Source organism: Streptosporangium sp. NPDC050855, assembly GCF_044456585.1.
GTDB classification, from domain to species: Bacteria; Actinomycetota; Actinomycetes; order Streptosporangiales; family Streptosporangiaceae; genus Streptosporangium; species Streptosporangium longisporum.
On sequence record NZ_JBITFY010000016.1, the window covers coordinates 1 to 114,868 of the forward strand.

At 69.4% G+C, this 114,868-nt stretch carries 99 protein-coding genes, 2 tRNA genes and 6 pseudogenes (1 of these 107 cut by a window edge); 47 read left to right on the forward strand and 60 right to left on the reverse strand.

The features are described 5' to 3' along the window. Nucleotides 1-129: 129 nt before the first annotated feature. The 5 genes from ACIBCT_RS28395 to ACIBCT_RS28415 all read right to left on the reverse strand — a co-directional run bounded on the left by ACIBCT_RS28395 (nt 130) and on the right by ACIBCT_RS28415 (nt 8,027). Nucleotides 130-3,948 (reverse strand): type I polyketide synthase, encoded by a 3,819-nt coding sequence (locus tag ACIBCT_RS28395; RefSeq protein WP_399193651.1) that lies wholly within the window; start codon nt 3,946-3,948, stop codon nt 130-132. A gap of 20 nt (nt 3,949-3,968) precedes the next feature. Further along, nucleotides 3,969-5,012: a ketoacyl-ACP synthase III family protein gene (locus ACIBCT_RS28400; RefSeq protein ID WP_399193653.1), complete on the reverse strand. Its 1,044-nt coding sequence runs from the start codon at nt 5,010-5,012 to the stop codon at nt 3,969-3,971. Between the two features lie 18 nt (nt 5,013-5,030). Then, nucleotides 5,031-5,300, reverse strand: a complete 270-nt coding sequence (locus tag ACIBCT_RS28405; RefSeq protein WP_399193655.1) for a hypothetical protein — start codon at nt 5,298-5,300, stop codon at nt 5,031-5,033. After that, a complete protein-coding gene (locus tag ACIBCT_RS28410; protein WP_399193657.1) occupies nt 5,297-6,307 on the reverse strand; it encodes a ketoacyl-ACP synthase III family protein in 1,011 nt (336 codons plus the stop codon). Before ACIBCT_RS28410 ends, ACIBCT_RS28405 begins: the two co-directional genes overlap by 4 nt. Before the next feature lie 403 nt (nt 6,308-6,710). After that, nucleotides 6,711-8,027 (reverse strand): cellulose binding domain-containing protein, encoded by a 1,317-nt coding sequence (locus ACIBCT_RS28415; protein WP_399193659.1) that lies wholly within the window; start codon nt 8,025-8,027, stop codon nt 6,711-6,713. Nucleotides 8,028-8,196: 169 nt separating this feature from the next. Between ACIBCT_RS28415 and ACIBCT_RS28420 the strand changes: the two genes are divergently transcribed. Further along, nucleotides 8,197-8,496 (forward strand): hypothetical protein, encoded by a 300-nt coding sequence (locus ACIBCT_RS28420; protein WP_399193661.1) that lies wholly within the window; start codon nt 8,197-8,199, stop codon nt 8,494-8,496. Between the two features lie 67 nt (nt 8,497-8,563). Beyond that, nucleotides 8,564-8,782 carry a hypothetical protein gene (locus tag ACIBCT_RS28425; RefSeq protein WP_399193663.1) on the forward strand — a complete coding sequence of 73 codons (219 nt, stop codon included), beginning with the start codon at nt 8,564-8,566 and terminating at the stop codon, nt 8,780-8,782. A gap of 155 nt (nt 8,783-8,937) precedes the next feature. Here the strand turns inward: ACIBCT_RS28425 and ACIBCT_RS28430 are convergent, their stop codons facing one another. The 3 genes from ACIBCT_RS28430 to ACIBCT_RS28440 form a co-directional block, all read right to left on the reverse strand. After that, nucleotides 8,938-11,157: a cellulose binding domain-containing protein gene (locus tag ACIBCT_RS28430; protein ID WP_399193665.1), complete on the reverse strand. Its 2,220-nt coding sequence runs from the start codon at nt 11,155-11,157 to the stop codon at nt 8,938-8,940. Between the two features lie 240 nt (nt 11,158-11,397). Further along, nucleotides 11,398-12,834 (reverse strand): family 43 glycosylhydrolase, encoded by a 1,437-nt coding sequence (locus ACIBCT_RS28435; RefSeq protein ID WP_399193667.1) that lies wholly within the window; start codon nt 12,832-12,834, stop codon nt 11,398-11,400. Between the two features lie 25 nt (nt 12,835-12,859). Then, entirely contained in the window at nt 12,860-14,206 is a 1,347-nt protein-coding gene (locus ACIBCT_RS28440) for a family 43 glycosylhydrolase (RefSeq protein ID WP_399193669.1), read from the reverse strand. 364 nt (nt 14,207-14,570) lie between these two features. Here ACIBCT_RS28440 and ACIBCT_RS28445 point away from each other — a divergent pair, with 364 nt between their 5' ends. Continuing rightward, the gene (locus tag ACIBCT_RS28445) at nt 14,571-15,587 is read left to right on the forward strand and encodes a PaaX family transcriptional regulator C-terminal domain-containing protein (protein WP_399193671.1); all 1,017 of its coding nucleotides are present in this window, start codon (nt 14,571-14,573) and stop codon (nt 15,585-15,587) included. A 413-nt stretch (nt 15,588-16,000) separates the two neighbouring features. Here ACIBCT_RS28445 and ACIBCT_RS28450 read toward each other — a convergent pair whose 3' ends face one another. From ACIBCT_RS28450 to ACIBCT_RS28465, 4 genes are all read right to left on the reverse strand, one after another. Further along, complete coding sequence (locus ACIBCT_RS28450; protein WP_399193673.1) at nt 16,001-16,597, reverse strand: maleylpyruvate isomerase family mycothiol-dependent enzyme; 597 nt, start codon at nt 16,595-16,597, stop codon at nt 16,001-16,003. Then, a complete protein-coding gene (locus ACIBCT_RS28455; protein WP_399193675.1) occupies nt 16,594-17,034 on the reverse strand; it encodes an SRPBCC domain-containing protein in 441 nt (146 codons plus the stop codon). The genes ACIBCT_RS28450 and ACIBCT_RS28455 overlap by 4 nt, the downstream gene beginning before the upstream one ends. Then, nucleotides 17,031-17,378: an ArsR/SmtB family transcription factor gene (locus ACIBCT_RS28460; RefSeq protein ID WP_399193678.1), complete on the reverse strand. Its 348-nt coding sequence runs from the start codon at nt 17,376-17,378 to the stop codon at nt 17,031-17,033. Before ACIBCT_RS28460 ends, ACIBCT_RS28455 begins: the two co-directional genes overlap by 4 nt. Nucleotides 17,379-17,478: 100 nt before the next feature. Continuing rightward, a complete protein-coding gene (locus ACIBCT_RS28465; protein WP_399193680.1) occupies nt 17,479-18,429 on the reverse strand; it encodes a helix-turn-helix domain-containing protein in 951 nt (316 codons plus the stop codon). Between the two features lie 221 nt (nt 18,430-18,650). Here ACIBCT_RS28465 and ACIBCT_RS28470 point away from each other — a divergent pair, with 221 nt between their 5' ends. Continuing rightward, complete coding sequence (locus ACIBCT_RS28470; protein ID WP_399193682.1) at nt 18,651-20,306, forward strand: serine hydrolase domain-containing protein; 1,656 nt, start codon at nt 18,651-18,653, stop codon at nt 20,304-20,306. A gap of 136 nt (nt 20,307-20,442) precedes the next feature. After that, nucleotides 20,443-21,276, forward strand: coding sequence for an MBL fold metallo-hydrolase (locus ACIBCT_RS28475; protein WP_399193684.1), 834 nt, complete (start codon nt 20,443-20,445; stop codon nt 21,274-21,276). Nucleotides 21,277-21,451: 175 nt separating this feature from the next. Here the strand turns inward: ACIBCT_RS28475 and ACIBCT_RS28480 are convergent, their stop codons facing one another. After that, nucleotides 21,452-22,423, reverse strand: coding sequence for a hypothetical protein (locus ACIBCT_RS28480; RefSeq protein ID WP_399193686.1), 972 nt, complete (start codon nt 22,421-22,423; stop codon nt 21,452-21,454). Further along, entirely contained in the window at nt 22,420-22,980 is a 561-nt protein-coding gene (locus ACIBCT_RS28485) for an RNA polymerase sigma factor (RefSeq protein WP_399193688.1), read from the reverse strand. The genes ACIBCT_RS28480 and ACIBCT_RS28485 overlap by 4 nt, the downstream gene beginning before the upstream one ends. A gap of 503 nt (nt 22,981-23,483) precedes the next feature. Between ACIBCT_RS28485 and ACIBCT_RS28490 the strand changes: the two genes are divergently transcribed. Next, the gene (locus ACIBCT_RS28490) at nt 23,484-23,843 is read left to right on the forward strand and encodes a helix-turn-helix domain-containing protein (protein ID WP_399193690.1); all 360 of its coding nucleotides are present in this window, start codon (nt 23,484-23,486) and stop codon (nt 23,841-23,843) included. A gap of 15 nt (nt 23,844-23,858) precedes the next feature. Here the strand turns inward: ACIBCT_RS28490 and ACIBCT_RS28495 are convergent, their stop codons facing one another. Continuing rightward, nucleotides 23,859-24,461: a ClpP family protease gene (locus tag ACIBCT_RS28495; RefSeq protein ID WP_399193692.1), complete on the reverse strand. Its 603-nt coding sequence runs from the start codon at nt 24,459-24,461 to the stop codon at nt 23,859-23,861. Next, nucleotides 24,458-25,084 carry a ClpP family protease gene (locus ACIBCT_RS28500; protein ID WP_399193694.1) on the reverse strand — a complete coding sequence of 209 codons (627 nt, stop codon included), beginning with the start codon at nt 25,082-25,084 and terminating at the stop codon, nt 24,458-24,460. Before ACIBCT_RS28500 ends, ACIBCT_RS28495 begins: the two co-directional genes overlap by 4 nt. Before the next feature lie 279 nt (nt 25,085-25,363). Here ACIBCT_RS28500 and ACIBCT_RS28505 point away from each other — a divergent pair, with 279 nt between their 5' ends. Continuing rightward, nucleotides 25,364-25,840: a DUF1772 domain-containing protein gene (locus ACIBCT_RS28505; RefSeq protein ID WP_399193696.1), complete on the forward strand. Its 477-nt coding sequence runs from the start codon at nt 25,364-25,366 to the stop codon at nt 25,838-25,840. Nucleotides 25,841-25,990: 150 nt separating this feature from the next. Then, entirely contained in the window at nt 25,991-27,064 is a 1,074-nt protein-coding gene (locus ACIBCT_RS28510) for an alpha/beta fold hydrolase (RefSeq protein ID WP_399193698.1), read from the forward strand. A 245-nt stretch (nt 27,065-27,309) separates the two neighbouring features. Here ACIBCT_RS28510 and ACIBCT_RS28515 read toward each other — a convergent pair whose 3' ends face one another. Together ACIBCT_RS28515 and ACIBCT_RS28520 are read right to left on the reverse strand one after the other, a co-directional pair. After that, on the reverse strand, nt 27,310-28,473 hold the full coding sequence (locus ACIBCT_RS28515; RefSeq protein ID WP_399193700.1) for an MFS transporter: 1,164 nt from the start codon (nt 28,471-28,473) through the stop codon (nt 27,310-27,312). After that, entirely contained in the window at nt 28,470-28,949 is a 480-nt protein-coding gene (locus tag ACIBCT_RS28520; protein ID WP_399193702.1) for a GNAT family N-acetyltransferase, read from the reverse strand. The genes ACIBCT_RS28515 and ACIBCT_RS28520 overlap by 4 nt, the downstream gene beginning before the upstream one ends. Nucleotides 28,950-29,858: 909 nt before the next feature. Between ACIBCT_RS28520 and ACIBCT_RS28525 the strand changes: the two genes are divergently transcribed. The 4 genes from ACIBCT_RS28525 to ACIBCT_RS28540 all read left to right on the forward strand — a co-directional run bounded on the left by ACIBCT_RS28525 (nt 29,859) and on the right by ACIBCT_RS28540 (nt 33,608). After that, on the forward strand, nt 29,859-30,527 hold the full coding sequence (locus tag ACIBCT_RS28525; RefSeq protein ID WP_399193704.1) for a Type 1 glutamine amidotransferase-like domain-containing protein: 669 nt from the start codon (nt 29,859-29,861) through the stop codon (nt 30,525-30,527). Nucleotides 30,528-30,846: 319 nt separating this feature from the next. Beyond that, on the forward strand, nt 30,847-31,809 hold the full coding sequence (locus tag ACIBCT_RS28530; RefSeq protein ID WP_399193706.1) for an ankyrin repeat domain-containing protein: 963 nt from the start codon (nt 30,847-30,849) through the stop codon (nt 31,807-31,809). Nucleotides 31,810-31,898: 89 nt separating this feature from the next. Further along, nucleotides 31,899-32,492, forward strand: coding sequence for a hypothetical protein (locus tag ACIBCT_RS28535; RefSeq protein ID WP_399193709.1), 594 nt, complete (start codon nt 31,899-31,901; stop codon nt 32,490-32,492). A 513-nt stretch (nt 32,493-33,005) separates the two neighbouring features. Continuing rightward, a complete protein-coding gene (locus ACIBCT_RS28540; RefSeq protein WP_399193711.1) occupies nt 33,006-33,608 on the forward strand; it encodes a DUF4352 domain-containing protein in 603 nt (200 codons plus the stop codon). A gap of 344 nt (nt 33,609-33,952) precedes the next feature. On the opposite strand, the gene ACIBCT_RS28545 is transcribed toward ACIBCT_RS28540, so the two are convergent. From ACIBCT_RS28545 to galU, 9 genes are all read right to left on the reverse strand, one after another. Then, entirely contained in the window at nt 33,953-34,363 is a 411-nt protein-coding gene (locus ACIBCT_RS28545; protein ID WP_399193713.1) for a VOC family protein, read from the reverse strand. A 37-nt stretch (nt 34,364-34,400) separates the two neighbouring features. Beyond that, entirely contained in the window at nt 34,401-34,685 is a 285-nt protein-coding gene (locus tag ACIBCT_RS28550; protein ID WP_399193715.1) for a hypothetical protein, read from the reverse strand. A 136-nt stretch (nt 34,686-34,821) separates the two neighbouring features. After that, a tRNA-Ala gene (locus tag ACIBCT_RS28555) sits at nt 34,822-34,895 on the reverse strand. Nucleotides 34,896-34,951: 56 nt separating this feature from the next. Then, nucleotides 34,952-35,722 carry a hypothetical protein gene (locus tag ACIBCT_RS28560; RefSeq protein ID WP_399193717.1) on the reverse strand — a complete coding sequence of 257 codons (771 nt, stop codon included), beginning with the start codon at nt 35,720-35,722 and terminating at the stop codon, nt 34,952-34,954. A 124-nt stretch (nt 35,723-35,846) separates the two neighbouring features. Further along, nucleotides 35,847-36,500, reverse strand: a complete 654-nt coding sequence (locus tag ACIBCT_RS28565; protein WP_399194032.1) for a GNAT family N-acetyltransferase — start codon at nt 36,498-36,500, stop codon at nt 35,847-35,849. Nucleotides 36,501-36,547: 47 nt separating this feature from the next. Further along, the gene (locus ACIBCT_RS28570; protein WP_344899325.1) at nt 36,548-37,021 is read right to left on the reverse strand and encodes a MogA/MoaB family molybdenum cofactor biosynthesis protein; all 474 of its coding nucleotides are present in this window, start codon (nt 37,019-37,021) and stop codon (nt 36,548-36,550) included. A 277-nt stretch (nt 37,022-37,298) separates the two neighbouring features. Continuing rightward, nucleotides 37,299-37,769 (reverse strand): cyclic pyranopterin monophosphate synthase MoaC, encoded by a 471-nt coding sequence (gene moaC, locus ACIBCT_RS28575; protein WP_344900065.1) that lies wholly within the window; start codon nt 37,767-37,769, stop codon nt 37,299-37,301. A 118-nt stretch (nt 37,770-37,887) separates the two neighbouring features. Continuing rightward, complete coding sequence (gene glp, locus ACIBCT_RS28580; RefSeq protein ID WP_399194034.1) at nt 37,888-39,075, reverse strand: gephyrin-like molybdotransferase Glp; 1,188 nt, start codon at nt 39,073-39,075, stop codon at nt 37,888-37,890. 5 nt (nt 39,076-39,080) lie between these two features. After that, the gene (galU, locus tag ACIBCT_RS28585; protein ID WP_344899327.1) at nt 39,081-39,980 is read right to left on the reverse strand and encodes a UTP--glucose-1-phosphate uridylyltransferase GalU; all 900 of its coding nucleotides are present in this window, start codon (nt 39,978-39,980) and stop codon (nt 39,081-39,083) included. A gap of 24 nt (nt 39,981-40,004) precedes the next feature. Here galU and ACIBCT_RS28590 point away from each other — a divergent pair, with 24 nt between their 5' ends. From ACIBCT_RS28590 to ACIBCT_RS28600, 3 genes are all read left to right on the forward strand, one after another. Further along, on the forward strand, nt 40,005-40,583 hold the full coding sequence (locus tag ACIBCT_RS28590) for a 5-formyltetrahydrofolate cyclo-ligase (protein WP_399193719.1): 579 nt from the start codon (nt 40,005-40,007) through the stop codon (nt 40,581-40,583). 210 nt (nt 40,584-40,793) lie between these two features. Continuing rightward, entirely contained in the window at nt 40,794-42,299 is a 1,506-nt protein-coding gene (locus ACIBCT_RS28595) for a potassium/proton antiporter (protein WP_399193721.1), read from the forward strand. A gap of 190 nt (nt 42,300-42,489) precedes the next feature. Beyond that, a complete protein-coding gene (locus tag ACIBCT_RS28600; RefSeq protein ID WP_399194036.1) occupies nt 42,490-42,846 on the forward strand; it encodes an FmdB family zinc ribbon protein in 357 nt (118 codons plus the stop codon). Nucleotides 42,847-42,961: 115 nt separating this feature from the next. Here the strand turns inward: ACIBCT_RS28600 and ACIBCT_RS28605 are convergent, their stop codons facing one another. After that, entirely contained in the window at nt 42,962-44,920 is a 1,959-nt protein-coding gene (locus tag ACIBCT_RS28605; protein ID WP_399193723.1) for an MFS transporter, read from the reverse strand. 253 nt (nt 44,921-45,173) lie between these two features. On the opposite strand from ACIBCT_RS28605, the gene ACIBCT_RS28610 reads away from it, so the two are divergent. Further along, nucleotides 45,174-45,983, forward strand: a complete 810-nt coding sequence (locus tag ACIBCT_RS28610) for an S-methyl-5'-thioadenosine phosphorylase (protein ID WP_399193725.1) — start codon at nt 45,174-45,176, stop codon at nt 45,981-45,983. 370 nt (nt 45,984-46,353) lie between these two features. After that, a complete protein-coding gene (locus tag ACIBCT_RS28615) occupies nt 46,354-46,959 on the forward strand; it encodes a flagellar biosynthesis protein FlgA (protein WP_399193727.1) in 606 nt (201 codons plus the stop codon). A gap of 122 nt (nt 46,960-47,081) precedes the next feature. On the opposite strand, the gene ACIBCT_RS28620 is transcribed toward ACIBCT_RS28615, so the two are convergent. Further along, a complete protein-coding gene (locus ACIBCT_RS28620; RefSeq protein WP_399193729.1) occupies nt 47,082-48,119 on the reverse strand; it encodes a D-alanyl-D-alanine carboxypeptidase family protein in 1,038 nt (345 codons plus the stop codon). A gap of 1,550 nt (nt 48,120-49,669) precedes the next feature. On the opposite strand from ACIBCT_RS28620, the gene ACIBCT_RS28625 reads away from it, so the two are divergent. From ACIBCT_RS28625 to ACIBCT_RS28650, 6 genes and pseudogenes are all read left to right on the forward strand, one after another. Next, nucleotides 49,670-49,742: transfer RNA gene (locus ACIBCT_RS28625), tRNA-Arg, on the forward strand. A gap of 238 nt (nt 49,743-49,980) precedes the next feature. Beyond that, nucleotides 49,981-50,634, forward strand: coding sequence for an HAD family hydrolase (locus ACIBCT_RS28630; protein WP_399193731.1), 654 nt, complete (start codon nt 49,981-49,983; stop codon nt 50,632-50,634). 50 nt (nt 50,635-50,684) lie between these two features. Continuing rightward, nucleotides 50,685-51,158, forward strand: a pseudogene (locus tag ACIBCT_RS28635) (NUDIX hydrolase); the annotation flags it as partial. Between the two features lie 67 nt (nt 51,159-51,225). Next, a pseudogene (locus tag ACIBCT_RS28640) lies at nt 51,226-52,271 on the forward strand (IS3 family transposase); the annotation flags it as partial. Beyond that, on the forward strand, nt 52,225-53,598 hold the full coding sequence (locus ACIBCT_RS28645) for an IS30 family transposase (protein ID WP_399193733.1): 1,374 nt from the start codon (nt 52,225-52,227) through the stop codon (nt 53,596-53,598). The pseudogene ACIBCT_RS28640 and the gene ACIBCT_RS28645, both read left to right, overlap by 47 nt. A 7-nt stretch (nt 53,599-53,605) precedes the next feature. Then, nucleotides 53,606-53,893, forward strand: a pseudogene (locus tag ACIBCT_RS28650) (transposase); the annotation flags it as partial. Here the strand turns inward: ACIBCT_RS28650 and ACIBCT_RS28655 are convergent. The 9 genes from ACIBCT_RS28655 to ACIBCT_RS28695 form a co-directional block, all read right to left on the reverse strand. Next, a complete protein-coding gene (locus ACIBCT_RS28655) occupies nt 53,854-55,548 on the reverse strand; it encodes a hypothetical protein (RefSeq protein WP_399193735.1) in 1,695 nt (564 codons plus the stop codon). The pseudogene ACIBCT_RS28650 and the gene ACIBCT_RS28655 overlap by 40 nt on opposite strands. A gap of 193 nt (nt 55,549-55,741) precedes the next feature. Beyond that, nucleotides 55,742-57,340 (reverse strand): restriction endonuclease, encoded by a 1,599-nt coding sequence (locus ACIBCT_RS28660; RefSeq protein WP_399193737.1) that lies wholly within the window; start codon nt 57,338-57,340, stop codon nt 55,742-55,744. Between the two features lie 505 nt (nt 57,341-57,845). Then, nucleotides 57,846-58,682, reverse strand: coding sequence for a phosphoadenosine phosphosulfate reductase family protein (locus ACIBCT_RS28665; protein ID WP_399193739.1), 837 nt, complete (start codon nt 58,680-58,682; stop codon nt 57,846-57,848). Further along, nucleotides 58,679-62,296 carry an ATP-binding protein gene (locus ACIBCT_RS28670; RefSeq protein ID WP_399193741.1) on the reverse strand — a complete coding sequence of 1,206 codons (3,618 nt, stop codon included), beginning with the start codon at nt 62,294-62,296 and terminating at the stop codon, nt 58,679-58,681. The genes ACIBCT_RS28665 and ACIBCT_RS28670 overlap by 4 nt, the downstream gene beginning before the upstream one ends. Then, nucleotides 62,293-63,417 carry a DUF4007 family protein gene (locus ACIBCT_RS28675; RefSeq protein WP_399193742.1) on the reverse strand — a complete coding sequence of 375 codons (1,125 nt, stop codon included), beginning with the start codon at nt 63,415-63,417 and terminating at the stop codon, nt 62,293-62,295. Before ACIBCT_RS28675 ends, ACIBCT_RS28670 begins: the two co-directional genes overlap by 4 nt. A 57-nt stretch (nt 63,418-63,474) precedes the next feature. Next, on the reverse strand, nt 63,475-64,650 hold the full coding sequence (locus tag ACIBCT_RS28680) for a cysteine desulfurase family protein (RefSeq protein WP_399193744.1): 1,176 nt from the start codon (nt 64,648-64,650) through the stop codon (nt 63,475-63,477). A gap of 563 nt (nt 64,651-65,213) precedes the next feature. Further along, on the reverse strand, nt 65,214-66,107 hold the full coding sequence (locus ACIBCT_RS28685; protein ID WP_399193746.1) for a phospholipase D family protein: 894 nt from the start codon (nt 66,105-66,107) through the stop codon (nt 65,214-65,216). After that, complete coding sequence (locus ACIBCT_RS28690; protein WP_399193748.1) at nt 66,104-67,993, reverse strand: ATP-binding protein; 1,890 nt, start codon at nt 67,991-67,993, stop codon at nt 66,104-66,106. The genes ACIBCT_RS28685 and ACIBCT_RS28690 overlap by 4 nt, the downstream gene beginning before the upstream one ends. Before the next feature lie 95 nt (nt 67,994-68,088). Then, nucleotides 68,089-69,543 carry a DEAD/DEAH box helicase gene (locus ACIBCT_RS28695; protein ID WP_399194038.1) on the reverse strand — a complete coding sequence of 485 codons (1,455 nt, stop codon included), beginning with the start codon at nt 69,541-69,543 and terminating at the stop codon, nt 68,089-68,091. A 1,001-nt stretch (nt 69,544-70,544) separates the two neighbouring features. Here ACIBCT_RS28695 and ACIBCT_RS28700 point away from each other — a divergent pair. From ACIBCT_RS28700 to ACIBCT_RS28725, 6 genes and pseudogenes are all read left to right on the forward strand, one after another. Then, nucleotides 70,545-70,700: pseudogene (locus ACIBCT_RS28700) on the forward strand (IS630 family transposase); the annotation flags it as partial. A 98-nt stretch (nt 70,701-70,798) separates the two neighbouring features. Continuing rightward, a complete protein-coding gene (locus ACIBCT_RS28705) occupies nt 70,799-71,101 on the forward strand; it encodes a transposase (protein ID WP_399193750.1) in 303 nt (100 codons plus the stop codon). Then, complete coding sequence (locus ACIBCT_RS28710) at nt 71,101-71,841, forward strand: IS3 family transposase (RefSeq protein WP_399193752.1); 741 nt, start codon at nt 71,101-71,103, stop codon at nt 71,839-71,841. The genes ACIBCT_RS28705 and ACIBCT_RS28710 overlap by 1 nt, the downstream gene beginning before the upstream one ends. Then, nucleotides 71,732-73,105, forward strand: coding sequence for an IS30 family transposase (locus ACIBCT_RS28715; protein WP_399193733.1), 1,374 nt, complete (start codon nt 71,732-71,734; stop codon nt 73,103-73,105). Before ACIBCT_RS28710 ends, ACIBCT_RS28715 begins: the two co-directional genes overlap by 110 nt. A 12-nt stretch (nt 73,106-73,117) precedes the next feature. Then, nucleotides 73,118-73,396, forward strand: a pseudogene (locus ACIBCT_RS28720) (transposase); the annotation flags it as partial. A gap of 42 nt (nt 73,397-73,438) precedes the next feature. Next, nucleotides 73,439-73,903: pseudogene (locus ACIBCT_RS28725) on the forward strand (transposase); the annotation flags it as partial. Between the two features lie 468 nt (nt 73,904-74,371). On the opposite strand, the gene ACIBCT_RS28730 reads toward ACIBCT_RS28725, so the two are convergent. Both ACIBCT_RS28730 and ACIBCT_RS28735 read right to left on the reverse strand, forming a co-directional pair. Continuing rightward, the gene (locus tag ACIBCT_RS28730) at nt 74,372-76,675 is read right to left on the reverse strand and encodes a polysaccharide lyase 8 family protein (RefSeq protein WP_399193754.1); all 2,304 of its coding nucleotides are present in this window, start codon (nt 76,673-76,675) and stop codon (nt 74,372-74,374) included. A 591-nt stretch (nt 76,676-77,266) separates the two neighbouring features. Next, entirely contained in the window at nt 77,267-78,106 is an 840-nt protein-coding gene (locus ACIBCT_RS28735) for a class I SAM-dependent methyltransferase (RefSeq protein WP_399193756.1), read from the reverse strand. A gap of 146 nt (nt 78,107-78,252) precedes the next feature. On the opposite strand from ACIBCT_RS28735, the gene ACIBCT_RS28740 reads away from it, so the two are divergent. After that, entirely contained in the window at nt 78,253-78,930 is a 678-nt protein-coding gene (locus ACIBCT_RS28740; protein ID WP_399193758.1) for a winged helix-turn-helix transcriptional regulator, read from the forward strand. 116 nt (nt 78,931-79,046) lie between these two features. Here the strand turns inward: ACIBCT_RS28740 and ACIBCT_RS28745 are convergent, their stop codons facing one another. The 3 genes from ACIBCT_RS28745 to ACIBCT_RS28755 are packed head-to-tail and all read right to left on the reverse strand — an operon-like array spanning nt 79,047 to nt 82,497. Further along, entirely contained in the window at nt 79,047-79,799 is a 753-nt protein-coding gene (locus ACIBCT_RS28745) for a hypothetical protein (RefSeq protein ID WP_399193760.1), read from the reverse strand. Nucleotides 79,800-79,813: 14 nt separating this feature from the next. Then, nucleotides 79,814-81,385, reverse strand: a complete 1,572-nt coding sequence (locus tag ACIBCT_RS28750) for a substrate-binding domain-containing protein (RefSeq protein ID WP_399193762.1) — start codon at nt 81,383-81,385, stop codon at nt 79,814-79,816. Next, nucleotides 81,382-82,497 carry a hypothetical protein gene (locus ACIBCT_RS28755; protein ID WP_399193764.1) on the reverse strand — a complete coding sequence of 372 codons (1,116 nt, stop codon included), beginning with the start codon at nt 82,495-82,497 and terminating at the stop codon, nt 81,382-81,384. The genes ACIBCT_RS28750 and ACIBCT_RS28755 overlap by 4 nt, the downstream gene beginning before the upstream one ends. A 597-nt stretch (nt 82,498-83,094) precedes the next feature. Here ACIBCT_RS28755 and ACIBCT_RS28760 point away from each other — a divergent pair. Next, the gene (locus tag ACIBCT_RS28760) at nt 83,095-84,177 is read left to right on the forward strand and encodes a hypothetical protein (protein ID WP_399193766.1); all 1,083 of its coding nucleotides are present in this window, start codon (nt 83,095-83,097) and stop codon (nt 84,175-84,177) included. A 472-nt stretch (nt 84,178-84,649) separates the two neighbouring features. On the opposite strand, the gene ACIBCT_RS28765 is transcribed toward ACIBCT_RS28760, so the two are convergent. Continuing rightward, complete coding sequence (locus ACIBCT_RS28765) at nt 84,650-85,192, reverse strand: hypothetical protein (RefSeq protein WP_399193768.1); 543 nt, start codon at nt 85,190-85,192, stop codon at nt 84,650-84,652. Nucleotides 85,193-85,221: 29 nt separating this feature from the next. After that, complete coding sequence (locus ACIBCT_RS28770) at nt 85,222-86,019, reverse strand: MBL fold metallo-hydrolase (protein ID WP_399193770.1); 798 nt, start codon at nt 86,017-86,019, stop codon at nt 85,222-85,224. Nucleotides 86,020-86,066: 47 nt separating this feature from the next. On the opposite strand from ACIBCT_RS28770, the gene ACIBCT_RS28775 reads away from it, so the two are divergent. The 3 genes from ACIBCT_RS28775 to ACIBCT_RS28785 all read left to right on the forward strand — a co-directional run bounded on the left by ACIBCT_RS28775 (nt 86,067) and on the right by ACIBCT_RS28785 (nt 88,246). Next, nucleotides 86,067-86,552, forward strand: a complete 486-nt coding sequence (locus ACIBCT_RS28775; protein ID WP_399193772.1) for a MerR family transcriptional regulator — start codon at nt 86,067-86,069, stop codon at nt 86,550-86,552. Between the two features lie 172 nt (nt 86,553-86,724). Continuing rightward, nucleotides 86,725-87,153, forward strand: a complete 429-nt coding sequence (locus tag ACIBCT_RS28780; protein WP_399193774.1) for a nitroreductase family deazaflavin-dependent oxidoreductase — start codon at nt 86,725-86,727, stop codon at nt 87,151-87,153. Next, on the forward strand, nt 87,146-88,246 hold the full coding sequence (locus tag ACIBCT_RS28785) for a winged helix DNA-binding domain-containing protein (protein WP_399193776.1): 1,101 nt from the start codon (nt 87,146-87,148) through the stop codon (nt 88,244-88,246). The genes ACIBCT_RS28780 and ACIBCT_RS28785 overlap by 8 nt, the downstream gene beginning before the upstream one ends. 232 nt (nt 88,247-88,478) lie before the next feature. On the opposite strand, the gene ACIBCT_RS28790 is transcribed toward ACIBCT_RS28785, so the two are convergent. Both ACIBCT_RS28790 and ACIBCT_RS28795 read right to left on the reverse strand, forming a co-directional pair. Then, complete coding sequence (locus ACIBCT_RS28790; protein ID WP_399193778.1) at nt 88,479-89,225, reverse strand: DUF429 domain-containing protein; 747 nt, start codon at nt 89,223-89,225, stop codon at nt 88,479-88,481. Between the two features lie 153 nt (nt 89,226-89,378). Further along, nucleotides 89,379-90,617, reverse strand: a complete 1,239-nt coding sequence (locus ACIBCT_RS28795; protein WP_399193781.1) for a hypothetical protein — start codon at nt 90,615-90,617, stop codon at nt 89,379-89,381. Between the two features lie 337 nt (nt 90,618-90,954). Here ACIBCT_RS28795 and ACIBCT_RS28800 point away from each other — a divergent pair, with 337 nt between their 5' ends. After that, a complete protein-coding gene (locus ACIBCT_RS28800; protein ID WP_399193783.1) occupies nt 90,955-92,205 on the forward strand; it encodes a sensor histidine kinase in 1,251 nt (416 codons plus the stop codon). Next, nucleotides 92,202-92,849, forward strand: coding sequence for a response regulator transcription factor (locus ACIBCT_RS28805; RefSeq protein ID WP_399193785.1), 648 nt, complete (start codon nt 92,202-92,204; stop codon nt 92,847-92,849). Before ACIBCT_RS28800 ends, ACIBCT_RS28805 begins: the two co-directional genes overlap by 4 nt. 99 nt (nt 92,850-92,948) lie before the next feature. Here ACIBCT_RS28805 and ACIBCT_RS28810 read toward each other — a convergent pair whose 3' ends face one another. After that, nucleotides 92,949-93,296, reverse strand: coding sequence for a VOC family protein (locus ACIBCT_RS28810; RefSeq protein WP_399193787.1), 348 nt, complete (start codon nt 93,294-93,296; stop codon nt 92,949-92,951). A 145-nt stretch (nt 93,297-93,441) separates the two neighbouring features. Here ACIBCT_RS28810 and ACIBCT_RS28815 point away from each other — a divergent pair, with 145 nt between their 5' ends. Both ACIBCT_RS28815 and ACIBCT_RS28820 read left to right on the forward strand, forming a co-directional pair. Continuing rightward, on the forward strand, nt 93,442-94,626 hold the full coding sequence (locus tag ACIBCT_RS28815) for a transglycosylase SLT domain-containing protein (RefSeq protein ID WP_399193789.1): 1,185 nt from the start codon (nt 93,442-93,444) through the stop codon (nt 94,624-94,626). Between the two features lie 26 nt (nt 94,627-94,652). Beyond that, a complete protein-coding gene (locus tag ACIBCT_RS28820) occupies nt 94,653-95,270 on the forward strand; it encodes a hypothetical protein (RefSeq protein WP_399193791.1) in 618 nt (205 codons plus the stop codon). 136 nt (nt 95,271-95,406) lie between these two features. On the opposite strand, the gene ACIBCT_RS28825 is transcribed toward ACIBCT_RS28820, so the two are convergent. The 4 genes from ACIBCT_RS28825 to ACIBCT_RS28840 form a co-directional block, all read right to left on the reverse strand. Further along, nucleotides 95,407-96,369, reverse strand: coding sequence for a tetratricopeptide repeat protein (locus ACIBCT_RS28825; RefSeq protein ID WP_399193793.1), 963 nt, complete (start codon nt 96,367-96,369; stop codon nt 95,407-95,409). Continuing rightward, on the reverse strand, nt 96,356-96,493 hold the full coding sequence (locus ACIBCT_RS28830) for a hypothetical protein (RefSeq protein WP_399193795.1): 138 nt from the start codon (nt 96,491-96,493) through the stop codon (nt 96,356-96,358). The genes ACIBCT_RS28825 and ACIBCT_RS28830 overlap by 14 nt, the downstream gene beginning before the upstream one ends. A 94-nt stretch (nt 96,494-96,587) precedes the next feature. Continuing rightward, the gene (locus ACIBCT_RS28835) at nt 96,588-97,361 is read right to left on the reverse strand and encodes a MerR family transcriptional regulator (RefSeq protein WP_399193796.1); all 774 of its coding nucleotides are present in this window, start codon (nt 97,359-97,361) and stop codon (nt 96,588-96,590) included. A gap of 571 nt (nt 97,362-97,932) precedes the next feature. Next, nucleotides 97,933-99,120, reverse strand: a complete 1,188-nt coding sequence (locus tag ACIBCT_RS28840) for an esterase-like activity of phytase family protein (RefSeq protein ID WP_399193798.1) — start codon at nt 99,118-99,120, stop codon at nt 97,933-97,935. Between the two features lie 380 nt (nt 99,121-99,500). Between ACIBCT_RS28840 and ACIBCT_RS28845 the strand changes: the two genes are divergently transcribed. The 5 genes from ACIBCT_RS28845 to ACIBCT_RS28865 all read left to right on the forward strand — a co-directional run bounded on the left by ACIBCT_RS28845 (nt 99,501) and on the right by ACIBCT_RS28865 (nt 104,986). Next, nucleotides 99,501-99,743, forward strand: coding sequence for a hypothetical protein (locus ACIBCT_RS28845; protein WP_399193801.1), 243 nt, complete (start codon nt 99,501-99,503; stop codon nt 99,741-99,743). Between the two features lie 204 nt (nt 99,744-99,947). Further along, entirely contained in the window at nt 99,948-100,955 is a 1,008-nt protein-coding gene (locus ACIBCT_RS28850) for a glycosyltransferase family 4 protein (RefSeq protein ID WP_399193803.1), read from the forward strand. Nucleotides 100,956-101,142: 187 nt separating this feature from the next. After that, nucleotides 101,143-102,282 carry a glycosyltransferase gene (locus ACIBCT_RS28855; protein WP_399193805.1) on the forward strand — a complete coding sequence of 380 codons (1,140 nt, stop codon included), beginning with the start codon at nt 101,143-101,145 and terminating at the stop codon, nt 102,280-102,282. Continuing rightward, nucleotides 102,279-103,505, forward strand: coding sequence for a glycosyltransferase (locus ACIBCT_RS28860; protein ID WP_399193807.1), 1,227 nt, complete (start codon nt 102,279-102,281; stop codon nt 103,503-103,505). The genes ACIBCT_RS28855 and ACIBCT_RS28860 overlap by 4 nt, the downstream gene beginning before the upstream one ends. Nucleotides 103,506-104,329: 824 nt before the next feature. After that, on the forward strand, nt 104,330-104,986 hold the full coding sequence (locus ACIBCT_RS28865) for a hypothetical protein (RefSeq protein ID WP_399194040.1): 657 nt from the start codon (nt 104,330-104,332) through the stop codon (nt 104,984-104,986). 83 nt (nt 104,987-105,069) lie between these two features. Here the strand turns inward: ACIBCT_RS28865 and ACIBCT_RS28870 are convergent, their stop codons facing one another. From ACIBCT_RS28870 to ACIBCT_RS28885, 4 genes are all read right to left on the reverse strand, one after another. Beyond that, the gene (locus ACIBCT_RS28870; RefSeq protein ID WP_399193809.1) at nt 105,070-106,089 is read right to left on the reverse strand and encodes a YihY/virulence factor BrkB family protein; all 1,020 of its coding nucleotides are present in this window, start codon (nt 106,087-106,089) and stop codon (nt 105,070-105,072) included. Nucleotides 106,090-106,207: 118 nt separating this feature from the next. Beyond that, nucleotides 106,208-106,918 (reverse strand): DUF3618 domain-containing protein, encoded by a 711-nt coding sequence (locus ACIBCT_RS28875; RefSeq protein ID WP_399193811.1) that lies wholly within the window; start codon nt 106,916-106,918, stop codon nt 106,208-106,210. Beyond that, nucleotides 106,894-107,295: a phage holin family protein gene (locus ACIBCT_RS28880; protein WP_344899474.1), complete on the reverse strand. Its 402-nt coding sequence runs from the start codon at nt 107,293-107,295 to the stop codon at nt 106,894-106,896. Before ACIBCT_RS28880 ends, ACIBCT_RS28875 begins: the two co-directional genes overlap by 25 nt. Then, nucleotides 107,292-108,014 carry a hypothetical protein gene (locus ACIBCT_RS28885; RefSeq protein ID WP_399193813.1) on the reverse strand — a complete coding sequence of 241 codons (723 nt, stop codon included), beginning with the start codon at nt 108,012-108,014 and terminating at the stop codon, nt 107,292-107,294. Before ACIBCT_RS28885 ends, ACIBCT_RS28880 begins: the two co-directional genes overlap by 4 nt. A 392-nt stretch (nt 108,015-108,406) precedes the next feature. On the opposite strand from ACIBCT_RS28885, the gene ACIBCT_RS28890 reads away from it, so the two are divergent. Both ACIBCT_RS28890 and ACIBCT_RS28895 read left to right on the forward strand, forming a co-directional pair. Further along, nucleotides 108,407-108,988, forward strand: coding sequence for a hemerythrin domain-containing protein (locus ACIBCT_RS28890; RefSeq protein ID WP_399193815.1), 582 nt, complete (start codon nt 108,407-108,409; stop codon nt 108,986-108,988). Between the two features lie 91 nt (nt 108,989-109,079). Beyond that, nucleotides 109,080-109,322, forward strand: a complete 243-nt coding sequence (locus ACIBCT_RS28895; RefSeq protein ID WP_399193817.1) for a CDGSH iron-sulfur domain-containing protein — start codon at nt 109,080-109,082, stop codon at nt 109,320-109,322. Between the two features lie 156 nt (nt 109,323-109,478). Here ACIBCT_RS28895 and ACIBCT_RS28900 read toward each other — a convergent pair whose 3' ends face one another. Next, on the reverse strand, nt 109,479-110,750 hold the full coding sequence (locus ACIBCT_RS28900; protein WP_399193819.1) for an iron-containing redox enzyme family protein: 1,272 nt from the start codon (nt 110,748-110,750) through the stop codon (nt 109,479-109,481). A 442-nt stretch (nt 110,751-111,192) separates the two neighbouring features. Between ACIBCT_RS28900 and ACIBCT_RS28905 the strand changes: the two genes are divergently transcribed. Both ACIBCT_RS28905 and ACIBCT_RS28910 read left to right on the forward strand, forming a co-directional pair. Further along, on the forward strand, nt 111,193-111,648 hold the full coding sequence (locus ACIBCT_RS28905) for a hypothetical protein (RefSeq protein WP_399193821.1): 456 nt from the start codon (nt 111,193-111,195) through the stop codon (nt 111,646-111,648). A 153-nt stretch (nt 111,649-111,801) separates the two neighbouring features. Beyond that, nucleotides 111,802-112,353 carry a MarR family winged helix-turn-helix transcriptional regulator gene (locus ACIBCT_RS28910; RefSeq protein WP_399193823.1) on the forward strand — a complete coding sequence of 184 codons (552 nt, stop codon included), beginning with the start codon at nt 111,802-111,804 and terminating at the stop codon, nt 112,351-112,353. A gap of 167 nt (nt 112,354-112,520) precedes the next feature. Here ACIBCT_RS28910 and ACIBCT_RS28915 read toward each other — a convergent pair whose 3' ends face one another. From ACIBCT_RS28915 to ACIBCT_RS28925, 3 genes are all read right to left on the reverse strand, one after another. Next, entirely contained in the window at nt 112,521-112,922 is a 402-nt protein-coding gene (locus ACIBCT_RS28915) for an STAS domain-containing protein (protein ID WP_344899488.1), read from the reverse strand. Next, nucleotides 112,922-114,568, reverse strand: coding sequence for a PP2C family protein-serine/threonine phosphatase (locus ACIBCT_RS28920; RefSeq protein ID WP_399193825.1), 1,647 nt, complete (start codon nt 114,566-114,568; stop codon nt 112,922-112,924). Before ACIBCT_RS28920 ends, ACIBCT_RS28915 begins: the two co-directional genes overlap by 1 nt. Before the next feature lie 198 nt (nt 114,569-114,766). Then, a protein-coding gene (locus ACIBCT_RS28925; RefSeq protein WP_399193827.1) for an anti-sigma factor RsbA family regulatory protein crosses the window boundary here: on the reverse strand, nt 114,767-114,868 show its 3' portion. The gene runs 843 nt beyond the window's last position; 102 of the gene's 945 nt are visible here — the last part of the coding sequence; its start codon lies beyond the right edge, outside the window; the stop codon is at nt 114,767-114,769.

Below are 114,868 nucleotides of genomic sequence, written 5' to 3' on the forward strand. Positions count from 1 at the left end.
TGTCCACGCTACCGGCCGATCACCTCTCCCCCGCCCCCCCCCCGGGGGGGGGGGCACCGGGGGACCCGGCCGGGTAAAGCCCGGGGGGGGGCCGGGGGGGGGCCCCCCCCGGGCCCGCCCGGCGCGGTCTCAGCCCCCGATCGCGGGCATGCCCTCGGGAACGGTCTTCGCCACCGCGTCCGGCCTCGGAGCCGCGAGCAGCCCGGCCAGGTGGTCCGCGATCGCGGAGATGGTGGGCTGCTGCCACAGCAGGGTCGCGGGGAGGCGGCGGCCGAAGCGCTTCTCCAGGCGCCGCCGGACCATGACGGTCATCACCGAGTCCAGCCCCTGCTCGACCAGGGGACGCCGGACCGCCAGGTCCTCGGGCGCCAGCCTCATCACGGCCGCGATCTCCGCGCGGATCTCGGGCAGGACGCGCTCGCGCAGGTCCTCGGGCGCCACCCCGGCGAACGACTCCGCGGGCCCCCGGAGATCCTCCTCGGCCGGGGCGGGCGCGTCGATCACCGGATAGCGCAGTCCCGCCAGGTGTCCCACCACCCGGCCGTCCACGTCGGCCAGGAGCGCCCGGACGGTGTCGTCGGCGGCCGGGTCCACGGCCGCGTCGATGATCAGCGTCGAGGGCGGGGTGCCGGTCAGCACCACCTCGTCGATGTGCACGACCATGCGCAGCACCGGATCGCCGGGGAACACGCAGGGCGCCACGGACATCGCCGCGTCCAGCGCCGGTGCCCAGCTGTCGGGGTCCCCGGTGCGTACCGTGGCCCGCAGCGCGCCGTCCGCGCCGAGCAGCGTCTCGATCGTCCAGTCGAAGCCCGTCGAGGGCACGCCGACGGCGGCCAGCCGCCCGTGCACGAACCCGGGGTCGACCGGGACGAGGGAGCCGTCGTCCGGCAGCACGTCGGGCTTCGCCTGGCCCGGAGCGGCCACGTCCGCGGTGACGTGCACCAGCCAGGCGGGTTCGGGCTCGTCGGGGCCGGCCGGGGTGCGGGCCGCGAGCCGCAGTGCCGGGGGCTCGTGCACGACCTGGACCTGCCTGCGTTCCGCGGTCATCAGCGGATGCATCATCTCCACGTCGGTGAGCGTGACGTCCTCGTCCTCGGCCGCGTGCAGGAACGTGTTGACCAGCACGGCGGCGGGCACGATCTCGACCCCGTTGAGGGTGTGGCTGCCCGGGTAGGGCCGGTCGGCGTCCTCCACGCTGGTCCGCCACACCCGGGTCCGGCTCCCGGCCAGCGCGGTCCCGGCCCCGAGCAGGGTGTGGGAGCTCACGTCGTGCCCGCGGTTGTCGTCCCCGGCGTAGGACTCGCGCCAGTGGCGACGGTGCTGCCAGGCGTACGGCGGCAGGTCGGCCAGGGTGCCGGACGGCTGCAGCCGGCTCCAGTCCACGTCGACGCCGTGGCAGTGCGCCGTGCCCAGCGCGACGAGGAGGGCTTGGCGCTCCGGCTGGTTGCGGCGCAGCGACGTGCCGACGAACACGTCCTCGTACCCGTTCTCCGAGAGCGTCTCGGTCACCGAGTGCGCCACCACGGGGTGGGGGGAGATCTCCAGGAACACGCGGTGGCCGTCCTGCGCCGCGGCCGTCGTCGCCGCGACCAGCCGTACGGGGTCGCGGAGGTTGGCCGCCCAGTACGCGCCGTCCAGGACGGGCGCCGACCGGGGGTCGGCCAGCGCGGTCGTGTACATGGGGATGCGGGGCGCCCCAAACTCCAGGTCGGCGACGGCGGCGGCCAGTTCGACGGCCAGGGGGTCCATGTGCGGGCTGTGGAAGGCGACGTCGGAGGCCACCCGCCGCACCACGATGCCCTCGACCGGCCACTCGTCCAGCACCTGCTCGACGGCGGCGACGTCGCCGGACAGCACGGTGGAGCCGGGGGCCGACGCGATCGCGGCCACCAGGTCGTCGCGGCCGGCCAGCCGGTGCGCCGCCTCCTCGAAGGACAGGTCGACCATCACCATGGCGCCCTTGCCCTCGGCCCGGCGCAGCAGCCGGGAGCGGCGGCAGATCAGGCGGGCGCCGTCGGCGACGGTCATCGCGCCGGCCGTCACGGCCGCCGCGATCTCGCCGACGGAGTGGCCGATGACGGCCTTGGGAGCGACCCCGTACGCGTTCCAGAGCCTGGCGAGGCCCAGCTGCATCACGAAGATCATGGTCTGCACGCGGTCGATGGTGTCGAGGTCGCCGTCGGCGAGGACCTGCCGGGGAGAGAAACCGATCTCCTCGGCGAAGATCGGCTCCACCTCGTCGACCAGGGACGCGAACTCCGGCACGGCGAGCAGGTCCCGGCCCATCCCGCGCCACTGGCAGCCCTGCCCGGAGAAGACCCAGACCGGCCCGGGACCGGGCTCGGGCAGCACGTCGCCGAGCAGGACGTTCTCGGCCGGCGCGTCGTCGGCGAGCCTGCGCAGACCGGCCGCGAGCTCGCCCGCGTCCGCCGCGACCACGACGGCGCGACGGGTCAGGTGGGTGCGCCGCAGTGCCAGCGTGTGCCCGGCCGACGCCGGGTCGAGCCCGTCGCCGAGACGGTCGGCGAGCGTGCCCGCGTACCGCCGCAGCGCCTGCTCGGAGGCGGCCGACAGCGGGAACAGCCGCTCCCCCGTCACCTCGTCGCGGGGCGTCCTCCGGGCCGCCTCCGGGACCGGGGGCGCCTGTTCGAGCACGATGTGCGCGACCGTGCCGCCGTAGCCGAAGCTGGAGACGCCCGCCCGGCGGGGGTGGTCGCGCTCCGGCCAGTCCGACCGCTCGGTCACCACGCGCAGGCCCGAGGTCTCCCAGTCCACGGCCGGGTTCAGGGCGTTCAGCACGCTCGGGGGGATCTCCCCGCGGTGGAGGGCGAGGACCGCCTTGATGACGCCGGCGATGCCGGCGGCGCCTTCGAGGTGGCCGATGTTGGACTTGACCGAGCCGATGAGGCACGGGTCGTCCGCGGGCCGCCCCGCGCCGTACACCGAGGACAGCGCGCCCGCCTCCAGCGGGTCGCCGAGCCGGGTCCCGGTGCCGTGCGCCTCGATGTAGTCGACGGTGGACGGCGCGACGCCCGCCTGCCGGCAGGCCCGGATCATCACGTGTTCCTGGGCCTTCCCGCACGGCGCCATGATGCCGTTGGTGTGCCCGTCCTGGTTGACGGCGCTGCCGACGACGAGCGCGAGGATCCGGTCGCCGTCGCGTTCCGCGTCGGACAGCCGCTTGAGCACGATCACGCCGCAGCCCTCGCCGCGTCCGTAGCCGTCGGCCGACGCGTCGAACGACTTGGACCGCCCGTCGGGGGCCAGGGCTCCGGCCGTGCCGAGCGTGAGGGTCTGGCCCGGGGTGAGGAGCAGGTTGACGCCGCCGGCGAGGGCGACGTCGCTCTCGCCGAGCCGCAGGCTCTGCGCGGCCAGGTGCAGCGCGACCAGCGACGCCGAGCAGGCGGTGTCGACCGCCATGCTGGGGCCGCGCAGGTCCAGGGAGTAGGAGATGCGGTTGGCGACCGCGCAGGTCGCGGCGCCGATCCCGGTCCACGCCTCGATCTGGGGAAGGTCCTCCAGGAGGCGGCCACCGTAGTCGGCGGTGCAGACCCCCATGAACACCCCGGCGTCGGTGCCGGCCAGCTCGTGCGGCGGCAGGCCGGCGTTCTCCAGGGCCTCCCACGCGGTCTCCATCAGGATCCGCTGCTGCGGGTCCATCAGCTCGGCCTCGCGGGGCGACAGGCCGAAGAACTCCGCGTCGAAGCCCTCGACGTCGCTCAGGAAGCTGCCGTGGCGCACGGCGTCGCGCAGCGCGGCGGCGTGTTCGGGACCGCGGTTCTCGTACCGGCGCCAGCGTTCGGCGGGCAGCGGCCCGGTCGTGTTCCGGCCGGCGCGCAGCAGGTCCCAGAACTCGTCCGGTGAGCCGGCGTCACCGGGAAGGCGGAGCCCGATCCCGATCACCGCCACCGGCTCCACCCGGACTCCGCGCGGAGTGTCGGCCATCTGCGTTCGTTCCCTTCGGTTCAGGCCCACTGAGGCCTGTCGATGATCTTGATGACGGCACCGGAGACGGTCACTCCCGGCCCGGTGCCGAGCATCAGCATGTGGTCGCCGGGACCCAGCTGCCCGGTCGTGAGCAGGTGGTCGAGGGAGAGGACCTGGTCGCTGGCCCCGCAGTGGCCGATGGTGCGGCCGTAGTCCCAGGTGGAGCGGGACATGGGCAGGTCGAGCATGGCCATGCACCGCTGTTCGACGATCTCCTCGGAGTAGTTCATGAACGCCACCCGGGTGAGGTCGCCGGCCTTGATCCCGCTCTCGTCCAGCACGCGCTCGACGACCTCCATCAGCGCCCGCTGGATGGTGAACAGCGCCGCGGTGGCCTCGCCCCTGGGCATGACCTGCTGCCGGAACTGCTCGTTCCTGGCCGCGAAGCTCATCTTCCGCCCGACCGTGACGCCCGGGGGGAACAGGGGTTCGCTGCCCCGGTGCAGTTCCTCGGCCTCGGCCACCGTCGTCGTGCAGACCGACATCAGGCGCGCGAACCCCGGCCGCCTGGTGAGCACGAGCGCGCCGGCGGCGTCCCCGCCGATGTAGCCGGGGCCCATCCGCCACCGGTCCATCAGCGGGGTGCCGTAGTTGTCGGAGGAGACCAGCAGGGCGGCCTGCCGCCCGGGGACGGCGCTCAGGTGACCGGCCGCGAGTTCCAGGGCGAGGAACATCCCGTTGCAGCCCTGGCGGATCTCGGTGGCCAGGACGTTCCCGCCGACGAGCCGGCGCTGCAGGTAGGAGTGCGGGGGCCAGCCGTCCGGTCCCTGGTGCCACGTCGAGGCGTACAGGAGCAGGTCCAGGTCGGCGGGCGCCCGCCCGCTGCGCTTGAGCGCGATCCGCGCCGCGTGCAGGGCCATCTCCGGAGCCGGTACGTCACCGGCCACGACCGCCCCGCCCAGGTTGTGCAGCTCGGCCTCCTCGGCCGGGTACCAGCCCTTGGCGACGGCCTTCTCGACGCTGACGACGGTCCGGGGGACGAAGGCCCCCACCCCGTCGATGTACGTGTCCGCGTACCGCATGCTTCGTCCTCGCCCCGGCTAGACGGATTCGAGTTCTTCGACCATCGCCACGATGGTCACGACGTCCCGGAAGTTGTCGGGGTCGAGCTTCGCGGCGGGGATCGGGACGCCGACGTCCCTGCGGAGGAAGTTCAGCAGCCGTGCCGTCCTCAGGGAGTCCAGCAGGCCCGACACCAGGAGCGGGGTCGTCTCGTCGACCGTGATGTCGTCGCCGTCCTGGACGAGGTTGTCCTGGATGAAGCCGACCAGCCGCCGAGAGAGCCCGGTCGTGCGGGTGAGACCGGTCATGCGCGTGCCCCCGCCGTGACGGGCGAGGTGGCCAGGATCCTGAACGCCGCCGCGGCGACGGACGTGCCGGAGCCGAACCCGACCATGAGCAGGTGGTCGCCGGCCACGAGCCCGCCGGTCGCGATCAGGTGCTCGAAGGCGATGAACTGGTCCACCGCGCCGCAGTGGCCCACGCGCCTGCCGTAGTCCCAGGTCGTCTGGTCCTCGTCGATGCCCAGCCAGGACATCTGCCCGTCCAGGTCCTCGCGGCGGCCGTGCGGCAGGGCCACCTTCGTGATGTCGGAGAGCTCGATCCCGGCCTCGTCCAGGGTCCGTTCGACCTGCTGCATCATCGTCTTCTGGATCGTCAGGTGGATCCCGGTCCCCTGGGCCTTGAGCAGCCGCTGGCGGAACTCCTCGTGCCGGTCCGAGAAGCTCAGCCCCCTGCCGACGGTGGCGTCCGGGGGGAACAGCGGGTAGGCGCCGTCGTTGACCGCGTCGGCCTCCGGGATCACCGTCGCGTTCACCGACAGCAGCTCGGCCATGCCGTACCCCTTGCCGAGGAGGAGCGCGGCCGCGGCGTCGCCGATCAGCGCCCCGGGGGTCATCCGCCAGCGGTCCACCAGCGGGGTGCCGTGGTTGTCCGAGGAGACGACCATGGCCGTCTCCCGGCCGGCGTCGGCCTGGAGGTAGCTCGCCGCAAGCTCCAGCGAGCTGATCATCCCCACGCAGCCGCTCCGGATCTCGAACGCCGGAACGTTCCCGCCGAGCAGGTGCATCTGCAGGTAGTGCTGGGGCTGCCAGCCGTTCGGGCCCTGGTGCCAGACCGACGGGTAGAGCAGGAGGTCGAGCTCCTTCGGGGAGGACTCCCCCCAGCGGTCGTACGCGTCCAGGACGGCGAGCCGCGCCATCTCGGGCGCGGGCATGTCGCCGGCCACCGCCGCGCCGATCTGCCGGTACCTCTCGACCTCCTCGGCCGGGTACCAGCCCTCGCGAACCGCCTGTTCGACGCTCACACTGTCAGGCACATATACGCCGAGACTCCTGACGAACATGTTGGATGTACGCACGCGTCCCCTCACTCATCGACGATCCCGGACAACGCCCCTCGGGCAGCGGAAGGCGGCTCATCCGATTCATTTCGGGCGCCGGGATATCAGGCGACCCCCGGCCGGGCATGAAAGCAACGGGAAATAGTCCGGCGAGCCGCCACGGGCAAGAATAGAGGCGGCCCGTCGGGGAAAGCAATATAAACACGGGTAATCCGGTAGGTGACATTCCGTGGCCGGAATTCAACGGAACGTGTCGGCCCCGGAAATGCGTCTTTCCGCTCCACGCCGCGGTTTCCGGGAATGTAATGGCGAGGAGTCAGGACGATGTGAGAACGGCGCCGAGCCGTCGCCATTCCGGCGACGGCCCGGCGCACCGGCGTCAGGGCACTCTCGTGCAGACGATGTTGTTGAGTTTGAACTGGGCCGGAATACCGTTCGTCCCGGTGGCGGTCGCCGAGAAGCCGAAGCTCTGGCTGGAGCCGGAGCCGATGTAGGAGTTGTGGCCGGCGTCGCGGGCGGTCACCTGGGTGCCGGTCTGGGTCACCGTGGCGTTCCAGCCGCCGGTGATCTGCTGGTTGCCCGGCCAGGTCCAGGTCAGGACCCAGCGGTCGACGGGGGTCGTGCCGGTGTTCTTGATCGTCACGCTGCCGTTGAAGGCGCCGGTCCAGACGCCGGTGGTGTAGGTGACCTCGCAGGCGTTGCCCATCTTGAGCCCGCCGCGCAGGAAGGTCGTGAAGTTGGCCCAGGTGGGGTTCAGCGTTCCGGTGGAGACGGTCTCGCCGCAGTCGGTGGTGGTGCGGACGGTCTGCAGGCCGTACTGGGCGGGGTCCATGATCTGGGGCATCATGTGGTCCGCGCCGGGCACCGAGACGAACGTGGCGTCGCCGCACTGGGCCTTGATCCTGTTGTAGAGCAGGACGCTCTGCCCGTGCGGCACCAGGAAGTCGGCCTGGCCGTGCAGGAACATCAGCGGCGGGTCGTTCGCGTCGGCGTAGGTCATCGGGTTGGCCTGGGCCACCGTGGCCGGGCAGGTCTGGATCGGGCAGCCGACCAGGAGGGACTCCGGGGAGGCGGGAGAGTTGTGGTCGAGCCCGCCGGTCGGCAGGTTCTGCGCGTTCATCTGCAGGAAGTCGGTGGGACTGAAGAAGGCGATCCCCACCTGCACGGCGCTGGAGACGCCGGTCGTGCCGACGGTGCCCTCCATCGCCGCCACGCCGCCGGACAGGGTGGCCATCTCCGTGAGCCAGCCTCCCGAGGAGTCGCCCATGATCGCGAACCGGTTGGGGTCGAGCTGGTAGGTGGCGGCGTTCGCGCGCAGCCAGCGGATGGCCGCCTTGATGTCGTGCACCTGGGCCGGGAAGATCGCCTGGGCGCTGGACCGGACGCTGACGCCGGCCACGGCGAAGCCCAGGGGGTTGAAGATCGCCGCGATGGCGTCCGCCCCGGCCTTGCCGTCGTCGCTCGTCCACGCCGAGCCGGTGTGCCAGATGATCAGCGGCCGGGGCGTGATGCCGGTGGACGGCAGGTGGAGGTCCAGCAGGTGTCCCCTGCTCCCGGCCGGTTGCGCGGGTGCGTAGGCGATGTCGGTTATCACCTGGGCGTGGGCCGGCGGCGCCAGGGCCGTCGACACGGCGGTGGCTGCCAGCATGGTCACCGCCATGACGGCGGTCATGGCCATACGGATTCGAGCTTGCATGAGGCGACTCCGGTCGGATGATCGCCGCTTCCCCGGTGACCGTCCGTGTCTTCTCCTGTGCCGGGACAGCCGTGATCGGTACCGCCGACCGTAGCGCCTGCGAGAACAACGTCCTGCTCGAGTGTCGCGACTTACATCGATATGGGCGGGGCGACGATATGACACCCGGGTGATGGCGGTCAAAGGTTTCTTCATATCGTTTCGACCGACCAGAAACACCGGCACGAACCGTACTTTACCCGTCATACAGCGTGAAGAAGCACAGATCATCCATGGCATGCACAGGCAGCCGGATACGCACCTGCGAGGCATTTCAAGAACGCCGCGTATGGAATTGGACAGCGACCGGAACATCACTCCGGAAGGCCGCACACCGTCTTTACCACCGGTGAATGTCCGTGAAACACACGCCGCCCTCGACGACACCGATGAAAGTTTCATCCCCGCACCGCGGCCGATTGGGACCTGACAATCTTTCTGGCTCGCAGTGAGTGATAATGTCCACTTTCATGATCTCCCCACTCACAGGAGGACGAATGCGAAAGACCCGCGCTGTTCTCGTCTCGGCCGCCGTGGTCCTCGGAGCGACACTGACGATCGGCGCCACCCCGGCGCACGCCGAGACGCTGGCCGGCGTCTTCAGGGAGCACTCGGAGTGCGAGCGGGTCGGGACCCGCGGCACCGACCAGGGCTGGTGGGACGACTATTCCTGCGAGTGGGAGAGCCGTTACCGCTACTACTTCCTGTACGCGTGACCCCGTGACGCTTCCTGTACGCGCGACCCCGTGAGACGCGCGCCCGGCTCCGGGAGGCCGGACCGGGCGCGCGCTTCGGGCGCCCCCTCCCACCAGGAGGGGACGCCCGCCGGAAGGCACCGGGGGATCAGGCCCGGATCCCCCGGTGCCGGGTCCTACCGGAGGTAGACCTTGGGCTGGGCCGGGGTGGCCATGCCGTTCCCGATGAAGAAGCTCGGGTGCGGCGGCTGGTTGTAGGCGGTGTTCTGCCAGGCCAGCGCCACCCGGTACTGCGGGTCGTGCAGCAGGGTGTGGATCTTCGTGGTGGTCACGTGCGGCGTGGCGTAGATCCGCAGGGCCCGGTTGTCGGTGGTGGGCCAGATGACCTCCTCACGCCAGTCGCCGAGGATGTCACCCGACAGGGACGGGGTGGCCTTGGTGCCGTTGTTGGAGTGCACCCCCGAGGCGCTCAGCAGCCGGGTCTCGCCGCCGGTGCCGTACTTGTCGATCCGGGTCTGGTCCAGCAGCTCGCGCAACGGGTCGCCGTCCCACCAGGCCAGGAAGTTGGCCGAGGAGGGCTGGCGGCCGACGACCGTGCCCGCGGTGTTGCGCAGGCCGTTCTGGCCGGCGCCCGCCGCCCAGGACTCGGCGCCGGGGCTGCCCGCGTAGATGTCGGCGGCCACCCCGCGCCCGGGGCCCTCCTCCGAGCTGGCGGCGGTCTGCCACAGCCTCGACCCGGTACGGGCGTCGACCATGTACAGGCCGGGGCTGGCGGCCCACTCGGAGATCTTCACGTACTCCAGGCCCGGACGGGAGGGGTTGAGGTCGCCCAGGTGACCGGCGTCCCCGTGGCCCAGGCCGGTGTTCCACAGGCCGCGGCCGTTGTCGTCGATGGCGGCGGCGCCGTACAGGATCTCGTCCCTGCCGTCGGCGTCGACGTCGCCCACGCTCAGGGAGTGGTTGCCCTGGCCCGCGTAGCCGCCGTTGCCGGAGGCGTTGGAGTCGAAGGTCCAGCGCTTGACGAGGGAGCCGTTGCGGAAGTCCCAGGCCGCGATCACGGCGCGGGTGTAGTAGCCGCGGGCCATGATCAGGCTGGGGCGCCGGCCGTCGAGGTAGGCGGTGCCGGCCAGGAACCGGTCGACCCGGTTGCCGTAGGTGTCTCCCCAGGAGCCGACGTTGCCGCGCGGCGGGTCGTAGTTCACCGTGGACATCGCGGCGCCGGTCTGGCCGTTGAACATGGTCAGGTACTCGGGCCCGGTGAGGATGTAACCGTCGGAGTTGCGGTGGTCGGCGCTCGCGTTGCCGATCACGGTGCCGCGGCCGTCGACGGTGCCGTCGGCGGTCTTCATCGCGACCTCGGCCCTGCCGTCGCCGTCGTAGTCGTAGGCCTGGAACTGGGTATAGTGCGCCCCGGCCCGGATGTTGCGGCCCAGGTTGATCCGCCACAGCCGGGTGCCGTCCAGCCTGACGCCGTCGACGTAGACCGGGTCGGTGACGCCGGCCTGGGAGTTGTCCTTGGAGTTGTTGGCCTCCCACTTCAGCACGATGTCCAGGCGTCCGTCGCCGTCCAGGTCGGCGGGGGCGGCGTCGCTGGCGTGGTGTCCGGAGGACGGCGGGGTGATCGGCACGTCCAGGTAGCCGTTGCCGAACCGCAGCGAGGTCTCCGACGCCGGGCCCTCGCTGCCGCCGCTGACCGCCCGCACCGTGTAGGAGGCGTCGGCGGCGGCGCCGGAGTCCAGGTGGTTGGTGGAGTTGGTCACGCTCGCGATGCGGGTGCCGCCCCGGTACACGTTGAACGACGTGTCGCGGGTCTCGGTGCCCAGCAGCCGCCAGGACACCAGGTTGCCGGACCCGGAGCGCACGCTGATCAGGCCACGGTCCAGGTCCTCGGCCTGCTTGGCGTCGGCCGGGGGCGTCGGGGTCGGTGTGGGGGTGGGGGTGGGCGTCGGGGTCGGGGTCGGGGTCGGGGACACGGTGGGCGTCGGTGTGGGCGTCGGGGTCGGCGAGGCGGTGCCGCCGTCGCAGACCGTGCCGTTGAGGGAGAAGGAGGCCGGGGCGGGGTTGGACCCGTTCCAGGAGGCGTTGAACCCGAAGGAGGCGCTGCCGCCGGAGGGGATGGCGGCGTTGTAGCCGGCGTCGACGGCCGTCACCGCCGTCCCGCTCTGCGTGGCGGTGGCGTTCCACGCCTGGGAGATCTGCTGGCCTGCGGTGAAGTTCCAGGTCAGCCGCCAGCCGTTGACCGGGTCACCGAGATTGTCGATCGTCACGTTGGCGCCGAAGCCGCCGCCCCACTGGCTGGCGATCTCGTAGGTGACGCGGCAGGACACCGCCGCGGAGGCGGGCGCCTGGACGACGGCCCCTCCCAGCAGCACCGCGCACACGGCGCCGCCGATCACGGCGCGGCTCCGTGTCAGATGGATGAAACGTTTCATGTCTGGCCCAATCAGATGGTGGTTCCGTTGGTTCGTCGGGGATCGTCGTTTCTGGCCCCGCTCCCGGATGACGGCGTTCCGCGAGCGGGGCGGCGTCCGGCGCCGGTCGGGCACCGGACGCGCCGCGCCCTCGCCCCGCCATCGGGTCCGGAGCGGTGCCGGGGACGTCCGCGCCGGCACGGGGCCCGCGCGGACGTCGTCCGATCAGCTCGCCGGCTCCCCGGAGGGGGAGTTCAGCGTGGTGCCGAGCCGGACGGGTGTGCCGAAGTTCGGCGTGCCGTCGGCGTTCCAGGTGAACTTCTGGGCCCGGGTGCTGCGGTTCATGTCGCAACCGCCGCTCGCCGAGCTGTTGGCGTGGTAGACGATCCAGTCCTCGGTGCCGTCGGGGGACGTGAAGAACCCGTTGTGGCCGGGCGCGTAGACGCCGTTGGCGTCGCTGCGCTGGAAGACCGGGGTGGGGTGCTTGGTCCAGTGGGCGGGGTTGAGGGGGTCGGCGCCGGTGAGGGTGAGCATGCCCAGCTTGTAGTCCGGGCCCCAGCAGGCGCTGGCGGAGTAGATCACGAAGGTCTTGCCGTTGTGGTACAGCGGTTCGGGCCCCTCGGCCACCGCGGCGGTCTGCCGCTCCCAGGCGTAGGTGGGCGAGGAGAGCCTGACCCGGGAACCGCCGATCGTCCAGGGGTTGCTCAGCGGGGTGATGAACAGGCTCTGGGTGCCGGGGTTGTAGGTGCCCATCAGGTACAGCCGGCCACCGTGCCGCAGGACGCTGGCGTCGAGCTGCCAGTCGCCGCCCAGGTCGGCCTTGAAGGTGTACGGACCCATGGGATCGGTGCCCGCGCTCTCCAGGACGTGCAGCCGCTGGGTGGGGTTGAAGTCGGCGACGTTCTGGCCGGCCACGTAGTACATGTACCAGCGCTTGCCGTTGGGCCCGTCCAGCAGGTGGAACTCCGGGGCCCACATGTTGCAGCAGCCGTTCGCCCTGCCCGCCAGGTCGAACACGACGGTGTCGGGAGCGGTCGCCAGCCCGCCCAGCGTGCGGGAGCGGCGCATGGTGATGGTGGAGTTCCAGGTGGTCGTGGCCAGGTAGTAGTAGCCCCCGTGGTGGGTCAGCCACGGGTCCGGGCCTCGTGTCTTGATCGGGTTGGTGAAGGTGTTGCGCGGGCCGGTGGTCGGGGTCGGTGACGGGCTGGGGCTGGCCGTCGGGCTCACGGTGGGGGTCGGGGTGGGCGTGGGGGTGGGGGTGGCGCCGGTGCAGGCGACGCCGTTGAGCGCGAAGTCGCCGGGGGCGGGGTTGGTCGTGCCCGAGGAGGCGTTGAAGCCGAACGTGGTGCTGCCGCCGGAGGGGATCGCGGCGTTGTAGCCGGCGTCGACGGCCGTCACTACCGTCCCGCTCTGCGTGGCGGTGGCGTTCCACGCCTGTGAGATCCGCTGGCCTGCGGTGAAGTTCCAGGTCAGCCGCCAGCCGTCGACCGGGTCACCCAGATTGCGCACGGTGACGTTACCGGTGAACCCGCCCGACCACTGCGAGGCCACCGCGTAGTCCACCCGGCAGGCCACCGCCGCCTGGGCCGTGGCGGCCGGTACGACGACGGCGGCGCCGAGAAGCAGGGCCGCCGCCATGGCGCGTGTTCGGAGAAGACGCATGGTGATCACTCCTGACGGGCCGGGGTCAGTAGACGAACGGCCAGCCGGCCGAGTCGTAGCCGATCCGGTTGATACCGAGAAGGGAGGCGCCGTTGTCGGCGTAGTAGTGGTAGACCAGCAGCTCACCGTCGGTGTCGGCGAGGACGGCCTGGTGGCCCGGGCCGTGGATCGAGCCGTGCCCGGCCAGCACCTGGGTGCCGCCGCCGGAGGTCATCGCGACGCCGTTGCGGTCGACGTAGGGGCCGGTGACGCTGGTGGAGCGGCCGACCATGACCCGGTAGGTGCTGGCGGCGCCGTTGCAGCACCGGTCGAAGGACACCCACTGGTAGTAGTAACCGCCGCGCTTGACGATGAACGGCGCCTCGATCGCGGTGCTGCCGGGACGGGCGGCGATGCTGCGGACCGTGGTGTTCAGGCGCTTGCCGGTGGCCGGGTCCAGCTCGATCAGCTTGATGCCGGACCAGAAGGAGCCGAAGGACATCCACCAGCGGCCCTGGTCGTCGACGATCAGGTTGGGGTCGATAGCGTTGTAGTTGCTGGAGGCGGTGGTGGAGATGACCAGTCCACGGTCGGTCCAGGACCCGGAGGCCCCGGTGGGGCTGGTGGCCAGGAAGATCGCCGAGTTGGTGGAACCGAAGCTGGAGGCGGAGTAGTACAGGTAGTACTGGCCGTTGTGGTAGGAGATGTCCGGTGCCCACAGGTTGCGGGCACCCCCGGTGTAGGGGGTGGTCCAGGGGGCGCCGCCGGGGAAGACACTTCCGGCGTTGCGCCAGTTGACGCGGTCGGTGGACGTCTTCAGGGCGACGTTGTCGCCGGTGTGGGCCATGAGATAGCCGCCGCCGGGCCGCCTGACCACCGTGGGGTCGTGCACGCCGATGTCGCCCGTGACGCGGCCGGGAGCGGGGTAGGACGCCGGCGGAGTCGTCGGCCCCGTCGGGGTCGGGGTCGGGGTCGGGGTCGGGCTGACCGTCGGGCTCACGGTGGGGCTGGCCGTCGGGCTCGCGGTGGGGGTGGGAGTCGCCGGAGCGCCGGTGCAGGCGACGCCGTTGAGCGCGAAGTCGCCGGGGGCGGGGTTGACCGTGCCCGAGGAGGCGTTGAAGCCGAACGTGGTGCTGCCGCCGGAGGGGATCGCGGCGTTGTAGCCGGCGTCGACGGCCGTCACTACCGTCCCGCTCTGCGTGGCGGTGGCGTTCCACGCCTGTGAGATCCGCTGGCCTGCGGTGAAGTTCCAGGTCAGCCGCCAGCCGTCGACCGGGTCACCCAGATTGCGCACGGTGACGTTACCGGTGAACCCGCCCGACCACTGCGAGGCCACCGCGTAGTCCACCCGGCAGGCCACCGCCGCCTGGGCCGGCAACTGCGCGACGACCACCGCGGGGATCGTCAGTCCGAGCGTTGATGTTAACGCTAACACGGCTCGCTGGAGTGCTCTTGATCTCTTCATGTCATGCCCATCACTGTGGTGGAGGTGGGTGGTGGCCAGACCATAGGAGCCTTGACTGGAGGAAGTCAACGAGGCGTTTTCGACTTTCGGACGGTCGCGGTCGCCGTGCCGTCGCCGCCGCCGAGGTCACCCCACCTGTCGTCCCGGTGGACATGAAATTAAAACGTGAAAATTTCATACCCTTCCGGCGGACGCGATCCGGAGCCCGCCGGGAAGCGCCGACCGGGGTCCGGTGACTCCCCGGCCGGTACAGTCGGTACGGTCGTGGACCGTCCGTGCCGGGGAGCGCACCGTGGTACGCCCGTTCGATATCGAGGAGATCTTCCCCGAGGCCGCAGCCGGGCCGCCACCAGGGCGGAGACGGCCGGGCAGCTCGGCCCAGGGCCTGGCGGTGACCCTGATCGCCGACTACACCGTGCGTACCCGGGCCTGGTTGCCCTCGGGGGCGATCGTGGCCCTGCTGGGCGAGTTCGGCGTGACCGCCGGCGCCGCGCGCACGTCCATCAGCAGGCTGGTCCGCCAGGGGGTCCTGGAGGGCAGCCGGCAGGGGCGGTACAGCTCGTACCGCCTGACCGAGGGCGCCGCGGCCGATCTGTCCAACGGCGGCACCGCGATCGCCGCCATCGGCGTGGACCCCGGCCCCTGGGACGGTTCGTGGACGGTCGTCGTCTTCTCCATGCCCGAGCAGGAGAGCACGCGGCGGCGAGCGCTGCGGGAGCACCTGCGCTGGAACGGCTACGCCCCGCTGTACGACGGTGTGTGGATCTCCCCCGATCCCCCCTCGCCGGACGGGCGTGCGGAGCTGGCGGCCGTGGCGCTCGGCTCGGTGACGATGTTCCGCGCACGGCACCTGGAACTGGAGGCGGAGGTCGACCGCGATCCGGTGCAGGCCTGGGACCTGGCGGCCATCGCGAAGGAGTATGAAACTTTCATCGACCGGTGGGGCCCGCTGGCGCCCCGGGTGGCCGCCGGCGCGGTGACCGGCGCCGCGGCGGTACGGGCCCGCACGGAGGTGATGGACGTCTACCGGCGTTTCCCGGTGCTCGACCCGATGCTCCCCGACGTCCTCATGCCGCCCGGCTGGCCGCGAGGTCGTGCCCGCGACCTGTTCGCGCAGGTCTACGACGGACTGCTCCGGCCCGCGCAGGATCACGTCCGCGCCGTGTCGGCACGCGTCGCGAACGGGCCCTGCCCCGGGATCCGGGCGCACACGGTCGCGGACATGGCCGCGGGCGTTCGCCGCGACGCGGATCGGCCTCGCCCTGCCGCGTCGTCCGCGCCGGCCGTCGCCGCCGGCATCGACGATTGACACTTGAACGTCCCGCAGTAACACTCCTTGATACACGTCGTCGTGATCCCGCACCGGTCCCCGACGCCGACACGCCCCCACCGGCGGCGGGACGGGCTCGTCCGAGCCCACCGGCGCCCGGGGGCATGGGTCACCACGACCGTGACGGTCCCGCCGGACACCGGCGGCGGCACCGTCCGCCCCTGCCGGCACGGCACCACGAGGGAGGCCGCCACCGTGACAGACCACCCCCGTTCCCTTTCGTCCGGTACTTCCGCGCCGTCACCGACTCCATGCGGGAGCTCCGCATGGGCTCGGTCCACCGGCCCGCGCTCGGAGGAGAGATCAGCGAGTACGGCTACGACCGCTGCCCCATGTCCGTCCTCCAGGGGAATTGATCCGAGCTCCCGGCGTCGCCGGATCGGCCGGGAGCCTCAGGCGCGGGGCAGCGCCCGGCCGTCGGGCAGCGTCCGGCCGGACAGGAGCGCGACCAGGGAGCCGCTGTCGGCGCGCACGAGCCGGCCGGTTCCCCGGCTCCAGCCGGTGTCGGTGGCCTCGAGCCGTACCCCGGTCAGGTCGGTCCCGAACCAGGTGCCGTCGGCGGCGGCGAGCCGGTCGAGGACGGCGGTCACGGCCTCGGCCGGTGCGACCGCGGGCCGGTCGAGCGCGATCGTCACGTCCAGGGAGTGGATGACGGCGTGGCTCAGCGCACCGGCCGCGCCGCCGCCCGGGGGCTGCCACGCGTGCAGCCCCGGCGACCGGAGCCGGCCGAGCAGGTCGGCGGCGGGCAGCGAGGCGTCCCGTGCGGCCACGGTGTCGGAGAGCACGGTGAAGTCGCCACCGGCCGCCGCCATCTCGGCCCCGAACCGCTCGGGGGTGAGCCGCACCGGCATCGTCACGTGCGCGACCACGTGACGGACGAGCCACTTCTCGCACAGCGTCGGGGCGTCCCAGGTGCCGGCGTCCGCGACGGCGAGGAGGTCGGCGAGCCCCGTACAGGTCGGCGCCACCCAGGACTGCGGGTCGGTCATGACCGATCTCCCTGTACGAGGTGGGCGAGGTGGTCCCCGAGCTTGTCGAGGGAGGTGAGGAAGCCGTCACGGGCCCGGGGCGTGCGCATCGCCTCGGGCACGTGCCGCTGATGGATGACGACCGCGGTCCTGCCGTCGCCGAGGTCGTCGAGCGTGCCGGTGGTGTGCATCCCGGTCGCAGGCTCGACCCAGGCGAGCCGTCCGGGCGGGACGACCTCGGTGAAGGTGGCGACCATCCGGTGGTCGCCGTGCTCGCCGACCATCAGGGTCTCGAACCGGCCACCGGGACGGAGTTCGACCACGATGCCGTCGATCGGCGTGCTCATGCCGGCCGGCCCCCAGAACCGCGCGAGCTCGGCGGGCTCGGTGAGGCACCGCCACACCAGCTCGCGCGGCGCGTCGAAGACCCGCCGGTGGACGAGTTCGTCGTCGCTCACCGGTCGTCACGTTCCTGCAGGCGGGCGAGGTGCGCCTCCAGCCGGTCCATCCGGTCCGACCACACGCGCCGGCTCTCCTCGATCCAGGAGAGCGCGGCCTCGAGCGCCCCGGGTTCGAGGCGGCACGGCCGGGTCTGGCGGTGCCGTCCCTGACTGATCAGGCCGGACCGCTCCAGCACCCGGATGTGCTGGGAGACGGCCTGCATGCTCATGGCGTACGGCTCGGCCAGCTCCTTGACCGTCGCCTCGCCCGCGCTCAGCCGGAGCACGATGTCCCGCCTGGTGCGGTCGCTGAGCGCCGTGAACAGGGCATCGAGCCGTTCGTCCTCGACAGTGGTTCCCATGCAGGTACTTAAGCATTCGCTTTATAAAGTGTCAACTTGAAGATGCTGGTCACCCGTGCGCGGCCGGAGGGATCGCGGTCGCGACGTCCGTCCGGCTTCGTCATTTCCGGGCCCCTCGGGCCGAGCCCGGAGCGGCGCTCAGGGCGTCGCGTTGCGCGGGGCTCAGGCGGTCGGGTCTCGGGATGACGGCGTACGCGCCGCGCCCGGTCCGCTCCACGGTGAGCGGGTCGGCGAGGATCGGACGACGGCCGATCGCGTCCAGGGCTTCGGCCGTCCGCGGGACGGGCCAGTCCAGTGCCGCGGCGAGGTCGTCCACGGTGAGCGGCCGGGCGGCGTGGACCAGCGCGGCCAGCACGGTCAGCGCGTCGCGCACGACGGCGTCGGTGAGGCCGCTGTCGTTCATCTGCTCGCTGATCCAGGCGAAGAACCGGGCCATCCGGTCCAGCCGGGTGCCGATGGACGTGCCGGAGCCGAAGAGCTCGCTCCCGTGCCGCGCGGCGGCCGCGATCTCGGTGTGCGCCCCGGTGTCGGCCTCGAACGCCCGGAGCCAGACGTCGTCGTCGACGACGTACCGCTCGCGGCGGCCGGAATCCCGTGTGCGCCTGACCAGCTCGATCGCCTCGAGGTGGCCGACGGCCTTGGACACCGACGCCGGGCTGACCCGTAACCGGCGTACGAGCTCGGCGGACGTCAGACTCCCGGAGTCGGAGGTGAGCAGGCAGACGAACACGCGGGCGGGCATCCGGGGGAGGCCGGTCCCGGCCAGCAGCGTCGCGAACTGCTCCATGAAACCGCGCACGGACTCGGCCGGTCGCCCGTCGGCCGGTGGCTCCGTGGCCTGAACCGGTCTGCGGCGGCGGGCGCGCAGCCCGGTGGACCGCTGCGCGTGGTCGGCCAGGTACCCGCCGGGCGCGCTGTTGCGCGCCACCTCGCGGCTGATCGTGGACGTGGGCCTGCCCAGCCGCCTGGCGATCTCCGCGTACCCCAGCCCTTCGGCCAGCCAGATCGCGATCTGCCGGCGATCGTCGTGGGTCAGCCTGCCTCCGGGCATCGGCCCACCCTCCTGTCGGCTCGGGTCCACGGGTGCGTTCACCAACAGTACATTGCAACGGAGGATCGACGTGAATTGCATTCATCGACAATATCATCGCAACGATTAACACGAATAACCAGCATTAAGGCGCATGAATGGATGTTCTACGTTGACCAAGGTTGAAATGCAACGTAGCCTTTTATCGTCCAGAAAGATTCGCTCAAGACGAGGACCCCTTTATGGCACAAGCGTTGGACGTGGCCCGGATACGCGCCCGCGTCTCCGAACTGCTCGCGGAGTACCGGATCCCGAGTGCCGCGATCGGTGTCCTCGTCGACGGGGAGATCACCGACTTCGCGGTCGGCGTCGGGAACGTCTCCACACGGGAGCCCGCCACGACCCGCACGATCTACCAGTGCGGCTCCGTGTCCAAGACATGGACCGCCCTGGCCTTCATGCGGCTCGTCGACGAGGGGAAGGTCGCCCTGGACGAGCCGGTGCGGACCTACCTCCCCGGTTTCCGGGTCGCCGACCCCGACGTCGGCGCCAGGGTCACCCCCCGCCACCTCCTCGACCACACCGGCGGCATCGAGGAGAGCTACGGGGACCCGGGCGAGGGTGACGACGTGTACGAGCGCATGGTGGAGAACATCGCCGGCGCGAGCCAGGTCCACCCCCTGGGCCGCACTCACGGCTACAGCCCGGCCCTGGGATACGCGATCCTCGCCCGCATCATGGAGGTGATCGACGGCGGGCGGTGGGACGACATCATGAAAAATCGCCTGTTCGACCCCCTGGGGCTGACCTCGACGAACACCCGGCACGAGCACGTCGACCGGAACCGGGCCGCGACCGGACACCTGGTCCGATCCCTCGAAGAAGGCCCCGTCCGCTCACCGCTGGACCACCTGCCGCGCTCCTTCGGTCCCGGAGGGAACGTCACCACGACGGCCAGGGAACTGCTCACGATGGCGCACGTGTTCCTCGACGAGGGAAAGGCGCCGAACGGGACGGAGATCGTCTCGCCCGGCATCATCCGCGAGATGACGGAGTCGCGGGTCCCCGTACCCGACCCGTACACGTTCGGGCCGGAGTGGGCACTCGGCCTCATCGTGTGCGACTGGCACGGCCGGACCGTCTACGCCCACGACGGCAGCACGATCGGCCAGAGCGCCCGCCTGCGGATCCTGCCGGAATCGAACATCGCCGTCTCGATGCTGGTGAACGCCGGACCGCGGGACGGCTTCTACCGGAAGGTGTTCAACGAGATCCTGGCCGACCTCGGCGCGGTCACCATCCCCGGCCTGCCGGAGCCCGACCCGGCCCTGGTCCTCGATCCGTCCAGGTACGAAGGCTGCTACGAGCGCCCCGGCACCCGTTACGACGTGGTGGCCGAGCACGGAGCACTCCGCCTCAAGTTCACCCTGGACCCCATGGAGGCGGAACTCCTCGGCAAGCTGCAGCAGCTCGACCACGAGCTGCTCCCGATCAGCGAGACCCACTTCCTGATGCCTTCGGACGATCCGCTCGAGGACCCCCGGACGGTCGCGATCTACGACTTCGAGAACGGTGCCGCACAGTACCTGCACGTCAACTGCCGAGTGAACCCGAGAGCCGACGAGGAGAGTGCCAGAGTGCACGTCATGGCCGTTTCCACGATCTCCGACGACGACGGTTTCTGGGATTCCCTGAAGAAGGCGTACGGCCGGCTTCCCGCGGGGGCCAGGTGGACGGTGGGGGTGGCGAGCACCGACGGGACCAAGGCGGTGAACGTCATCGTCCACGACTCGATCGACGGCGTCAGGAGCTTCTTCGAGGATCACGCCGGTGCCTTCGCCACGACGGAGTACTTCGAGGTCGACGCGGCCAACGCCCTCGGCCTCCCCGCGACGTGACCGCTCCGTGCGTGGCGTCGGCCGGGCACCCCGGTCCCGGCTCGTACGCCTCACCCCCATAGTGCTTGCAAAATGCCACCACTAAGCACTACGGTCTCGGCAGGCGGTTGCACATCACGAGCGGAGGGAGCCACCCGTGCTGAAGCAGGTCGCGGAGGGTGTGCTGGTCCACGAGAGCGAGTTCTGCCAGAGCAATGCCGTCGTCGTGCACGGCCGGGCAGGCTCGTTGCTCATCGACGCGGGGGTGCAGGACCACGAGATGGCCTGCCTCGCCGACGACCTGTCCGATTCGGGCCGGACCGTCGTGGCGGGCTTCTCGACGCATCCGGACTGGGATCACCTCCTCTGGCACGCCCGGCTCGGCACGGCCCCCCGATACGGCACGGCCCGCTGCGCGGCCGCCGTCCGGGACCAGCTGTCCGACCCGAACATCAAGGCCGACATCACCGAGCACCTGCTCGAGACGGGCATCGCCGAGAAGGTCCCGCTCGACCTGTACGGCCTGATCACCGCCCTGCCGGGCGAGACGGCGCGGATCCCATGGGACGGCCCCGAGGCCCGGATCATCGAGCATCAGGCGCACGCACCGGGCCACGCGGCGCTGTTCATCGAAGAACGCGGGGTTCTCGTCGCCGGCGACATGCTCTCCGACGTCCTGGTCCCGATGCTCGACCTGGACGGCACCGCCGACCCGATCGAGGACTACCTCGCCGCGCTGCGGCTGCTGGAGGGCGTGGCGGACCGCGTCGACGCCGTCGTCCCCGGTCACGGGTCGGTCGGCGGAGCCGATCAGGTACGCGCACGGATCGAGCAGGACCGGGCGTACGTGCTCGCCCTGCGTGAGGGCCGTGCTCCCGACGACCCGCGGATCGGCCCGTCGGCCAGGCCCGGCTGGGAGTGGGTGAGCGACGTGCACGACGGCCAGACCCGGCGCCTCGCGGAGAGGGACGACCGCGGCGGCACCCGCTGACGACCGGTACGCGGCACGTTGCCGGGACGGAGGATCCGACGCGGTGGTCGCGGTGAGATCACCGGAATGCCACTCGCCGCGGGAACCGGCGCTGATCGCCCATCGACGTACCGACACCCCCGGCGGCCCGGCCCCGGCCCGCTCGTGCGGGAGCAGGAGCCGGGCCGCCTGACGGTCAGGAGGCCGGCGGCGGTGCGCTTCCGTTGTAGAACGGGTTCTCGGCCGATCGCCCGGGCGTGACCAGGAAGCGGATCACGCCGGCCTGTACCTGCCAGGCGTGCCATACGACCCAGTCGCCTTCGACACGGCCGGCGGGAACCGGATCGAAGGACGACATACCGCCGGTCCGCGCGTCGACACGGATACGGCTGAACATCACACGCAGGTCCCGCCGGCGAGCCTCGGCCACCATGTCCCGCACGGACCGGCCGTGCCGCAGGGAGACCCCGGCGAACATCTCACCGGGGGCCATGGCCTGGTCGATGTTGGCGTACCGTTCGCCGGGCCGGGCCTGGCGGCCGAGCCGAACGTTCACGCGGCCGGCGAAACCGGCGGGAATGCGCATCACCATGACGCAGCCGCTGTCGCGGCCCGGCCGGCACCCCTTCGGAGCGGTCTCCGCCGACATGGCGACGCCGCCGAACCGAAGGCCGGAGGGATCCGACTCGGTCTGCGGATCGGGAATCCGATCGGGAGCCTGGTCGCCGCCGACAATCATGCCCAGGATCTGTCCCACGGCTCCTGGGGAGACCGGCACCGGACGCAGGTCGATGTCCAGGCCGACCGCGCGGAACGCCTCGGTGTACCTGGCGTGATCGGCGAAGGGGTCGATGATCCGTGCGACGTACTGCGGGCCGTCGCGCACGATCGCGACGGCGGAGTTGGCATAGCTGACGGCGCTCCGGTCGCGCAGCAGGCTGGGGCCGACGACGACGCCGGCGACGAGCATGCCGACGACGACCGCCGCGATCGTCAACCGCGTTCTCCGGGGTCGCCCGCCGGCCGGTGAGGGCGGCACCGCGGTGTGCGGCCGTGAGGCGGTGATGGCGGCGAGCAGCGTTCGCGCCCCCGCGGCGGACGCCTGCCCGGTCAGTTCGTCGTCGCGGACCCGGGCCAGACGGCTGATCGCTTCATCGGTGACGTTCATAGCGGCCTTCCTGCCGGGATCTGCGCGGTTCTGGTCATCGGCGTGAACGTGAGGTCCGCCGCGGCCAGCCGGTGTGCGAAGCGCTTGCGGGCGCGGTGGAGCCGGATGCGTACGGCGTTGCGGGAGCAGCCCAGGACACGGGCGATCTCGGCGGCGTCCAGGCCTTCCCAGGCGACCAGCGACAACAGCTCGCGATCGTCGTCGGACAGCCCGCGGAACACGTCGGCCACCTGGGTGAACTCCAGGCGCTCATCGGACGGGGCGGTACGGGCGTAGAAGGCGACGACATCCTCGTCCAGTGTCGTGTGGCGGCTGCGGTGCCGCAGGCGTCCCCTGCGGTGGCCGGCCAGGACGTTGCGCGCCACGCCGTACAGCCACAGCCGCGCCTCGCCACCGGCGGGCAGGTCCTCTATGCGGCGCCACGCGATCTCGAACGTCTCGGCCACCACGTCGGCCGCGTCCTGAGCGCAGTCGCAGCGGCGGATCGCATAGCCCAAGATCTGTTCGTAGGTGTCGAGGTAGACCTTCTCGAACCGGATGTGATGGTTGTCATCCACTGATAGTCCTCATGACCGGCCTTCCGCGTGATGGGGGTTCGCGTATGCCCCTTCATGTCGCAGATGCCGCGATCATTTCTCTGCCCCCTGGGCATCCCTTCCTTCTACCGTGACGGGCGGGTCCGCGTGCCGGAGGGCTTCACGCCGTGCGCTACCGGTGAGCGGCCGTCGTTCCCGTTCGATCGTCTTGGCGGGGAGGGCACGGCGCGTCCGGGCGGTGCTGCCGGTTCTCGTCGACGTTCACAGATCCCGTGATCGGCGAGTGCTGTCCTGACTCGTCGAAGGCGATGCCCGTTCCCGGCTACGGAGTCATACGCATGGACCGTGGTCACCCGGTCGGTCGCCCGGCGATACGGAAGGCCGCTCCCGATCTCTCGGGAACGGCCTCTGATCCCAGGTCACGATCTTCCGCGGTCCCGGGGGCGGGACAGAGGAGAGGGGACGGTTCCGCTCTGCGTGAAGTCGGCGGGACTCGAACGCGTCGTCTCTCTATGGTGAGAGGTATGGCGTCCTCTGTCCCGCCGCTACGTCCGGCGATCGATCGGCCCGATCCCACGTCGTCCCCGGCTCGCGAGCCGCTGTGGCGGCACGTGCTCGGCGAGCGTCTGCGGGGTCTTCGTCACGAGCGGGGCGAGAAGCTGAGCGAGACGGCGCGTCGCGCCGGTGTCTCGCCGCAGTATCTCTCCGAGATCGAACGAGGCGTCAAGGAGCCGTCGAGCGAAATGATCGCCGCGGTCGCCGGCGCGCTGGACGTCACCCTGGTCGACCTCACCCTTGCCGTCGCCGAGAGCCTGCGGTCCGCTCAGGGCAGCGGCACGTCGACAGGTGCCACCTGCTCGATGGCGTACGCCCTGGCCGCGTAGCGCGGCCCGCCGGGATCACCCGCGCGTCTGCGAACGCTCCTCGATGATCTCGTCGATGAGCCCGTACTGCAGGGCCGCGGTCGCGGTGAACACGCGATCGTGATCGGTGTCGGCGCGCAGGGTCTCCACACTCTGGCCCGTGTGCCGTGACAGGATGCGCTCGATGTCCGCCCGGACACGGACGACCTCGTCGGCCTGCAGGATGAGGTCGGGGATCGTTCCGCGCCCCTGGGCGGCCGGTTGGTGCAGGATCACCCGTGCGTGCGGGAGGGCGGCCCGTCTTCCCTCGGCCCCCGCGGCGAGGAGGACGGCGCCCACCGCGACGGCCTGCCCGACGCAGGTCGTCTCGACCCGCGGGCGGATGTAGCGCATGGTGTCGTATATCGCGAGCATCGCACTCGGGTCCCCGCCCTCACAGTTGATGTAGAACTGTATGGCGCCGTCGGGGTTCTCCGACTCCAGAAAGATGAACTGCGCGACGAGCGCGTTCGCGACACCCGCGTCGATCGCGGTCCCCAGATAGACGATTCGCTCGGTGAGAAGCTGCGAATAGACGTCCATGATCCGCTCGCCACGGGGATTCTGGGCGATGACGTTGGGGATCGTGTACGTGCTCACTGGTCGGCTCCTTCGGTGATGGTGAATCCGAGCCGCGGGCGATCCTGTGGCGCTATCTCGTCGAAGCTCTGGACGATCGCGTCGATGAAGCCGTAGTCCAGCGCCTCCTGCGCCGTGTACCAGCGATCGTGCAGGGAATCCTCGAATATGCGCTCGAAGGGCTGACCCGTGTCCTCGGAGATGAGGCCGAGCACCGTGTCACGGGTGTGCCGCAGGTCGTCGGCCTGCAGTTCGATGTCGACCGCGGTGCCACCGATCCCGGCCGAGCCCTGGTGCATCAGGACACGTGCGTGCGGCAGGGCACGGCGTTTTCCCCGGGTGCCCGACGACAGCAGGAACTGCCCGGCGCTGTAGGCGATACCCAGCGCGAGGGTCGACACGTCACAGGGAATGAGCCGCATGACGTCACGGATCGCGAGCATCGACGGAACCGAGCCGCCCGGGGAATGGATCCACAGTGCGATGTCGGCCGACGCGTCCTGCGCGGCGAGTGCCATCAACTGCGTGGCGAGCAACGTCCCGTTGTCGTCATTGAGAGGACCGTCGAGAACGAGAACACGCCCGTCGTAGAGCTGACGTCTCACCCGCGCGTCGAACAGTGGAGGTTTCGATTCTTCGCCCATGCGTCCATCCTGCGGGGCGGTCCGGACCGGCGTCGACACGATCTGCCTGCGGCAGATCTGCTCTGAGCAGCGTGAATCCGGCCTCCGGCCCGGTGCCGTGACACCGCGGCCGGAAATGGCCGGTGCCCTGGCATGTGAACCTTCCTCGTCCGCGTGGTGCCATGCTGCGCTCCTACTCCCGGTGCCGTAGAGGGGACGGCTCCTCCTCCCGGTGCCGTACGGGTGGAAGCCACCCGCGGTACGACGACCGGCGTCGGCGGGCGGGCGACGATTACGGCCATGAGAACCTCAGCCAGGTACGTCCACGGGGCCGCGTTGTCGGCCACCGGGCTGCTCGCCGGAGCCTTCGGGTACGGCGCGGCCAACGTGGTCCCCACCTTCGGGGCCGTCCCGCTGGACGTGCGCCTGACCTTCCACACCGCGATGATGGAGGTCAACGAGCCGGTCATGCAGAGTGCGATGGCGCTGGCGATCCTCACCTCGTTCGGACTGGCCGTCGTCCGTCGCGGCCTGCCACGGCGCCTGGCGCTCGGGGCCGGCGTCCTGACGGTGGCCTCGCTGCTGGTGACGGTCTTCGGCAACATCCCGCTGCACTCCCACATCAGGCGATGGGCCGCCGCCGGCTCCGCCCCGGCCGGTCACTCCGAGATCCTGCAGACGTGGGAGCTCTTCCACACGATACGTACCCTGACCGCTCTGTCGGCCTTCGCGGTGATGATCGGCATCGCCGTCCTCGTCCGGCCCGAGACCCGTTGAACGAGCTCGGCGGCTCACCTGGTCCGGAGATCCGGCGCGCAGCTCCGTCCCGGGCCGCCACCACACCCCGGCATCGGACACCGCGACACCGCCACCCCCACCCGGGCACCCGGACACCCGGACACCCGGACACCCGAAGGACGTGAAGCCATGGGGAAACGAAGAATCGTCAGGATCGTCAGGGTGATGCTCACCGTCCTGATCGGGGTGCCGGCACTGGGAGTCGCCGGGCTCACCCTCTGGGACGGCGGCATCGACACCGATCCACGCCGGGCGATCCTCCCTGACATCCGGATCGACCTCCGGACCGCCACGACACGGCTCGGCCCGATCGAGTACGACCTGTACGGCACCGAAGGCCCTGTGCTGCTGTCCGTTCACGCCGGGCTCGGTGGAGCCGACCAGGGACGGCTGTTCGCCGGTTGGCTGCAGAAGGACGGGTTCCGCGTTCTCAGCCCCTCACGGCCCGGTTACCTCGGAACGCCGCTGGAGAGCGGCCGGACCGACGAGGAGCAGGCGGACCTGCTCGCGGCGCTGCTGGACGAGCTGGGCATCGACCGGGTCGGAGTCCTCGCGGTCTCCGCGGGAAGCCCGGTGGGCTACACCTTCGCCGCGCGCCATCCGGACCGGGTCTGGGCACTGGTCTCCATCGGCGGAGTGAGCAGGCCGCGGCCTGCCGGGACGGGCTCACCGCTGCGAAGGGCGTTCATGGACACGGTGGGCCAGAAGCTGGCCCGGCTGACGGCGGAGGTCTCGCTCGAGACCGTCGTCGCGGGGACGTTGAGCGAGACCGGCACCTTCACCGACGGGCAACGGGCCGAGCGCGTCTCGTACATCATGAACACGCCGCACGTGCGGGAGCTCTTCACGGCGATGTTCGACACGACGTTCCCCTACCGGAAGCGCTGGGCGGGCACGGACAACGACGCGGTGCAGGCCCGGCGTGGAGAACTTCCCCTGGAGCGGATCTCGGCTCCGACACTGGTGGTCCACGGCACACAGGACGGTGATGTGCCGTTCGACCACGGGAGGTTCGCGGCCGAGCGGATACCCCGCGCGGAACGGCACTGGATGGAATACGACGATCACCTGGGCTTCTGGCTCGGCCCGAAAGCCGGTCGGGCACAGGCCGCGGCGCGAGACTTCCTCCGGCGACACGTGCCGGGCGGATCCGCCGGCTTTCCGCGGCCTCGCCCAGCCGTGCACGGGCCGGTCCGACCATGATCGGCGAAGGACTCCCCCGCACACCGACCGCGGCACCGGTCCGAGTCCGTCGGCCTCGTACGCCATGATCGGCGCTCATACATCCCGTACGTCCCCAAGGAGCGTCGTGGTCGACGACGAAACCGGACGGGCCGATGTCGGCTGGGACGGCTGGGACGGCTGAACGAACCTCGGTCTGATTCAGACCCGGCTCGACGCGGGGGCCGAGCCGAATTCAGAGGTGCAGCGGCTGCCGTCCGAACGGGTCACAGCCGGGCTGTCACCGTCAGGGTGACAGCGGTCAGTGCGGCGAGCAGCGCCCAGGCGGGCGCGAAGCCGCCGGTCAGGTCCGTGAGCAGGCCGAGCACGGGTGGTGCCAGGATGACCGCCACCTGGTTGACCGCCATGGCCAGGCCGAGGGCGAACCCGGTCCGGCCCGGCGGCGCCGATTCGGCGGCGTAGGCGACCCAGGGGCCGTACCAGCCGATCCCGAAGAAGCCGAGCCAGACGAAGAGCAGGCAGGCCGCGACGGGGGATCGGCCGACGGGGGTCGTCAACAGCGTCATCCCGATGATCACGGCGGCCAGGCATGTCAGGACGCAGGCGTAGCGGCCGGATGCGTGGCGGTCGCTCCAGGCCGCAAGGCAGACACGGCCCAGCGCGCCCGCGCACTGGACCGCGACGTAGACCAAGGCCGCCGAGGCGGGGGTCATGGACGTCACCTCGTGCAGGTACAGCACGGTGAGGACGCCCACACCGCTGTGCACCGAAACCATGCTCGTACCGGACAAGATGATCTTCTTCATGTACGGCTCGCGGAGCAGTTCCAGCCGCACGAGGGACGTGGCCGGCGTCGGGTGCCGGTCCGGCGGGCGGCGGTAGAAGACCATGAAGGCGACGGCGCCCGACAGGGCGACGAGCGCGCCGGCCACGAGCGTCGACCGCCAACCGAAGGCCGTCGCCAGCGAGGGAAGCGCGAGGGCGGCGAGGACGCCCCCGAGCGGAAGCCCCGCCTGGCGGACGCCCATGGCCATGCCACGCTGCCGGGCGTCGAACCAGGACGCCACCGATTTACTGCCGCCCGGCTGAATGGTGCTGTATCCCGCACCGACGATCAGCAGGGCGACGAGCAAGGAGACATACCCCGGGGCCGCACTTCCGGCGGCCAGCGCGACGGCGACCACCAGAGCACCGATCCCGACGATCCAGCGTTCGTCGTGGCGGTCCAGCAGGCGTCCCGCCACGAGCAGCCCGGCCAGGGGAAGCAGCTGAGCCGCCGACAGCAGCAGGCCCAGCTGGGTCGTGTTCAGTCCCAGGTCTCGTTGCAGGTGGACACTCATCGCGCCGATGCCCTGCACGAAGAACGCGGCCGCGGCCTGGGTGAAGGTCGCGACACCCAGAACGACCCAGCGGTATCGCGACGTCTTCACGGCTTCCGGCACAGCAGGGGATCAGGGTGATCGCAGAAGCCGAGCTGCCGGTAGAGCGGTTCCGCCTGACGGGAGGCGGTGAGGTCGACCCGTACGGCGTCGCGGTCGCGGAACCAGTCGAGCAGACCGAGCATGATCGTCCGGCCGTGCCCGCGCCGCCGGTACGACGGGTCGGTGACCATGCCGATGACGTGGCCGATCCTCCCGTTGCGGGAGTGGGGACCGGGGAACCACTGTTCGATGGTGCCGATGCCGCAGGCGGCCAGGCCGGTGTCGCCGTCCACGACCAGGATCCGGCAGTCGGGTTCGGTCAGCTTCTGCTCGAAGACCCGTGCGAGCGCGTCGCGCCAGTCGTCACCGGCGTTCGCGGGGTTGAAGAAGTCACCGCCGAGGTCGTCGAAGAGCAGTGCCCGGAGACGGACGAGTTCTGAAATATCGTGCTCTGTTGCTGTTCGCATCATGACGTACAGGCTCATGTAATGAGCTTGTACGTCTCAACCCTTACGGCGCGGACGCGGTGAGCTTCCCCGCGGAACCGGCGAACCGCCCGTCGGCGAGCGCCGGTGAACCCGACGGCCGCTGCCGCACGGCAGCGCCACACGGGGCACTCCACACCGACCATGACCATGCGCTACGCCGCCACGCCCGACGAGCACGCCGAGCGGGCACTCCTCGCAATCAGGAAGTCCGAGGCCAACGGCACCCGGGTGAACTTCCCCCACGAAACTCCGCCGGGATGCACCCGTTCGAGCGAGCCGACCGCTTCCCTCTCAACGGCCGTCGCCCACTGCCGCCCCTGCAGAGCTGCGACAAGGACAACGTCCGCCCGACCTGCGGCGTCTTCGTCACCGACGCCCGCTACCTGACCACAACTCCGCCCAGCCACCTGCCCCGGGATGACCATGGTTACGAGAAGCCGCGTTTCCCGCACCCGGCCCGAATTTGTCGGCCTTGTACGCCATGATCAGCACTCGTATCAGCACATCCCCCCAAGGAGTGCCATGGCCGTCACCGGCAGAGCCGGATGGTCCGGCATGGGCTGGAACGGCTGGACGCACCTCGCTCTCCTCCATGCCCAGCTCGACGCGGGCGCCGACCCGAATGCGGGAAAAGACTTCCATGGACGGCCCCTCCACCGAGCAGCCGAGCGCGGCCCGCCTGAAGCGGCTCTCGCGGTGGCCACCCGGTCAGCCATGATCCAGAGCTCTGTGAACGGCTCAACACGAGTGAACACCGCATCAACCTTCCTACTCACCGACCCTCGACCCTCGACCCTCGACCCTCGACCCTCGACCCTCGACCCTCGACCCTCGACCCTCGACCCTCGACCCTCGACCCTCGACCCTCGACGAGAGCGTCATGACCGCCACGTACAGGAGGCAAGCGTGAAGCTTCTTCTCACTTCCGCCGGCGTCAAGAACCCGAGCATCCACAGCGCGCTGGTCGACCTACTGGGCAAACCGATCGCCGACTCCAACGCCCTCTGTATCCCCACCGCTAGCTACGGGCACCCCCAGGGCAGCCCCGGTGGGGCATGGCGTTTCATCAGCGGTCGGTCCTCCACCCCCATGTGCGAGCTGGGTTGGAAGTCCTTGGGAGTGCTGGAACTCACCGCGCTGCCCAGCATCGACGAGGAACGCTGGGTCTCCTGGGTCCGGGAGACGGACGTCCTGCTGGTGAACGGCGGCGACGCCCTGTACCTGTGCCATTGGATGCGGCAGTCGGGGCTGGCCGATCTCCTGCCGTCGCTGCGCGAGACGGTCTGGGTGGGACTGAGCGCCGGAAGCATGGTGATGACCCCCCGTATCGGAGAGGACTTCGTCGGCTGGGAACCGCCTTCCGGGAGCGACGGCACACTGGGCATCGTCGACTTCTCGATCTTCCCGCACCTGGATCACGAGCTCCTGCCGGAGAACACCATGGCCCACGCGGAAAGATGGGCGGCCGGAATCCCAGGCCCGGCGTATGCGATCGACGACGAGACCGCCATCAGAGTGACCGAGGGCACCGTCGACGTCGTGTCCGAGGGGCACTGGAGGCTGTTCTCGCCCTGACACCGAAAGGGCTCGTACGGTGGCCGCCGACTTTTCGCTGATCCCGGGCCCTCTTCGATGCGGACCCCGTTAGGACGTGTCGCCTCCCATCAACGAATGCCGTTCGGTGCCGTCAGGTGCCGCGACGGTGACGTCCATCGTTCTCGGCTGCGCTCCGGTGTCAGCGGGTCCGCTGACTTTTCGCCGACTCCACCCAGCCGCCCGACCTGAGGCGACCATGGCTACGGGAAGTCGCGTTTCCCGCGGCCGGCGCGAATTTGTCGGCCTCGTACGTCATGATCGGCGCTCGTCTTCAGTACGTCTCTCTCAAAGGAGTGCCATGGCCGTCACCGAAGGAGCCGGATGGTCCGGCCTGGGCTGGAACGCCTGGACGGATCTCGCCGCGATCCGTGCTCGGCTCGACGCAGGTGCCGACCCGAATTCGGTACTGGACTTTCGTGGACGGCCCCTTCATCACGCGGCCGAGGAAGGCTCACCGGAAGTGGTCGCGGAACTGGCCCGGCGCGTCGACGACGTCGACGCCGAGCACGACGGCCGCACCGCGCTGTGGCTCGCCGTCTTCAACGACCGCCCCGACAACGCCCGTGTCATGGTCGCCGCCGGAGCGGACCCGTGGCGGCCGATGATGAACGGCTGGTCCCCCGGACGGCTCAGCCTGGCCGGTCCCACCCCCGATCTGTTCACTCTTCCCGATGGGGAGGCCAGCCTGTCGGCCGCCGAGGCCGCCGCCGTGGCGGAGGCCGGACGTCTGACCGCCGCGTTGGGGCGCTTCGACGGCGACGGCCACAGCCTCGCCTGTGTCGCCGACATCACCGCTGCCGAGGCGGTACGGCGTCTGGAGGCCGTACCAGTCGATGACGCCGACGTTGAAGAGATCATGGGGGATCCCTGGGGGGATTTAGACGCCACTTTGTCCGTCATCGGTGTCACCGACGTGCCCGGCGGATGCATCGTCTTTCAGCCGTGTGGGCACGCCGCGTCCAACCCCGGCGTCATAGAACGCCTGTCGGTGGGCACCGTCTGCTACGGGCTGTTCGCCAACCCCAAGAGCGGCAACCAGGGGGCCATCGCCCGTGACGGCGCCATCGAGGAATGGGACACCCACCCCGGCGGCGGCAGCGTCTGCTCCGAAGAACCCGCAGAGGAGATCCTCGCCACCTATCTCTACCACCACCAAGCAGAGGCCTACTGCTTCGCCGGAGCGGGCCTCCGGCCGGCTGACGCCCGATCGATCAACGGCCGGGCCGACATGTGGCTCAAGCTGCCCGGACAAGACTGGTGACGTTAACCGGAGATACGACAAGAAAGTTCGTTCCCGCCATCTGAAGTCGGGCCTTCATCCTGCGGCTCGACCTCCGCCACAATGATCATGTGATCGACTACTACCGCGATTTCTTCGAGCGGCATCAGTGGCTGGAGAACGCCCTCTCCTGGACCGTCGTGCAACCCCTCGACGAAGAGATCACTGCGGACGACCTCCTGCGACGAGTGAACGGAGGCCGCGCCCCCGAGCAGCGCGTCATGGAGTGTCCCCGGGAAGAGTCCGGAGAAGAAGGTTGCCCCGTCCTCCTCGTCTCCGAGGGCGAAGGAACCTGGGGTTTTCTCGACCTCGCCGGAGGTTTCGGTCTGTCCGACCGCGTCCTCACCGCCCTCAGTGCGGAGTCACGCGTGTGGATGGTGACCTGGCACTTCAACGGGGGATACACGATCCTCTATGCGGCCGGCGGCGAGATCAGGGCGCGGACGCGCGACTTCCTCTTCACCGAGCACGTCGTCGAGGAAGGCGACCCGAGCATCCTGGCCGACTTCCGCGCCATGCTCGACGGTCTCGACCCGGAGGACTACCGCGGCAAACGCGGTGCGCCGTTCGCCTTCATCAAGGCGGCCACCGGCATGGCCCTGGACAGCGAGTTGCCGGAGGTGGAGAACGCCCCCGTGGTCATCCTCGACCACCCTGCCGCCTGACCGGTTGTCGGCCGGCCTCCCCGCCACGGCGGCAGCTCATCCTCCGAAGACGTCCACTGACTTTTCGCTGGCTCCGCCCCCGGAACTTCAACGGACGTCCTCACCGATCTTGCTGCCACGATCGCGGGTGAGGATGCCGTCAGCGAGCAGCGAGGTGCCCGCCAGGACCTGTAAAGCACATTGGCCCGAACCGATTGTGGCGCAGGTACTCACGTCGATCGCCTTTCATACTCCACCTCACGTCTTCAGGTGGCCGGAAGCGGCCAGGTGAGCCCGTCAACTAAACGGGTGTCATATGCGTCTGACACGCATCCCCTTGAGTCTGGAGATGTCGTGACCTATCCCCCGCAGGGCCCACAACCTCGGCCGGGTTACCAGCACCCGCAGCAGCAGCCCTACGGGCATGTGCAGGGCCCGCCACACGGGTATCCGCCCCCGTACGGCCACCCCGGTCACAGCCACCAGCCGCCGCCGAAGACCAGCCGCGGGGCCGTCGTCGGGATCGTGGCCGCCGTGTCTTTGACGGTCGTGGCGGGCGTCATCGGCACCCTCGTGCTGCTGGGCAGCGGGACCACCGGGAGCGAGCTCCGTTCGGCCCCGGACGGCGGGCAGCTTTTCAGCGCCCCGCCGCCCACCGAGGCCGGGCAGCCTGCGGACACCGGGCAGACCATCGCGGACCCTCCCGCCGAACAGCAGGGTCAGGTCGCGAAGGTTGGGGAGACCATCACCGTCAAGGGGCGTCAGCCCGGCGTCGAAGTGGCCGTCACCCTCAACCGCGTCATCGACAACGCCACGTCGTCGAACCAGTTCCTGCAGCCCGACCCCGGCACCCGCTACGTCGCCGTCGAGCTGACCCTGAAGAACGTGGGCCGGCAGGTCTACACCGACTCGCCGATCATGGGCGCCGACCTGATCGACACCGAAGGCCAGCAGCACCGCACCACGCTGATGAGCGACGTGAAGGAAGGGGTGCCCTTCGGCGGCTCGATCACCGTGGCCGTCGGCGACACCCGGAAGGGCCTCATCGTGTTCAAGGTTCCCGCCAACGCGAAGCCCGCGAAGCTGCAGTTCGGCGTCATGCTGAGCAGCGAGAAAGGCGAATGGGCGCTGTTGTGAGCAGGTGCCGGAAATCGTCGGTTCCGGCCCCCGTCACCCCCGGCCCCGGCATCCCGCTGGAGAACATCTCCCGCCTGGTCGGTCACCGCAACACCTCAGTGACGGAGACGGTCTACCGCAAGCAACTCCGCCCGATGCTCCTGGAAGGGGCTGAAGCGATGGACAAACTCTTTCCCGATCTCTAGCTCAGCACCCCGACGTAGACCCATGCCCGGCGAGAGCGTCCGCCTCGCCGGGTCGTCGCTTTCTGATGCCGCATCAGGCAACCTTCGTCTTGTTGCGAGATCCCATCCGGCCGCGTGAGGGCAACGTCGTGGCGGATCGGCGGTCGACGAGCAAGCTTTCTAGCCGCGCTTGGGCCAGACCGGGCCCTGGTCGGTCCAGACGACCCCCTTGTTGCGGCACAGACAGAAGGGGTGGCCGATCGGGTCAGTGTAGATCCGCCAGCCGTAGCCGTCGGAGCCGATGAAGTCCTGTCGCAGCATCGCGCCAAGGTCGAGGACGCGGCGCTGCTCGGACTCGATCTCGTCCACTTCGAAGTCGAGGTGGAACTGCTTGGGGTGCTCGCTGTCGGGCCACTGCGGAGCGCGATAGTCGTCCACCCGGATGAAGGCCAGCTCGAGCTCACCGAACTTGATGCCGGCCCAGTTCTCGTGGCTGCCTTCTTTGATCGGTCGGCCCGTCACCTCGGCGTAAAAGGCCGCCAGTTTCATCGTGTCCGGGCAGTCGATGATGAAATCGGTGAGTCGCAGCATTCCGCGATCTTGTCACAAGATCTTTGATACAGCCGCCTTAGTCCGCGTCCCCATCGGTGTAGTGGAAATGCTCCTGGTGGGCGGTCGTGAAGCGCCCGACGAACGAGGGGGTCCGCTGATGGGCGGCGCGAGGCTGGAAGTGGCCGTGCTCGATCGCCCAGTCGTGGACACCCGTGTCGAGGGGGTACTCCGTGAGCATTCCCGTCAGCTCGCCGGTCTTGATCCACGACTCTGCGCGCTCTCGCGTACGGAACACGCCGGACGGCCACTGAGCGCCCTCGCCCAGGAAGACCCAGACGGTCAGGGGACTGGAATCGCTCACCGCTGAGACACCTCGCCACTGGACTTTGCGAAACCCGGAAGGGCACGGACCTGCTGGGGGACCGTAGTCACTCAGTTGGTCACCCGGCAACGCAGAAGGCCACTCCCGATCTCTCGGAAGCGGCCTCTGACCTGGGTGGAGATGAGGGGATTCGAACCCCTGACCCCTTCGATGCGAACGAAGTGCGCTACCGGACTGCGCTACATCCCCAAGACGTGGACTAGGTTAGCAAACTTCCGGGGGCGCTCGCGCCATCCGGGCGCCGGTCAGTCTCCGACCGCGCGCCGTCCCGACTCGGCGTACTGGTCGAAGATCTCGTCGCGGTGCGCGTCCAGGTCGATGATCTCGGCCACCGGCCGCTGGGTCTCCAGCAGGGCGGCGCGGCGACGGGCGCGTCTGGCACGTTCCGCGCGGGCCTGGGCGGCGGCTCTGCGCCGCTCGGCGTCGATCTGGACCGTGGCTCGCAGGACACCGAGATAGGCGCCCAGCAGCACCACCGAGGGCGCCACGCCCCACCAGGGGATGACCTTGAGGGCGGCCGTCACCACGGAGGCGATCAGGAGCAGCACGCACCAGAGCGTCAGGCGCCTGCGCTTGGCCACGTGCTTGGCCCGGCGGCGGCCCTCGGCGCGGCGGCGCTCGGCCTCCGCCCTGGTCATGGACGGCCGGACAGGCCCTGGACCGGCGGGCGCGCCCCCGGACACGGTTCCGGACGTCCCGGACGGCACCTCGGAGCCGACGACCCCGTCGACCCCGGTGTCCGGGGAGGTCTCCCCGGCGCCGTGCTCGGAGACCTCGCCACCGGGCGCCTCGTCACCGGACGGCTCGGACGAGGACGAGGACGAGGACGACGAGGACACGGGCAGCGGCTCGGCCAGCGTGTCGGCGGAGTCCTCCTCGGCCCCCTGCTCCTCGTACGCGTACGGGCTGGCGTCCTTGTCCTGGTCGACGTAGGTGTTACGGTCGCGGCGCAGCCACATGGGCACGAGGACGCACAACCACATGACGACGATGGCCAGGTACAGGAAGACGCTCATGGCCGCCTCCGAGCAGCGTGAAGACGCGCGTGCTCCGACGGCGTCCTCGATCTGCTCATGTCACGCACCGTAAGACCGCGTGTCACTATTTGACGAGCATTCGATGCGGTGTGTCGCGAGTTCTTCAAACCTCTTCATGTGGGCCGCCCCCGTGCGCGGCCGCCTCCCGGGCCCTTCGCCAGCGCGCCAGCAGCCCTCTGGGCGCGTCCTCGACGGTGAGCGCGTAGCAGATGTGGTCGCGCCAGGCGCCGTCGATGTGCAGGTGCCTGCGCCTGACGCCCTCCTCCCGGAAGCCCAGTTTCTCGACCACCCTGCGGCTGGCCTGGTTCTCCGGCCGGATGTTGGCCTCGACGCGGTGCAGGCCGGTGGTGAAGAAGCAGTGGTCGACCGCCAGGGCGACGGCGGTGGGGGTGATGCCGCGCCCGGCCAGCGCGCCGTCGATCCAGTAGCCGATCTGCGCGGACCTGGCCGACCCCCAGACGATGGCGCCCACGGTGAGCTGCCCGGCGAAGGCTCCCTCGTAGGTGACGACCCAGGGCAGGGCGAGCCCCTGCCTGGCCTCCCTGCGGAGCGTTCCGGCCATCGAGACGTACGGGCCCAGGCCGGTCTTGAACAGGGGCGTCTCGGGATTGGTCGGCTCCCAGGGGCGCAGCCAGTCCGCGTTGCGAAGCCGCGACTCCCGCCAGACGCGTACGTCCCGCAGCCGCAGCGGCCGAAGTGCCACCGGACCCTCGGTCAGGGTCACCGGCCAGCCACGAAGTCGATCCACGCCCTCCATCATCCCCCCAAGATGACCCGCCGTGCCATGGAAGCGGGGCGCCCGGATCAGCGGGAATGGTCTCCCCCGCGGATCTGGTCCACGGCGTGCTCCAGGACGGGCCCGAGCACGGCCATGCCGTCGCGTACGCCCCCGGAGGATCCCGGCAGATTGACGATCAGCGTGTTCCCGGCCTGACCGGCGAGCCCGCGGGACAGGATCGAGGTCGGCACCCTGTCCCGGTTGACCTGCCGGACGGCCTCGGCGATGCCCGGGATCTCCTTGTCGATCACCCGCCGGGTCATCTCGGGGGTGAGGTCGGCCGGGGTCAGCCCGGTACCGCCGGTGGTGACGATCACGTCGTACTCCTCGGCCACCCCGGTCCGCAGCGCCGCCTCGACCGGCTCGCCGTCGGGGACGACGCGGGGTCCGTCCACGTCGCATCCGGCCGCGGTGAGCAGCTCGGCCAGCAGCCTGCCCGAGGTGTCCTCGTACGTCCCGGCTGCGGCCCGGTTGGACGCGGTGATCACCAGAGCTCTCATCGAACACCTCCGTGCTGGAGATCCCCGGCTCCCGGGTCCCGGGCGGGGAGCGGTCGGACGGCCATCATCCCAGCCCCTCCGGCCCCGGTACGCGCGGGCCCGCCGGTCGTCGTGGGTCGTCGGGGTCCGCCGGGGGCGTCGTCCCGTGCCCGCGCGCCACGAAGGGCTCGGGGACCGGTCCGCGTCCCGGCCCGCGCTTCACGAAGGGCCAGGGAGCGGGTCCGGGTCCGCGCGAAGACCTCGGGGGCAGGATCCCGGCCCGCGCGGCACGAAGCCCTCAGGGGCGGGTCCAGGTCCCGGTCTTGCCACCGGTCTTCTCCTCGACGCGGACGTCGGTGATCACGGCCGCCGGGTCCACCGCCTTGACCATATCGATGAGCGCCAGAGCCGCGACCGAGACCGCGGTGAGCGCCTCCATCTCGACCCCGGTGCGGTCGGCCGTCCTGACCCGGGCGGTGATCTCCACGCCCTCGTCGGCCACGGCCAGTTCGACCTCGACCCCGTGCAGCGCGATGGGGTGGCAGAGCGGGATCAGGTCGGGGGTGCGTTTGGCGCCCATGATGCCGGCGATCCGCGCGGTCCCGATCGCGTCCCCCTTGGGGACCTCCCCGGACCGCAGCAGAGCCACGGCCCTGGCGTCGAGCAGCACCCTGCCGGTGGCGGTCGCCGTGCGGACGGAGACGTCCTTGGCGGAGACGTCCACCATCCGGGCGGCGCCGGTCTCGTCGAGGTGGGTGAATCCGGCCATGTCGGCGTCCTCTCCGGTTCCGTTCACAGGGAAATGATCTTCACGTCGTCGTCTCCGTCCCCACTCGCACGAGGACGCCTCACAGGGTCGTCCCCGTTCCCGTCGGCGCGAGGAGACCTCACAGGGGGATGACCTCCACGTCCGCGCCCTCGCCGAGCTCGGTGACGGACTCGGGGACCACGATCAGCGCGTTGGCCGAGGCCAGGGCGGCGAGCTGGTGGGAGCCCTGCCTGAGCACCGGCGCGACCGTGCCGTCCGGGCCGAGCACGCCCCGCAGGTAGGAGCGCTTGCCGTCGGGCGAGCGCAGCGCGGCCGTGGTGACCATCCGCACGGTCGGCGTGGGCTCGGCGGGCAGGCCGCGCATCTTCCGCAGCGCGGGCCGGACGAACAGCATGAACGACACGAACGACGACACCGGGTTGCCGGGCAGCGCGAAGATCGGGACGTCGTCCTCGCCGACCACGCCGAACCCCTGGGGCATGCCCGGCTGCATGGCCACCCGGTCGAAGCGGACCGTGCCGAGCGGGCCCAGCGCCTCCTTGACGGGCTCGTACGCGCCCATCGAGACACCGCCGCTGGTGATCACGAGGTCGGCGCGCAGCAGCTGGGCGTCGAGCTGGTCGAGGAAACGGGAGGCGTCGTCGGTGACGATCCCGGCCCGGTACCCGTCCCCGCCCGCCTCGCGGACGGCGGCGATCAGGGTGTAGCTGTTGGACTCCCAGATCTGGCCGAATCCCAGGGGCAGCCCCGGCTCGACCAGCTCGGCCCCGGTGGAGATCACGACGACCCTCGGCCGGGGCCGTACCAGCACCCGGCGGCGGCCGACCCCGGCCAGCACGCCGAGCTGGGCCGGCCCGATCGAGGTGCCCGCGGGCAGCACGACGTCACCGGCGCGCACGTCCTCCCCGGACCGGCGGACGGCGTTCCCCGGCCGCGCCGGGCGGTCGATCGCCACCCGGACCGTGCCGCCGTCGGTCCACTCGACCGGGACCACCGCGTCGGCCCCTGCGGGCATCGGGGCACCCGTCATGATCCGCGTCACCATGCCGGGGCCGATGGCCTGCAGGCGGCCGTCGCCGGCGGCGATGTCGTCGATCACCGGGAGCGTCACCGGGGCGTCCGCGACGTCCTCGGCCCGTACGGCGTAGCCGTCCATGGCGGAGTTGTCGAAGGGCGGCAGCGGGACCGGGGAGGTGACCTCCTCGGCCAGCGTGGTGCCCAGCGCCCGCTCCAGCTCCACCTCCAGCGGGGCGAGCACCCGCACGGTGTTCAGGATGTCGGAAAGATGGTCGTCGACCGATCTCATGGGGCTCATCGCGAGGCCAGGAACTCCTTGAGCCAGGGCAGGAACTCCGGTGCCAGGTCGGGCCGGTCGGCGGCGAACTGCACCACCGTGCGCAGGTAGTCGATCTTGTTGCCGGTGTCGTAGCGGCGGCCGCGGAACAGCACACCGTGCACCGGCCCGCCCTGGTCGCTGCCGCGCGAGGCCAGGGTGCGCAGGGCGTCGGTGAGCTGGATCTCGTCGCCGCGTCCCGGCGGGGTGTTCTCCAGCACCTCGAACACGGCCGGGTCGATCACGTACCGGCCGATGATCGCCCAGTTGGACGGGGCCTCGTCGGCGGGCGGCTTCTCCACCAGGTCGGTCACCCTGACCACGTCGTCCTCGCCGGTGGGCTCGATGGCGGCGCACCCGTACAGGGAGACCTGCTCGGCGGGGACCTCCATCAGCGCGATCACGCTGCCGCCGTGCGTGCCGCGTACCTCGATCATGCGCTTGAGGAGCTCGTCGCGGTGGTCGATGAGGTCGTCGCCGAGCAGGCAGGCGAAGGGGTGGTTGCCCACGTGCTGCTTGGCGCACAGGACCGCGTGTCCCAGGCCGCGTGGCTGGCCCTGCCTGACGTAGTGCAGGGTGGCCAGGTCGGCGGGCTCGCGGACCTGGGAGAGGCGCTCGTCGTCGCCCTTGGCCTCCAGGGCCTCCTCCAGCTCGATCGCCCGGTCGAAGTGGTCCTCGATGGAGCGCTTGGTCTTGCCCGTGACCATGAGGAGGTCGAGCAGACCGGCGGAGACCGCCTCCTCGACGACATACTGGATCGCGGGCTTGTCGACGATGGGCAGCATCTCCTTGGGCGTCGCCTTGGTCGCCGGGAGAAAACGGGTGCCCAGGCCCGCAGCGGGAACTACGGCTTTCGTCACAGCTTCGAAGTCGGCCATACCGAAACCTTAGTGGAGGGATCCGTGGACAAGCGGAAGCTGCGTTCCACGATCGAGGCGGCGCGGGCCTCGATCCCCGGCGAGCGGCGGCACGCGGCTTCCGTCCAGATCAGGGAATCCCTGCTGGACCGGCCCTGGGTGCAGATGGCCGGGCTGGTCGCGTGCTACTGGTCGATCGGCACCGAGCCGGCCACCCACGGGCTGGTCTTCGCCCTGTGGAAGCACGGCGCGACCGTGATCCTGCCCGTGCTGCGCGAGGACGACGATCTCGACTGGGCCGTGTACGACGGCCCGGACACCCTCGCCCCCGGGCGGTTCGGGCTCATGGAACCGGTCGACACCCGGCGCGGCGTCGACGCGATCAGGACGGCGGCGCTGGTGATCGTGCCCGCGCTGGCGGTGGACGCCTCCACCGGGGTGCGGCTCGGCCGGGGCGGCGGCTCCTACGACCGGGCGCTGGCCAGGGTCGGCCCGAACGTGCCGACGGTGGCGCTGCTGCACGAGGGCGAGCTGCTCGACGGCGTGCCCGCCGAGCCGCACGACCGGGCGGTCCGCTACGCCGCGACACCGGACGGGATCGTCAGGATCGCCGCGGACGGGTGAGATCCGTCCCGGCACCGACGGACCGGCGGAGCGACCGGGGCGACCGGAGCGACCGGAGCGATCGGGAGAGAACGCGCAGGTGAGACACCGTCGTGGCCGTACGGGACGGGGCGCGGGGCGTCCGGATCGCGACGGGAAGGGCGTGTCCACGGTGCATGACGGCACCTCGGAATGCGACACAATGGTCCCCGGAGTCGGAGAGGGGGCCAGATGGGACTGGACGTCTGGCTGCTTCTCAGTGCCGGGATCGTCATCGCGGCCATCGTCGCCGTGCGCGTCGCCCACCGCAGCGGACTGCCCAGCCTCCTGATCTTCCTCGGCTTCGGCCTGCTCATCGGCGAGTCCGGGTTCGGGCTGCAGTTCGACGATCCGCAGCTCGCCCAGCAGATAGGCCTGATCGCGCTGGCGATCATCCTGGCCGAGGGTGGCCTGACCACGAGCTGGAACCACGTCAGGAGCGCCATCCCCACCGCGCTGGTGCTCGCCACCGTGGGCGTGGGGGTGAGCATCGTGGCCGTCGCGGCCCCGGTGCACCTGATCCTCGGCATGGACTGGCGGACCGCGCTGCTGCTGGGCGCGATCCTCGCCTCCACCGACGCCGCCGCGGTGTTCTCGGTCCTGCGGCGCCTGCCGCTGCCCTCGCGCCTGGCGGGCATCCTGGAGGCCGAGTCCGGGTTCAACGACGCCCCCGCGGTCATCGCGGTGATGCTGCTGAGCGCCGCCACCTCGCCCAGCCTCGGGGTCGCCCTGTTCGAGGTGGTCTTCGAGCTGGTGGTGGGCGCGGCCGTCGGCCTGGCGGTCGCCCCGCTCGGCACGTACGCGCTGCGCCGCATCGCGCTGCCGGTCTCGGGCCTGTACCCGATCGCGGTGCTCGCGCTCGCGTTCGTCGCCTACGCCGGGGCGATGCTGCTGCACGGCAGCGGTTTCCTCGCGGTGTACCTCGCCGCGCTGGTCATGGGCAACTCCCGGATGCCGCACCGCGCCGCCTCGCGGGGGTTCGCCGAGGGCGTGGCCTGGCTGGCCCAGATCGGCCTGTTCGTGATGCTGGGGATGCTCGCCAGCCCGTCGGAGATGCCGTCCGCGATCGTGCCCGGCCTGGTGGCCGGGTTCATCCTGGTCGCGGTGGCCCGGCCGGCGTCGATCATCGTCTCGGCGCTGCTGGTCCGGCTGCTGCGCGTGGACCGGCTGAACTGGCGCGAGCAGGCGTTCCTGTCCTGGGCCGGGCTGCGCGGCGCGGTCCCCATCGTGCTCGCGACCATCCCGTGGGCGGCCACCTCGATGGACGACGGCACGGCCAGGTTCGTGTTCAACGAGGTCTTCGTGATCGTCGTCGTGTACACCCTGCTGCAGGGGCCGACGCTGCCGTTCGTGGCGAAGCTGCTGGGCCTGACCACCCCGTCCGAGGCCCGCGACCTGGAGGTCGAGTCGGCCCCGCTGGAGGAGCTCAACGCCGACCTGCTCCAGGTACGGGTGCCTCCGACGTCCAAGCTGCACGGGGTGGAGATCTTCGAGCTGCGGCTGCCCTCGGACGCGCAGGTCACCCTGATCGTCAGGGACGGCCGGACGTTCGTCCCGGCCGACTCCACCAGGATCCGGGTGGACGACCAGCTCCTGGTGGTGACCACGGCCGCCTGCCGCACCACGGTCGAGCGCCGGATGCGGGCGATCAGCCGCAAGGGCAAGCTCGCGGGCTGGTACGGCGAGCAGGGCACCTGACCGAAACCCCGCCGTACGGGCGGATGCGGGACATGCCGGAGATCTTCCCCCGCGGCCGCCGGGGCACCTGACGGGAATCTCCCCATGGAATGCGAGAACTCCGACTCGCGTTTATGCTTGTCGGCTGCGTACCATTAGCAGTCGCGCCACCAGAGTGCCAATCGGCGCGGACCACTACGAGGAGGAGCGCGTGCCCACCTACCAGTACGCTTGCAACGCCTGTGACCACCAGTTCGAGATCGTCCAGAAGTTCTCCGACGACGCGCTCACCGAGTGCCCGAGCTGCGCGGGCAACCTGCGCAAGGTGTTCTCCGCGGTCGGCATCGTCTTCAAGGGCTCGGGCTTCTACCGGACCGACAGCAGGTCGTCCTCGTCCAGCACGGTGACCTCCGCGAACGGCTCGTCCGGCTCCTCGGACTCCTCCAAGTCGTCGGACTCGTCGGGTTCCTCGAGCTCCACCGACTCCAAGGGCTCCTCGGGTTCCTCGGGTTCCTCGGACGCCAAGCCGTCGAAGGTCACGAGCACCCCGGCCGCCGCCGCCTCCTGAGCCCCGCGCGTCCCGCCCGACCGGCCGTCACCGGATCCGGTAGGTACGTTCCGGCGGCCTGCCGTACGGCACGACGGCCTCACGGCACGGTGGACACGGTGACCGGTCTCTCGGTTCAACGGCCCGGCGGCCGGTCCGCGACCGAGCCGAGCAGCTCGCGGGGAAGCCTGTCCAGCAGTTCGCGCAGCCGCGGATGCTCGGCGGGGTTCCAGTCGTCGACCAGCCGGGCGAGCCCGTCGCGGGCCTCCTGCACCAGGCGGCCCGCCGTCCGCTCGCCCTCGTCGGTGAGCTCCAGGACCTTTCCGTCGCCGGACCTGCGGACCAGGCCGCGCTCGACGAGCGCGTCCGCGTACGGCCGGCCCTCCTCGACCGTCACCCCCGCCCGCGTGGCCAGGTCCGTCCCGGCCTGGGGTCCGCACGAGGCCAGCCGGGTGACCAGCCAGACCGACCCCGGCGGCAGGTCCATCCCGGCCGCCTCGCCCAGGCGGCGGTAGTAGTCGGCGCGCATGTCCGCGTCCGCCAGCCGCCACAGCCCCCGCTCGACCTCGCCCAGCGAGGACCGCTCGACCGGTACCGCCCCGTAGCAGTCGCCGGGATCGGTCACCTTCGTCGTCTCCCGCAGCGGCGTCTCGGGCAGCAGCCAGGCCACCGCGAACGCCACCAGCGCCGTGGGCACGCTGTACAGGAAGACCTGAGCGATCGCGCCGGAGTAGGCGTCCAGGAACGCCGCGGCGGTCTCGGGAGGCAGCCGCCGTACGGCCGTCGGATCGGCCTGGACGGTCCGCTCCAGGCCGGGTGGCAGGCCGGCCGTCCGTGAGAGGCGTTCCAGCGAGTTCCCGAGACCGGAGCTGAAGATCGCACCGGCCACCGCGACGCCGAACGAGCCGCCGATCGTCCGGAAGAAGGTCGCCCCCGAGGTGGCCACCCCCAGGTCCTCGAAGCCGACCGCGTTCTGCACGACGAGGACCAGCACCTGCATCACCAGCCCGAGGCCGACCCCCAGCACGAGCAGCGAAAGGCTCAGCTGCAGGGCGGAGATGTCCGGGTTCACGTACGAGAGCAGGTAGAGCCCGACGGCGGTGATCGCGCCCCCGGCGATCGGGAAGGCCCGGTACCGCCCGGTACGGCTGATGACCATCCCGCCGGTGATCGAGGTGATCAGCAGCCCGGCCATCATCGGCAGCAGGTGCAGGCCCGAGGTGGTGGCCGACACCCCCTGCACGACCTGCAGGAAGAGCGGCATGTAGGTGAGCGGGCCGAACATCGCGAACCCCACCAGGAAACCGATCAGCGACGCCACGTTGAAGGTCCGGATCCGGAACAGCCTCGGCGGCATCACCGGCTCCGGAGCCCGGTGCTCGGCCCGCCACCAGAGCGTCAGCAGCACCACGGCGGCCACGGCCGGGCCGAGGATCGCGGGATGGTTCCAGGGATAGGTGGTGCCGCCCCAGGTGGTCACCAGGATCAGGCAGGCCGCCGCACCGCCCAGCAGGACGATCCCCAGGTAGTCGATGGTGTGCCGGGTCCGCTCCCCGCTCGGCGGCAGCGCCCTGGCCACGACCGCCAGGGCCACGGCGCCCAGGGGGAGGTTGACGTAGAACACCCACCGCCAGGACAGGTGGTCGACGAACAGGCCGCCGAGCAGCGGGCCGGCCACGCTGGAGACGGCGAAGACCGCCCCGAAGAACCCCTGGTACCTCCCGCGCTCCCGGGCCGGGACGACGTCGGCGACGATCGCCTGGGAGAGCACGATGAGCCCGCCGCCGCCCAGCCCCTGCAGGCCGCGGAACGCGATCAGCTCGCCCATGCCCCGCGCCTGGCCGCACAGCACCGAGCCGATCAGGAAGAGGACGATCGACGCCTGGAAGAGCCCCTTGCGGCCGTACTGGTCGCCGAGCTTGCCCCACAGCGGCGTCGAGACCGTCGAGGCCAGGATGTAGGCGGTCACCACCCAGGACAGCTCCGCCAGCCCGCCCAGGTCGCCGACGATCGTGGGCAGCGCGGTGGAGACGATCGTCTGGTCCAGGGACGCGAGCAGCATGCCGAGCATGAGCGCGCCGATGACGAACGCCACGCTCCCCGTCCGCTCCGGGGTTCGCTCTCGGGCGCCCTTCCTGGCCTGTTTCCCGGCTCGCTCCCGGTCCTGTTTCCCGGCTCGCTTCCGGGACCACCGTCGGAACCGCTGGACAGCCATGGCGCGCCTCCGCCTCCGATCGGTTCCACCGATCCTACTCAGGGTGAGCAAGCGATCACTCGGTGGGTACGGTCGTCCACAGGTGCGATCCGGGGCTCCTCGCGGGCCGTCCGGCCGCGCTAATCTCAGCGCCATGGTCACTCGCGCGGACATCGGGGTCATCGGCGGCTCGGGCTTCTACTCGTTGCTCGACGACGCCACCGAGATCGAGATCAGCACACCGTACGGCCCTCCGAGCGACGTGGTCACCGTCGGCCGCATCGGGTCGCGTTCGGTCGCCTTCGTCCCCCGGCACGGCCGCGACCACCGCTTCCCGCCGCATCGCATCCCCTACCGGGCGAACCTGTGGGCCCTGCGCTCCCTGGGGGTCCGCCAGGTGCTCGCGCCCAGCGCGGTCGGCTCCCTGCGGGCCGAGATCGGCCCCGGTGCGCTGGTCGTGCCCGACCAGCTCGTCGACCGCACCTCAGGGCGCGTGCAGACCTACTACGACGAGGGCGGCGTCGTGCACGTGGCCTTCGCCGACCCGTACTGCCCCGTCGGCCGCGCGGCGGCCGTCACCGTGGCCGGCGCCTCGGGGTGGGAGGTGTCCGACGGCGGCACCCTCGTGGTCATCGAGGGCCCGCGCTTCTCCACCCGCGCCGAGTCACGCTGGTTCGGCGCCAACGGCTGGTCGATCGTCGGCATGACCGCCTTCCCCGAGGCCGTCCTCGCCCGCGAGCTGGCCCTGTGCTACACCTCCGTCTCCCTGGTCACCGACCACGACGCCGGGGTCGAGGCGGGCGAGGGCGTCACCCACGAGGAGGTCCTGGCCTTCTTCGGGACCAACGTCGCCCGCATGCGCTCCCTGATCGTCGACGTCGTCGCCGCCCTGCCCGACGAGCGCTCCTGCCCCTGCGGGAGCGCCCTGGACGGGTTGAAGCTCCCGTTCGAGCTTCCGGGCTGAGCCCGGGAGGCTCCCGGGCTGGACGGGTCGTCGCCGTTCGGAGGGACGGCCTGTCCCCATTCCCACCGAAGGCGGTTCCCGGCCCTGGCGGGGTCGTCCCGCTCCCGCGTCCGCTGCGAGCACCGTCCCCGAAGCCGTCACGGCTCCCGTGGGCTTTCGGTGAAGGTGGTCCCGCTCCTGTGGTGAGGTCGCCACCATCTGACGTTGATCATTTCCACCCTCCGCCCGGAGTGGTGGCCCGTTCCCAGTGGAGGTCGCCCCGCTCGCAGCGGGGCCGTCCCCTTCGAAAGTCGGTCATCCCCGTCCCCTCGCCCGAGGGGACGGCTCGTCACGGGCACCGCGCCGCCCGGCTCTTCCCATGGAGTCCGCCATGCGCGTCCTGCGCCGTCTGCTCGACCGCCGTCATCGCCTCGTCGCCACCGCCGTCGCCGCCCTGGCGATGGGCTGCGCCCTGCTGGCCCTGAGCCCCGACACGGCGTCGACGACCGTCCTCGTCGCCGCCAGGGACCTCCCCGGCGGCGCGCTGAAGGCGTCCGACCTGACACCGGCGGCCCTGCGGCCCGACACCGTCCCCGACGGCGCCCTGAGACCGGGAATGCCGTTCGCCGGAAGAGTCCTGGCCGGTCCCGCCAGACGCGGGGAGCCGCTGACCGACGTCCGCCTCCTCGGTCCCGGCCTGCTGGCCGCCCACGGCCCGGGAACGGTCGCCACCCCGGTACGCGTCGCCGACCCCGAGACCGCACGCCTGCTCTCCCCCGGCGACGTGGTCGACGTGCTCGCCGCCGCCTCGACCTGGGACGGCGCCGTCCCCGCGACGACCGTGGCCGAGGACGTCACGGTCCTGGCCATCCCGGCCGGCGACTCGAACGGGGGTGCGCTCGTCGTGCTCGCGACCACGTCGGACCAGGCGACCGGGCTGGCCTCTGCACAGGCGGGCGGGCGGCTGTCGGTGACCATCGGTCCTCGCACCGGGTGATCCTCACAGGCATCCTCGCGGGCGTCCTGAAGCCGGCCCCGTTTCTCAGGCGGATCGCGCGGTGGTGGCGCCCGCTCGACCGCGATGGAGACGGCGCGCCCGCGAGGACCGCGCCCAGGCCCTTACAACAGGGAACCGATCTTGGGGTCGTACTCCCAGTGCCAGGGCTCGAACGGGCTGACATAGGCCCACTTGGGGTGGATCCAGCCGAACTTCTTGCCGTTCGCCTCCAGCCAGTTGAACTGGGGCGAACGGAACCGCTCCACGCCGCCGCACAGGTCGACGGCCAGCCCCAGCCCGTGGTTACTGCGCCCCGGAACCGCCGCCAGGCCGGGCCGGGTGTAGTAGACCGACTGCTGCTCGGCCAGGCTCCGGTAGCTGTCGGTCACGCACATCGGCCTGCCGAACTGCCGCTTGTAGGACTCGTTGAGGCTGATGAACGCCAGCGCGGCGTCACCGCGCAGCTGGTTGCCCCGCTGCTGGAGGGGGCAGAGGTACGCCTGCGGGATGAGCCCGTTGGGGAAGTCGCTCATCGAGGCGGCCCGGGTCGGATCGCACCCCGCGGCGGGCCGTCCCTGCTTGTTGATCTTGACGCCCAACTTCACCAGCGCCTTGGTCAGGGATTGCACGATTTTCTGTGAGCGGGCTCTGAGCGTCTCGATCTCGGCGCCCATCTGCGCCTCCGCGAGCAGGTTGCTGGCCCGGAGCTCCTGAGCCTCGCCCGCCAGCCGCTCGCGCTCCTTCTGCAGGCGACCGCTGTCCCGCAGGATCAGGTCCCGCTCGGCGACGAGCTGGGTGACGGTCGCCATGTTGCGCAGGGTGTCGCCGTTGGACTGCCCGGACAGGAACCCGGCCACCTCCCCGCCCGCGGGCTGCTGGTAGAGCAGCCCGACCAGGTTCGACAGCGGCTGCCGGATCTGGGCGAAGGCCCTCTCGGCCGTCTGCAGCTCCCGCAGCGTGGCGGAGAGCTTCCGCTCGGACTCCCGGATCTGGGCGCGGCGCTGCTCCAGCGCCTTGGTCGCGGCCTCAAGGTCCTTGGCCGCCTTCTCCGCCTCGCGACGCAGCTCGGTGAGGTTCACCGGATCAGCGGGGGCGACGGCCTGATCCTCCGCCGGTGCCCGCTGCGCGGCGGCGACTCCCGGCAGGAGGGAAGTCATCATCGCGACGACGGCGATCAGGCTCGCTGATCGACGAGGTGGCACGTTCGACCCCTCCGTTTGCGAATTCGTGACCTGGGCCAGGCACGCACGCTACTACAGCCGACCAACCGTACGGGCCAGCTCTCCACAGCCGTTATGCGCCGAACACCCCTTTTTGTGACCGGACAAGTCAGGCTTTTCCCCGGTCGGGCCGCCGACGGGCGCCCCCGAGTCGGGCCTTCCGCCACCCTGTCGAGCCCTCTTGCCGACCTCCCGCCGAGCCCTCTTGCCGGCCCGCCGCCGAGCTCTCTTGCCGGCCCGCCGCCCGGGTCACCGGCGTCTGCTTCCGCGGCCCCCTCCCGGCCGTCTATGACGCCCTGCCCACTGCCTCCGGCGCCCTTCTGGCCGCCTTCAGCGTCCCCTCCGAAGGCGACCTTCCTGCCGTCCTCGATGACGACCGCTCCCTCCAGGGCGGCACCGGCACCGTACGCATCACCCGAGGCTCCGCCACCGGCACCACGCGCTCCATCCAGGGCCTGACCGGCATCGCGGAAGGGCCCCTGCTCTCTTCCCGCGCCCTCCGGTGAGCTCCGGTCGAGCCGGGGTGGATCCGTACGGGGAGAAAGGCGTCCGGGTGGGCCATCCCCGCCGTTCCGCCAACCGTGGGGCCTCTCCCCGCCGTTCCGCCGGCCGGCTCACCTGCGCCCCCCGTGTCACCGGCACCGTCCGCACCGACCGGACCTCCGCTGCCGGACCCACCTCCGCTGCCAGGCGCGTCGCCCACGTCGCCCGTCGGGGCCGTAGTACCGATCTCGTGGGGCACGTCGATCACGTCCGCCCCTGCCGCGGCGAGCACCCAGCCGCCGTACACCTGATCCGGCCGCAGGGGCGGAGGCACCAGCCTCGCCCTGAACAACCCGTCCGGTACCGGACCGACCACGACCGGCACCACCGCCACCGCACCTGGTATCGGGGCGGCCATGTCCAGTTGCGGCTCCCCGGCCAGTGCCGCCACGCCGTCGTCCGACCCGGACGGCGCCCCCTCCTCGTCTCCGGCTGCAAGGGCGCCGCCACTTCCCGCATCGGCATGAGGTGTCATGCCGCTCGGCCTCTCTCCGTCATATACGGGCCCCGGGAGTCCTTCGGCTTCCTCGCTCAGCCTGTCGCTCACCCAGGCCTCCTCTCGGCCTTTCCCTGCGCTCTCCTGCCCACCGTGCCCGCCCTGAGGGGTGCCCGTTCGGCCGGATATGCCAGGGTCCGGATCGGCGGTGGCCGACCGCAGGATCGCCTCATAGCCCGTCAGCTCGACCGCCAGTAACCCTCCGGCCAGAAGCGCGGGCGCCAGCATCGCGCCACAGAGCACCACCGGCTGAAGCGTCCGGCGCCCACGGTCACGCTTCCGTCGCCCATTGATCACAGAGAGTGACAGTAAGCCTGCCCATCGTCACCCTCGCTCCCACTTGCCGCCCTTTTACTCCACGTCAGCGAACCGATAACCCGGCGTCCACCCCCAACTCCCCCTCCGAGCGCGCAAGCACTCCGTACTTTCGCTACTCTTACAAGGAGCCCCTGCCTCCGTAGCTCAGGGGATAGAGCACCGCTCTCCTAAAGCGGGTGTCGCATGTTCGAATCATGCCGGGGGCACTCTTCCGACCAGCGATCACGCCTTTGACCTGGGCATGTTCTTCTCCTTGTTCCCCGGCTCCATGCAGCCGTGTGCCACCGTGGGCAGCCGTATGTCAGCGGCCGTGGGATATGCGTGGGATGAATCTCGAAGCGTTTCCGCAGGTCGCACCTCGTCGTGGTGGATCAGAGCCGGGCGATCCCACAGGACCGGACAGTAGCCCGGAGGCAGAGCCGACACCACCTAGGATCGGACATCGTGCAGCGATTGGCGCTCTTCGATCTGGACAACACACTCATCGACCTGGACGCCGCCTTCCAGGTGTGGGCGGAGGAGTTCACCGAGGAGCATCGTCTCGGTCGGAAAGCCGTCGACTATATGATCAAGCTGGACCGTAACGGCCTGCCTCATCGTGAGCTGTTCTTCGCCAAGGTGCGCGAGCGGTTCAAGCTCTCCACTTCGGCAGCAAATCTGTGGGCCGCGTACCGCCGCCGTATGCCCCATCTTGTCGAGTGTCGTCCCGAGGTCATGGCCGCGCTGGCAGAGCTACGCGCGCTCGGATGGCGGGTGGGGATCGTCACCAACGGCACGGCGGACAACCAACTCGGCAAGATTCAGCAAACGGGCTTGGGCGATGCCGTCGACGGCTACGCACTCTCGGGCATCGAGGGCATCCGCAAACCCGACAAGGGCCTGTTCGAGATCGCTGCCAAGCGGTGCGGCACAGACCTCACCGAGGGAGGGTGGATGGTCGGAGACCACCCCGTCGCAGATGTCGGCGGGGGGCACTCGGCCGGCCTGTGTACGGTCTGGATCGGTCGCGGAGCCTGGACCGGTGATGAGCGCCCGCCAGACCATGTAGTCACCGATGTGATGCACGCGATGGACATCTTGCGCACCGTCGGCGAGTGACTTTCCGGAGAGGCTGAGGGACCGCAGGAACGCCAGTAGAGTCCTGGCCCATGGCCCGCCGGATCGACTTCCACGACGACCCCGCCGCCCCCACGCCCAACAGCCTGGTTCCGTCAGTGAACGTCGTAGTCACCAACGAGGCGGGTGAGATCCTGATGATCCTTCGTAGCGACAACGGCAACTGGGCCCTGCCCGGCGGCGCGATCGATCTTGGCGAGTCCCTGCCCGAGGCCGCAATCCGCGAGACGTTGGAGGAGACGGGGATCGGGTGCGAGATCACCGGCCTTGTCGGAACGTACACCGACCCCAAACACGTGATTCTCTACACCAGCAACGGCGAGGCCCGACAGGAGTTCTCCATCGTGCTCACCGGCCGAGTCGTCGACGGGGAGCCGACGCCAAGCGACGAATCCCGGGAAGTGCGTTGGGTGCCGCGGGACGCGGTTTGCTCACTGTCGATGGATCGCTCAATGCGGCTGCGGATCCGCCACTTCCTCGAAGGATCGGACAAGCCGCACATAGGGGCGTTCCCCCTTGTATGTGGACACCTTGGAGACTGGATCTTGAGGTCCAGGGGAAGAGATGTCACTGATGGTGATGAAGAACTACCCGCCCGAGTTCAAGGCCGACGCGGTGGCTCTGGTGTTGTCGAGGCCGGATCGGACGATCACGTCGATCGCACAGGATCTGGGGGTCAGCCGCGAGACGCTGCGGCTGTGGGTGCGGGCCGCGCAGGTTCGGGGTGAGGGCGGGCAAGGCGCAGCCGGCGGGGCGAGGGCCGGTCAGGGTGGGCGCGTACCCTCGGACGACGTGCTGGAGAAGGAGAACAGGCAGCTCAAGGCTCGGATTCGGGAGCTGGAGCAAGAGCGGGACATTCTGCGTAAGGCGGCCAAGCTTTTCGCGGGCGAGACGAACTGGTGAGCCGCTTTCAGTTCGTTGACGATCACAAGGCGCTCTACGGGGTGAAGCGGTTGTGCCGGGTGCTGCAGGTGTCACGCTCGGGCTTTTACCGGTGGCTGAAGGGTTCGGGGGCGCGGCTGGCTCGCCGCCGGGCTGATGAGCAGCTGGCCGAGCGGATGCGACGGATCCACGGCGAGCATGAGGGCACCTACGGCTCGCCCCGGATGACGGCCGAGTTGCGCGCGGCCGGGATGAGGGTCAACCACAAGCGGGTGGAGCGGGTGATGCGTGAGCACGGCATCGTCGGGCTGCGGTTGCGCAAAAAGGTTCGCACCACGGTCGGTGAGTCGGACGCGGCGCCGGTGGCGGATCTGATCCAGCGTGACTTTACCGCCGAGCGGCCCAACAGCCGCTACGTGGGTGACATCACCTATCTGCCCGCCGGCGAGGGCCGGTTCCTCTACCTGGCCACGGTGCTGGATCTGTGCTCGCGTCGCCTGGTGGGCTGGTCGATCGCCGATCACATGCGCGCCGAGCTCGTCGTCGACGCGCTCCAGGCCGCCGCGCACACCAGGGGCGGCCGCCTGGAGGGCGCGGTTTTTCACAGCGACAACGGCGGGCAGGGCGGATTCAACCGGTCGTCGCAACACCTCGATTTGGTAGGTGTTGATGGGTCGGCCATCTGGATGGATGCAGGCGTTGACGGGGCGGTCACCGATGAAGTCGCCGGGCGCTCCAGCGCATCGGCGGGAGATCGAGCGGGCGTTCTGGCGAAAGATCGCGAAGGGGCTTCTTGCTGAGGAGGCGGCTGCTGCGGTCGGGGTGTCGCAGGCTGTGGGTGGTCGGTGGTTCCGGCATGGTGGCGGCATGCCACCGATGGATCTTGCGCCGCTCTTCGGCCGCTACCTGTGTTTCCAGGAGCGCGAGGAGATCGCGATTTGGAAGGCGCAGGATGTCGGGGTTCGGGAGATAGCCCGGCGGCTCGGCCGCCAGCCGTCGACGATCTCCCGGGAGCTACGGCGTAACGCCGCGACCCGTGGCGGCCGGCTGGACTACCGCGCGTCTGTCGCGCAGTGGAAGGCCGATCTGGTGGCTCAGCGTCCAAAGGCGGCGAAGCTGGCCACCAATGATCGGCTGCGCCACTACGTGCAGGAACGGCTGTCCGGTCAGATCCACGGGCCGGACGGGACGGTACTCGGGCCAGAGGCCGGGCCGTGGAAAGGGCGAAACAAGCCGCACCGAGGAGACCGCCGATGGGTGACAGCCTGGAGCCCGGAGCAGATAGCCAACCGGTTGAAGGCCGACTTCCCTGATGATGAGTCCATGAGGATCAGCCACGAGGCGATCTACCAGGCCCTCTACGTCGAGTCCCGGGGCGCGCTCAAGCGCGAGCTGGTCGCCTGCCTGCGCACCGGTCGTGCGCTGCGGGCTCCCCGAGCCCGCTCCAAGCGCAAGGCGTGGGCACATGTCACACCCGAGGTGATGATCAGCAAGCGGCCGGCCGAGGTTGATGACCGCGCTGTGCCAGGACACTGGGAGGGTGACCTGGTCATCGGGTTGGAGCGGTCGGCGATCGGCACGTTGGTTGAGCGCACGACCCGCTTCACGATGCTGGTCCACCTACCTCGCCAAGAAGGATACGGCATCATCCCGCGGACCAAGAACGGGCCGCCGCTGGCCGGGTATGGCGCCGAGACGATGAAGACCGCCCTCGCCGCCGCCATCGGCGCCCTGCCCGAGCAATTGCGGCGGTCACTGACCTGGGACCGAGGCAAGGAGTTGTCAGCACATGCTCAGTTCACGATCGAGACGGGCGTCCCGGTCTTCTTCGCCGACCCTCACAGCCCTTGGCAGCGCGCTACGAACGAGAACACGAACGGCCTACTGCGCCAGTACTTCCCGAAGGGTACCGACTTGTCCCGCTGGAGCGCCGACGACATCGCTGCTGTCGCAGCGGCGCTCAACGCCCGCCCCCGCAAGAGCCTCGGCTGGAGAACCCCTGCCGAGGCCTTCAACAATCATCTAAACTCGCTGCTGAGCAGCAGTGTTGCGACGACCCCTTGAACCTAAGCAGTACTGCTCAGGGGAGTTCGCGCGAGCGTGTCACAGGCTCAACGTCACCCGCTCCCGCGGAGCGGTCGGCACCAGCGCCGACAACGCGGCTGCCGAGTCCTTCAATGCCACCCTCAAACGCGAAACGCTTCAGGGCGCGCACCGCTGGCCCGACCCTCAGACCGCCCGTCTGGCGGTGTTCGGCTGGATCACCCGGTACAACACGGTCAGGCGGCACTCCCGCCTCGGCCAGCTGAGCCCGATCGACTACGAGAAGACGGCAGATAGCCTGAAGGCTGCCGCCTGAAATCGGTGTCCACACTCAAGGGGAAAGGCCCGCTGACGCCCGCCGAGCATGCCAGCTAGTAGGGAGGTGCGCCGTCCGGCGTCGCTGGGCAAGGTGGAGAGATTGTGCTCGGCCGCTTTTGCTCGGACCCAGGCGGCGAGGCTGAGGTGTTGGAGTGCCACCCGTGCGAGGGTGTTCTCCGAGCGAGTCCCTGCCAGGACGAGATCATACCGTCGTGACCCATATGTCACGCCATGGCGACTGCTGCGTGCCCATGTCAGCATGAACGGCAGTTGCCCTGCGAAGAGCTCCCGGCTGTCCAGCCCGCGTCGGCGCACGGCGTGGTTTGGCTGCCAATGAACGTCGACCTGCCATTCCAAATCCGCGTGCGCGGCTAGCTCGCTGTTGATGAGCACCGGTGCCGGCAATGGAGCGGCCATGCGGCTCGTGCCGTCCTCCGCTACGGATATCGGCACGGTGATCTGGCTGTCCCACTGATCCTGCACGGCTAAGCCCACTGTCGCCCCCTGACGCCACGGCAACTCCGGGCCCAGGATGACCGGGATGGCGGCATCTTCGTTCCCTGGAATTCTTGTCGGATAAGCCGCCAGAAGGCGTTCACGCCATAGCTCAAGATCATTCTTTGATCGCGACATCGACGTGATCACGAGGCGATTGGCGCGCTGGGCGAGGTTCTGCGCGATCCTGGTCACGCCATACCCGATGGGCCACGGCATGGAGTCCTCGTTCATGCCTAGCACGGACGGCAGCCAGTAAGCGTTACCATAGGTCAGTTGCCAAAGGCGTGACAGCGCGAAATCCTCCGCGCTGTCGCCCACCACCAAGAGCCCTGTGCGCTGGAAATCGAGGCCGGCGACGATCTCGACCAGATGTGCCTTGGTGCGCTCATGCGCGGTCGGCGTTGTCCGTCTGTCCACTCCGAAAGCCGGGCCCGGATGCCACACCAGCTCGTTGGGTACTAAGCCGTCCGGCTGGCCCAAAAGCCAGGATGTCACCTTTTTCCGGACATCGTCATCAAGCTCAGGCTCCTCCGCGTCGCGCGATGGCGGAGCGGCAACCCCAGCATAGGAGGCCACTGCGGCACCGAGTACGCCACCCCAGTCTGTCGGGCAGGCGAGGACAGATGCCTGCCATGTACTCGGCATGTCGAGGACGCTTGCGAAATGACCATTTGACTCCTCGTGCAGTGACATGACGTGCTCATGCCACTCATCACCTGAAAACCGGGATCGGTAGGATGAACACGCAGCAACGACCTGCTTCCGGGCCACCTCGTCCTCCGCGCTCGGCACATCGTCGGCACGCACCATGGCAAGCAATTGCTCACGGCCGGTTTCTTCGAGAGGCTGGCCACCCTCTTCACTGAAAGTGATAAAACCGGGATAGAAGTGCTCGATATCCGCGACCGTTGGGCTGTACGTCACGACGAAGTCGGGGTCGTATGCCTCGCACGCCCGTAGAAGCAGCGGGTCTACCCGCCCGCCCTGGTGTGGGACAAGCGCGAAGCCAGCACCGCCCCAGACCTTGTCCGCACGGTAGAGCGCACGGCGCACCCAGTAGCTCCAATGCTTACCACCGTCGACCACGATGATGACTCGCGACGGACGCGGGGTGATGCTAACCGAGGCGTACGACAAGGTCTCGTTTGAAGTCACTTCCAAACTAAACCACGACCTACCGACAGTCACTCCATCAATACAATGCATACCTAGTTAGATAGCTGGCTAACCTATTTCCCACCCTTGCAATCGGGTAATTAGGAGCTGACCTGCGTGAATGCCTTGCTCGAAGACGCGGAATATCCACAACCGCTCCTGAGGCGAGCCTCGTGCAGCCAGGTTCAGCAGGCTAAGCAGCTGGGCCAGACCGGCCAGTTTGCCGGTTGTCGGATGCCCTAGCGTTGCGCGGCGGTGTGGTACCCGGGATGACATCGATGTTCAGATACTTCTTGATGAGGTGTTTAAGCTCGGCGCCGTTGATCAACGTGATCCTGTTGCGCTGGGCGAACTGTTCGCTGGCTCGTCCGAACCACGACGTGGTGACTAATACGCCCGTGGTCGCGTTGTGGTCGGCCATCACGCCCGTGAGCGCGTGGACCGCTTCCAGGCCGACGAGCCCCGCCCATCGTTTCGCCTGGATGAGGCAGACGCCGCCGAAGAACAGATTGTCGCTCGTCGCTACGGCATCCACGCCGCCGTCCTTCGATGGAATAGTGGTCCAGGCTTCGGCTCCCATCGCCACGAACAACTCCCGTACCAAGTGCTCAAACTCGGTGGGTGAGAGCTTGAGCAGGTTACGGCGTGAGTCCAGCCCAGACACGACGTCCATGTCTTCGGAGAACCGGAACCGTTTGAGATCGAAGGTGATGAACGGTTCGACGGCTTCAAGATCGTACGGATTCGGCGAGACGAGGGCGTTGAGTCGCTTCAGGCATGCCGCCGGGTTCACCTCGGCCAGCACGAGATCCTCGAACTCGCTCCGTTCGGCCTCTACACTCAGCAGATGTGGGCGTACCTTTTTGCCGGTCGCCTGGTCGACGGTGTTGACGCGGCCGTTGAACACCACCGCTTCGACGAGATCGCCCGGTGTGGATGCGAAGAGTTCGTGGAGCGTGCGGAGTGCCACGCAGGCCAGAAGCTTGGCGTACCGCTGCCTGATCTCTATCTGTGCTCGCGGCACCGGGTCGATGGCGTCCCTGGTCTTTACGTACTTGTACGCGCGGACGTCCGGGATCACGCTTTGCGGTGGAAGCTCGAACTCGACGACGAGGTCACGATTCTCCGGGCGGTATGCAACCTGGAAGAGCTTGGGGAAGCCCTTGGGATACGCCGATCGTTCCAAGACTCTCGTGGTGAACCACTCCACAGCTTCTGGCCGGCCTACCTCGAAGTCAGCACGCATCCGGTTCAGGTGGGCGTTGGCTTCTGCGACTCTCTTCGAGTCGGCGACGGCCTGGCGATCATGAGCCGTACGTGCCGCATCGAGATCGCGTAGCCGCTGCTCTTCGTGCTTCTGGTAGGCGGCCATGGCGCTGTCGAAGCGTCCGCGGGCATCGGCCAGTTCTCGCTGATAGCGGGCATTACCGCCGAAAAACTTCTCGAAGCTGGATGGTGGAGCCGGTTCGTAAGCAGCCCAGTCGGGAGCCGGCTCGGCGGCGGTTAGGTGGCCCGGAGGCTCGAAGAGGCGCACTGAGCTGCTGACCTGCAGTTGATCGAAGGACAAGGGGCGTATCGGAAGTGCCACGAGCAGAACCCGGTCGAGTTCTTCGATGCGTTGAGCCATCTCGGCGCTTTTCCGATCTGCCTTGGCCTGCTGTTGCTCCAGGCGTCTGCGATGGCGTTCGCGCTCCTGCTCCTTGGCGATCCTCGCCGCCTCGCGCGCCCGCCGTTCGGCTTCACGGCGATGAGCTGCCTGCTGCCGCTCCCACTCGCTACGACCACCCGCCACCTGATCAAGCCTCCGTCCGTGTCGAGGACTGGCAGTCGCAGGCCGTGCCGTCGGAGAAGGCCTGCCGCCTACTGTGACGTCTAGTTCAGAGTAGATCGACAGTTTGTGTTCGTCATGGGGTGCGCTCACGTTGATATCCGGGTGGTCCTCGGCGATTGCCTGTCGGTCGCTGCCACTCCTGGCCTTATGGAGCATTTTTGGTGCCTAGAGTTGCGCCGGTGACGGGCCCTGACTGTCACCGGACCGTGCCGACTCATCGCTCGACGAGGTAGTGCAATCTGGCGGCACTCTTCATCACGCTACGTAATCATCCGATGTCCATAACTGGAGCGTCGAGAGCGACTTCCGTTCCGTCGCCATTCCGGGTGAGGGGCACAAAGGTGCTGTAGAGCAATGCAGGGCACGGGCGGGCCGAATTAGAAGCCAGCCTATAGGCTGATGTGGTACTTCCATCCCTTCCCAGCCACCTTTGCCGTTTAGGGAGGGGATCAAAGCTCACAGCGCATCAAAGATGGCAAACGGCGCATCCAACCTGATCGTCGTCCTCGTCGTGCGCATCAGACAGTATCTCGAGAAGGGGACGGTTCGGCTTGACGCGTCGGGCAGCGCGTTCCATCGCGTCGTGGTGCTTCGCCTCTATCTCTTGTCGTCGAGCAAGCAGTTCATCGAGCGACTCGCCCTGAGACCAGGTGTATTTGCGTCCCTTCATCGCCGTTTGCTGATAATTAACCTTCTCTTCATAGGCGACGGCCTTATCGAAAAGCTCAGGGTGGCGATCCTTGAGCCCCACCCATTCGTGCTTTCGCTGGAAGAAGCAGAAGTAGCAGCCCGAGCGGGTGCGCCATTCGTAGTAGGCCGGCAGGCCAATGCCTGCTTCGTCGAGGATGCGGTCAACACCGGCCCGGTCGATCCCATCTTCTCGGAAGGGGAAGACTGCGGTGATGTTGGGCTTGGTGCTGACGTAGCCGAGGCGGTTCTCATCGGCTCGGATAGCCACATAGGAGATGACATTGTCATCGCCAACCCAAGCCTCCAGCGGCTTGATCTTGAGGTTCTTGGTACACCAGCGCATCTGAGGGCTCGGCAGGGTTCCCTGGTAGACCTCGAGCCAGTGATCGAAGTCGCGAGTGGAGTTGAGCCGTTCGATCGGCTTGCCGAGCGCAGCTTCGAGGCGATTTAAATACTCGTAAGTCTCAGGCAGCTCCGCACCGGTATCACAGAAGAAATACTCCATCTGCGGGACCTTGTCGCGCATGTGGATGGCCAGAGCCGAGGAGTCCTTCCCTCCGGAAATGCCCAGGACATGGCGAGTCTCTCCGCCAGAGCCGTTGGTCTTGGTCACAACTTCTCCTCCCCTTGGAGGTTTTGATCAGAGTCCGTCGCGGTGAGACGCTCGGCTAGGGCGGCGAGCAAGATGCGCGCACCGCCGGGTCCTAGCTGTTGCTCAGCCTGCCTTATGACACCGACAACGAGGGTCTCGGCGGTATTCCTGACTTGCTTTGGCACATGGATGAGCGTGCGTACTTCTGTCCCTTGGGGTGTGGTGAGCGTCAGTAGGTGGGTGTCGATCTGCTTGGGTTCGGGCGCCTGTGTCTGAAGTACAGGTGTCTCCTGCACCTGGTAGAGGTGACCGACGCGGTCGAGTCGGCGACCCATCTCCTTCACAAGCGGGGGGAAGTTGTCGATATCCTGATCTGTCCAGTCACCGAGCGCCTTATTGGTGAGGCGAATGATGATCGGGTCAAGCCAGTCCTCGTCTGGCAGGCTGGTGTTAAGGACGCGGGAGACAAATCCCTGCAGATCAACTTCGAGTGAGGCGTTGGCGAAGCCGCTAAGCGCCTCTGCTAGGCCTGTGCGTACTTGCTTGAGGTCACCGGCGATACCGAAGGCCTCGCCTATCGCGACCACTACGTCTTGCCGCAGTGCTGTGCTTGCCCCTGAGATAGCGCCTAGGGCACTAGCTAGACGAGAGACATACGACTCGGCGGCCTGCTCGTCTTTCGTGGCGTTGGCCGGGATGGCATTGAGCCCAAGTGCTTGTGGCAGGCCAGTGAAGATCAGTTCGTCCGGATCGGTTGCCGCGGAGAGGACTTGTCGAACCTTGAGCGCTTCCGGGCTGAGACGCTTGGTGTGGAGCGCGTAGGGGGTAAGCACCATGACCTGCTCAAGCATCGCCCGAGTCACTGCCAACAGTTTGGGGTTGCGGGCCGTTCGGGAACGTGGAACGTCCACGCTGAGGGCTGCGGCAAGGCGGTCAACAACCAAGCTGCGCTGCCCTTCCCCGATGGGCACAGCTTTGACAGTGAAGCGGTCAGGCCCCGTGTCGGCAAGCAGGCGCTCGATAATCTCTGGGGTGAGCCGCGGACAATAGTTCCCCTCCTCGAAGAGCGCCACGTCCGTGCTCCGAAGGATCAGTGCGGCGACCATCAGAATCGGCACGACGCCGGCCTTAACGCCGAAGGGGGGTGCCATGAGTTGTTGGTAGATCTCGACGATCGCGGTGGGCTGAGCGGCATTGGTCAGTCCCCGCTCAAGCACCTCCCAGGAAGGAATGACCTCTGGATGCTTCTTCTGGTCCGGTCGGGAGACACCGTGTGTGGCAATGGTTTGAGCCTGAATGGCCTGGTCAACTTCTTTGGCAGCACGGTGAAGGCCGAGGTATTCCACGACGCCGTGGTACATCGCCCGTTCCTGCGAATACTTGGTGGTGTCATATCCCAGCACCGGCAGACCTGTGTTAGTCACCAGGTCAGATAGGAGAACACGTCGTGCGCGGGCACCGTTGCTGGTCAGTTCGTGGCGGCCTGCCATCTCATTGCGGATGTGCGGTGTCTGCGGATACACACGATCACAGGCGGCCGACACCAATGCACCGTAGCTGCGGGCCTCGATGGTCTCGCGCTGCTCAGTGCGGGTCTCTTGTCCACTCCTCCACAGGTACCAGGTGGACTCGTCTCGCTGCGGGTTGAATGCCTCGTCCAGTCTGGCACCGAGCTCTTGAGAAATCTCGGCTATGCGTTCTTCGATCTCGCGTCCAGCCACGAGGTCAATGTCGTCCTGATGCCGGAGATCTTCGAGGGCTCTGAGGGTAATTCCTGCCTCAAGAATGGCCGCAGGGTCTCTAGTAGTCCCAATAATTACGGGTAGTGGGGAGTTGACCAGCGGGCGCGTGCCTGGCTCCCCGAGATGGAAGATGATCATGCCATCGGCGGCGTCGCTCACGACATCGGGACCGTCGAGTTTGTCGGCCTGGAGGCTGATGGCGGTGCGGAAGTATCTCAGCATGCCGGTGCGCTGCATGTGCGCTCCGGCGACCACCTCCCTGGGTAAAACCGTTCCTAGGTGCTCACCGAGGTGATCGACTACGTGACTAGGTGCGACGTGGACAGCTATTTCCTTGACGCGAGCGTCGATGTCAATGTTGGTGCCCTGCCAGACCCGGTACTCATTGCTGTAGGTCCGGTGGGTGAGAAACCCTGTTTCGACGAGATGCTGCAGCCGCCCTTGCAGCATGTTGAATCGCTCTGGATCTGCGGCGGTTGTCGGATCATGCATGGCGAACTGGATCATCGCTGGGGTAGCGCGCAGAACGCCGTCGACATCGATGAGATTTAAGATGCCGATCGTCTTAAGGATATCCCGGTCTTTGGAGGGAAGTCCGTGCGCCTCGTTGAGACGGTTGTCGACCTCCAACCAGCGGCTGGCATTGGCCGAGGCCAGAATGGTGGTGCGGCCGGAGGCGAAGAAATAATCGTACAGCTGGGGCAGCCGTATGGTCGAGGCTCGCTCGGGTTCGTCGGTCGATGCCTCATCGATGGTACGACGGACCGTATTCGGCTCGTCGTTGGTGAGGAACCCGACCAGGCTGCGGTCATGCTGACCAATCTGGAAGGCAAGAAGCGGTGCTGCTACAGCCGTAAGGGGGTGCAAGGGGTAGAGATCGGTGAGCATCTCCGGGGAGATATGCACTACGGAATCCAGCCCGTGTTCAAGCCAGGCTTGTGCAGCAGCTTGCGCCTGGCTACGAATTAGCTGCTGGCCGACTTCAGTGACGGCGGACTGGTCAAGGCGTCTTTGAAGAAGATGGACAGAATCACCCAAATTTGGCGTGAAGGTGATGTCCCCGAAGCGGCCTTGGACCTTGGCCCACTCCTTGGTTTGAATCAGGCTGGATCGTGCTGCGTAGTCACTGAACGCCAGGTGCTGCAGGGTGAAAATGAACAACCGCAGTCCTGAACGTCCAGCTCCCTTCTCGGCGAGCATCTGCAACAGGAACACGTCGTTCTCGGCACTACCCGAGTCGCCGGAAGCGGCGAGATATTCCAGCGACTTGCCAAACTCATCGAGGATCAGCAGAACCGGATGGCCGGTGTCGCACAGTGCAGTGAGCGCATCGAGGAGATTTTCGGTCGTCGGGACCTCGCGCTCCGCACACGTCCGTAGGGCCTGCGCGACGGCCTTCGGCGGTCGCTTTCCCCACTTGCGTTCCGCCGCGGTTGCCAGTGCGCGATGCACGGTAGCGGCCAGCGGCTCGCGGCGCGCGGTCGCCACCGCTCCCAGGAAACCCTCTGGGGCAATGTCATTACGTACCTGTTCCAACCGCGCCGCTAAGCCTGGGCTTGTGGCCTCCACGGCTTGCCGAGCCTCGACCTGTCGAGCGGTTTCATGTCCCAGGAAGGCGTCAAGTAGATTCGACAGCGTCGACTTACCTGAACCATAGGGGCCAGTGAACGACCAGGCTCGTGTCCTCTTGAGGTCGGCGATCGCGTTGGCCACACGATCGAGAACGTCCAGCGCTCTTGTTCCCACGTAGGGAGAGTTCAAGTGGGGTTCGCGGACATCACGCTCAAGGTTGGTGGAACGTAGTTCAGAGCCAACCAGAGTAATACCTGCGGGAAGCTCAGCGGCGGTTCGGTCCTCGTGAGTACCAAGAAGGGGATTGATAGCCGTAGTCACACCTGCTCCTCGATCAATTCCAAGGCTTCGGGCTGCTCAGATAGCTGCTCGCGTTTGCGGCCCTTGCCAGCGTGCTTCAGACCGAGGTAGCGCTGTTTCCACTCGTCTGCATTGAGAAATCCGTCCTGGCGGCTAACGTAACCATAGTGACGGTCGAGGATCTCCCAGGCCAGTTCCTGAGGATTAGCCGCAAAGGATAGGCTCCGCTGGCCTAGCGAGTCGGTGATCTGCACGGCGCCCTGATCCGCGACCAACGGTTCGATGACCTTGATGAGCTCGGGTTCTCTCATGCGGAAGGCACGCCCGGGAGCGCCCGGCTCGTTGGCGAGCCGGGCAAGCGAGATAGAATTGCCTCCGGCGACATGGGATGCATAGTCGAGGCATGCGTAGAGCAGTACCGCCGCGGGGAGGTTGACCCGCGATCGGGTGGTGAATCGCCAGACCCGGTTCTTGCCCTTCCCTTGGCCTTCCAGCAAGCCGAGTTCCCGGAACGGGCTCATTAGCTGGTCTTCAAAGCTTCCCTGCGATTGCAGGTTGGGCTCCAAGTCGAGGGCGTACATCTTTATGAGGCAGTCTACGTCCCGCTTGATTGACTCGGCGGCTGGCATCGCGGTCTCGGCATAACTCTCGTTCACGTGTCGGGTGATCAACGAGATCATCTCCGCCGTCGTGACCTTGGAGAAGGGGGCCAAGTGGAACATGATGTACCAGCTGGGCACCATGCACTTTGCCTCTTGTTCCCTCGGATCACTGGACAACAGCCACCAATGCAATAGCCACAGACTCCCCGTGTCTTCCAAATAGGGATCCGCACCGTTCTTACCAAACAGCCACTCCGCTCTCCAGGTCGGGGAGGCGATGTAGGCCCGATTTGAAGGGTCGGAGTGTGGGTGTTCTCGGGTGAGTTTAAATGCCTGCGACCAGAATCGGATGGCATTCACCATGTTGCGGCCAACCCCCAGCAGCACAGGCGCGTTCTCACGGTGGAATATATCGCTACCGCCCTTGCCGTCCCGAACAATCTCAGTGTGGGCTTTGTAAAGCCAGCCGTAGCGAGGAGCGAAGGTCTCGTGCCGTGCGAATCTTGGCTCTGTCGCTTCTGCCAGCCGGCTGTCGGACATGTGCTGGAACCTTTCGTTGTGTAATGGAGGGGATAAGTTATGCTTCAAGGCCGACGATTACGGCGCTGAAGTGGCCGTCATGGCCGTTCGAACCTCTCCGACAGCCCGGACGGTGGCTTCTATGGTCTGTTTGACGTCGTGCTCGGTGGTGGCGTATCCCAAGGAGAAACGCAGCGTGGAATCAGCGTCCGTTCGACTAAGCCCCATCGCTAGCAACACATGGCTTGGGGTAGGGGCACCCGAGGCGCAGGCACTGCCATCCGAGGCAGCGATCTCCGGCATTGCGGCCAGAAGCGCATCCGCTGGCAGCCCGGGAACGGTGACACTCGTGACGCCAGGCAGCCGTGGAGAGCGAACGCCATTGAAATAGCAGTTGGACAGCCGAGAAGTCAATCCCTCCTCGAGCATGTCACGTAGAGCGGTGACACGGGTGGATTCATTGTGCAGGTGAATCCGTGCTGCTTCGGCAGCAGCGCCCAGTCCTGCGATACCCGGCACGTTTAGCGTTCCTGCGCGCCAGCCCCTCTCCTGACCACCTCCGATCAAGAGAGGACGGTGAGGCACGGATGCTCCGCGACGAACAAAGAGTGCGCCGACGCCCTGCGGGCCTCCGAATTTGTGAGCCGATAACGACACCAGGTCGACATCAAGTTCGTTCAGATCCATTGGGAGCCGACCGACATACTGTGTGGCATCGGTGTGGACCAGCGCCCCTGCCTCGTGCGCCAGTTTGACAATGGGCTCCAGGTGGGTCAGGACCCCGGTCTCGTTGTTGGCCAGCATCGCCGAGACGATCGCCACCCTGCCCTGACGGCACGCCGCTTCCAGAGGAGCCAGCTCGACCGCGCCGTCTCGGTTCACAGGCAGCTCAACCAGCGTGCCGGAACCGTCCGCGGTGATAGCACGCGCCGCCTCAAGAATCGCCGGATGTTCAACGGCAGTGGTCACAAGGATCCCGCCGCTCGAGTAACCCGCGCGGAGTGCCAGGTTGTTCGCTTCGGTAGCTCCGGAGGTGAAGATGAGTTCGCCGGGCGCGCAGCCGAGCAAGCGGGCAAGCCGTTGACGCGCTAGCTCGACACGCGAGGCCGCATGACGGCCGGCCGCATGGACGCTGGAGGCGTTGCCGACGCTGCGCAGGCCGTCCAACATGGCTTCAAGTGCCTCATGACGCAGAGGCGCAGTGGCGTTGTAGTCAAGGTACACCCCTTCCACGCGATCAGGATCAATCGGCATGTGTCGCTCCATATGCCGCTGCGCCTCCTCTAGCTACTCCTGGCGGGTTCCAGTGTGGGTCACTCTCGTCCCACCAGGAGTGCCCTGCGATCCTAGCGAACCCCTCTGACATCAGGGGTAGCCTCGCGGATAACAAAGGGGATCTTTAGCCCAGAAGTGGTCGCTCACCCACGACCACCTCTCGACACTCCTGTACCACGACGCACCCTGCGCTTCAGCTGGCCGGGGCGAGGGAGTGTACAGCCGAGCTGTTACATATGTACCCGGATCCTAATGTGACCAAGAACACCTCTAGACCACATTACAAGGGCACAGCGCTATTGCTTTCGGCATACGAGGGCTAAAAGGTTCGGAGGTCAGTTAGAAGAGAGGGGTGACATTCGGACACTGCCATCCCTCGTCATCTAAACCGAGTACGCCGGGAGCAGCTGGTCTGCTGCATGCCATTCTTGAGCTACTGGACGCATCTCGAAGTTCGATACTAAAGTCAATGCATCGCCGTTTTCTTCTCAGCACAAGAAAGCGCGTGAACCTAAACAGCGGAAGACTGGTTGCATGTCGACTCAACCAACTAGGCGAGTGCCACCCATGATGCGCTGATAGTTGGGAAGGAAATGAGCGATCCAGGCAGTTAGGGTCTCCCATAAATCGGCAGGATCATCGACCGCATGACCCATTTCACCGCAAAGCTCAACGAGCCGGTTCACCGCCTTGATAGTAGTCAGGTTGCTACATTCGCGTGCGACTCGCCCAGTGAACCCTTGCCGAAGGATGGCTCCCACGTATGTAATAAAGTCTTTCTCGGTCGAAAGTCCGACTGGTACGCCCAAAGCTGCCAGTTCTGGGCGTACGAGGTTTGCCACGCTTTCTTCGCGCTGCCCAGCGTATACCTTCCAGAGGACTTCGGGAGGTCGATAGGTGGGCAACCAGTCACTGCGGTATGTTGCCTCGATAGGCGCCCGGAGCACCGCAGGCGGCAGCGTTGCTGCAGCGATGAGGACCGCGTCGCGATCGGCTTCTGTGGCGACCGCGGACGTCCCTCTTAGCACGCCTAATAATGACACGAGAGCGGGATCATCTGCTGCGCTCTCAACCAGGATCTCAACCGCGCCAGGATGGCCCCATCCCAGGCCGTTAGAAGTAACGTTCGCGGAACCAACCAAGGCTCGAGTACTCGTAATGTACGCCTTCGCATGCACGACGGGATGAAGCGCCACAGTTCCACCAAATTCACCAACTAGATCAAAAACGCGTGGGTCGCTGACTCCCGCCGCCACCTCGTCTGGTCGCCATCGCGTGATCACTTCTAGCGAGCACTCGCTAGGAAGTGTTGATAGTAAGGGCTTAATGCCTGAGACCGTAATGAACGGCGCGACCACTGTAAGGACGTCCGCATCCTTGGTCAGGGCTAGGAGCCGTTCACCGCAGCGTTGTGGGTCGAACCCCGACTGGATCACGCTCCGCCCTCCCCGTCCTGGGTCTCATCCTCTCCGTCAAATTGTAGGGCTGCCTTGAAGGCCTGGTCCTCAACGTACTCCGCAAGACGGCGACCCCAGCCATCGCGAATCTCCTGGATGTTCCGGCTAAGCGGGCTCTTCCGGTGCTCATTCTCGTAGCGAGACCATGCCAGCAGAAGCCATGTCATGGCATCTGCGCTCTGCACGAGCATGCCCTTCGCTTCATCTTCAGTCATCGTCTCGAGCTCCTCGCTCGAGACGCGGAGTGGCCTGATTAGGCTCTCATAGGCCGGATGAGCATTATTGAGACACAAGATCTCAAGGTTGAGAGCCTCATCAGGCCAGAAGAAGGCTGCTGCTTGCTTCATAGGGCGCTCAATCACCTGGACCGTGACTCCGCGTTGATAGTTGGCAATGATCAGCTTGCGGATCTCTGCCGGTACATTCTGCTCTTCCAACGCCTGCTGGATCGTTTCGACCGCCTGGCTAGGATCCGGTTTAGTGTCAGCGAAGTCAGCTTCGCCAGGCGTGGGAGTGACGGTCGAGCGGTTTTGCTTGACGTTGGAGGCCACATTTGTGACATCTGGCTGCGTACCTCGAGCGCGCGAGGCAGCCTGCTTCTCGCTCTTGCCTTCCTGCTTCATCTGGTTAACGAGAGCGACGAGCTGATACGCCATGTCGTACAGCTCCGCGATGGGATGCTCCTCGTCAAACAGCCCTTCCTCGATCGCCTCGTCCTTGGGCAGATGGTGCTCGCGCGCCAGACGTAGTGCTTGCCCGAGGTAAGGGGCATCCTGTTTGTTATTGGTGACCCCGAAAACCTCGTCGAGACACGGATCGAATGCGACCTCGACACCCCACCAGCGGTCCGTGGCCTCCTGCGCCAACGTCTTCTCCAGAACCAGCTCGCGGTCAGCCCGCATGACAGAAATACCCGAGTTGTCGCGGGCGTGGCGTCCTTGGTGAGTATCCTTACCAGGGTTGCGCCCAGGCCTTGCTTCAGGCCTCGCCAGTGAAAGGCGAGCGTGGACTGTCGAGGCGCCTTGACCGTCTGGCCTCTGAATCACAAAATCGCGGGATCCGTAGTGCTCAGCGAAAGGCGGCTCGTCGGTGATGCGAACCGGGGGGGCTTTATCATCTTCGGCAGCCGCTTCCCAGTACTCCAGCGTGGTCTCCGACGCCGGCTGCAGGTACAACGGATCGTTGGGCCTAACATCCTGGAACACGTCGGGCCCGACCAGGGTGTCCCCCTCCATGAGGGCAACCTTGATGCTACGCCGACGCGCATCGGAGGCCAGGAAGTGGCGGTAGACCCGGCCCAGGAGGTACTCAGTGTGCGCGAACATTGCATCGGCACGTACCCAACGCAGCTTATCTAGATTCGTCCACCGGATCGCGGTACCGCTATAGACCGGCAGCCCCATGGACGTATCAGGAACGGCATGTTCTCTAAAGACATCACGAACCCAGTCAGGCATTTCGGTATAATCCGGACTCCCGACGGTGGTCGGCCAAGGAACCGTCAGCGCTGCTTTTTTCGCCGAATCTTCGACCTTTTGTAGGTCGAGATACGTGTGCAATGCGTTTTCCGGCTGCGACTTCTGCCAGGTCCACACGTCCGTTCGCTTACACTGCGAAACGCTTGCCTGTGGCAGTCCCATACCGAAACGGCCAATGCCAGATCGGTCATCGTACTTGCCGGAACCACCGAAAGATAAGGCGAGATTGAGCGCCTCGTCCGTCATGCCTCCGCCGTCGTCAATGACCCAGATCTCGTCGACTCGCTTCGCCGCGCGCTGCTTGCCTTGTACCTTGCGTTGCACGATCACCAACAGCACCGTGTTGGCATCGCCCCATTGAAAGGAGTTGTCGATCAGTTCAGCCAAGGCATAATCAGTTCCTTTGTATCCGGTGTCCCGGATCGACTTCACGGTCTGCGAACCAGAAAGGAGAGGTGCCTCCCTTTGCGTGGTTTCTGGCGCTACCATAAGTCCTCCCAGTGCGTGAAAGCAGCGGCGATAGAGCCGAAAGCTGGAACCGAGGGGTCGACAACGGTGACGACTACAGCCTTCGCGTTTCCTCCGGCCTTTGGCCCGCGAATACCACGACCGACCATTTGGCTGTACAACACGAGTGAGCGTGTGGGGCGAGCTATCACGACCGCACTTGTTTGTGGAGCGTCGAATCCTGTGGTCAGTACACCGTAGTTGACTAACACGCGAGCTACGGGCGCTGCACCCTTATACATGCGGATCGAAGTGTCGCGAATCTCCGGTGCTGTAGTGCCATCGACAGCGTCAGCCAACACGCCCGATGCTCTCAATGTGGCCGCGACAACATGGGCCAACTCGACAGAAGCCGCAAAGACGATGATCCGCCGATGCGACTCCTTAACCAACTGCAGCGTTGCCGCAGTGACTTCCTTAAGGTAGTCGCCCTCATTCATCCCTAACTCGGCCGGATCATCGCTGTCAACGGACGGCTCTTCGTCCACGTCCGGTAGCTCACCTAGTAGACGGAACTCGGGTTCGGCAAGGTAGCCCTCCTGTATGAGGTACTCAACCGGGCCAGCTGCACCGCCATCCGAAGCAGCCTCGAGCTCGATCTTGGTGTGCTCGAAGAACTCCGCGAGTTCGTCGTCTGCAGGAGAACCCACAAATGTGCGTCCCGGCGTGGCACTTAGGCCCACGATGGGAGTGATTGGCTGCCCCGCCACGGACAGTTGTTGCACAACCTGCCGGTAGGTCGGAGCGATAGCTTGATGGGCTTCATCAAAGACGATCAGCCCAATCCGTCGTCCAAGGTCGCGGAGCAACCCAGGCTCGGCCCGGCGTGCATAGATCGTCTGCAGGCTTGCCACGAGGAGACCGTCTGTCAAGTCTTCGCTACGCCAGTCCTGTCCGCTCCATGCAGCCAGGATGGGGACTTCACGATCACCTAGTGAACTCCAGGCGCGGTGGAACTCCCGCGCCGCCTGGTCAAGAAGCTCGCGCGTGGAGGCGAGCCAGAGCACCGGTCGCCCCTCGTGCTCTCGGAGAAAGTCACATACCATGCTCATGGTCGTACGCGTCTTCCCAGACCCTGTCGGCATGTGCAGCAGAAGACGGGTCCTGCCTTTCTCTAGCAACGCCCGTGCTTTCGAGATCGCGCGCCGCTGATGAGGAAACAGCCCGTATACAGGAGCGGCACCAGCGGGCAGAGACTCGGCCTTGTCGCTACGGGCCTCCGGGAGACCGAGGAAAACCGCAACTCGACTGGGATCCGCAAGAACCGCTCGTGTATTTAGCTCAGCTGTCCCTAGAGACAAGCGTATTGACAAGGCTTGGCGCAGCTCTGTCGGCAACTCATCGGGCAGCATGCCGACATCGGTAAGGCGTCGAACGGCTGACACCGGATCTCCGAGACACGCTGCAGCGAGTACTGCCTCGGTTGGCATCCCGGAGATGAGGCCGATGCGGACAAACTCGGCAACTGTACGGACCACTCGGGGATCTACGAGGGAACGGGTACGTTCGGAAGCTTCTAGAAGGTCGAAGATCGTGTACCGGTTAGTCACAGGCAACCAAATCCCGGTGAAAGAGTGCAGGCTGTGACTTGTAGAGAGACGCCCCTCCGGTGCGGAGCGGTCTCCGAGCCGACGAGCTGTGGATCAACGCCATGTACTCCGATGCAGATCGACAGAGAAGGGCCACCCGCACAACGCAGCCCATCAGAACGCCTCCCTCCACACACATCGCTCCAGCAGGCATGGACCACATGGACCATGAGCGGATGCTACGGCATCAACTCAGATATCTCACCACATCGCGGCACCTAGGCATCAGCCAATGGTGCGTTTTGTTGAAGTATGAGACTTTAGTCCCCGCATTTCGTTATGGATCTGGTAAGTAAGTAGCCACCTCTGCTGGCATGCTGCACTAGCAGTGGCGGACGAAGCGCCTGCCCGCAATGCGCCTGAAGCGTGCCACCTAGATCACTGAGTCCTGCAGCACGCCTCTGCAGTAGAGTGTTAAAGATGGCCTGTCGCGCACCACAGGGTTTCCCGTCTGGGCATTAGCCCGTCATGCAGCGAGTAACACCCTTTTGGGCAACGTATCGGACAAGAACGGAACGAACACTATCAATCTGTGTTCGTCCATTGAGCTGTCTCATCACTTGGCCGATCAGGAAGTTTTCGACCCCCGATGCCCAGCAGTGAACTTGTCCATCGCGTCTGCATGCGGCTGCTACATTGGCAACCCCCTCAGAGATGACACCTGATGAGACCTCAGGTGGCAGCTCCATGGCCCTAATTACATTGTGGACTAATCCGGCCCCATCCACCACCGCCGCGATGATCGTTTTAACATCTTGATGAGCTAGTGCTATGACCGGAAACGTTTGCCGGTCTCGCGTGTAGCCGCTGGCGCCGGTTGGATGTCTTCACAGGCCCAGCTGATGCGAGGAGGCGCGGTGGCAGAACCGGTCAGGGTACGACGACTGATGGACGCCGAAGGGCAGAAGCTGCAACAGATCGTGCGCCGGGGCAGCACCAGCTCGGTCCGGTACCGCAGGGCGATAATCCTGCTGGCCTCGGCCGGAGGCAACACCGTGAACCGCGCCGGGTTTCATGGAGACTCTGATGTACCCCGGCTTTCGTGGAGTCGCCTTGGTTGACTTACATGCCTTCGCCCCCTTCAGAAGAGGTCGGCATGGCAAGGAGATATCCCCCCGAGTTCCGTCGTAAGGTCCTTGACCTGTTACAGGCTGGCCGGACCGTGCGTCAGGTGGCCTTCGATCTACAGATCAGCGACCAGACGATCTACAACTGGCGTGAGCAGGAGCTGATCGATACCGGCCAGAAGCCCGGCATCACCTCCTGCGATCACCTTGAGCTGGTCGCGGCCCGGCGCAAGATCGCTGAGCTGGAGACCGAACTGGCCGTGACCAGGCGCGCCGCAGAGCTGTTGAGAGAGGCGGTGCCCCCAAAAGGCGGTTCGAGGCCATCGCGGTAATGGCCGCCGAAGGGCTCCCCATCCAGGTCTGCTGCCGGATCATGAACGTGTCGGAGTCGGGTTTCTACGCCTGGCGAGACCGGCCGCCCTCGGCGCGGACGCTCCGGCACGCCTGGTTGACCGACGAAATTCGCAAAGTGCACGCCGCATCCAACGGCGTTTACGGCGGCCTGCGGGTGCACGCCGAACTCACCATGGGGCGCGGTATCGCGGTCGGACACGGAGCGGTGGCCATGCTGATGCACCGCGCCGGCATCAAAGGCCTGCCCGGCAACAAGCGCCGCCGACCCGTTCATCAGACCCCTACCGCCGCGGACCTGGTCGAGCGCCAGTTCACCCGGGGCGCCCCCAACGAGCTGTGGGTCACCGACATCACCGAGCACCCCACCCGCGAGGGCAAGGTCTACTGCTGCGTTGTCTTGGACGTCTACTCCCGCCGGGTGGTGGGCTGGTCCATCGATGCCACCCAGACCGCAACGCTGGTCACCAATGCGCTCGGCATGGCCATCCATAACCGCACACCGCCGCCTGGAACGCTGATCCACTCCGATCACGGGGTGCAAGGCGGATTCAACCGGTCGTCGCAACACCTCGATTTGGTAGGTGTTGATGGGTCGGCCATCTGGATGGATGCAGGCGTTGACGGGGCGGTCACCGATGAAGTCGCCGGGCGCTCCAGCGCATCGGCGGGAGATCGAGCGGGCGTTCTGGCGAAAGATCGCGAAGGGGCTTCTTGCTGAGGAGGCGGCTGCTGCGGTCGGGGTGTCGCAGGCTGTGGGTGGTCGGTGGTTCCGGCATGGTGGCGGCATGCCACCGATGGATCTTGCGCCGCTCTTCGGCCGCTACCTGTGTTTCCAGGAGCGCGAGGAGATCGCGATTTGGAAGGCGCAGGATGTCGGGGTTCGGGAGATAGCCCGGCGGCTCGGCCGCCAGCCGTCGACGATCTCCCGGGAGCTACGGCGTAACGCCGCGACCCGTGGCGGCCGGCTGGACTACCGCGCGTCTGTCGCGCAGTGGAAGGCCGATCTGGTGGCTCAGCGTCCAAAGGCGGCGAAGCTGGCCACCAATGATCGGCTGCGCCACTACGTGCAGGAACGGCTGTCCGGTCAGATCCACGGGCCGGACGGGACGGTACTCGGGCCAGAGGCCGGGCCGTGGAAAGGGCGAAACAAGCCGCACCGAGGAGACCGCCGATGGGTGACAGCCTGGAGCCCGGAGCAGATAGCCAACCGGTTGAAGGCCGACTTCCCTGATGATGAGTCCATGAGGATCAGCCACGAGGCGATCTACCAGGCCCTCTACGTCGAGTCCCGGGGCGCGCTCAAGCGCGAGCTGGTCGCCTGCCTGCGCACCGGTCGTGCGCTGCGGGCTCCCCGAGCCCGCTCCAAGCGCAAGGCGTGGGCACATGTCACACCCGAGGTGATGATCAGCAAGCGGCCGGCCGAGGTTGATGACCGCGCTGTGCCAGGACACTGGGAGGGTGACCTGGTCATCGGGTTGGAGCGGTCGGCGATCGGCACGTTGGTTGAGCGCACGACCCGCTTCACGATGCTGGTCCACCTACCTCGCCAAGAAGGATACGGCATCATCCCGCGGACCAAGAACGGGCCGCCGCTGGCCGGGTATGGCGCCGAGACGATGAAGACCGCCCTCGCCGCCGCCATCGGCGCCCTGCCCGAGCAATTGCGGCGGTCACTGACCTGGGACCGAGGCAAGGAGTTGTCAGCACATGCTCAGTTCACGATCGAGACGGGCGTCCCGGTCTTCTTCGCCGACCCTCACAGCCCTTGGCAGCGCGCTACGAACGAGAACACGAACGGCCTACTGCGCCAGTACTTCCCGAAGGGTACCGACTTGTCCCGCTGGAGCGCCGACGACATCGCTGCTGTCGCAGCGGCGCTCAACGCCCGCCCCCGCAAGAGCCTCGGCTGGAGAACCCCTGCCGAGGCCTTCAACAATCATCTAAACTCGCTGCTGAGCAGCAGTGTTGCGACGACCCCTTGAACCTAAGCAATCACCTCCTGGGGTTTCACCCAGCGTGCCAAGGCCTCTGGCCTGGTCCCATCCATGGGATCGATCGGTGACTGCTTCGATAACGCGGTCATCGAGTCGTTCTGGGGACGGATGCAGACCGAACTGCTCAACCGCAAGCGGTGGAAGACCCGGATCGAGCTGGCGAATGCGATCTTCGAGTACCTGGAGATCTTCCACAACCGGCAACGACGACACAGTGCCTTGGGGATGCTCACCCCCATCGAGTACGAGATGCTCTACCCGAACGTCCAGTCCGCATGAGAGCCAACCGAGCCGACTCCACCGAACTCGGGGTACATCACCACCTACTTTCACGGCTGCTACTCGGTCGGCAACGACACGTTGTGGGGCGTCAACCGGCGCCGCAAAAGCATCGACCACACCTGGGCCGCGTTGCGATCCATCCGTGCCGCCCGCCCGGACGGCGCTCCGATCTATGTGATCCTGGACAACCTGTCGGCGCACAAGAACTGGCGCATCCGCACCTGGGCCAGGCGCAACAAGGTCGAGTTGTGTTTCACCCCGACCTACGCCTCCTGGGCCAACCCGATCGAGGCCCACTTCGGGCCGCTGCGCCAGTTCACCATCGCTAATTCCGATCATCCCAACCACACCGTCCAGACCCGGACGCTGCACGCCTATCTGCGCTGGCGCAATCTCAACGCCCACCACCCGGACGTGCTGGCAGCCCAACGCCGCGAACGCGCCCGCGTCCGCAGCGAGAAGGGCATCCGTTGGGGTGGCCGACCGCTGTCAGCTGCGGTTTGACCGCCCAACCCGGCCAACGTTTCTGGTCACAGCACTAGCCACATGTCGATGATGCCTAATGGATGTGAGGCTTCGTATGGCATCACGTCTGAAGCAACGTGTCCATGATCACGTGATGAGTCTGTCAGTCGCGCCTGTCACGTAAGTGCAAACGTGGTGCGAGGATACTGGAGGTCACCGACACATCCCCCGCCCGGTTCAAGGCGTGCGGTTCACTTACCCAGGGGTGCACCATAGGCCCTCCTAGCATCGTCACCTGTTTGCAAGCAGACGCCATGACGCCACGGTGGGACATGCGAGGGATGATCAAACAAGCGATGCGAGCCATGCAGGATGTCAGCCGCTGCCGGACATACATGAGACGCGCCTTGGCATGTTCCCGCCGAGCTCACCGGGCTGCTCTTCGTCGTGATCCTGACGCGATCTGCTCGTCGATCCCGTACCTCATCCGCTTCGAGCACCTCGCACTCAGACGCGCACCTCCGCGGTATGTGCGTGCCCACGGCTGCCCCTCACCTCCACCTTGAGCGCCGTCCTGGCCCTGCGCACGCTGCGGTCGCTTTTCCTGACCGATCTCACCGGCCACGGCAACGTGATCTTCACCTCGTCGGCGGTCCTGGACGGGTCGGAGAGCGCGAGCCGTACCCGCTCACCTGCACGGTGGACCAGCAGGGTGCAGGGGGCGTCGACGGTGAGCGGCCCGTCGGGGGTCTCGATGGTCCCCGCGCGCCAGAAGACGGCGGCGGTCATGCCGTCGCGTGAGATGGCCTGTACCGCCGTGGAGTTGGCGAGGATCTCGATCCGCCCGTCGTAGGCCTGCATCTGCGGGATGGAGGCGTCGGGCAGTACGGCGTAGGCGTAGCGCGCCTTGCGGGGGTCGACGCCGTGGTCGATGAGGATCGTCGTGTAGTGCCGGCTGACTGGGGACGTGTCGCCCCCGGTGGTGGCGCCCTTGTCGATGTCCCGCCAGCGGCCGGTGCGCTTCGTGCGGATCACCTTCGCGCCGGCGCCGTCGAGCAGCGCGTAGCCGGCCACACCGGCCAGGTGGATCCAGCCGTCACCCCGGGTCAGCTGCGGATGCCGGTCGTGGGTGTTGCGGTTCTCGACGACGGTCTCGACACGGCGGCCGTCGGAGGCGGTGATGCCGGCGCCGAGGGCGATCACCGCGTCGTCGAGCAGGAACCACGCCTTCTTGGCCCGCAGCGAGGAGCCACCGGCGATGAGCCTCATGGCGGCCACGCCGTACTCACCGTCGAGTGCCACGCCGCCCGCCCACGGGGTGGGAGGCAGACGACGGTGGTCGTGCGGGAGGTCGGCGCGCCTGCGGGTGTCGACCGTCGTGCCCGGCAGCCGGTACGGGTCGATCGTGGGCCACAGGTCGTCGTTCCAGTGGGTGAGGTCGCCGGTGTAGAGGTAGGTCATGCCGTCGCCGGTGTACCAGCCGTGCAGGTTCTCCCGGTTGATGGCCTCGGCGGCGCCGATGCGCCGCGAGCTCATCGCGATCGCGTACGCCCAGGTGGGGCGGCGGTGCACGACCCGGTCCATGTCGGCGAAGACGTACGTGCCCGTCGTGCGCGGGCCGACCGGCACCGACGGGTCGGCCAGCAGGGCGGTGGCCCTCGCGATGCTCGCCGGTGGTGCGAGCGTGCCGTAGGGGGTGGCCTGGTTGCGGGTGAGCCAGCCTTTGACCAGCGGTCGCCAGCGCCGGGCGTGGTGCTCGGGTGCCGTCTCCAGCAGGGTGAGGACGGCCTCGACCGCCTTCTGTCCCGAGTGGTGGTCACGGTGGCCCTGCACCGAGATCTGCCGGCCGCGTACGCAGTCCATCATCAGCCCGTCGAAGACGAACGGCACGAAGGAGCGGTCCACGAGGTCGTAGACGTTGTCGATTCCGGTGATCTCCCACGGTGACCCGGAGAGCATGGCGATCAGCTTGGCCACGCTCTCCAGGTAGTCCACGCCGTAGCTGCCGGTGTAGGGGTACACGTCGTGCTGGATGAACGATCCGTCACGGTAGAAGCCGTCGCCCGGGCCCCTCGTCGGCCGTAGCAGGTCGGAGACGGCGTTCCTGGCCCGCTTGACGAGGCGGGCGTCGTGGGTGAGCACTCCGCGCATCGCCACCGCCATGGCCTTGCCCGCGCGGTTGGCGCCGGTCTCGACGACGCCGGGGTGGCTGACGCGGCGCTCCGGGTCGGGGCACCAGCGGCGCAGGGGACGCAGCCAGCGCTCGATGCGGTCCGGGGGCAGGCCGTCGTACAGCAGGGCGCAGGTGTCGGTCAGCGAGCGGGGGACGCCGATCTCCCACCAGAACCAGTTGCTGCCCCGCCGGTCGAGTCCTTCGTGGTACGCGTGCTCGTAGAGGAAGTCCAGCGCGCTGACAGCGGTCCGGGCGATCTGGCCGTCGTGGTGCATGGCGGTGCCCGGCGTGGCCCAGGCCAGCGCCAGTGTGCGCATGCGGTTGTAGGAGCGGTTGAAGTTGCCCGTCCGGGGGTCCGACAGCGGCAGGTCGGACCACAGGCTCGGGCGACCGGCAGCGGGGTTCAGCTTGCGCAGCACCGCGTTGGCCGACCCCTCGAGCATCCGTGCCCTGTCGATGTACGTCCTGTCGGTGCGAGCGGAGTCGTACGACCCGCCGGCCAGCAGGCCCACCCACCGCTCACGCGCGGCGTCGAACGCGCCGGCGCCGGTCGCCTCGGCCGGTCTCCCCCCCAGGGCGAGACCGGCCACTGCCGCGGCGCTCAGCAGGGCGGACCGCCGGCTGAGGGGGTGGGTCATAAAGCTTCTTCCGGCAACAGGGCAGGTATCAGACGAAAAGATCATAAGTCGGCATGCAGGTGGATCATCCGGCTCTTCCGACGGCGAGCGGGCGTACGAACGTCGCCGGGAACGCGCGGTACCCGGCTCGGGCGGTGACAAACCGGACCGATCAGCCGACGGTGTCTCACCGGCCGGAGCATCCCGAACTGCCGGCTTACCTGACCGAACAAAGAGCCTCAAAAAGGGTGGAAGTCGCTCCGTAGCCATCCAGGAGAGGACCCGACGAAAGTCAGGTAAGGTCCGACCGATTGTACGCTTTGTGGTCGTCCGCGCGGCTCCTGCTCCTGGGGTACGGATCTGGTTGTGATCGAGGGACGGTCCGGGAGAGGTCCTCACACCGGATCGTCGCGGCGCGAAGCCAGCGACCGGCGAGACAGCTCTCAGGAGTCCTGTCGTAGCGGGTGGGGCCGGTTCACTGTGCCCGGTGGGCGAACACCTCCCGCCGGGTCATGATCCGGAAAACGTCGGGGCCCTGGTCGCGGCCGAGAACGGGACCGTCCGGGATCACGGTGGCCTCTCGGGGTGGGCTGCCGCCGGCGGTTCTCGTCGTCAGTCGCGCTTGCGTGCCGTGAGGAGGAGGTACTCCCACTCCATCACCGTTCTTCCCTCACCGTGCATATGGCGGCGGGCCAGTTCGGTGAGGGCGTGGTCCAGTGCGGCGACCCGGTCGGAGTCCCCTGCCATTCCCCGGTAGACGGCGACGGTCGGGCCGTAGTTGGCCTTGAAGTAGTCGAGGAACGCACCGGGGTGAGCGAACCGGTCGATCGTGACCGTCTGCCGACGTGCGACGACATCGGTGACCGCGTCTCCGAGCAGCGCGCGGACATGATCCTCGCTGCCCCACAGCGGAGGGGGTTGCGCGCCGGACGGAGGCGGAGGCGCGTACGGTTTCATCGTCGCGAACATCTGTCCGACGAACCCCTCCGGCGTCCAGTTGAGCAGGCCGATCGTGCCGCCCGGACGGCAGACCCGGACCAGCTCGCCGGCGGCGACCCGGTGGTGGGGGGCGAACATGACCCCGAGACAGGACATGACCGTGTCGAACTCGCCGTCGGCGTACGGCAGGGCTTCCGCGTCGTCCTGTCGCCACTCGACCTCCGCGCCGCGCCGTGCGGCCAGGGCTCGTCCCGCCTCCAGCAGTTCCGGGGTCAGGTCGCCGGCCACCACGCTCGCCCCGGTCAGCGCCGCGGGGATGGCGGCGTTGCCGGACCCGGCGGCCACGTCCAGAACCCTGTCCCCGCGTCCGACCCCGCACGCCTCGACCAGGATCGCGCCCAGCTCGGGGATGATCTCGGTGGCGACCGCGGGGTAGTCGCCCAGCGCCCACATGGCGCGGTGCCTGGCCTTCAGCGCGCGGTCGGCCTCTGACGCCTCGCCCTGTACGTTCATCGTGCTTCTCCCTCATCGTCGCGGTGGACTGGGATCGACGGTAGGGAGGGACGGATCCGCCATCCAGTACACGATCTGTACCAGCACCCGCCGAGAGCCGGTCGGCTCTCACCGGCGTTCACGGCGGCGGAGCTTAGACTCGGGGCGTGGGCTCCTCGTATCACCAGTTCTGCCCGGTCGCCAAGGCCGTGGAACTGCTCGACGAACGCTGGACGCTGCTCGTCATCCGGGAACTGGTGTGCGGGACCGAGCGTTTCAACGACCTGCGTCGCGGCCTGCCGCGCATGTCCCCCACGCTGCTGTCCCGGCGGCTGCACCGGCTCACCCATGCCGGCATCGTGGAGAGGCGCGTCGAAGACAATGATGTGCGATACGTCCTGACCCAGGCCGGCCACGAGCTGCGACCGGTGGTCGAGGCACTCGCCGCCTGGGGCGTCCGCTGGATCGGAGAGCTCGGCGACGAGGACCTGGACCCGAAGCTGCTGCTGTGGGACATGCACCGCAACGTCGACCGGACCGTCGTTCCGGACGGGCGGACGGTCGTCGAGTTCCGGTTCCCGGACGTGCCACCGAGCAGTCGCCACTGGTGGCTCGTGATCACACGTGGCGAGGTCGACGTCTGCGACACCGACCCCGGTCACGCCGTGACCGTGACGGTGACCGCCGGCCTGCGGAGCATGGTCGAGGTCTGGCGCGGCGACCTGAGCTGGCCGGACGCGCTGCGCGCCCACGCGGTCGAGGTGCAGGGCCCCGAAGCGTTACGCCGCGCCGTGCCCCTGTGGTTCACACTCCCCGGCTGGGCCTCGGTGCCCCGGCCCGTCTAGGACGCGGACGTCCGTCCTGCCGGGCTGCTTTCCTCTCTTTTCCGATGACGTGGATCGCTCATCGAGCGCTTCGGAGATCGTGCCGTCGGCCGGCGCCTGTCGCCCTCGACGGGTCGTCACTGGAAGATGGTGAGGACGGGGGAGATCACCAGCTGGCGGGTGCCGGGGTCCCAGTGCCTGATCTTGCCGAGGCAGCGCGCGGGGAACGGGTCGTCGGGCACGCTGCGGCGCAGCTGGGCGGTTTCGCAGGTGACGGTCACCCTCGGCAGGTCGTCGGAGAACTCGGCGGGGTCGCCGTAGGGCGCCGAGAACGTGGTCGTCGTCTCGGACGTGGCCGTGACCCTGAACCGTCCCATGACCGAGACGAAGGTGAACGGGTCGAGTTCCTGCAACCGGGCCGCGTCCACCCGCTTGGCCCGCTTGCCGTGGGTCCGCTGCAGCGCGTGGTCCAGGCCGGCGCTCGGCGTGATCGTGCAGTTGAAGAGATCGACGTACACGATGTCGTTCGCGTCGTCGAGCGCGCGGGCGATGCGCCCGATGACCGTGATCGGCCCCTCGTCCTTGATGGACTTGATGAGCTGCTCCCTCTGGTCCTCGGCCGTCATCTCCGTGCTCACGCGAGAGAAGTTGCCCTTCACCTTGCCCCCGAAGCCGCGGCGGGTCGTCTCCTGGACCGAGCGCTGCAGGTCCGGGTACTTGTCCTCCTGCAGGTAGAGGTCCATGGCGTAGTCCTCGTCGAGGTAGAAGCAGCTCCCCGGCTTGTGCCTCCTCACCCAGGCCGACCGGCGGCGCTCAGTGAGCGTGTACACCGCCCAGGAGCCCACCGCGACGACGAAGGCCCCGACGGTGATCAGTTGCCACACCAGCATCCATCCTCCAGGAGTTATCGGCAGCCACGGGTCTCCTTGAAAGCCCGGTCCAGCGAGGACGCGTCGGCGTCCACCATGCGTCCGCCGGTCGCCTTGGCCACCCGGTCCAGTTCGGCCGGGTCGGCCTCGCCGAAGCGGATGGCGTACGTGTGCACGGCCCTGGTCTCCGGAGGCAGGGCCCTGTACCGGCTGAGGAACTCCTTGGGTCCGATGCCCGCGTTGTTCAGGCCGTCGGTCATCAGCACGATGGTGACCGGCCGTTCCGGGTCGGCGCGCCTCAGTTCGCCGGCGCGCCCGTAGGCGTGGTCGAGCGCGGACCACACGGCGGTGCGCCGGTCGAACCTGTCGGTGGCGAGGAACGCGCGGATGGCGTCGACGTCGTGCGGGCCGGCGATGGTGAAGCCGCGTTCCGCCCGGACGTCCCCGCCGAAGCGCATCAGGATGAACCGCTCGCCCCGGTAGAAGCGCACGAACCTGCCGACGGACGAGTCGTCGTCACCGCTGAGCCCCTCGAAGGTGGATCGCAGCGCCTTGATCCGCTTCCTCCTCATGGAGCCGGAGTAGTCGAGCACGAAGATCACCTGGCCCGCCGACCTGGCGCTCGGGTCGTAGCCGGCCAGCAGCCGGTCGACGACCTCGGGGCGATCCGGGTAGTACAGCGCGTTACCGATCTCCGTACGCAACCGCGGATCCCGGGTCACACCGGGATCGACGGGGCGGCGCAGCGTGCGCTGCATGATCTTCCGCTGCGTGTCCGCGCGGGTCAGCCATGCCACGACCTTGTCGTAGGCGGCGCGGCGCGCCGGGTTGAACAACAGCAGCGGGTACTTGGACAGCACGATGCCGTCCTCGGGGTAGACGATCTCCAGCGGCTCGCGCAGCCTCCCGCTCGCGTTGAGGGACAGAATCGTCGACTCGTACTCGATCAGCGCGTCGGCCTTCCCCTGGTCCGCGACGAACGCGTCGACGAGCCCGGCCGACGACGCCGCGGTCAGCGTCCGGCCGGAGAACAGCCCGCGTAACCGGTCGCAGGTGACGTCCTGCGGACGCAGCGCGCCGCCGGTGCCGGCGGCGGCGGTGGCCACGCCGACCAGGGCGGCCAGCCCGCTGTTGGCGTGGCGCGGGTCGGCCATGCCGAAGCGCACCAGGCCTTCGGCCGCGCCGTCCGCGATGTCCGCCCAGGACAGCTTCGGGTCCGGTGCGTTGCGGCGGAGCCGCTCCGCGGTCCGCGGCCGTACGCCGACCACCACCGGTGACATCATGATCTCGGTGGACAGGGGGCGCAGCCGCCTGCCCGGCTCCTGCAGCTTGAGCTGCAGGTAGCGGTCGTCGGACAGCCAGGCCAGGTCGTGGTCGTCGTCGCCCTTGGCGAGCGAGACGGAGGCGTCCACGGTGCCCCGGTGGTCGAGGACGACCTCGATCCCGGTGTCCCGCCGGAGCTCGTCGAGGAGCGGGCGCAGGTCGGCGAGCTCGGAGCTCGCCAGCACCCGCAGTTTCGTGTCCGGCTCGTCCGGGGCACAGCCGGTGCCCGCGATCAGCATCGCGCAGGCCACCAGGCCGGCGAACGCGCGCGGACGTCGCCTCATGGTTTGCACTCGCCGACCTCTTCGAGCAGCTTTCCCAGAAGGGGCAGCTCCGGAAGTTCCGCCCGGGTGTAGTCGGTGCGCTCGTCGGGCCTGGGCACGAGGCGACTGTCGAGCAATTGGAAGAGCCGTCTGGTCCCGGCGGTGTCGGTGCCGTCGATGACGCGGAAGCCGAGTTCCGCCATGCGGTAACGCAGCGCGGAGTCTTTGAGCAGCAGCTCGCCGAGCCGGTCACCGTCGTCCGTGTTGAGCGAGATGTACCCCGGATCGGTCTGGAGCTCCTGCTTCGGGTAGAGCAGCACCCGCTCGGTGTCCGGACGCCCGGTACGGCGCCGGTGGTCCTGCTGGTAGGCGAAGAACTGGTGCTCGTACACCACGACGACCGGCCCCTGACTCTTGCCCTCCGGCGTGACGTAGATGAGCCAGAGGTCCGACTCCGGCATGCCGGTCGCGACGATGAGCGGCCGGACCTCCTTGGCGATCCGCTTCACCTCGGCCTCGGTCTGCACCGGCTGGTCGTCGTTCTCCACGAAGGCGACCAGGCCGAGGTAGGTGGCTCCGGAGTTGGACCGGCACACCCCTGCGGTCTGGGCGAGTACGCGGTTGCCGTTGGTGATGCTCCTGCCGCTCGGGGCCGTGTACGTGCCGATCCCGATGTCGTTCCAGGTGTCTCCGCGTTTGCCCAGCTCGATGAACTTCGCCGTGTCCAGGGTGTAGTAGAGCGCCCGGTCAGGCCCGCCCGAGTGCCGATCCGCGACGCCGTTCCTGACCAGGGTCTCGGCGTACTCGCGGTAGCTGGCGAGCACGATCGGGCTGGTGAACAGGCGCGTCGTCCGGACGTACCGACCCTCCTTGCGGCGGTCGCTGTCGATCAGATCCGCGGCCGGCTGCCCGGACGGGAAGGCGAAGTCGTAGTACTGGGTCTTCTGGTTGACCACCTCGTACACGACCTCACTCGAGCCGCGCGCGGTGACCTCGACCCGCATGTTGTGCTTCAGCAACAGCCGCTGGACTTCCTCGTCGTTGAAGAAGTCCTGTTTGGAGGCCATGATGCCGCGGATCGTGACGACCGGGTCGGCCGGGGCGGCTGGCGTGCCCGCGACGTGCAGGTTCACCAAGCCGAGTACGGCGACACAGACGGCGATCGCCGACAACCACCCCAGGGGCGAACGCCAAAAGGGGGGTTGACGGGGGATGGTGAGTGAAGGTTCTTCAACGACGTGCGAGAGATCGGCTGTCACCGCAACTCCTTGCACTCACTTTCGCCTACATCCCAAGCGTATGCGCCAAGACCCGACAATGAGGGCAATTCCAAGGTCTGCCGTCGGGGTGGATTTCCCGCAATGGAATGACTGACAACGAGCGACTCGTTCGTCCGGTGAGATTGAGATCGTCCGACCGTCCAGACCCGAGACACACGCGAAACGATCAAGCATGATCTTGGCCGTAAAAGCAGGTAAAGCGAACCCAAGGAGCCGTGGTCGCAACCTCTCCCGAAGCGAGGAGAATCCTGTCGGGGGCATCTGAGCGTTGAGCGCGGCCTTCTACCGGGCGACCCGGCTTTTGCGACCCCTGCCGATCGGGTCCAGGCTTATGATCGCCATATAGCGCACTCAAGGCGTGACTCATGTGAGAACCAGCCGTCAGACCTTCCGTGTGAGATCGTCAGGCTGGAAAATCCCTTGGTTCTGGCGAGGAGGACGAGAGAGTCGATGACCGGAATCTGGCTCGACACCGCCGACGGCCTGGTCCCGCTGGGCACGCGGCCTTTTCTTCGCGAGAAGGATCTTCACGACAGTATCGAACGGGCTCCCGCCATGTTGCCGCTACGCGGACAGCCCAGACTGGTGGTCCTGGGACGAGAGGTCGCCCTCGGAACCGGATACGCAGATCTTGTCGCGGTCGACGCCCACACGGGCCAGCCCGTGATCATTGAGGTGAAGCTGGCGGCCAACTCTGACCGGAGATCGGTTTTCACCCAGGTCCTCGGTTATGCCTCGTACCTGTTCCGGTTGTCGTCCGAGACGTTCGAGGATCTCATGCGCCCGTACCTGGACAGGCGGAACTGCGCCTCGATCACGGAGGCGGTCGAGGCCGAGACAGGCGATGGCTCGGTGGATCCGGACATGTTTCGCAACGGTATGACCGACGCTCTGGAGCAGGGGCGCATGCGCTGCGTGGTGGTTCTCGACGCCGCTTCAGAAGATCTGATCGACCTCGCGGGATATCTGCAGGCGGTTACCAACGACCGGCTCGACATCGACCTGGTGACCGTGTCGGCCTACAGGGTCAACGGCAGCCAGGTGCTGGTTCCCCAGTTGGTGGAACCCGAGCGAATGGACCCGCGGGCCCCACTCCGGCCATCACGCACAGGAAGAGAGGCCAAACCGACAGCCGGGTCGGCTCTCTTCGTCAGAAGTGTCGACAGTGTCGATCCTGCCCATCGCGAGCATTTACATCTCCTGTGCGCATGGGCGCAGCAGTTGGAGAACGAAGGACTCGCCACGCTGTATACGACCGTCGGCAAGGGGCGTTGGGTGCTGAACCTTCGGCTGCCGAATCAGAATCGCGGCATGGTGACCATATGGAATGATCGAGGAGCCTTCGTCTGCCCGCAGCGTTCGGTCATGGCGGCTGAGGCCCCCCTGACGTTGGCTCGCCTGGACGAGCGCTTTCCCCATGAGATCCGCCAGAACAATTACGTCACGGATCCGGTGAACGAGGAGATGCTGGGGCTGCTCAAAAACGCCTACGCCGAAGCCTCCCGGAATGGGTCGCAACCCACCTCCACCTGACCTGGCTTTCAGCGGTGTCTGGTCCTCTTCCGTTTTTGAAGAAGTTGTCGACCTTCGACGCCTGACCAGGCTCTCCGTACCCTGACAGCCACAGGTTCCGGCTGTCTCGCGACGGTCCCGCAGGCCGGGCCAGAGCGAGCGGGTCTTGGCGTGAGGCGCGGAACGCGGTTTCGCAAGGTGAGAACGTGTGCGAGTGGTGCCCGGACGGCCGGGTGGATTCGGCCGCCGCCCGTGGCTCGACGAGGTGACGGTGGCCGGGTGGATTCGGCCGCCGCCCGTGGCTCGACGAGGTGACGGTGGCCGGGTGAGCCTGATGCCGGGGTGAAAAGGCCCGAGCCGGGTCCTCGAAAGGCCTGAAGCCGGACCGGAGCTCCGGAAGGGACGGTGCCCCTTCGGGCCGCTCGGAGGATGGGTCGCCGCGGGATGACATGCCCGTCCAGTCACGATGGAGGTCCGCCCTCGTCGTCGCCGGTCAGAGGAGGAAGACCACCAGGACGAAGAGGACGAGGCTCAGTACGATGAACTCCGGCGTTCTTGGCTGCCGGGCGGCCTCTCTGCGTGAGGAGATCACCAGCATGGTGACCACGGCCGCCGCCGTCAGCAGGTGCAGGCCGTACCAGAAGGGGATGGGCAGTTTCCCCAGCATGGTCCCGGACAGCAGGTCGTCGGCGGATCCGTAACCGGCCATTACGGTGAGCGCCCCCAGGCCCAGCACCGCGAAGGCGTACCGGAACCGGCCGAGCAGGGCCCAGAGGATCGTTCCCCCTGCGAGCAGGACCGAGGAGGTCTGGTGCATGTGCCGGATGAGCAGACCGCCGCGTACATCGAAGCTGAGTCTGAGGAGCGAGTCGTAGGCGGCGCTCATGGGGATGCCGTGCAAGGGGGTGTAGGCACCGGTGTAGGGCACCGTCTCGCCACTGGGCACGTAGAAGAAGGCCAGGAAACCCCCGGTGAGCAGGAGGATGACGAAGCAGTAGATCAGCATCTCGCCCACCATCTGCCTCGCGCGCTCCATTCGCCATATTTCACCACAACGACCGGCAATCAGCGGTAGCGGTCCAGTTCCCACGGATCATGGGCGCTGATGACCGAGACCTCGTCGCCGTGGTCGCGGACGAGCTCGCGCAACCGGGCCTGGGTGCCGAGCCTGAGGTCGCGGTGGACCTCCGAGCCGGTCTGCACGATGTCGAGGAGGGGGTGCGGGTGCGGGTTCCCGTCGAGTTCCCGGTGGTAGTAGTAGGCGTCGCCGCAGTGCAGGAGCCAGCGATCGCCGTCGCGCACGGCGACTCCGGTGTGGCCTGCGGTGTGGCCGCCGAGCGGGACCAGCCGGATCTCCGGTGGCAGGCCCCTGGGCTGGACGGAGGTGAACCCGAACCACTCCTCGCCCGGCTCGGGGGTGTAGGGGACCCATCTGGGGCCGTGTGCCCAGTGGGCCGGGCGGTAGCGGAAGCCGGGTGCCTCGGTGATCGCCGCTTCCAGCTCGGCGGCGAGGACGTGGACCTGGGCGTCCGGGAAGTCGGGCAGGCCTCCGCAGTGGTCCACGTCGAGGTGGGTCACGATGATGTGGCGTACGTCATCGGGTGAGTGTCCCAGCCGGACGACCTGGCGGACGGCGGTCTCCTCCTCGTCCAGTACGGGCTGCGCCATCTCGACCCAGTCGGACCCGAGGGTTTCGCCCGGGTCGCGGATGTCGCCGAGGCCGAGGCCGGTCTCGACGAGGACCAGGCCGTCGGAGTCGGTCTCGACCAGCAGGCAGTGGTTGACGGCGTGGGCGGGGGCCGGGCCGTCGTAGGTGGCCTCGATCTGCCGTACGGACCCGCAGTTGAGGTGGTGGATGTTCATGGCGGCTAGTGTGTGACTTGAAGTGCGATTCAAGTCAAGGAGGCAGGGTGACCGAACCGCTGCTGGACATCGCCGAGGTGGCCGAGCGTTCCGGGCTGGCGCCCTCGGCTCTGCGGTTCTACGAGAAGAGGGGCCTCATCGCCTCGTCGGGTCGCAACGGCCTGCGCCGTACCTACCGGTCCGACGTTCTCGATCGTCTCGCCCTCATCGCCTGCGCCCGCGGCGCCGGGTTCACGATCGCCGAGATCGCCAGGTTGCTGGTGGCCACGCCCGACGACACCGGGCTGCGGGCGCGGATGGCGGAGAAGGCGCGGGAGCTGGAGGAGGACATCGCCCGGCTCACCCGGATGCGCGACGGTCTCCACCATGCCTCGACGTGCATGCACGAACCGCTCGTGGCATGTCCCGACTTCAAGCGCACGTTCAAGGGCCCCGTGCCCCCGGTCATCGGCAGGGCCCGGCCGGACGGGCGACGGCCGACAGGCGTGGCGGCGGCGTCCGCGGGCCGCGCCGGGGCCGGCACCGGGGAGTGACATCTGGTCGCTCCTCCCCCGTCGTGCCGTCAGGGGAGGGATCGCCGTCGGGGTGTGGGACGTCTTCCGGCGGGTCCCGGGGCTTGGTCGAGCAGCATCGGCCTTGGCACGTCCGGAGGACCGGAAGACCGCACATCGGGAAATGTCCCCGGACGCCGGTAGCGTGAGCGGCATGAGCGACGAGATCATCGATTCCCCCACCGACTGGGTCGCCAAGCACCTCCGCACCTACGTCGAGTCGAACGGCGCGAAGGGCCACCTCTACCACGGCAGGCCCACTCTGCTGCTGACCACCGTCGGGCGCAGGTCCGGGCTGAGGCGGCGGACCCCGCTGATCTACGGTCGCGACGGTGACGCCTACGTGGTCGTCGCCTCCAACGGCGGGGCCGACGACCACCCGCTGTGGTACCACAACATCCTGGCCCATCCGCAGGTCGAGGTGCAGGTGGAGGCCGAGGTGTTCACCGCCGTCGCGCGGACCGCGACCGCCGCGGAGAAGCCCGCCCTGTGGGAGCAGATGGTGGGCATTCACGGTGAGTACGCCGACTACCGGCGCAAGACCGCGCGCGACATCCCGGTGGTGATCCTCGAACATGCCTGAGGTGCTGACCCGGCGTGCGCTCAACCGGGCGACCCTGGCGCGGCAGTCGTTGCTGGAGCGGTCGGCTCTGCCGGTGCCGGAGATGGTCGAGCGGGTCGCCGGGCTCCAGGCCCAGACCCCGCACACGTGGTACGTCGGCCTGTGGTCCCGGATCCGGGACTTCGACCCCGAGCGGGCGGCCGGTCTGCTGGAGGACCGGACACTGGTGCGGATCGCCCTGATGCGGTCGACCATCCACCTGGTCACCGCGCGCGACTGCCTGCGCTGGCGGCCGCTGGTCGAACCGGTCATCGGGCGCGTCACCCAGGGCGCGTTCGGCAGGCACCTGCGCGACCTCGACCTCGACGCGGTCGCCGCCGCGGGCCGCGAGCTCCTGGAGGAGCGGTCGATGACCTTCGGCGCGCTCGGCAAGGAGCTCGCCGCGCTGTTCCCCGGCCGCGACGCCGCGGCCCTCGCCCAGGTCGTACGGGCCAGGGTCGCCCTGGTCCAGGTCCCGCCCCGCGGCATGTGGGGCCGGAGCGGCCCGATCGCCCACACCAGCGCCGAGCACTGGCTCGGCGCGCCACAGGAGGCGGCCCCCTCCATCGAGGACTTCGTGACCCGCTACCTCGCCGCGTTCGGTCCCGCGGGCGTCATGGACGTGCAGGCCCACTGCGGGCTCACCCGGCTGCGTGAGGTGATCGAGCCGATGGACCTGCGGATCTTCCACAACGAGCAGGGCGGGGAGCTGTACGACCTGCCGGACGCGCCGCGGCCCGCCGAGGACACCCCGGCCCCGGTCAGGTTCCTGTACGACTACGACAACGTGCTGCTCTCCTTCGCCGACCGCGGCCGCATGGGCACCCTCGATCCCGAGCAGGTCAGGCGTGCCTGGCCCGAGCACGGCCCGGTTCCCGGTCCGGTCCTCGTCGACGGGACGGTCGCGGCCACCTGGGCGACCGTTCGCGAACGCGGCACCACGGTCCTCACCGTCACCCCGTTCGCTCCGCTCACCGCCCGCCACCGCGACGAGACCGAGGCGGAGGGCGAGCGTCTGCTGCGCCTCCTCGCTCCCGCAGACACTCACGCCGTCCGCGTCACCGCCCCCTGGTGAGCCGATCCCCGACGCGATGTGGTTTCCACGATGGTGAGGCGCCAGGACCCGTCCTGAACGGCATCGTCCAGGACGAGCCGGGTGAGGCCGCCGAATGAGCGGAGGGAGCGAGCGCGCTCTCCGGCGGGCTGTGGCGTTTCACCCCTGTGGCCCGTGCGGAGCCACGGCCGGGAGGCAGGACGCCCATCACCCGTCCAGCTCACTTGGAGGCGTGACGGAGCCCACGCGGCCCTCACCCGTGCAGCTCGTGCAGAGGCGTGGTGGGCAGGGCGATCCAGCCCTCGGTGCGGGCGGGTCCGATCTGCTCTCCCGCCGGGACGGTCGCCAGGCCCAGCGACGCGGCGCGGGCCGTGAGGGCGGCGACGACGGCGTCGGTGGCGTCGTCGGAGGCGCGGCAGACGCGCTCGTACGGGCCGAGGTCGAGCCAGGGCGCCGCTTCCCGTAGAGCGTCCACCAGGTCCCCGAGGGCCGCGAGGTTGGCGGAGCGTTTGTAGCCGCGGAAGGGGAGCCCCCACCGCCTGAGCGAGGCCGCGGGGTAGACCTCCACCACGACGCCGTCACCGCGGCGGTCGGCCGGACGGCCTCGGCGGGCGAGTTCGGCCAGCAGGCCCGCGCAGCGCATGGCGGTGTGGCCGATGCGGTCGGCGGAGACGCTCAGCGGGGTGAGACCGGTCAGGTCGTGGACCACCCGGTCGGTCACCCGGAGGGCGAGGTTCCTGCGCCAGTCCCGCCCGGCGACGCCCGCGGGCACCCGGACGTGCCCGGCGCGATGGGCGGCGACGAAGTCGACGAACGCGTCCGGCCAGCCGATGGGGCAGTCGACACCGGCCTTGTCCGCGCCCATGACGGCCTCGACGATCATGTCGTCGTCCGCCTGGATCTCGATCCGGCTGACACGGGCACCGTCCGCGGACCAGTCGAGCCATGCCACGGCCGTCCTGACCGCCTCCGCCGCGAGATCGACCCCGACCGTGAGCATCCGTCCACGATAGATCGGCTCGTCCGGGAGGCGGACGGGGAGGCCGGGTCAGAGGGAGAGGCGGGAACCATCGGGTCGGTCGAGGACGTCGGGGTGACCGGATCAACGAGAGGCCGGGATCACCGGGCCGGACGAGGACGCGGGGTGACCGGGTCAGCCGGAGAGGCCGGAATCATCGGAACGGCCGGGGACGCCGGGGTGACCGGGCAGGTCGACGTGGTCGAGGCGGCCAGGGCAGTCGGGTCGGCCGGGGCAGGTGTTCCGGCGGCGCCGGTGGTAGGCGAGGGTGGCCACGCCCAGCGCGATCCCCCACGGCACCCACAGCAGACCGGGCGCGGCGGAGCCGTTGATCCCCCCGTCGAGGAGGGCCCACCGCCACACCGCCAGCCCGGCCACGGTCACCGCGACCGTCACCACCGTGGCCGGGATCACGGCCATCGTCACCGGTACCCGGCGTCCGCCGAGGTAGGGCACCCAGCGCGGGAAGGTCTCACCCCAGCTCATGGCCAGCCCGGTCGTCAGCAGCGCGCCGCCGACCGCGCCCAGCGTCAGGCTGTACGCCAGGATCGGGTTGATCCCCTTGGACTGGAAGTCGGCTGCCAGCGCCCGGACGAACGCCTCGTCCACCCCGAGCGGGATGCCCAGGTTCCAGGCCGCCCGCTGCGCCGCGTACGGCAGCGGTGCCAGCACCGCCACGGCGGTGGCCCACCGGCCGATCCGCGTCCAGCGCCGCCGGTCGTCCGGGGCGGCGGGCGGGCGGCCGCAGGCGGCGCAGGGCGGGCGGCGCAGGACCTGCGTCGCGGTGGCGGCGAGCAGGATGCCCCCGGCCACGCACAGCGCCTGGTTGAGAACCGGCCAGTCGACCAGGCTCACGTTCCCGAACAGCGAGTAGGCGAGGTTCTGCAGGATGCGGACGTCCGGGGCCGCGAGCAGCAGGGGTGTCGCGAGGACGAACAGCACGGCGGCGAGCGGCCGGCGCGGCAGCCTGCGTCCCCACGGCATCACCGCCGCCAGCGCGGCCACCACCCCCGCCGCGCATCCGACGGCGATGACGGCGCCGGTGGGACCCGGCGTCGCGGCGGCCAGCCAGCTGCCCATGCTCTCGGCGTTCGCGTCGGAGTGGCCGAACGGGAAGCCCGCCCCGCCGGACGCCCAGTACGCGCCCAGGGATCCGTAGACGAGGCACCACAGCGCCGCCGCCCACGCGACGAGCGCCGGGGGCCGGTCCACCGGGTGATCGTGACGCCGCCCGCCGGTCTCGATCCCGGTCTCGATCCCGGTCGCGGGCGCCGAGGTCCCGGCCGCGGACGCCCGGTTTCCCCCTGTCGATCTCTCCGGCGGGCGCGTCGGCTCGTGCGCGGCGGCGCGGCCTGAGGGGGTCGGGTGGGACATCACGGCTCCTCGGTTCTGCCGCCCCGGCGAGGCGGTCACGGGTCGAGCCTCGCGCCCGGTACGGCCCGCGGGACATCCCCCGATCGGCAGACGCGGCGGGGGTCGCGGGTGACCTATGGTGAGGCTCGTGCCGACCACCCCGACGACCGCCGACCAGGGACGACCCGGTGACGACCGGGGACGACCGGGCGCCGGCCGGGAACGATCCGGTGACGACCGGGAACAAACGAGTGCCGGCCGGGAACGAGCGAGTGCCGACCGGGGACAAACGAGTGCCGGCCGGGAACGACCGGGTGCCGGCCGCCCGGCCGTACGGGCGGGGGTGCCGGCCGGTGCGGTGGGGACGCTCCTCGCCCTGGCCGCGGTGCTGCGCCCGCACGCCGGTCTGCCGCACGTGCTGCCCGCCGTGCTGGCGCTGGGCACGGTGGGCGTGATCGCGGCCGGCCTGCCCCGTACCCGCCGGTTCGTCGCCGTCGCCTCCGGCACGGTGTCGCTGGTCTCGCTCGCCGCCACCACGGTCTGGTTCTCGGGCCCGGCCAGGACCGGTGGCGGTCCCTGGCCGCTGCTGCACACCCTGGCGATGATGATCCTCGTCGCGCTGGCCTGCCGCTGGGCGCCCGTCGCGCAGGCCGTGGCCGCCGGTGTGCTCGCGGTGCTCGCCCTGGCGTTCCTGGGGATCCCGATCACCGGCCTGGCGGCGGCGTCCGGGTGGGAGTTCGCCGCGATCTGCGCGTTCTGGTCGCTGGCCGCGTTCGTCGGCGCGGGAGCCGGCGGGTACCTGCGCTGGCTCGACGCGCAGCGGGTCCGGTCGGTGCGTCACGCGCGGCGGGCACAGCGCCTGCGGCTGGCCACCGACCTGCACGACTTCGTCGCCCACGACGTCAGCGCCATGGTCATCCAGGCGCAGGCCGCGCAGGTGCTGCTGCGCACCGACCCCGAGGAGGCGGCCCGGATGCTGCAGCGGATCGAGGCCGACGGCACCCACGCGCTGGCCTCCATGGACGGCACGATCCGGGTGCTGCGCGAGCTGGAGGAGGGCACCGCGGGAGCCCGTACGACGTCACCCGGTGTGGCCGATCTGCCGGAGCTCGTCCGGCGGTACGCCGGTTCGGGCACGGGCCCGATCGAGCTGGAGACGGACCCCGGGCTCGGCACGGGCCTGAGCCGTCAGGTCGACACGACCGTGTACCGGGTGGTGGTCGAGTCGCTGACCAACGTACGCCGCCATGCCGCCCCGGGCGCGACGGTCACCGTGACGCTCCGCCGGTCCGCAGAGGGGGTCTGGCTGACGGTCACCGACCGGCCCCCGGACACGGATCGGGGACACCGCGAACCCGGCGACCGGCCGGGTGCCCGCGAGTCCGGCGACCGGTGGGACGGCGTCCGCGACCCCGCGGGACGGCGGCACAGCGGGATCGGGCTGGCCGGGCTGGCGGAGCGGGTCGAGGCGCTCGGCGGCACGTTCTCCGCCGGTCCCCTGCCGCCGGGCGGCTGGCAGGTGCGCGCGTGCCTCCCCGCGGGTGTCGCGGGGTCTCCCGGCGGCGCGGTCGAAGGGTCTCCCGCCGACGCGACGGAGCCGGCGCCGTGACCATCCGGGTGCTCGTCGCCGACGACGAGGAACGGGTCAGGTTCGGGTTCCGCACGATCCTGAACTCGGCGCCGGACATCGACGTCGTCGGGCAGGCCGCCGACGGGGTCGAGGCGCTGGAGCTGACCCGCAGGCTGCGGCCGGACGTGGTGATCGCCGACATCCGGATGCCGCGGATGGACGGGCTGGAGCTGACCCGGATCCTGTGCGCGCCCGACGCCCCCGTCGTGACGCGGGTCGTCGTGGTCACCACCTTCGACCTGGACGCCTACGTGCACACCGCGCTGCGCCACGGCGCGTGCGGTTTCCTGCTCAAGCACTCGGGCACCGCGCTGCTGATCGAGGCCGTCCGCGCCGCGATGCTGGGCGACTCCCTGATCAGCCCGTCGGTGACGGTACGGCTGCTGCGGCGGCTGTCCGATGTGCGGGACGCGCCGGAGGTCCCGTCGCCGCTCACCGACCGGGAGCTCGACATCGTGTCGCTGGTCGCGGACGGCCGCACCAACCCGGAGATCGGTGCCGAGCTCTACATCACGCCGGGCACCGTCAAGACCCACCTGGCCCACATCCAGCGCAAACTGGGCGTCCGCAACCGGGTGGGCATCGCCGCCTGGGCGTGGGAGACCGGCCACCGGCGGTCGTGAGGCCGAGCCGCCCACGGGGTTCCGTGCGGTCGTGAGGCCGAACCGCCGCGGGCTCCGTACCGTCGGATCCGCTTCGCCGGGATCACCCCGCCGAGCGGGTCACACGTGTCCCAGGACGTTGACCACGCGGCCGTTCGGGTCGCGGACGAAGAACCGGCGGACGCCCCACTCCTCGTCCTGCAGCGGGTGCACGATCTCGGCGCCGCGCTCGCGCATGACCGCGTAGGCGGCGTCCACGTCCTCCACCTCGATGCTCAGGTCCGGGACGACGGGTGCCGTCCTGTCCTCGGTCATGATGCTGATCTGCGCGGTGGGGGTGGACGGCGCGGCGAGGGTCACGATCCAGCCGTGGTTCATGACCTCCTCCAGGCCGAGGAGCCCGTAGAACGCGACGCTCTCCCCCATGGCGTCGGACCGGACGTTGGGAACGATGCGACGGGCGGTCATCGGGCCTCCTGCGGCAGGTGACGAACATGAGGTGATCCTCCCGCCCAGGATGGCGCACGGGTGCCGGGCCCGGGCATCGCCTTCTGACCGGGACGGTCATCTTCCACCCCCCTCCCACCGCCCTCGCTCGGGTACGTTGGGCCCGGTGAAGGATCAGCATGCGGAGATCGCACCGACGGGACGTGACCACCGGCCGGGCGGGCGGGTCGTGCCCGCGCGACGGAACCTCCCCGACCACGGGGTGCGGCACAGCCTCCCGGACCACGGGGCGCGGCAGGACCCTCCGGTCCGCGGGACGTCGCGGACGGGCCGGTCGCGAGGCAGGCCGGTGGTCGCCTCGCTCGGCGCGCTCGCCATCGCCCTGACCACCGCGCTCTCGGGCTGCGCCGCGTCGCAGGGTGCCGTCGCACCGGCCTCCGGCGACCGGGCGGACTCGGCCCCCGAACCGTCGCGGACGGAGCCGGCCGGCACGGACCCCGCCACCGGCACGGGACGGGCCGCGACGGCACCGCCCGGCGAGGGGACGGCGACGCCTCCGGCCGAGCAGGCAGCCGGTCAGGTACCGGCCCCGCCCGCGCCGGACGTGGCGATCCCCACCGACCCGGCCGCGCTGGCCCGCTCCCTGACCACGACCACCGCGCGGCTCCGGCGCGCCATCGACGACTGGAGGCGCGACGGCGACCCGGGCAAGGGGAACCCGCCCGAGCCGGTGGTGCTGCTGACCCTGCACCAGCAGCGCATCTACCGTCACCTGGTCCGCAACCAGAAGGTCGCCTCCCGCACCTACGCCCGGCTGCCCAAGGCGCTGGCCGCAGAGGCGAAGGCCAACGTGACGGCCGGACGCAACCTGCTCTCCCTGGTCAAGCCGATCAGCGGCGCGGCGAAGTTCCGCGTCCAGCCGGCCAAGCCCGCCGACTTCCTGCTCGCCCAGTTCAAGCACGCCGAGCGCCGGTTCAAGGTGGACTGGGAGGTGCTGGCGGCGGTCATGTTCGTCGAGACCAAGTTCGGCCGTGTGAGGTCGCCGAGCCACACCGGCGCCAAGGGGCCGATGCAGTTCATGCCGCGCACCTGGGACGCGTACGGGATGGGCGGCGACATCCAGGACACCCGGGACGCCCTGCTCGCGGCGGCCAACTACCTGCGCGCCTCCGGGGCGCCGCGCGACTACCGGCGCGCCCTGTACGCGTACAACCACTCCTACGCCTACGTCGACGCGGTGCAGCTGTACGCGCGCCAGATCGAGCGGGACGTCAGGAACTACTACGCGTACTACAACTGGCAGGTGTTCGTGGTCACCACCCGCGGCGACCGCCGCCTCACCGGTCCCTGACCGGGCCGCGGAAGGCTGGGAGAGAGATGCTGGCCGAGGAGTTCGGTTACCGGGTGATGCCGGGGGCGGCTCTGGACACGCCCGGCGTGGAGGAGATCCTGCGGGGCCGGGAACGGCCGCTGCTCCTGGGATTCGCCCTGCTCGCCGCCGAGGCGGTGCTGCTGGTGGTCGCGGCCGTGACCTGGGGGCCGGGGTCGGCCGCCGTCGTGGCCCTCGCGATCGCCCTTCTGGTGACCGCCGCCCCGGTCCTGCTCTGGCGCCGGGCCCGGCGCCTGGAGCGGGCGGTCGTGACCACCTACGGCTGGCAGGTGTGGCCCTGCGCCACCGAGTCCGTGCGGGTGATCGCCTCGGAGGGCCGGCGGGAGGGAGAACGGCGGTGGGGCCGGCAGAACCGGGTCGTGCTCCTGCGACCGGACGGTCAGGCCCAGTGCGCGTTCCTCCCTCCGGGTGAGGGGACGCGGCCGGACGGGGAGGTCTGGTTCGCCGGTGACACCCGGTTCGGCGGGATGCTCGCGATGCCCGGCGGGCTTCCCTTCCGCTACGTCGTCCGCGCCAGGCCGGGCGGGGCCCGGGGCACCCCCGAGGAGGACCGCGCCGCCCGCGCCTCCGGTCTGATGCCCCGGTCCTGGCGTCCGCGCGGCTGACGCCGCGGTCACGGCCCATGAGCGTCGTCCCCACCGTCGCGACCGACGCTGCGGCCGGCGCCGCGACCGGGAGCCCTCTCGGAGGCCGTCCCCACCGCAGTGACCGGGAGCCCCCGGAGGGCCGTCCCCGCCGCGGTCAGGGGCCCCCGGACGTCGTTCCCACCACCGCGGCCAGCCGCTCCACCTCCGGATGGCCGTCGCCCAGCACCAGGCGCTTGATGGACAGCGCCTCCCGGTAGCGCCGTTCCGCCTCCTCGGCCCGCCCCTGGAGCGCGTCCAGACGCGCCAGGTTCACCTGGCACACCGCGACCTCGTAGTGGTCGGCCCCCAGGCGGTCGCGGAAGACGTCCAGGGCACGGCGCAGCGCGTCCTCGGCCTCGGCGTGCCTGCCCTCGGCCGCGAGCACGGCACCGAGCACGGCCAGGTCCCCGGCGACCTGCGGGTGGGCCGGCCCGAGCGTCCTGCTCCGGATCTCGATCGCGGCCCTGGCGTGCTCCTCCCCTCCAGGAGCGCCCCGGGCGTGCGCGAGTCCCGCGAGGTTGTGCAGGGCGTCCGCCTCCATCAGGGGACTTCCGCCGTGCCGCTCCAGGTGGGACAGCGCCTGCCGGTACCGGGCTTCGGCCTCCTCGTGACGGCCGGTGTCCTTGCCCAGTACCCCCAGGGCCAGCAGGACGGTCGCCCGTCGTACGTGGTCGGTCTCCTCCACCAGGGCGAGCGCCTCGTGCAGGTGGGATCCGGCCTCGGCGTACCGGGCCGCCCTGCGCGCGACGTCGCCCGACAGGACGAGCGCGTCGGCGAGCGAGCGGTCGCGCCGCGGCTCCGCGGGGATCCGCGTCAGCGGTTCCACCGCCTGCCGGGCGCAGCGGTACGCCCGCGCGTACCGGGTGAGCCCGTGCCACAGCGTCGCCAGCTCGACCAGGAGCGCGGCCCGGTCGGCGGGGTCCACCCGGTGGACGGTCTCGTCCGCCCGCCGTGCCCACCGCTCCCCCTCGGCGTACCAGCCGCGTCCGCAGCAGTAGGTCCCGCGGAGCAGGTACCGCCGGATCGTCCTGATCCGGCGGTACCCGGCGAGCCGCGTGAGCCGCTCAGTCGGCGTCAAGGGGCGGTTCGCAGTGGTTGGCGATGCGGATGGCCTCCGCCGTCGCCGTGTCGCCCATCAGAACGACGAGGAACGGGACGGCCAGCGCCGCAGCCATGGCCCCCAGGCGTCTCATCACGCGCATGAACACTCCTTCTGTCGTGGTCTCACGCGTCATCGTGACCGCGCGATCTTGTGGATCGCTTGGGAACGACTGCCACGACGCGCGGAGCACGGGTTCACCCCTCGCCCTCCAGTTTGATCATCAGGTGGGTGACCAGCCGGTCCGGCGGTGTGGTCGCGGGGTCGGAGACGTACACCTCGCGCAGCGGGCCGACGGGGGTGTGCCCGCGCTCTCCCGCCCAGGCGAGCAGCGCGTGCCCGGTGAGGGAGATCTGGTCGTACGGCCCCACGTGGGTGGCCGAGGCGTACGAGCCGCCCGGCAGGACGTCCGGGGACGTGCCGGGGACGTCCCGGGACGTCTCGGCCGCGACGGTCACCGGGACCTCCTGCGTGAGGTCGAGCGGGAACAGCCCGATCAGCAGCCCCTCGGGCGGGCCCACGGCCGCCATCAGCCGGGCCATGCACGCCGAGGTGACGGCGCCGATCTCCTCCGGTGCCGCGACGTCCCGCACCACGGCCACGCGCCGGGCCGGCTCGTGGACGACGGTCACCTCCGGGCGGGGCATGCCGTCGGAGAGGATGCGCTGCAGCGCGGCGACGTTGCGCTCGCGGCGTGCCAGGTCGGCCCGCATCCGGTCGCGTACCCCGTCCAGCACGCCGGTCTCGCCGTCCAGCACCCGCGCGATGGACCGCAGGGGCACGTCCAGGGAGCGGAGCATGGCGATCAGCATCGCGGCACGTGCCTGCCGTGGCAGGTAGTAGCGGTATCCGGTGTCCGGATCGACCCGGTCCGGGGCCAGCAGGCCCAGCTCGTCGTAGTGCCGCAACTGCTTGACGCTGAGCCGGCACAGCCGGGCGAACCGCCCGATCGGCAGGTGTCCCTCGTTCACGTCACCAGCATGGACGTTCCCACGGCGGGAGGGGCCGGCCGGGCCTGCAGGTCTCGCCGGCCCACCGCGGGGTACTCCTCCCTCCGAGGGTCGCCACGGCTCCTGAAATGACCGGAATTCGTCCATTCATTACGGCTCGGGGATCCGCCCCAGGTCGTCTGAGACGCCCATTCGTATCGGTCGTACCTTATTCGGATTCGATGAGGCGTTTCCCTCCGGAGTAATACGCGCGACGAATCCCCCCGGCAGGGGGACGACCCGATTGGCCGGTGATGGCCGCCATGTAATCACCGTCCGGGGCCTCGCGGCGCGGACGCCGCCCCGTGAGATGACGACCCTGCCGCCGGGACCGTCCCCGGGTGGCTCGTGACAGGCGGTTGATCGCGCGTCCGGCGCGCCCGGGACCTGAATGCCAGGTCCCGGACGCGCCGAATCGTTCAGAAGGCGGATCGTGCCGGAGGCGGATCGTTCTCAGGACCGACCGTTCCGGTGCCGGACGGTCGTGAGACCGGGTCGACTCACAGCCGGGTCGCCTCGACCCCGGACGGCCTCAGAGCCGGATCACGGCCCCTCAGCAGCCCCGCGCGGCGAAGGCCAGGAACTGGTTGGCCTCCCGCCGGTCGAAGTTGTCGTCGGCGCCGACCACCAGCGTGCACTCGCCGGTGCGCAGGCGCGGGCCCCAGGCCAGGCTCTCCAGGTTCTGCACGGGCGTCCGTACCGTGCTGAGGTCGGAGACCAGGCGCTTGACCACCGGACGGTACGGGCGCCCGCCGACCAGGCTGTCCCTGTTCAGCACGTTCGTGGCACCGCCCAGGTCGACCTCGTACAGCTTGGCCCGGTAACCGACGCCCTCGATCCAGGAACGCTCCAGGGCGAGGTAGCGGCGGTCGTCGATGGCCAGGATCTCCGACACGCCGCTGTCGGACTTGCCGTTCGCCGGGATCGGCGCCGCGGGCAGCGGGTCGATCGGGTAGGCGTACTGCGCGCGCGGCCGGCCGTCACGGCTCCACACGGTGATGCGGGCCGCGGCTCCGCGCCGGGCGGTGGGCACCGGGCCGTCCTCGTGGCGCGGCCCCTCGGTGACCGCGACGACGGAGTGCTCGGTGGTGGTCAGGCCCTCGAACCCGAAGTTCCGGCGGGGTCCGCTGGCGGTGGCGGTCATCTTCAGGTTGCCGGGCATCGACAGGTCGCCGAGGTGGCGGCCCCTGCGGTCGGTCCAGCGGACGAACAGGTCGGAGACGGGGATGTCGGGGTTGGCCTCGTCCGGCCGGTCGCCCTCCTGGGCCCAGATCAGGCGGCGGCTCCACCGGTCGAAGCGGATCGTCTCGGGGTCGGCGGAGCGGGGCCGGCCGTAGGCGGGGTAGGCGCTCCCGCCCTGGCGGCGCAGGGTGGTGACCCCGGTGAGGTTCACCCCGGTGAACGCCCCGGTGGCGCGGTCGATGGCCAGGCGGCCGGTGTAGAAACGGGCCGGGTTGTAGCGCCACCGGTCGTCGGAGATGAAGTACCAGGTGTCGGTACGCGGGTCGCGGTCGATCCCGGACAGGCCGCCGACGGTGGTCCCGGAGAGCCGCAGCTTGTGCGGCAGGCGCTGCTCCCCGAGGAAGCGGGTGATCCGGAGCTCCCTGGCGGGTGCCGCCGCGGTCGTCGTCTCCGTGGAAGCGGCCGTCGCGGCCGTCGACGACTGCGTACCGACGGCCGCGAAGCCGACCGTCGTCATGAGCGCGACGGCGATCGCCGTCATTCTGCGCGAATTGGCCATATGACTTTCCTCATCCCAGAAAACATCCCCGGAGGGCTGGCTGGAATATGAGACCGCGAACCACGGGAAACATCCACCGGAATCGGTGTTCGGAATGGCGTTGTCCACTTAATGCCACGCGTAGCCGAGAGTTTTTTGTGATTTTTCATCATTGAATCGGCGATCGCGACAATGGCCTTCAAAGCCGGTCGGCACGGACAGCCGGGGCGAGACCGCGCGGGACGGCCGCCCCGCGTCAGGGACGCGCGACGGGGAGCGTGTGGCGGGGAGCGTGCGACGGGGGGCGTGTGGCGGGGTTTCCGGCCTCCGGGCGGGCGGGGGGTACTCTCGGAAGGGACGCCGACAACTCCGCCGGGTCTACTCCACTTGGACGGCGAATCATGGCGGACACCGAACCCGTATGCGAGCTGCACCTGCGGATCGCCGGGCAGCCCCACGACCTGATGCTGCGCGTGCACGGCCACCGGCCCACCGAGGACGAGGTGGCGGGCTGGATGCGGGACGGCGCGGTGACCCGGCTCCAGGTCACCGAGACGGCCGGCCGCGCTCCCCACACCATGCTGGTGAACTTCGGCAGCGTGGTCTTCGCCTGGCTCCGCCCCTACCAGTCCGGCCAGAGGTGAGTTCTCGGCGTGTCCTCATCGGCTCGGCCGGGGTGGATCCTCGACGTGTCCTCGCCGTCCCGGCCGGGAAAAGGATCGTCGACGCGTTCTCAACGGCCCGACGAGAAGCTAGAACCCGGCATGTACGCCGGCCGAGCCAGGGAGTGAACACGTGACATCGCAGGAAGGTCGCGGTCATCCGCTTCCGGGCGGGGCGGGCGCCCCGTGAAGGTGGCCCTGCTCGGCCCGGTCGCCTGGCGCACGCCGCCCCGGCACTACGGGCCCTGGGAGCTGGTCACCGGGCTCCTCGCCGAGGGGCTGGTCGCCAGGGGCGTCGACGTGACGCTCTTCGCCACCCTGGACTCGATCACCGCGGGTTCGCTCGACGGGGTCTGCCCGGCCGGTTACGCCGAGGACCCGTCGATGGACGGGCGGGTCTGGGAGGCCATGCACGTCGCGCACGCGCTGGGCCGCTCCGGCGAGTTCGACCTCGTGCACAACCACCTCGACTGGCTGCCGCTGGCCTTCGCCGGGCACTGCCGCGCCCCGATGGTCACCACCGTCCACGGCTTCTCCGGGGCGGGGATCCTGCCCGCCTACGCGCGTGCCCGGTCGGCGTACGTCTCCATCTCCGACTCCGACCGCTCCGACGAGCTGGACTACGTCGCCACCGTCTACCACGGCGTGGACCTGGGCCTGCTGCCGTTCGATCCGCACGGCGGTCCCGGCCTGGTCGTCTTCGGCCGCGTCCATCCCGACAAGGGCACCGCCACCGCGATCGAGATCGCCCGGCGGGCCGGGCTGCCGCTGACCGTCTGCGGGATCGTCCAGGACCGGCGGTACTTCGACGAGGAGGTCGCCCCGCACGTCGACGGCGAGCGGGTCAGGTTCCTCGGCTCGGTCGGCCCCGAGCGGCGGGCGGAGATCCTGGGCGGCAGCCTGGCGCTGCTGCACCCCATCGCGTTCGACGAGCCCTTCGGCCTGTCGGTGGTCGAGTCGATGGCCTGCGGCACCCCGGTCATCGCCTACCGGCGCGGGTCCATGCCGGAGGTGGTGGACCCCGGGATCACCGGCCTGCTGGTCGGCACGGTCGAGGAGGCGGTCTCCGCGGTGGCGCGCGCCGGCGCGATCGACCGGGCGGATTGCCGCGCCCAGGCCGAACGCAGGTTCGGCGTTGACCGGATGGTGAACGACTATTTACAGGTATATCGCAGCATGCTGGGCCGTAAATAGGGCATTGATACTGTCGAAGTGACGCAGAGCCTGCCATTGGATGTGGGATCGCGGAAAGCCGGCCCCGACGAGGACGGCCCCGGCACCAGGCTTCGAACTCCATCCGTCATCACGCCGGCCGATGGACGTCTCCACCGCGTGAGGCCGCATCCGCACCCGGAGCGGCCGATGACCGGAGGTATGACAGTTGGTCCGCACATACGGCTTTCTCAGCACCCATCCGCCCACCCAGTGTGGGCTGGCGACCTTCAACTCCGCGCTGGCCGCCCACCTCGGTGAGGGCGGGACCCGCGGCGGGATCGTCCGGGTCGTCACCGACTCCGACGACGCGCGTCCCGCGCGCGGGGTCGTGCACACCTGGACGCCCGGCGAGAGGGAGGGCTGGCGGGCGGCGACCTCGGCCCTGGAACGGTTCGACGTCGCGGTCGTCCAGCACGAGTACGGCATCTACCCGGGCGCGGACGGCCAGGACGTCCTGCCGCTGCTGCGCGCCCTGTCCGTGCCCAGCATCGTGGTCCTGCACACCGTGCTGACCCGCCCCACCCCCCGGCAGCGGAGCCTGCTGGAGGAGATCGTGGACGCCGCGGGCGCGGTGGTGACCATGACCGGCACCGCCCGCGACCGATTGTTCGGCGGTTACCGGGTGGACGCGCGCAAGGTCTCGGTCATCCCGCACGGGGCCGCCGAGCACATGCACGTCCTGGCCGTGCGGCAGCCGCGCCCGCGCCTGCTCACCTGGGGGCTGATCGGCCCGGGCAAGGGCATCGAGTGGGCGTTGCGGGCGCTGTCCCTGCTGGGCGACCTCTCGCCCTCCCCGACGTACACGGTGGCGGGCAAGACCCATCCCAAGGTGCTGGAGCAGTACGGCGAGTCCTACCGCGACGGGCTGGAGCGGCTGGGCGAGCGGCTGGGCGTGGCCGACGACGTGCACTACGACCCGATCTACCGCGACCAGACCACGCTGATCCGGCTGATCCGCTCGGCCGACGTGGTCGTGCTGCCGTACGACTCGCAGGAGCAGGTCACCTCCGGGGTGCTCATCGAGGCGGTGGCGGCCGGCGTGCCGATCGTCGCCACGTCCTTCCCGCACGCGGTGGAGCTGCTCACCGACGGGCCCGGCCTGCTCGTGCCGCACGAGGACCCGGTGGCGCTCGCCGCCGCGGTGCGCCGGATCCTGACCGAGCCTGGCCTGGCCGACGAGCTCAGGAACCGTGCCCGCGTGGTGGCCCCGACCCTGCTGTGGCCGGCCGTGGCGGCCCGCTACGAGAACCTCGCCCGGAGCCTTCTGTCCGAGCGACCGGCCGCCGCGGCGGTGGCGCTGCCGTGACCCCGGCTCCCCCCGTGCCCCCCGGCTCCTCCGAGGCCCCCCTCGCCCCGGACCCCGCCGGGTGTTCCACCGCGCCCGCCGCCGTACCGTCCGGCCCGGACTTCCGGCACCTGGTACGGCTGAGCGACGACACCGGGCTGTTCGAGCACGCCCGGCACGCCGTCGCCCGCCGCCAGCACGGCTACTGCACCGACGACGTCGCCCGCGGGCTCGTCGTCGCCTCCCGCGAGCCCTCGCCGTCCCCGGAGGTGCACCGGCTCGCCGAGCGCTACCTGGCCTTCCTCACCCACGCGCAGGACGACTCCGGCGCGTTCCGCAACCGGCTCTCCTACGACCGGCGCTGGAGCGACGAGCCCGGTCTCGGCGACTGGTGGGGGCGGGCGCTGTGGGGCCTGGGGACCGCGGCGGTCCGCGACCCGGCCCGGTGGATCCGCGAGGAGGCCATGATGGCCTTCACCCTCGGCGCGACCAGGAGGTCCCCGCACCCGCGGGCCATGGTGTTCGCCGGGCTGGGCGCGGCGGAGGTGCTGCGCGCCCACCCGGACAGCGCCCCGGCCGCGGCCCTGCTGTCGGACGCCGCCCTCGCGGTCGGCCCGCCCCCTGACGATCCGGACTGGCCGTGGCCGCAGCCGGAGCTGACCTACGCCAACGCGGCCCTGGCCGAGGTGCTCATCAGTGCCGGTCACCTCGGGGGTGACGGCCGTACGCTCGCCGCGGGCCTGCGGATGCTGGCCTGGCTCGGCGAGGTGCAGACCACGGGCGGCCGGTTCTCGGTGGTCCCGGTGAGCGGGTGGCGCAGGGGCGGTCCCCGGGACCGCTACGACCAGCAGCCGATCGAGCCGGCCGCGCTCGCCGACGCCTTCGCCGTCGCGGAGGCCGTCACCGGCGACCCCGTCTGGCGGGCGGGGGTGTGGCGGGCCGTGGCGTGGTTCCGGGGCGTCAACGACGGTGGCGCGGTGATGTGGGACGCCGCGACCGGTGGTGGCCACGACGGCCTGACCCCGTACGGCCCCAACCTGAACCAGGGTGCGGAGTCGACCATCGCGTTCATCTCCACGATGCAGCACGCCGAGCGGCTGCGCGCGGCCGGGCACTCCCCGGAGGCCGGGCTGCCGCGACAGGGCGGGCGGCCCCGGCACGGCGATGCCGTACCGGGCGAGGGTGCGCGGCAGGACGCGCGGCGGGCCGGCGGGCCGCCTCTCGGACGGGCCGAGACGCCGTGACCGTCCGGGACCTGGCCACCCGGCTCGGCCCGACCCTGGCACCGGACCCGCGCAGGGTGGTCGTCAAGCTGTTCGTCCCGGGTGAGGACGCCGCCCTGGTGCGCAGCCGGGCCGCGGCCCTGATCGACCGGGTCGCGCTGCTGGGGCCGGACGAGACCGCCGCGCTGCTCCGGGAGACGCTGCGGCGGTTCGGCGACCGGCACGGCGACCTGGAGGCGACCTTCCTGCACCACTACGACATGGTCCGCCACCGCGTCCCGGGCCATGTCGAGCTGGGGCCGGACACCCGCCTGCTCGTCGGGGCCTACTTCAGCCACGAGTACGCCGTGGAGGGCGCCGCCCTGTGCAACCCCTCGATGGTGGCCCACCCCGACCAGTCCGGCCTGCTCCCCGGGCAGCTGCGCACGGTGATCAGCACGCGGCAGATCGGCGAGGGCCACCTGTCGTCCATCGGTTTCGCCACGGTGCTGCTGGGCCCGGGGGCGGAGCTGGCCGTCACCGACCGGTCGGGGCCGCTGACCCTCGGCCCCCGGCGCGGCACCCTGCACCGGCGGGACCTGCTGGCCGCGGCGCTCGCCGACGAGGACCGCGACAACGAGGTCTCCGCGACCGTCCTGGGCTCCCTGCCGGACCTGTTCGGCGACGACGAGTTCGAACGGGCCGTGGCGCGGCTCCCGGCCGACCTGCTGGCCCGTACCACCACGCACGCGACCCTGGAGGAGATGCGCCGGTCGACCGCCTCGGACTACGCGGTGACCTTCCCCGAACAGGTCCCCGTCGAGCGGCGGGTGCTCTGGCCCGCCAGCTCCGCCGAGAGCAACGGGATGGAGGACGCCCGTTTCGTGCGGGTCGTCGAGGAGGACGGCACGGTCTCGTACCGGGCCACCTACACCGCCTACGACGGGCGGCACATCCGCTCGCAGCTGCTGTCCAGCGACGACCTGCGCAGCTTCGAGGTGACCCCGCTGCGCGGGCCCGGCGCGGCCAACAAGGGGATGGCGCTGTTCCCCCGCCGGGTGGGCGGGCAGCGGCTGGCGCTCTGCCGTTCCGACGGCGAGACCATCGGCCTGACCTCGCTCGACGAGCGGAGCAGGTGGCGGCGGCCGATCCCGCTGCACTCCCCCCGCCAGAGCTGGGAGCTGATCCAGGTGGGCAACTGCGGCTCCCCGCTGGAGACCGCGGCCGGCTGGCTGGTCCTGACCCACGGGGTCGGCCCGATGCGCCGCTACGCCATCGGCGCGCTCCTGCTCGACCTGGACGAGCCGCACCGCGTCGTCGCCGAGCTCCCGGGCACGCTGCTCACCCCGGAGGAGACCGAGCGCGACGGGTACGTGCCCAACGTCGTGTACTCCTGTGGCGGCCTGCTGCACGCGGACGCCCTGTGGTTGCCGTACGGGGCGAGCGACGCCCGGATCGGGTTCGCCCACGTGCCCCTGGACGACCTACTGGGCGCGATGCGGCCGCTGCCGGGCGAGCACTAGAACGGCCCGGCCTCCTTGGGAGGCCGGGCCTTCGGGCCGTCGGACCGTCGAGCCGGGCCGGTCGTGCGGCCGGCCCGGCCGGGTCAGCCCTTGATGTCGCGGACCTGCTCGCGCTCCTCGTCGTCGAACTTGCGGGTGTCGCGGGGCTCGACGTAGGGCTCCTGCCGCTCGGACTGGCCGGCCTCGATGGCCCGGCCGCGGGCGAGCTCGGCGTCGAACTCCACGCCCAGCAGCACCGCCACGTTGGAGATCCACAGCCAGATCAGGAAGACGATGACGCCGGACAGGGCCGCGTAGGTCTTGTTGTAGGCGCCGAAGTTGGCCACGTAGAAGGCGAACGCGGCCGAGGCGACGATCCAGAGCACCACGGCCAGGGCACTGCCGGGGGTGAGCCAGCGGAAGCCCGGGTGGCGGACGTTGGGCGCGGCCCAGTACAGCAGCGCGAGGGTGGCCATCACGATGAGGACCAGGACGGGCCACTTGGCGATGTTCCAGACGGTCAGCGCCGTCTCGCCGACCCCCAGGACCTTCCCGGCCTGGTCGGCGAGGCCGCCGGTGAACACGACCGCCACCGAGCCGACCGCCATCAGGATCACCAGGACGGTGGTGATGGCCAGCCGCAGCGGCAGGGTCTTCCAGACGGGCCTGCCCTCGGGCATCTCGTACATGACGTTGGCGGCGCGCATGAAGGCGCCGACGTACCCCGAGGCGGACCAGAGCGCCACGGCGATACCGATGATGGTGCTGATGCCGGCCGCGCGCGGGCTGCTCTGCAGGCCCTGCAGCACGGTGTCGAGGGTCTGCTTGGCGGGACCGGGGGCGATGGCGCCGAGATTGTCGACGAGCGACTGGGTGGCCGACTGCCCGAACAGGCCGAGCAGCGAGACCACGGCCAGCAGCGCCGGGAAGATGGACAGCACCGCGTAGTAGGTCAGGGCGGCGGCCCAGTCGGTCAGGTTGTCCTGCTGGAACTCCTTGACGGTGCGTTTGAACACCGCCCACCACGATTCCTTGGGCATCTCGGTGGGCTTGTCGGGAGCCGCCTGGTCGTCCGCCGCGCGACCGGAGCCGGTGACCGGGCGTCCGGTGTCCTGACCTGACATGGGGGTTGCACCGCCTCTGTCGGAGGCCGCCGCCCTCTGCGGTGAGGACGGCGGCGCTCGGATCTTCTGATGAATCCGCCGGACGGGCCGGGGCCCGTCATCGGCTACCGGTCACCGGTTACTGGTGACCGTTGCCCGGACGGGCGTGGTCGGCCACCTGCTGGGCCTGCTCCCGGGCGTGCTCACCGGTGGCCTGGGCGGCTCCGGTGGCGCTCTCCTTGACCTGCTGGACGGCCTCCTGGGCCACTTCCTTGGCCTCCTGGCCGAGCGACTGGGCCGACTCCTGCACCGCCTGCTTGACGGGCTCGATCACACCCTCGGCCTGCTCCATGATCTGCCCGGCCGCGCGCTCCTCGGCCGCGGTCCGCGGGATCAGGGTCGCCGCCAGCAGCCCGGCGCCGAAAGCGATCACTCCGGCGGCCAGCGGGTTGCCCTGGGTGCTCCGCATCGCCTGCTGAGGCGCGTTCTGGACCACCTCGGCCGCCTGCTGGGCACCCTGCTTGACGGTCTCGGCGGTGCTGGAGGCCGCGTCACGGACGGTGCCCACGGTGCCGGAGGCGGCGTCACGGACGGTCTCCGCGGTGCCGGTGGCGGCGTCGCGCACCCCGGCCGCCGCGTACGACGCCTGGTTGCCGACCTTGTGGACGGCGTACGTCGGCGTGCCCATGACGCGCTCGCGCACCGTCTGGATGCGCCGGCGCACGGTGTCGGTACGGCGGCGGACGATCCGCTTCGGGCTCGTCCGGTCGGCGAGACGCTCCACGTCCGCTGCCAGCTCGGCGCGGGTGGCGTCGATCTCTGCCCTTATTTCGTCAGGTCCCGTGCCCATTGGGCATCCTCCTTGAGCGTTTCAACGGTACGTTCCGGCTTGGGCTGCACCTCGCGAAGCCGGGCGCGCCCGGTCGTGTACAGCACCGCTCCCACCACCGCCCAGATGACGGCGACGATCAACGCGGCCCATCCCAGATCCATGACATTGCCCAGGCCGAACACGACGGCCAGCGTCAGCAGCAGGGCGACCATGTAGCCGGCGAATCCGGCTCCCCCCAGCAGGCCCGCCGCCTTGCCGGCCTTGCCGGCCTCCTCGCGGAGTTCGGCCTTGGCCAGCTGCAGTTCCTGGCGGACCAGCCTCGACAGGTCCTCCCCGATCTCCCCGACCAGTTGTCCCAGTGACGGCTCACTCGGCTCAGGGCCGGGATAGCTCATCGGATCTCACCACCCAGACCGGTGTTCGGCGGGGTGCTGCCGGGGCCGCCGAAACCCTCGCGGGTCGTCGTCGGCTCGGTGCCGTACGGGTCCACCGAAGGCCGGACGACCGGCTCGGTCAGCGGCTGCGCCGACACCGGCGGCGTGGTCGGGTAGGGAGTGCTCGGCGTGGTGGGGTAGGCCGGCGGCGTGTAGGACGTGCCCGTCCCCGTCCCGGCTCCGGTCGCGGAGGAGCCGGACGCGGCTCCGCCCGAGGCCTTGGCGGCCCTGCCGATCAGGAAGCCGGCGGCGACGGCGCCGAGCAGGAACGCTCCCGGACGACGGCGCGCGAAGGTCTGGACCTCCTCCACCGCCCCGGCCAGCCCGTGCTGGTCGAGGTAGTCGGCCGCGCGCCGTCCCTGGTCGGCGACCTGCTGGACCACTCCGGACACCGGTGAGTCGGGCTTGGCGCTCTCGCCCATCGCGGCCAGGTCGTCGGCCCACTGGCGGATGCCCTGGGCGGCGCGCTGGCTCTGCTGGTGCGCCTGGTCACCGACGCGGCCCTTCAGCTGCTGGACCACCTGGCGAGCCTGCTGCTTGGCCTCCCCGGCGACCGCCTGCGTCTGCCCCTTGGCGGTCTGGGCGACCTCCCCGACGGCGGACTTGGCGTGCTGAGCCGTGCTCGGGGAGTCCTGGCCATAGCCTGGGCGCTCCCCCGCCCCGGTCGGAAATTCACTCATCGATGCCCTCCAAAGGTTGTGCATCTCGACTGAGTCTCCGGTTACCCTCCTGGCCCCTTCCCATTCATCAGACTTCTGAAATTCACGGAAAGATCTATATGCCGCATAAGGTTTTTACCATCTGAGCTGCTGTTGGACGGCCGGATGATTTTTTCGATCTCCCGGCACGAGACGGACCGGACCGGGAGGGAGGACGTCCAAGGTCAGGGGCTCGTACAGGCACATTGATCGCAAACGAGTCCCGTCGAACGCCATATTTGGGATAAATGTTAAGAATGTATTTTGCTGAGACGCCTACCCCGCCTCGGCGCGCTTATTCACGCCCCATCGGGAGCCGTCGTGGTTTCGCGGCGCGAGCAGGGGTAATCGACCGGAGAGCCGAAGGGGGCCCCATGAGTGACCGCCGGATCGCACCCGAGCTGATGGGTGAGAACGACGTCGTGGATCTGCTGGTGCGCCAGCACGGGATGATCGGGGAGCTGTTCGACGAGGTGGAGGGGAGCACCGGCGAGGGCGGGCGGGCGGAGGCCTTCCAGCGGCTCGTACGGCTGCTGGCCGTGCACGAGACCGCCGAGGAGGAGATCGTCCACCCCTACGTGCGCCTGCTGCTCGACGACGGCGACGAGGTGGTGGACGGCCGCCTGGCCGAGGAACGGGAGGCGAAGCGGCTCCTGGCCGGCCTGGAGGACCTGGGCCCGGAGCACCCGGACTTCCCCGCGGGGCTGCGGGCGCTCCGGACGGCGGTGCTGACCCATGCCCGCGCGGAGGAGGAGCACGAGTTCCCCCGGCTGCGCGCGCGCACGAGCGTGGCCGAGCGACGGGCCCTGGCCGCGGGGGTGAAGGCCGCCGAGGCGGTGGCGCCCACCCACCCGCACCCGGGGAACGAGTCGGCGCTCGGGAACCTGCTGCTGGGAGGCCCGGTGGCGATCGTGGACCGGACCCGCGACGTGATCCGCCAGGCCATGGGCCGGTAGTGCGTACGGGCCACGATCACCGTTCGCGTTTCTCCGCGACATCAGCGGGCAGTCTTCTCTAATGCCGCATAAAGGGGACAATTCGGTCACAGTGACCACGTGTGAGGACGGCCCCCTGCTGGTTCGGGGGCCCTTCGAGCTGCTCACCCAGGACGGCCGGACCATCGACCCCGGCAGGGCGACGGTGGCGCTGTGCCGCTGCGGCCGGTCCGCCGCCAAGCCCTTCTGTGACGGCTCGCACAAGGCGATCGGCTTCCGCGCGCCGGGCGAGCCCGACCCTCCTCAGGACGGACCGGACCGGACCGGGAACGGAGCGGGCCCGGACGCCCCGTGACGGGAACTCGATGACTCGGTGACGGGAACGGCCTGGATCGCCGGGCGCCCCCCGGTGGACCGGCGGGGGGAGACGACCGGTGGCGGGGGACGGCCGGGGTCGCCGGGCGTCCCCGGTGGATCGGCGGGGGGGCGGCCGGGGACCGGACGGCGGCCGTCACGGCCCGATCGTGGCGCCCGCCTCCCGCAGTGACGAGACGCCCCGGCGCCAGCTCCCCATCACGTGCTCGGCGAAGAGCCGGTCCAGGGTCAGGCCGCAGGCCGCCCCGTACAGGACGTCACCGGCGCGCGAGGGGTGCTGCGCGACGAACCCCCCGCACATGTCGTGCGCGGCGACCTGCTCGTGCACGGCGTCGGCCTGCACGTGCTCGTCGTAGAAGCGCGAGGTCTCCTCGTCGCCGCCCAGCCGCCGCACCCCCCGGGAGTAGCACCCGTTGGGGATCGAGGAGGTCATCTCGAACGCCGCCAGCTGGCCGAGCAGCGCGCCGAGGTGACGGCGGTGCAGGCCGAACAGCGACATCGCGTTGGAGATCGCGAGCGTGATCGCGGGCACCCGGCCGAGGTAGGCGCCGTAGGAGTCGTCCATGCCCAGGCCGCGCATGGTGGTCCTGAACAGCTCGGAGTGCATCCGCCCGGGACGCCCGCCGCCGTACTCGTCCATCTGGATCTCCACCAGGGCGGCCTTGGAACGGCCGCGCAGGCGGGGGATCCCCCAGGTGTGCGGGTCGGCCTCCTTCAGGTGGTAGATCGACCGGTGCGCGACGAACTCGCGGAACTGGGCCAGGTCGGCCTGGCGCTGGAGGAACACCGACAGGTCGGGCCCCTCGGCGGCGGCCACCAGCTCGACCAGGGCCCGGCGCGTGTCCCCGGGCCGCGGCGCGGGCGGGCAGGACACGGCCCGCGCCAGCCCCTCCTCGAACCGCGTCTCCAGGATCTCCCGCACCTCCAGCAGGGAGGGGTTCCACTCCCACCGCTCGTCCACCCCCCGGAAGCCCTGGTAGTGCAGCTCGTAGCAGACGAAGAGCGCCAGCTGCACGTCCTCGTCCGCCAGGACCGGGCCCGCGAAGCGCGCCGGGAACGACATCAGCGGGAGCGAGAACAGGCCGAAACGGTGCGGGGGGCGTACCAGCCGCTCGAACAGGAGCGTGGTGATCGGCCCCCGCGCGGCGGGCAGCTCCGGGGCCCGGATCTGCGGCGAGGGGCCGGCGGGATCGGTCCCGGCGGGCGCCGTCCCTCCCGGGACGGCCGGGGAGCGCGGGGCCTTGGACGGGCCCGCCGCCGCCCGGGGATCGGGCGTCCCGGGAAGCCTGGACAGCTCGGACAGCTCGGACAGCTCGGACAGCTCGGAGAACCCGGAAGGACCGGGTCCCGGGGCGGCGGGGCCGGGCCCCGGCGCGAGCGTGTCCGCACCCCGGGACGGATCGTTCACCGTGACGCCGTCACCGCGGACGCCGGCGGCGCCCCGCCCGCGGCGATCGGAAGCGTCGAACCCATGTGTCATGCGTCCCCCCGTCGGATGCCCCCAGACCGGTGCGATGCCCGTAGCCGTGTCCCCGAAACGCTTCCAAGATCGCGCTTTACCCCCGCTGAACTGCATAAATAACGGAATATGGTGAGGCGGCGTCGGCCGTCGGCGGCACCCCGGCCGGCCGGGGTGCCGGGGCGACGGAGCGGGAGAGCCGATCGGAGGGGCCGATTCGGGGAGGAGTGCCCGATCGAGGGAAGAAGATCGGTCCGCGGACGGGGGGACGGTCCGGAATCGGGGGATGAACCCGGATCTCGGGAAGGACGGAGAACGGGAAACCGCGGTGCCCCGGCGCGTGGAGCGGGGGAAGCGGCGGGGTTCCGGCACGGGAAGGTACGGTCAGCTCATGTCCGAGCACAGCATGCCGCACGACCTCGCCGCCTGGGCGTGCCCCCACGGGCAGGACGCTCGCCGGGGTTGCACGACCTGCTACGAGGAGTCGAACGACGCCGACCAGTCCCAGCCCTCCTGGGAGGTCGCCGCGTGGTTCACTACCTCCAGGCCGATCCCCATCAGGACCCTCCAGGACGCGCACCATCACGGCCGCTACTTCGCCCTCGACCAGCCGTCCACGCCGCTGGTCTACCTGCTGACCGGTCACGCGCGGGCCGGGGGCAGCGTGCAGGCGATCGCGGGCGTGGTGGGCTTCCTGCTGCACAACCGGCACGTGGTGGCCGACTTCACCGTGACCGAGACCCGCGCCACCCGCCGCTCGCCCGCCACCCCCAGCGCGCCCAAGGCCACCCGCCAGACCGACACCTGGCTCCAGGACCAGCGCCGCCCGGACGGCCGTACGCGCTGAGCCGGGCGACCGGGCGGGTGACAGGGGGCGGGTGACAGGGGCGGCGCGCGTCCCTAAACTCGACAACGCCATTGTCGGAGCCGCGAGCAGGAGGTGCCCGTGTCCAGCGACCCTCCCGGCTCCGCGGGCTCCACGGGCCCTTCGGGGTTCCCCGTGGCTTCGAGCTCCGCGCGTCCTTCCAGCTCCGCGGTGTCCTCGGGCTCCGCGGCTCCCCCCGTCGCGCCGGCCCCCCCGGGCTCCGCGAGCTCCGCGGGCTTCGAGCTCCCGCTCCGGCTCTTCCTCGGCTTCCGGATCCTCATCGACGAGCTCCACGCCGAGCTCGCCCGCCGGGGACACCCCGACCTGCGGCCCATGCACGGCTTCGTGATGCAGGCGATCGGCTCGCGGGGCACCACCGCGGTGGAGCTCGGCCGCCGGTTGGGCGTCTCCAAGCAGGCCGCGGGCAAGACGGTCGACACCCTGGAGCGGCTGGGCTACGTCGAACGCGCCCACGACCCCGACGACGCCCGGCGCAAGATCGTGCGGCTCACCGGGCGGGGGGTGGACAGCCTCGTCCTGTCGGCGCGGATCTTCGACGACCTGCGCGCCGGATGGGCGAGGACGCTGGGCGAGGACCGCCTGCGCGCCCTGGAGGCCGATCTGCGGGCCGTGACGCCCCTGGACGTCTTCCGGCTGGACGTCCCCGGCTGGTTCGGCGGCTACTGACCGCCGTCACCGGTCCAGCGGCCCGGGACGGCCGCTCGGCACCACAGCGCGGAACGGCGGCTCGAACCAGCCGCGCGAACCGATCGCTCGAACCGGCAGCGCGAACCCGGCCGCTCAGGTCGACCGCGCAAACCGACCGCCCGAACCAGGCCACTCGAACCGGCCGCTCAGGCCGACCGCTCGGGCCGGTCCCCCTGCTCGGCCGTCCGCCGGGCGTCCAGGGCCTCGCGCAGCGTGGGAAAGGCCCGGATGCGCATCGTCAGGCCGGTGATCCACAGGATGCGCGTCGCGCCGCGTTCGGTGGCGACCAGGCTCAGCTCGCCCCCCTCCTCCAGGGAACGCTTCCAGCACAGGACGATCAGGCCGGTCGCCCGGGAGTCGAGGAGGTCGAGCCCGGTGAGGTCCAGGATCAGGTCCGGCCCGAACCGGTCGAAGGCGCGGTCCATGAACTCGACGACGAGTTCGTGGATGGAGAAGTCGAGGCTGCCGCCGATCACTACGACCCCGATCCCCTCCTCGGCGGTCGCCCCCAGCTCGGCGGCGGTGGTCTTCAGGTGGAGTTCCGTCATCACCCCTCCCCCCGGGCGGGCGCGACGACCTGGACGACCAGGACGCAGGTGTCGTCGGTGTCGCTGCTCGGCACCATGGCCTCCATGACCGCCTGCAGCCGGTCGTCGCCGTGGTGCGAGCGCAGCACCTCGGCCACGGTCGCGCTCACCAGGTCCAGCCCCTCGTACAGGTCCCGGCCGCGTTTCTCGATCAGCCCGTCGGTGAACATCACCAGCAGGTCGTCCTGGCGCAGCCGTACGGAGCCGTAGGTGTAGGAGGCGTCGTCGAAGACGCCGAGCAGTACCCCGGGGTGCAGCAGGCGCTCCACCCGCCCGCCCCTGGCCAGCAGCATCGGCGGATGCCCCGCGTGGGTCCAGCGCAGCATCCGGTCGGCCGGGGTGTAGCGGGCCACGATCGCGGTGGCCAGCACGTCCGGCCGGAGCTTGCAGAGCATGCGGTTGAGCGTGGCGAGGATGCGCGCGGGATCGTGGTGGGCGAAGGCCAGGCCGGTGATGGCGTGGCGCAGCTTGGCCATCGCGGAGGCCGCGGCCAGCCCGTGCCCGGCCACGTCCCCGACGGCCAGCAGCACGTCCCCGTCGTCCAGCTCGATGGCCTGGTACCAGTCGCCGCCCAGCCACGCCTCCTTCTCGGCGGGGGCGTAGCGCGCGGACACCCGCAGGCCGGGAAGGCTCCGGGGCTTCTCCTCGACCGGCATGATGACGTTCTGCAGGCTGACCGAGAGGCGGTTCTCCTCCTCCAGCCTGCGGTTGGCGACGGCGAGGTCGTCGGCGGCCCGGCGCCAGGAGGTGATGTCCTGGACGACCGCGTGGATCTCCAGCGACGTGCCCTGCGCGTCCCGGACGGCCTCGGCGAAGATCCGGACGTGCCGGACGCCCGGCCCGTCCTCCCCCTCGGCGGGCAGGACGCGGATCTCGAACTCCTGGGACTCGCCGGTCTCGGCCAGCGCGGCCAGGGCCCGTTCCAGGACGGCCCGGTCCTCGGCGACGGTGGCGGCGGCGTACTGCTCCAGCGTGAGGGGGCCCTCGGCCGGGTCGCGGCCGTGCATCTCGTACACCCTCGGCGACCAGGTGATCTCCCCGCTCGTCAGGTTCCAGTGCGCCCAGCCCAGGTTGCCGAGCTGCTCGGTGCGTTCCAGGCGGGCGGCCAGGCGCCGTTCGCCGTCGTGGCTGACCCAGGTGTTGAGCAGGCCGCCGGCCACGCGGGCGGAGCGCACGCCGTACCAGGAGCGGTGCGGGACGCCGTCCGCGTCCTCGACGTGCTCGTACAGGTCGACGCGTCCGGGCTCGCCGGTCTCCATCACCCTGAGGTAGGTCTCCCACAGCTCGGTGCCGTGGACGGACGGGTAGCGCTCCAGGGTGCTCGCGCCGACCAGTTCCTCGCCCTGACGGCCGTGCACGTCCCGGGCCTCCGGGCTGGCGGCCAGGATGAGGAAGTCCAGGATCGCGCCCGTCTCGTCGCGGACCGGCCTGGACCAGGTGGCCGCGCCCGGCATCACGTCGAGCATGGCCCGTACCCCGGCCGTGACGCCGGGGGAGGGGTCCTCGATCCCGGACGGGAGCGCCAGCGTGCCGATCGCGTCACCCACCGGCCCCTGGGCGGCACCCCGCAAGGGGAGCTCGTGCTCTTCGGGCAGCGGTGTGGCCAAGATGGCGTTCTCCCAGGTGTCGCTGTTGCCGGCTTCGTCGGTGTTTCCAGGTTTTCCAGGTTTCCGGTCCACCGGGAAGAGCGGGCCGAGGTCGTTCTCGTCCAGGATCGCACTCTCTCGCCCTGCCGTCCCATGCCGGGACGTTTTAAACGGGATGGAAGTACCGGGTGGAACGCGGGACCGGGCGCGAGAAGGCTGTCAGGGGACGTCGAAGTACACGCGGACGGTCGTCCTCCCCCGCTCGGTGTGGACGCGGACGAGGTCGCCGAGGAGGTTGGTGACGAGCAGGCCCCGGGAGCC

Excerpts from the sequence above, each read along its gene's own strand:
- ACIBCT_RS28845 (WP_399193801.1), top strand. The coding sequence starts at position 99,501 with ATGGCGGACACCGAACCCGTATGCGAGCTGCACCTGCGGATCGCCGGG.
- moaC (WP_344900065.1), bottom strand. The coding sequence starts at position 37,769 with ATGGCCGGATTCACCCACCTCGACGAGACCGGCGCCGCCCGGATGGTG.
- ACIBCT_RS28785 (WP_399193776.1), top strand. The coding sequence starts at position 87,146 with ATGCCTGAGGTGCTGACCCGGCGTGCGCTCAACCGGGCGACCCTGGCG.
- ACIBCT_RS28760 (WP_399193766.1), top strand. The coding sequence starts at position 83,095 with ATGACCGGAATCTGGCTCGACACCGCCGACGGCCTGGTCCCGCTGGGC.
- ACIBCT_RS28810 (WP_399193787.1), bottom strand. The coding sequence starts at position 93,296 with ATGACCGCCCGTCGCATCGTTCCCAACGTCCGGTCCGACGCCATGGGG.
- ACIBCT_RS28490 (WP_399193690.1), top strand. The coding sequence starts at position 23,484 with ATGGCGTCCTCTGTCCCGCCGCTACGTCCGGCGATCGATCGGCCCGAT.
- ACIBCT_RS28675 (WP_399193742.1), bottom strand. The coding sequence starts at position 63,417 with ATGTCCGACAGCCGGCTGGCAGAAGCGACAGAGCCAAGATTCGCACGG.
- ACIBCT_RS28880 (WP_344899474.1), bottom strand. The coding sequence starts at position 107,295 with ATGAGCTATCCCGGCCCTGAGCCGAGTGAGCCGTCACTGGGACAACTG.
- glp (WP_399194034.1), bottom strand. The coding sequence starts at position 39,075 with ATGAGATCGGTCGACGACCATCTTTCCGACATCCTGAACACCGTGCGG.
- ACIBCT_RS28770 (WP_399193770.1), bottom strand. The coding sequence starts at position 86,019 with ATGAACATCCACCACCTCAACTGCGGGTCCGTACGGCAGATCGAGGCC.
- ACIBCT_RS28705 (WP_399193750.1), top strand. The coding sequence starts at position 70,799 with ATGGCAAGGAGATATCCCCCCGAGTTCCGTCGTAAGGTCCTTGACCTG.
- ACIBCT_RS28790 (WP_399193778.1), bottom strand. The coding sequence starts at position 89,225 with ATGCTCACGGTCGGGGTCGATCTCGCGGCGGAGGCGGTCAGGACGGCC.
- ACIBCT_RS28680 (WP_399193744.1), bottom strand. The coding sequence starts at position 64,650 with ATGCCGATTGATCCTGATCGCGTGGAAGGGGTGTACCTTGACTACAAC.
- ACIBCT_RS28870 (WP_399193809.1), bottom strand. The coding sequence starts at position 106,089 with ATGTCAGGTCAGGACACCGGACGCCCGGTCACCGGCTCCGGTCGCGCG.
- ACIBCT_RS28460 (WP_399193678.1), bottom strand. The coding sequence starts at position 17,378 with ATGGGAACCACTGTCGAGGACGAACGGCTCGATGCCCTGTTCACGGCG.
- ACIBCT_RS28400 (WP_399193653.1), bottom strand. The coding sequence starts at position 5,012 with ATGCGGTACGCGGACACGTACATCGACGGGGTGGGGGCCTTCGTCCCC.
- ACIBCT_RS28425 (WP_399193663.1), top strand. The coding sequence starts at position 8,564 with ATGCGAAAGACCCGCGCTGTTCTCGTCTCGGCCGCCGTGGTCCTCGGA.
- ACIBCT_RS28795 (WP_399193781.1), bottom strand. The coding sequence starts at position 90,617 with ATGTCCCACCCGACCCCCTCAGGCCGCGCCGCCGCGCACGAGCCGACG.
- ACIBCT_RS28915 (WP_344899488.1), bottom strand. The coding sequence starts at position 112,922 with ATGACGGAACTCCACCTGAAGACCACCGCCGCCGAGCTGGGGGCGACC.
- ACIBCT_RS28765 (WP_399193768.1), bottom strand. The coding sequence starts at position 85,192 with ATGGAGCGCGCGAGGCAGATGGTGGGCGAGATGCTGATCTACTGCTTC.
- ACIBCT_RS28520 (WP_399193702.1), bottom strand. The coding sequence starts at position 28,949 with ATGAGCCTGTACGTCATGATGCGAACAGCAACAGAGCACGATATTTCA.
- ACIBCT_RS28695 (WP_399194038.1), bottom strand. The coding sequence starts at position 69,543 with ATGCCAACCGAGGCAGTACTCGCTGCAGCGTGTCTCGGAGATCCGGTG.
- ACIBCT_RS28830 (WP_399193795.1), bottom strand. The coding sequence starts at position 96,493 with ATGCGCGTGATGAGACGCCTGGGGGCCATGGCTGCGGCGCTGGCCGTC.
- ACIBCT_RS28905 (WP_399193821.1), top strand. The coding sequence starts at position 111,193 with ATGTCCGAGCACAGCATGCCGCACGACCTCGCCGCCTGGGCGTGCCCC.
- ACIBCT_RS28465 (WP_399193680.1), bottom strand. The coding sequence starts at position 18,429 with ATGCCCGGAGGCAGGCTGACCCACGACGATCGCCGGCAGATCGCGATC.
- ACIBCT_RS28610 (WP_399193725.1), top strand. The coding sequence starts at position 45,174 with ATGGTCACTCGCGCGGACATCGGGGTCATCGGCGGCTCGGGCTTCTAC.
- ACIBCT_RS28780 (WP_399193774.1), top strand. The coding sequence starts at position 86,725 with ATGAGCGACGAGATCATCGATTCCCCCACCGACTGGGTCGCCAAGCAC.
- ACIBCT_RS28415 (WP_399193659.1), bottom strand. The coding sequence starts at position 8,027 with ATGCAAGCTCGAATCCGTATGGCCATGACCGCCGTCATGGCGGTGACC.
- ACIBCT_RS28730 (WP_399193754.1), bottom strand. The coding sequence starts at position 76,675 with ATGACCCACCCCCTCAGCCGGCGGTCCGCCCTGCTGAGCGCCGCGGCA.
- ACIBCT_RS28395 (WP_399193651.1), bottom strand. The coding sequence starts at position 3,948 with ATGGCCGACACTCCGCGCGGAGTCCGGGTGGAGCCGGTGGCGGTGATC.
- ACIBCT_RS28560 (WP_399193717.1), bottom strand. The coding sequence starts at position 35,722 with ATGAGCGTCTTCCTGTACCTGGCCATCGTCGTCATGTGGTTGTGCGTC.
- ACIBCT_RS28745 (WP_399193760.1), bottom strand. The coding sequence starts at position 79,799 with ATGCTGGTGTGGCAACTGATCACCGTCGGGGCCTTCGTCGTCGCGGTG.
- ACIBCT_RS28875 (WP_399193811.1), bottom strand. The coding sequence starts at position 106,918 with ATGGGCACGGGACCTGACGAAATAAGGGCAGAGATCGACGCCACCCGC.
- ACIBCT_RS28620 (WP_399193729.1), bottom strand. The coding sequence starts at position 48,119 with ATGATGACTTCCCTCCTGCCGGGAGTCGCCGCCGCGCAGCGGGCACCG.
- ACIBCT_RS28500 (WP_399193694.1), bottom strand. The coding sequence starts at position 25,084 with ATGGGCGAAGAATCGAAACCTCCACTGTTCGACGCGCGGGTGAGACGT.
- ACIBCT_RS28505 (WP_399193696.1), top strand. The coding sequence starts at position 25,364 with ATGAGAACCTCAGCCAGGTACGTCCACGGGGCCGCGTTGTCGGCCACC.
- ACIBCT_RS28750 (WP_399193762.1), bottom strand. The coding sequence starts at position 81,385 with ATGAGGCGACGTCCGCGCGCGTTCGCCGGCCTGGTGGCCTGCGCGATG.
- ACIBCT_RS28435 (WP_399193667.1), bottom strand. The coding sequence starts at position 12,834 with ATGCGTCTTCTCCGAACACGCGCCATGGCGGCGGCCCTGCTTCTCGGC.
- ACIBCT_RS28885 (WP_399193813.1), bottom strand. The coding sequence starts at position 108,014 with ATGAGTGAATTTCCGACCGGGGCGGGGGAGCGCCCAGGCTATGGCCAG.
- ACIBCT_RS28405 (WP_399193655.1), bottom strand. The coding sequence starts at position 5,300 with ATGACCGGTCTCACCCGCACGACCGGGCTCTCTCGGCGGCTGGTCGGC.
- ACIBCT_RS28565 (WP_399194032.1), bottom strand. The coding sequence starts at position 36,500 with ATGGAGGGCGTGGATCGACTTCGTGGCTGGCCGGTGACCCTGACCGAG.
- ACIBCT_RS28570 (WP_344899325.1), bottom strand. The coding sequence starts at position 37,021 with ATGAGAGCTCTGGTGATCACCGCGTCCAACCGGGCCGCAGCCGGGACG.
- ACIBCT_RS28545 (WP_399193713.1), bottom strand. The coding sequence starts at position 34,363 with ATGCTGCGACTCACCGATTTCATCATCGACTGCCCGGACACGATGAAA.
- ACIBCT_RS28735 (WP_399193756.1), bottom strand. The coding sequence starts at position 78,106 with ATGAACGTACAGGGCGAGGCGTCAGAGGCCGACCGCGCGCTGAAGGCC.
- galU (WP_344899327.1), bottom strand. The coding sequence starts at position 39,980 with ATGGCCGACTTCGAAGCTGTGACGAAAGCCGTAGTTCCCGCTGCGGGC.
- ACIBCT_RS28710 (WP_399193752.1), top strand. The coding sequence starts at position 71,101 with ATGGCCGCCGAAGGGCTCCCCATCCAGGTCTGCTGCCGGATCATGAAC.
- ACIBCT_RS28450 (WP_399193673.1), bottom strand. The coding sequence starts at position 16,597 with ATGACCGACCCGCAGTCCTGGGTGGCGCCGACCTGTACGGGGCTCGCC.
- ACIBCT_RS28645 (WP_399193733.1), top strand. The coding sequence starts at position 52,225 with ATGCAGGCGTTGACGGGGCGGTCACCGATGAAGTCGCCGGGCGCTCCA.
- ACIBCT_RS28715 (WP_399193733.1), top strand. The coding sequence starts at position 71,732 with ATGCAGGCGTTGACGGGGCGGTCACCGATGAAGTCGCCGGGCGCTCCA.
- ACIBCT_RS28510 (WP_399193698.1), top strand. The coding sequence starts at position 25,991 with ATGGGGAAACGAAGAATCGTCAGGATCGTCAGGGTGATGCTCACCGTC.
- ACIBCT_RS28595 (WP_399193721.1), top strand. The coding sequence starts at position 40,794 with ATGGGACTGGACGTCTGGCTGCTTCTCAGTGCCGGGATCGTCATCGCG.
- ACIBCT_RS28615 (WP_399193727.1), top strand. The coding sequence starts at position 46,354 with ATGCGCGTCCTGCGCCGTCTGCTCGACCGCCGTCATCGCCTCGTCGCC.
- ACIBCT_RS28480 (WP_399193686.1), bottom strand. The coding sequence starts at position 22,423 with ATGAACGTCACCGATGAAGCGATCAGCCGTCTGGCCCGGGTCCGCGAC.
- ACIBCT_RS28865 (WP_399194040.1), top strand. The coding sequence starts at position 104,330 with ATGGAGGACGCCCGTTTCGTGCGGGTCGTCGAGGAGGACGGCACGGTC.
- ACIBCT_RS28890 (WP_399193815.1), top strand. The coding sequence starts at position 108,407 with ATGAGTGACCGCCGGATCGCACCCGAGCTGATGGGTGAGAACGACGTC.
- ACIBCT_RS28530 (WP_399193706.1), top strand. The coding sequence starts at position 30,847 with ATGGCCGTCACCGAAGGAGCCGGATGGTCCGGCCTGGGCTGGAACGCC.
- ACIBCT_RS28840 (WP_399193798.1), bottom strand. The coding sequence starts at position 99,120 with ATGGCCAATTCGCGCAGAATGACGGCGATCGCCGTCGCGCTCATGACG.
- ACIBCT_RS28820 (WP_399193791.1), top strand. The coding sequence starts at position 94,653 with ATGCTGGCCGAGGAGTTCGGTTACCGGGTGATGCCGGGGGCGGCTCTG.
- ACIBCT_RS28470 (WP_399193682.1), top strand. The coding sequence starts at position 18,651 with ATGGCACAAGCGTTGGACGTGGCCCGGATACGCGCCCGCGTCTCCGAA.